Genomic DNA, 111,963 nt, shown 5'->3' with positions numbered 1-111,963 from the left:
GGCGCAGGCGTCACGGCCGCCGGAGCCCGCCCCCGCGGACCCGCCGGACGACGAGGGCGCGCTCGTCCCGCCCACGATCGACCCCTCCGCGACGGTCCTGCTCGGGGACGGGTCCCCGGACCCCTTCGCCGTGCCCCTCGGCAGGGTCACCGAGATCCTGTCCGGCGACCCGGGGACGGCGAGTCCGGCCGAGGCCGCCGCGCGCTCCCTGGCGCACCACCGCCGCTGGCTGCGGGAGCGGGACGGTCAGGACCTGACCCGGGCCATCGACCTCGTACGGCACGCCCTGACCGCCCTCGGCCCGACCGCCCCCGGCCCGACGGCGCCGGACGACGAACGGCGGGCGGACCCCGCCCCCTCGGCCCTCGCCACGTCCTCGGCCCTCGCCGACCGGTGCGCCGAGTTCCTGGCCCGACTCCTGCTCGACCGGCACGTCCTGCTCGGCGACCACGCCGATCTCGACGCCGCCGTCCACGAGTACGACCTCCTGCTCGACCGCACGCCGGACCACCTCGTCCGGCCGCCGCTGCTCACCCTGCTGGCGGAGGCGGGCGACCCGCGGGTTCCGCCGCACCTGTTCCGGGCCGGAGAGCCGGCGGAGTCCGCCCCCTTCCGGGCGGAGCTGCTGGCGGCCGCCGGGGCGGGTTGGCTGCTGCTCGCGCGCTCCCGGCGACGTCACTCGACGACGCTGGCCGGCGACGCCGTGCGTGCCTGGGAGGAGGCCGGGCGCACCTTGCCCCCGGACCATCCGAGGGTGCCGGCCGTCCGTGCCGAACTGGCGGCCCACGCCCTGCGGCAGGCCCGCGAGGCGGGCGACGCGGCCGCCGCTCGGGCCTCGGCCGACGCGCTCGTCGAGGCCGCCACCACCTGCCCGGCCGGGAGTCCGCACCGCCCCGCGCTGTGCCTGCGCGCGGCGGCGGCCCTCGCGCGGCCGGACGGCGCCGAGGGAGAACCGGCCGCCGCCGACGCGCTCGGCCAGGGCATCGACCTGATGAGGGACGCGGCGGAGCAGGGCCCGCACGAGTTCCACGGGTCGCGCGGGCGGTGCCTGTACGGGCTGGGCAGTCTGCTGCTGGCCCGGCACCTGGCCACGGGGCGGGGGGAGGATCTGACGGAGTCGGTCGCCGTGCTGCGGGAGGCGTGGGTGGTGCTCAACGCGAGCCCCGGCGACCCCTTCGCCATCGCGCTGATCCGGACCATCGCCCTCGCCCACCGCGCCTTCGGCCCGCAGGACGCCGGCCACCGGCGGCAGTCACGGGAGACGGCCCGCTCGGCGCTGACCGCCTACGGCCGCTCCGTCCTGCTGCAGTCGGGCGCGGACCACGGGCTGGAGGCCGCGCGGGCCATCGCGCCCGACATGCTGCGGCTGGTCCGCTGGAGTCTCGCCGACGGCCTGCCCGAGTCGGCCTTCGAAGCGCTCGAACTCGGCCGCGGGCTGGTCCTGAACGCCGCGACGATGAACGTCACCGTCCCCGATCTGCTCCGGGACGCCGGCCGGCACGCGCTCGCCGACGAGTGGGTTCGGGCCGCCGCCGAGGGCGGCCGGCTCAGTGACGTACCGGACGACCTGCGGGGGCGGGTGCTGGAGGCGCTGGCGGGCAGCGCCGCCGAGAAGCGGCTCCTCTCCGCGCCCGGCCCGGCCGGGCTCGGACGGACCCTGCGCCGCCTGGGGACCGATGTGCTGGCCTACCTCGTCCCCGGCGAGGACGGGGCGCCCGGCCAGGCGGTCCTCGTCACGGCGACGGGGACGGTCGGCTCCCTGCGGCTGCCGGGGCTGACCTCCGTGTCCGCCGGCCCCGTCGGCGCGTACGCCGCCTCGCTGGAGGCGTTCCAGAGGGCCGGCCGGCTGGAGCCGCCGGCCCCGCACCACCCGTTGGTCATGCACGAGCTGCACCGCAAGCGGCTGTTGCGCCTGGAGAAGGAGTGGCGGCAGGCGCTGGAGCGGCTGTGCGCGTGGGCCGGTGAGGCCGCGATGGGGCCGCTGCTGGCCGCCGCCGAGTCCAGGTGGCCGGGCCGGCCTCCCCGGATCGTCCTCGCGCCCGTGGGTCCCCTCGGCATCGTCCCCTGGCACGCGGCACGCTGCCCGGCGCCCGCCGCCCCTGCGCCCGGCGGGGCCGACACCGGGGGCGGCGGGGCGGACACGGAGAACAGCGGGCACGTGTGCGAGCGGGCCGTCATCTCCTACTGTGCCAGCGCCCGTCAGCTCATCGAGGTGGCCGCCCGCCCCACGGCCGTCCTGGGCCGGGGCGCCGTGGCCGTCGTCGTGGACCCGGAGGGTTCGGCGACGATGCACCGGGAGGCGGCGCTCGTCGCGTCCCTCCATCCGGAGGTCACCGTGATCGGCGGCACGGGAGAGGACGAGGACACCCCGGCGGGCCCCGGGGGCGGGCGGCCGGCGCCGCTGCCGCCCGAACCCCGGTCGCTGGAACCCTTCCTGCCGGGCCGGGGACCCGCGCCGACCGCGCTCCTGCACGTCAACTGTCACGCGGACACCGGCCCGACCTCCACCGACTCCGTCCTCAAACTGGACGCCACGCACACGGTGTCGGTGCAGGATCTGCTGACCGGCGCCGCCGGCCGTGATCCCCGGATGCCCGGCGGCACGGTCCTGCTCGCCAACTGCACCAGCGACCTGACCCTCAGCGACCACGACGAGGCGCTCACCCTGGCCACGGCCTTCCTGGGCGCGGGCGCCACGGCGGTGGTCGGTTCCCGCTGGGCCGTCGCCGACGACCCCCGGACCACGGTGCTGGTGCTGCTCGTCCACCACCACATGAAACGGGGCGTGCCGCCACGGGACGCCCTGCGCGCGGCCCAGTTGTGGATGCTGGACCCGGACCGGGTCCTGCCGGCCGAGCTGGCGCGGTGCGCGCCGCTGCTCGGGGACACCGCGCACGGCCCGCTGGACGAGCTGGAGGTCTGGGCGTCCTTCACCCATCACGGCCAGTGAGCCCGCCGCCGGGACCCGGCCGGGCGTCCGGCCGCCCTGGGCCTGTCATGGGCCCGAGGTCGTCGACCCCCAGGTCGCGGCGCATGGTGTGGCGCATCTCCGCGAGCAGCGTCCACGCCGACCGCAACTCCGGTTCGAACGCGTCCAGCGCCGTGCCGTCGGCCGACGGACCGGCCAGCGCCTTCTTGAGCACGCCGTAACCGCTGTTGAGCCGACGGCTGACGGTGCCGGCGGCGGCGAGCACGGCCGTCGGCACGACCATCTGGGCCTCGGCGTAGCTCTCCCGGTGAGCGGAGCGGCGGTCCTCCAGCTCCTGCAGACAGGCATCGACGCCGGCGCCCTCCTTGAGCGCGTGCCAGAGGTTGACCTGGGCGGTCTGGTACTGACGGGCGGCGGTGTTGAGCGCGATGCAGCAGGCGCGGCGCAGGTCGAGCAGCTCACGTCCGCGGGCGGCGGACAGCTCGGCCCGGCGCACGCGCTCGGCGTGCGCGCGTTCCTCGCACTGCTGCCGGGCCAGGGCCTGGAGTTCCAGGCGCTTGGTGCGGTCGGCCCGGCTCTGCGTCAGCAGCGCGGCACCCAGTGTGCCCACGACGCCGACCGAGGCGACCGCCAGAGCCACCCACGCGTCCCCCACCCCGTGCCCCTCTGCTGTCCGTGACGGTCAGGTGTCCCCGAGGACGACGACCCTGCGGGGCGTGCCCGTGCCGGCGGTGGCGGTCGGGACGGCGGACCGTCCGGCGGGTACCGCGCGTTCGCGGCCCCAGGCGCGGATCTCCTCGATCTGCTCGGGGTTGCTGCGGCTGAGGGGTGCGGTGTTGGCGAAGGTGTCCTCGACGAACGCGGGGTCCAGCCGGTCCGCGCCGCCGCCCAGCAGGACCTCGGCGCCGACGTCGTGGAGGGCCGACTCGATGTCGGAGCCGGCGAAACCCTCGGAGAGTTCCACCAGGCGGTCGAGCTGGTCCGGGTGGGGCTCGGCCTTGACGTAGCGCCGGTAGTAGAGGGTGATGATCTCCCGGCGGTCCTGGTCGTCCGGCAGGTCCACGAAGAACAGCTCGTCGAAGCGCCCCTTGCGCAGCAGTTCGGGCGGCAGGCTGCGTACGTCGTTGGCGGTGGCGACCACGAAGACGCGGGAGTCCGACTCCTGCAGCCAGAACAGGAACTGTCCGATGATGCGCTGCTGGACGCCGGAGCTGTCGTGGGCGCCGGCCAGTCCCTTCTCGATCTCGTCGATCCACAGGATGCACGGCGCGACCCGGTCGGCGGCGTCGAGCGCCTCCCGCATCCGCCCCTCGGACTCGCCCAGGTAGCGGCCGTGGATGCTGGCCATGTCCAGCCGGTAGAGCGGCAGTTGCCACTGCTGGGCGATGGCCTTGGCCGACAGGGACTTGCCGCAGCCGGGCACACCGACGAGCAGGACACCGCGGGGCGGGCGCAGTTGGGTGCCGCGCAGGTCGGTGTGGATGAGCCGGTGTTTGCGCTCCAGCCAGCCGCGCAGGTTGGTGAGTCCGCCGACGGAGTAGTCGACGTCCTTGCGGGCGACCCGTTCCAGACCGGCGAGGTTGTTGAAGATGCGGTCCTTGGAACTGGCCAGGGCCAGCACGTCGGCGGCTTCCACCGATCCCTTGGCGATGAGGGTGGCCAGGAGGTTCACCGCCTCGCCCTCGGTCACTCCCTGGAGGAACTCGGCGGCCCGGCGGGCGTCGTGCTCGGTCCAGGCGATGGCGACCATGCCCCGGTGGTCGCCGAGGAAGCCGCTGATGGTCGCGTACATCTCGTCGGCGTTCGGCAGGTCGAGCTGCAGGCTCATGCCCAGGCGTTGCAGGCCGCTCCAGATGGGGTTGTCCGTGATGAGGACGACGCATCCGGAGTGGGTGTCGGCGATCCTGGCGAGTTCGGCGACGTTACGGGTGAAGGGGGTGTCGGACTCCAGCTCCCCGGGGTCGACAAGGACGAGTGTGGCGTGCGGGCGGGCGGCGAACTGGGCGGCGGCGAAGTCCATGGCGCCGGTCAGCGAACGGTCGTCGAGGACGGCCGCTCCCGACCGCAGGTCGCGCAGCCCGGTGGCTCTGGTGTGGATCCAGAACTGCTGACCGGAGCGCCTGGGCTGGTTCGCGACCTCCTTGAGCATGCGCAGGGCGCGGGCCTGTTCGATGGTGCGCAGCCCGACGACGGGCACCCGCGCGGTGAGGTAGTTGTCCAGGTCACGCTTGCTGTCGGAGTAGTTCGACATGTGGGTTCTCCGTGGTGCCGTCAGTCGGGGGTGACGATGCGACGTCCGCCGGTCGGCTCGTACCAGCCGACGGGGGGCGGGCCGGATGGCTCGGCCAGCACCGCGGTGAGGGGGTTGTCGCGCAGAGTGCGACGCCGCGTCTCGACGGCGTGGGGGTCCGCGCCCTCCGCGAGCAGTGACCGCACTCCACGTTCGAGTTCCTCCTGCAGACGGCGGGTGTGCTCGTCCATGAGGCCCGCCATGCGTTGGCGGAAGTCGGCGGGCAGGCTGGTGTGGGTGATGACGGCGCGGACGGAGCGCAGGACGTCGCGGCCCCGGGTGAGGGCGCGCCCGACGGAGAACTCGTCGGTGGCGTCGTTCACCTCGCGGACCATCAGGTCGAGTCCGCTCTGCAGTCGACGGTCGACCGCGGCGGCGATGCGTGTCAGCAGCCGCTGCCAGGTGTCGGCCGGCAGGCTGTCGGCGGACAGCGGCGGCAGGTGCAGGGGATCGGTCCGGTCGCCGTCGGCCCACCGGTCCAGGGTGCGGGCCCAGACCTGGTAGTCGCTGTCGCCTCCCCACCGGGCGCGGTTCACAGGTCCCTCGACGGTCGGCGCACGAGTTGTTCCCCGGGCGGCAGGGGGTCCCAGGCCGGGAGGTCGGTCACGGTCCGCCGCAGTCGTCGGGTGACGGGGTCGGGCGCGGCCGTCCCCGGATGCGGCGCGGCCGTGGCCCAGGGGGCGGGTGCGGCGGGCGGTGTCGACGGTACGGACCCCGGGGTGCTGTCGGCGTCTCGCTGACCGGGCACGGCGGGGGGCTCCTGCGGTAGGGGAGGCGCCGCGAACGGCCGCAGGTGCTCCGGGATCTCGGGCCTGAGCCAGGGGGGCGTCGAGTCCGGGGCGAAGGGGAGGTCGTCGCTCATGGTCGTTTTTCCTCTCGGCCGTCTCAGTCGCCGGCGCCGACGACGCGGCCCTCGAAGGGGGAGGGCGCGTGGGCGGCGGTGTTCAGGGAGGCGATGAACTGGCGGGCCTCGGCCTCCACGAAGTCGGCCGCCCAGTACTGCTGTTGCCAGTCGGTGAGTTCGGCGTGCGCGCCCCTGAGCCGGTCGAGGGTCTCCCGCATGTGCCGCCCGAGCAGTTCGCGGGCCTGTTCCTGTGCGGTGCGCGCGGCGTCGGCGCGGTTGTACAGCACGACCCCCCAGATCCCTCCGACGGCGATGGCCGCGACGACGGCGAACCCGACGTGGACCCCTAGGAAGATCACGAGGATCGCGGTGACCGCGGCGCCGAGGAGGGCGAGGGAGGATCTGTAGTCGTAGGCGAGGGACTTGACGTACATCTCGACATAGCCGCTCCAGTGCCGGGTCAGGGACTCCTCCAGGTCCGGAAGGTCGTCGGTGAGCGGCTTGGTCCAGGTGGTGAGCTTGAAGCGCTGGGTGCCGTGGCTGACGCCGAAGCTGTTGGCGAGGGAGATCTCGATCTTGGGTGGGACGGCGGCCCGGTAGTCGCGGCTGAACCCGGCGTGCGCCTGCGCGAACCACTCCTGGCACGACGCGACGGCGAGGCGCTGGGCCGCGGGCGAGGCGCCCACGGCCGCGGGGTCGAGGGCCGCGACCGACTGCACACTCAGGTAGTTGCGGGTCTCCTCCAGCGCCTCGGACCGCATGTCCGCTTCCTTGCGCGCGGCCTCCTCGTCGCCCTCGTGGCGCACGATGGCCTCGTTGAGCATCAGTTCGCGCTGGAGGGGGAGTTCCTCCTCGTCCGAGTTGCGGACCAGGTTGTCCAGGATGTCGTCGACGGTGTCCTCCAGGTTGTGGGCCGGGAGGATCTCGCTCTCCATGAGGGTGCGGAACCGGTTCAGAAGCGCCTCGTGCGCGCGGGCGCGGGCGAGGACGTCGTCGAGCGCCGGCCACTGGGGGCACACCTCGGCCAGGCGCGGGAAGTCGTCGGTGGCCGACGGGGCGCGCAGGGAGTCGATCTCCTGCCGCCAGCGTCCCGCCTGGGCCGCGCGTACGGTGTCGTCGTCGAGCAGGCGCTGCCGCCACTCCTCCAGGGTCCGGGCGAGGAGCTGACGGCCCGGGGGTCCGAAGGCGCCCTGGGAGACGCACTCCAGGATGACCTGGAACTCGCGGCCGAGCGCGCGCGGGTCCTGCTCCTCCAGATAGTGCCGCAGCCAGCGTACGGAGGCCTCCTGGCGCCCCTGCCGGCGGAGGATCAGCGCGTAGAAGAGGGAGGTCTTCGACGTCGAACGCCGGAAGGCCTCCTCCACCGCCCGGGCGCACAGCGCCTCGTCGTCACCGGCCCAGGCCGCCAGCCCGACCAGGGCGGGTGCCAGCCAGTAGCGAGGCGTCTGGATCATCAGCTCCTCGCTGACCTGCCGGACCGTCTCCTCCTGCACGAGGCCGATGTCGAACGCCTGGAGGATGCCGGTCGCGGTACGGCGGACCACCTTGTGGTGCCCGTAACCGTGCTCCAGCTCGTCGTTGATCCGGACGATCCGCACCTCCGCGCGCTGGGCGGCGGCGATGCGCTCGGTTCTCCCGACGAACTCCAGGAACTTGTCGTAGAGGACCTCCAGGCGGTCCTTGGTCTGTGCCTGGACGGCCTTGACGTCGCGGACCTCACCGTCCACCTGCTCGATCTGGCCGCCGAGCGTGCGGACGGAGCGTTGCAGCTGGCGCTCCAGGTTGTCGATGCTCCTGACGATCGGGCCGAGGTTGATCTCGCTCACGCGTGTCTCCGTTCGTGCCGTTCCGTGCCGTGCGGTGCCCTGTGCCGTGCGTGCCCTGCGTGCCGTGCTGGTCCGGTGGGTCGTGGTCGCCGTGTCAGGGCCTGACCACACCGCCGTCGGGCAGCACGGGCAGGACCAGCCCGTCCGCGTACACCTCGACGAACGCGTACGCGCCCGAACGGGCCAGCATCCGGGCGGCGTCGAACGGCGGCGGCATCACGTCGTGTGCCGCGCAGTGGCCCAGAATGCGTCCGTCGAGGCCGAGTCGGTGGTCCACGTAGGGGGAGCCGAGCAGGCACTGCGCGACGAAGCCCAGCGGGATCGGCGCTCCGCGGGAGGCGTACTGCTCGTGCAGCCAGGAGGCGATGTCCTGGAGTGCGGCGTCGTCCACCGCGGCGTCCAACCGGCGCAGCCGTCCCAGGAGTTCGGGCGTCCGCGGGGCGAACAGCTGTCGTGTGCCGACGGGTCCGGTCGCCTGCGGCGCGGCGATCCGTAGGGCGTCGGGCGGGACGGACGTGCCCGGAGGCACGACGATGCGGCGAGGCCGCTCAACGGATCCCATGAATGCCCCCTGCTGACATGGACCGACCTACGTCTCGTCGGTGACGCGCTGTATCCGAAGGGTATTGACGCCCCAGCAACAGCGCCTAAGTTGAGCGACATCTATCGACAATGACCGTTTACTACCCGGATAAGTACCGGATAACTACCGGTTGCCGCCCCGGCCTTCGTCTCGCGCCGCGCGGCAGGTGCCTGGGGTGTCAGTCCAGGACGAGCTGGTCGGCCAGGCGATGGGCCTGGGCCAGCAGCGTTCCGTAGGTCACGAGCGCGTCGGGGTCGTCGGCGACGGCACCCGGCAGCCGTCGGCGGAACTCGTCGAGCGTGCGGTGGAGTTGCCCGACCGCCTCGCGCAGCTCCGCCGCGGCGGAGTCGTCGTGCTCGCCCGGGGCGAAGCGGGTCCGGTCGTAGAGCCGGACGGCATGTGCGGTGCGGCGCAGGAAGTCCGCGTAGGGGTGGGCGATCGCCCTGGCCGGCCGGGCCGCCTGCCCGCCGTCCGCGGTCTCCCACACGATCCGGGTCACGCCCGCGGTGTGCACGGCGACGTGGTCGAGCACGACCAGCGCGTCGGCGTACGCCTCGTCGGGGGGAACGACGCCGTGCCTGCGGCGGCCCCGGGGGTTGACGCGCATGCTCTCCCGGTTCCAGTCGATCGCCGACCTCGCCTGGTCGACCAGTCGGCCCAGGCGCAGCGCGCGTTCGTGCCACTCCCCCGCCTGACGCCCGTCCCACTCCCCGGCGGCCAGCCCCTCCGCCACGGCGTCCAGGATCTCCCCGGCCTCGCGGGCGGCGTCCCGCAGCGCGGCGCGGGTGTCGCGCAGATACACGGGCGGCCGGATCAGCGCGTTGACCGCGACGCCGACCACCGCGCCGAAGACCGCCTCCGCGATCCGGGCCGCCGAGGCGGCGACCGTGACCTGACCGCCGGTCAGCACGAAGAGCGCGCCGGTGGCGGCGTAGACGCCCTGGCTGCCCAGCCGTTGCCACTGCCCCAGCAGCAGCACGGTCGGCAGGACCAGGGCCATCGTGACCAGCGTGGTGTCCAGCACCAGGGCCACCCCCGTGGCCACCACCGTGCCCGCCGCGATCGCCGCGAGCTGCTGCAGCCCGTGCGCGAGCGACCGGTAGACCGTCGACTCCACCAGGACGACCGCCACCCAGGGCGCCACGAACGCCATCGGGGCCGCGAGCCACCAGCCCGCCACCGCCCACGCCACCCAGGCGGCCAGCGCCGCCTTTCCGGCCTGCATGACCAGATCCCGTTCACGGCCCGGCTCCGCCCACGCCCGCCACAACGTCTGTACGGCGGCCGCAGCGCGCCGCCGTACCTCCCGTACCGCCCCGTCAGTGCACTTCATGGCACACCAAGTGCCACGGCAGCGGCGGGACGCACCTCCCGACCGGGACTTCTCGCCGACCGGACACCGCACGGCCGCCCGCGGGGCCGGACGGCCCGGCCCTCGACGTGGCATGTCCGCCGCCCCGACGGGCACGCGAGACGTGACGGCACCGGCGAAAGGCACCAGGACACCGCTCGACGAGGCCGACCGGCACATGCCGCCCGACGGCCTGGCCCACATCGGCAGCGAGGCACCCCTGGGCCGCACGGCCCGGACCGGAGGAGATCGCGCCGACCTACGTCTGTCCGGCCTCCGACGCCGACTTCAGCTGTACGGTCGGTGAGGTCATCGCCGTGACCGGCGGCATCGTCGACACCCGATGACCGGTGCCTCGCGGCCTGGGCCCCGCGCCGCGACAGCGCCGGCGGGCGTCATCCGCCCCGCTCCCGTCGGAGCGCGCTGCCGCGGCGGCCCTCCGCGCGGCTCGCGTGCGAGGCTGGACCTGAAGGTGGTCCCGACAGGGTGACGATCGAACGGAGGACGGTGTGGACTGGGATCGGTTCGCACGGCAGATGGCGTCGATGGCCCGGGATCTCCTGGCGCAGCATTCGGTGGATGCCACGCTGGAGCGGATCACCGCCTCAGCCACCGAACTGGTGGAGGGCTGTGACGCGGCCGGCGTACTCGTACTGCACGGCACGACGGTGGAGTCGCTCGCCCCCACCGAGCAGCTGGTCGTCGACAGCGACCGTCTGCAGGAACGGCTGAGGGAAGGGCCGTGTTTCGACGCCGCCCGCACCTCCGAGGGCGAGCGGGTCTTCCGTATCTTCGACCTCTCCGCCGAGCACCCGCGCTGGCCCGGCTACGCCCCGCAGGCCCGTCGGCTCGGTGTGGGCAGCATGATGGGCTTCCTGCTGTTCACCGAGGACGAGGACCTCGGCGCGCTGAACCTCTACTCCCGCGAGCCCGGTGCCTTCACCGAGACCAGCGAGGTGGCGGGCTGGCTGCTGGCCTCGCACGCGGCGGTCGCCTTCTCCAGTGCCCGCACCAACGCGCAGATGGAGCAGGCCGTCGCCACCCGCCATCTGATCGGCGAGGCCATGGGCATCCTCATGGGCAGCCTCCATGTCAGCGAGGAGGAGGCGTTCGACGTCCTGCGCCGCTTCTCCCAGGAGAACAACATCAAGCTCCGGGAGGTGGCCCGGCGCATCTGTGCGCGGGGCACGCTCTGAGGCCCGCACAGGGGACGGCTCCTCCGGCACGCTGTCTGAACCAGAGAAGCCTGACCGAACCGGCCCCCAGGGGAACGTCGCCGTATCCGGTCTTCCTCTCAAGTCCCCCCGCCCCGCCTCCCCACACTTCTCCTGCCCCCGAAGGAGTCGTGACGTGGCCGGCAGGAGCGGAGTCGGACGGGGAGGATGTGCACCAGGCCACCGGGAGGAGGTGCACCAGGTCACCGGGATTGGGCATCGACCCGGCCGCCGTCGTCGAGGCGAGGACGCCGCACTGAGGGGTCCGCCGCACGGGCGGACCCGCGGCCTCGGACCTCGACCTCAGCCCTCTTCCTCCACGGGGAGGCGGCCGCCGAACGGTCCGGCGCGGTGCGAGTCGACCCGGGCGAGCAGCGCCAGCAGGGAGGCCACCGTCAGCCCGGCCTCCGCGGGGTGCCGCAGCTCCCTGCCCGTCTGGATCTGGTAGGTGTTGCCGCGCCCCTCGCGGGTGTGGGAGAGGAAGCCGCTCCGTTCGAGATCGGCGATGATCTTCTGGACGGCGCGCTCCGTGAGCCTGCACCGCGCGGCGATGTCACGGACGCGCATGGTCTGGTCCTCGGCGATGGCGGCCAGCACCCGTGCGTGGTTCGTGACGAACGTCCATCCCGCGTGCGCTTCCGGTGCTCCTGCCATGGTCCTCATCTTACGCCTTTCAATTCACGCTTCTGAATACCTGAATCCAAATTCCTGTATCTCTTGACGTGTGTTCGCGGGTGGAGTGACTCTGGTACCGGGAGAACCCTCAGGAGCGTCCCGAAGGAGAGAGGGCCATGTCGGAGCCCGCGCACTCGGTGCGGTCCGCAAGCGCCGGCGCCGTCGGCTGCGCGACAATGGCCGGACCCCCCGACGGGCGGCCGACTCCGACACTCAGCCTGCACAGCCATCAGGACGGCGACCGGGTGGTCGTCACGGTGCGTGGTGACCTGGAACTCGCCACGGACGAGCAGTTGCGGCGCGGTCTGCGTGACTCGCTCGCCCGTTCCACCCATGGCATCGACCTCGACCTCGGCGAGGTCGGGTTCTGCGACTGCTCCGGGCTCAACGCCCTGCTCGGCATCCGCCAGGAGGCCCTGGACCACGCGAAGACCGCCACCATCCGCACCATCAGCCGGGCGGCCCAGCGGGTGTTCTCGCTCACCGACACCCTGTCCCTGTTCCTCCCTCCGGCCGCCCCGGACCACGTGGATCACGTCGATCACCTCAGCGACGGCTCGCGCACGGAGGCCACGGCACTCCCGGCCGAGCCGAGAGGGCCGGACCCCAGGGTGGAGATCGTGCAGTTGCGGCGGGCGCTGGAAACCCGCGACACCATCGACCTGGCTCGCGGCATCCTCATGGCCGCCTTCGCCCTGAGCCCCGATGAGGCCTGGCACGCCCTGGTCCGGACCTCCCAGAACACCAACACCAAGCTGCACCTGACCGCCCGGCAACTCGTGGACTCCTGCACGGGCACCCCCGTGCCCCCGTGCACACGGGAACGGCTGTCCGCCGCCGTCGCGCAGGTCACCGCCGAACGCGCCGAGCGGGCCCTCCCCCCGGAGTGACCCGGGCGCCTCTCCCTCTCTTACACCCGGCGACGTCGGGTACCCGGACGGCGCAGACAGCGCGCACCCGACGTCCGGAGACACCTTGAAGGCACTGGTCATCAGCGAGATCGCCGGTGCGTCGACGTGCATCGGCGTGCGCCGGCCCGCGTCGGTCGCACGACCCGGGCCCCGCCGGGCTCATGACACCTCCGCGGCCGACGCCCCGCCCACGACCACGAGCCACACACACGCGCCACGCACCCACGCACCCACGCACCCACGACGCGAAGAAAGGCCGTCCCGATGAGCGACGACGAGCGGCAGAACCCGGTCGAGCGGCACCCCCGGCCCGACTTTCCGCAGCAGGACCAGGGGCATCCCGGATGGACCGGCGCCATGGACCCGCCCCCGGACCACGGGGAGGACTCCTACCGAGGCAGCGGGCTGCTCAAGGACCGCAAGGCGGTCCTGACCGGCGGTGACTCCGGGATCGGCCGCGCGGTGGCCCTGGCGTACGCCCGGGAGGGCGCGGACGTCCTGTTCACCCATCTGCCGGAGGAGGCCGAGGACGCCCGGGAGACGTCCCGGCTGGTCGAGGACGCCGGACGGAAGGCGATCGCCGTCCCCTGCGACATTCGCGACGAGGAGCAGTGCCGCGCCCTGATCGAGCGGGCGGTCGCCGAGTTCGGCCGGATCGACGTGCTGATCAACAACGCCGCCTACCAGATGTCCCAGCCGGACGGCATCGGGGCCATCTCGACGGAGCAGTTCGACCGGGTCGTACGGACGAACCTCTACGGCATGTTCTGGCTGTGCCGGGCGGCCCTGCCGCACATCCCGCCGGGCGGGTCGATCATCAACACCACGTCCGTGCAGGCGTACAAGCCGAGCCCGCACCTCCTCGACTACGCCATGACCAAGGGCGCGATCGTCACGTTCACCCAGGGGCTCGCGCAGATGGTCGCCGCGGACGGGGTCCGGGTGAACGCGGTGGCGCCGGGGCCCGTGTGGACGCCGCTGATCCCGGCGACGCTCCCCGACACCCAGGAGTTCGGCAAGCAGGCCCCGCTGGGACGGCCCGCCCAGCCGGCCGAGATGGCGCCCGCCTATGTCTTCCTCGCCTCCGAGCGGGCGAGCTTCATCACGGCGGAGATCCTCAACGCCACCGGCGGCACTCCCCTGCCCTGACGCATCGAGGGGCGGCGCGCCCGGCCCCGCCGTTTGGGCACCCGGGTGCCGGGAACCCGGGGACGCGAACAACACAAGGAAGCGAGAAGCAGCGACACGGGTTCGGAAAGAAGATGAGACGTCGTGAGCACGCACACCGTCGAGAAGCTCGTCGTCCGGGAGAGCGGCTGGGCCAAGGCCCGGCGTCGGCGCGGGAAGGGTGTGCGGATGTGCCTTCCCGCCCTCCCCGACAGTGACGGCACCCGCGTGCCGGAGGCCGGGGCGGACGCGCACATCGTCCGGGGTGACGACTGACCGGCGGGCAGGAGCGAGGGGCCGGTGGGAAACGGCTGGAACTGTTCCCACCGGCCCCTCGCGGTTCCGGTACCGCGGCCGCCGGGGCGGTACAGGCCTCAGTAGTCCTCAGTCGTCCTCAGTCGTCCTTGCCGCGGCCGGTGAGCGCGTCGCGCAGGCGGTCCACGAGGCCCATGCCGGGGGCGAGCAGCTTGTTGGCCGGCGGGGTGTCGGGGGCCGACGGGTGGGGGCGGGTCGGCGCCGTCTTCTTGGCCCTGCGGACCTTCTCGCCGAGGCTGTTCAGCGCCTCCTCGGAGCAGGACGCGCGCAGCCGGGGGAAGAGGTTGCTCTCCTCGTCCTGGATGTGCGACCTGATCTCGGTCATGAGCTGGGTGATCAGCAGGTCGAAGTCCGCGTCGTCGGCCTCGCACCCCTCCAGGGCCTTCATGGTGCGTTCGGCCTCGGCGTGTTCCTCCAGTTCCCGGTCGGCGATCGTGTCGCCGTCCGGGACGTGTTCCCGGACGGCCGGGTAGAGGTAGGCCTCCTCGGCGACCGAGTGACGCACCAGTTCGATGGTGACCTTGTCCGCGTACTCCTTGCGCCGGGGGTCCCCGGACGGCAGTGCCTCGATCTCGCCGAACATCTCCTCCACTTCCCCGTGGTCCGTGGTCAGTTCGGCGATGACGTCTCCACCGTGTCCCATGTCCTGTCGCTCCTGTCCTGAGTACGACGCATCAGCATCCGCATGCGCATGCGTACCCGTCGGCCCGGTCGGTCTTTCGGTGCGGCGCCGAGTACCCGCGAACGGCCCAGCCACGCGGTTTCCGAGCCGAGGATGATCGCGGGGTACGAAAGGCGGACGTGGGCCGCGGGGCCGTCGGGCCGTGTTCGACACCCCCCTGGGCGCCCGCGACAGGTCCGGCACAGGCATGCGCGAGCACTTCCGTGAACGGCCGCTCGATCATCCCCGGACCGGCCCTGCTAGCCTCCGGGCGCACCCCGGGCCTCGGCCGGACGACCACCGGCACGGCTTCGCCCGCACTCTGGAAGGGCTCCTCACCGCGATGCTGCACGGCACCCGTCCGACGACGGCGCCCCTCGGCCGGAACGACCGTCTGCGCCGGTTCGGGTACGCCGGACGTCCCCGGAGCGACACCCGTGACCGCCTGGTCCCGCCCTTCCCCGAGCCGGCCGGCGGACCCTGGGAGCGGATGGGGCTGGGCCCGGCGCAGGCGCACCGCGTCGCGAAGGCGATGGAGTGGCTGGGGCCGCTGTTCGTCGCCCTGCTGGCCGGAGCGACGCGCTTCTGGCGTCTCGACCGGCCGCACGAACTCGCCTTCGACGAGACCTACTACGCCAAGGACGCCTGGTCCCTGCTGCGGCTCGGCTACGAGGGCACCTGGCCGGACCGCAAGGTCGCCGACCCGCAGATCCTGGCCGACCCCCAGGTGATCACGCTCTCGGACACGGGGAGCTTCGTCGCGCATCCGCCGACGGGCAAGTGGGTCATCGCGGTCGGCGAGTGGATGTTCGGTCTCGACCCGTTCGGCTGGCGTTTCATGACGGCCGTCCTCGGCACGCTGTCGGTCCTGATGCTGTGCCGGATCGGACGCCGCCTGTTCCGTTCGACGTTCCTGGGCTGTCTGGCCGGCGCGCTGATGGCGGTGGACGGTCTGCACTACGTGATGAGCCGTACCGCCCTGCTGGACCTGGTCGTCATGTTCTTCGTCCTGGCGGCCTTCGGGTGCCTGCTGATCGACCGGGACCACGCCCGCGCCCGGCTCGCCGCGGCGCTGCCCCTCGACGAGGAGGGGCACGCCGGCCCGGACGCGGACACCGGCGACCGCGCCGGGACGGGATGGCGTCCGTGGCGGCTCGCGGCCGGCCTCTGCCTGGGTCTGGCCGCCTCCACCAAGTGGAACGGCCTGTACTTCCTGGCCTTCTTCATGGTCCTGACCCTGCTGTGGGACGTCGGCGCCCGCCGGGTCGCGGGGGCCCGCCGTCCCTACCGGGCGGTGCTGCGCAGGGATCTCGGCCGGTCGGTCCTCTCCCTCGCCCCGGTCGCCGTGGTGACCTATGTGGCGACGTGGACGGGCTGGTTCGCGTCCGACGGTGGGTACGGGCGGCACTGGGCGGACGGCCGCGGCGGCGTCTGGTCGTGGATACCGGCGCCGCTGCGCAGCCTGTGGCACTACGAGTCGGCTGTGTACCGGTTCAACGTGGATCTGGACGCGTTCCACAAGTACGAGTCCAATCCGTGGAGTTGGCTGGTCCTCGGCCGTCCCGTGCTGTTCTCCTACCAGTCCCCCGAACCCGGGGAGGCGGGCTGTCACGCGCTCACCGGCTGCTCCCAGGCCGTCGTCGCCCTGGGGACGCCGATGCTGTGGTGGTCGGCGGTCTGCGCCCTGGTGTACCTGCTCTTTCGGTGGGCCCTGCGCCGCGACTGGCGCGCGGGCGCCGTCCTGTGCGCCGTGGGCGCGGGCTATCTGCCGTGGTTCCTGTACCAGGACCGCACGACCTTCTCGTTCTACGCCGTGGTGTTCGTGCCCTATCTCTGTCTGGCGGTGGCGATGACGCTGGGTGCCCTGCTGGGCCCGCCGGGCGCCGGCGCCGACCGCCGCCACCGGGGCGCGGTGGCGGCGGGCACGCTGGTCCTGCTGATCGTCTGGAACTTCATCTACTTCTTCCCGATCTACACGGGAAGCACGATCCCGTATCCCGACTGGCAGACCCGCATGTGGCTCCCCACCTGGATCTGACCGGGCGTGCGCGGGGCCCGCTACCGCCTCGGGCCCGCGAACGCGTACGCCGCCGTGCCGGTGAGCGCTAGGGTCAGGGCCGTCCAGGTGGCCGCCTGGGTGCCGGGCGGGAGGAGCATCCAGCTCGCCACCCGCGTCGGCAGGCCGGTCGGGGGCGGGGCCAGGACCGCGTAGGAGAGCCAGGCGAGGGGCGGGGTCCACGCGTACTGCGCCCCCCACAGCACCGCGCCGAGGGCGGCCAGGCCCGTCAGACCGGCGCTGTCGCGGACGACGAACGCGGTGGTGACCCAGGAGTCCTCGCCCGTCGTCCGCGCCGTGAGGAGCGCGGCGCCCGCGACCACGGCGATGAGCAGGACGTGCGCCGCCCGGCGGAACCGCCAGGAGATCGCGGCCGTGCGGTCCAGCGCGAGGTCCTGGCCGCCGAGCCCGATCGAGGCGGCCACCACCCAGGCGACGAGGACGAACACGGGCCCCTTCGCATCGCCCGGCGCCCCGCCGCCGTCCCGGGCGAAGGTCCACACGAGCACGGTGGCGATCACCACCGCGGCGAGGGAGACCGGCACCTGCCGGGAGCGGGCGTACAGCGTCAGCCATCTCACCGGGACGTACCGCCGTCCAGGATGTCGAGCGGGTCGCCCGCGCAGGAGACGGCGGCGGTGTGCGCCGCTTTGACGCGTGCGACCTGTTCGGACCACGGCAGCGCCTTGAGTTCCCGCAACACCGGGCGGGCCTCCTTGAGTTGGTCGCTCGCCGCGTGCATGGCTCCGTCGAACGGCTTCAGGTCCCCGAGGACCCAGCCCGCCGCGACGCCCTGTGCGACGATCTCGCCCAGCGTGCCGCTCTCGTTGGCGCTGCGGGCGAAGCAGATCGGGATCATGCCCTGGCCGAGCAGGGCCCGGGTCAGGTCCTCGCCCTCGGCGTCGGCGAACACGCTGTCGTCGAAGTCGACGAGCACGGCCGTGCGGGACCGCTCCGGCGGGTCGAAGAGCGACCGCTGGGCGGTGCTCTCCCGGACCGACGTCGGTGCCTCGCCGCCGAGGGCGCGTCGCAGCAGGGTGAGCGACTTCTTCCCGGGCCCCGCGAGACCGGCGAGGTGATCCTCGTGCGCCTTCGCCACACACACCGGGCCGTCGCACACGGAGGCCACGGCGGCCTCGTCGACGACGTACGCCCGGCGCGGGTCCGCGGGAAACAGCAGCAGGGCGATCACCGCGCCCGCGAGGACGGGTGCCAGAGCGAACAGGCGGGTGCGCCGGGTCGCGGCGAGCAACAGCGCGAGGCCGCTCGCGGCCATGCCGAGCAGCCAGATCGTCTGGCCCAGGTGCACGGGGGCGGAGAGCGTGAGGAAGACGTCGCGCACGTCCTCCACCGCCGGTGACAGCAGCGTGGCCCGGTTCGGCGCCGCGGCGCCCGGTTCCATCGTGTCGGTCGAGATCCGCAGGAGGTTGAGGAACACGAACGCGGCCACGGCCAGGGCGGGCGGGGTCAGCGGGGAGGGAAGGCTGCGCCCGATCCCCATGCCGAGGAAGGCCCCCGCGAGGAGAGCGAGTCCGGCGACGAGCGAGATCGGCAGCCAGCCGAGGTGCGTGTACGAGGTGTCGCCGACCAGTTGGACCGCGCCCTGGAGGACGACGAGCGTGAAGGCCGAGGTCAGCGTGATCGCCGTCGCGCCCGCGGTCGTCGCCGCCCGGTGCCGGGCGGGACGTGGTGTGCTGGTCAGCAGCTCGGCCATCGTCGAACGGTGGTCGCGCAGCCCCTGGAGCGCGCCGAGCGCCAGGGCGAGCGGCCACAGGAGGATCAGCAGGGAGCGGGTCCACAGGGCCATGGAGGTCCACTGGGCCGTCCACATCGCCGAGCCCTTCCACCACGGGCCGCTCAGCAGGTACAGGAACGCCAGGGCGACGATCAGGGTCACCGCGCCGGCCCAGGGGGCGACGGAACGTCTCAACTCGATGCGCAGGACACGGGTGTTCACCAGGTGCCCCTTTCCTGCCGGGGGTCGAGCAGCAGCGCCGAGTAGCCACGCTCCAGGGGGCTGTCCCCCACGTGCTCGGGTCCGCCGGCCGCGGCCAGTTCGTCCGGGGTGCCCTGGAAGACCAGCCGGCCCTCGGCGAAGAGCACCACGTCGGTGCAGGCGGCGGCGACGTCCTCCACCAGGTGGGTCGAGACGACCACACAGGTGTCCGTGCCCAGTTCCTGCAACAGCCGGCGGAAGCGCAGCCTTTGGGCCGGGTCCAGGCCGGCCGTCGGCTCGTCGAGGAGCAGGACCGCCGGCTCGTTGACGATGGCCTGGGCGATTCCGACGCGCCGCACCATGCCGCCCGACAGGGCCTTCATCCGCTCGTCGGCGCGGTCCGCGAGGCCGACCCGTTCGATCGCCCGCTGCACCGCCGCGGGGATGTCCGCCTTGGGGACCTCCTTCAGCCAGGCCATGTACTCGACGAACTCGCGTACCGTGAAGCGTTTGTAGTAGCCGAACTCCTGCGGCAGATAGCCGATCCGGCGGCGCAGGGCCCGGTGTTCGCCGAGGCCGCCGACGGACTCGCCGAACAGTTCCAGGGTGCCCCCGGCGGGGCGCAGTACGGTGGCCAGCGCCCGGATGAGGGTGGTCTTGCCGGCCCCGTTGGGTCCGAGCAGGCCGTGCACGCCGGTGCCGAGCGACAGGTCGAGCCCGTCGACGGCCATCCGCTTCCGGCCGGCCCGCACCTTCAGCCCTGTGGCCCGGATCTCCCAGGCGTAGGCGGTCGGTGCGAGATCGGCCGCGCTCACCGCGGACATCATGTGCTGTTCCTTCCGGTCGGTCATCGATGGGCTCCCAGTACGGAGTACGCGCCCCTGCGGGCGATCACGACACCGATACCGAGGGTGAGGACCAGTCCCCACACGGGCAGACCGGCGCTCTGCAGAGCCACGGGTGTACGGCTGGTGGCCAGGGCCGGTGCCACGACCACGGCCGCCCACACCGCGACCAGCGCCACGGCGGCCCGGGTCACGCCGAAGACTCCGCCGAGCGCCAGGGTGGTCGAGGTGAACGCCAGTGAGGGCAGCAGCCACTGGGCCGCCGACACCCCCGTCAGGCCGCCGCCCGCCAGCAGTGCGGGGATGACGACGGCGAGCACGGACGTGGTGCGCCGCAGCACCAGCGGGAGCCCGGCCCTGGGCACGGAGGCCGTCAGCTCGTACGCCGGGTCCAGACCGCGCGACCACGACGCCGCGACGCCCAGCACGGGCAGGACGGGGGCGAGCAGCAGTACCGGCGACACCTGACCGGGGCCGGAGCCGGTGTCGGCGATGTCGAGCAGCAGCGCGAGCAGGGTCACGGTCATGACCATGGCCAGCCACGGCACCATCGTGGGCGTCAGCCACCTCGACAGCCGCGCCGACCAGCGACGGCGGGCGGGCATGGGGGCCGTGGCGGCCAGCCGGGGTTCGAGGTCGGCCCAGACGGTGCCGACCATCGCCGTCACGGCGGGCGCGGTCGCCGAGACGGCGGCCGACAGCCGGTCACGGCAGTTCCGGCACTTCTCCAGATGGGCCTCCAGGGCCCACACCTCGTCGGCGGCGATGTCCATGTCGCCGCGCGCGTAGCCGTCGATGATCCGCGTCGACGCGTGTTCCACGCTCATGCCAGGGCCCTCCGCATCTCGGTCCGGGCCCGGCGGGCGCGGGTCTTGACCGTGCCCTCGGGCACGCCGAGCAGGACCGAGGTCTCCCGGACGGACAGCCCGTCCAGCACCATGGCCTGCAGTACTTGTCTGAGTTCGGGCGCGAGGCGCCGCAGCGCGTCCCCGACGTCACCGCCGACGGTCGCCGCGAGCGCCTCCTCCTCGGCGGCGGGCGCCACGGGCTGCCCGGCGGCCGCGGGCGGCGGTTCGGCGTGATGGGCCCGGCGGCGGAACGCGTCGACGAGACGGCGTGCGGCGATGGTCCACAGCCAGCCGACGGCGGTCCCGCCGACCGCGGCCCCGGTGAAAGCGCCGGCCGCGCGCCACACCGCCAGGTACGTCTCCTGCATGACCTCGGCGACGATCTGCTCGTCCGCGCAGCGGCGCCGCAGACGCACCGCGAGCCATGGCGCGGTGCGCCGGTACAACTCCTCGAACGCCGCGCGGTCGCCTCTGGCCACCAGCCGGACGAGGCGCTCCTCGTCCGGCTCACCCGGTGTCTTCCTGACTGATCTCACACCCGCTAGACGCGGGGCCCGCGCGACGGGTTTTCCGTCGGACGTGATCCCCGTCACAGCCCGGCGCCCGCTCATCCGCCCACCGGTGGCAGGGTGTTCACCTCGTGCAGCGGTATTTCAGGTACGTGGCGAGGGGCGTGGCGACCACCCCGACCGGTTCGAGGTCGCTCCGCACCGCGCCGGCCCCGCCCGCGATGTCGACGTTGCGGTCTCCGGCCGCGGCCCTGGCGCGGCCGAGGGCGCTGTGGACGCCGTCGGTGACGAAGGTGGAGGTGGTGAAGGTGGTGCCGTCCTCCTTCACCAGGATGGGGCGGGGCCGGTGGGTGAGCGCGAAGACCGGGGCTCGGAACGGCGGGTTGTCGCCCCAGCACTTCTCACCGTTGTCGTACATCGTGCGGCCCATGACCACCGCCTTGGTGGCGTCGAACCATGCACGCATCGGCTCGGAGTCGCGGTTCTCCACGCCGCCGGTCATGCCCTGACGTTCCCGCCGGCTCGCCGGCTCGTGGATCCACCTTCCGGTCACCCGGTCAGGGCAGCCGGTCGTCCGGGACGACGTGCATCGCCGCCTCCTCCGCGCCGGCCGCGCCACCGTCGATGCCCTCGTCCTCGGCGACGACTTCCTTGGTGGTGTCCGTCCGCACGCCCTCGTCCGGAGCGACCAGGCGGCCGGCCCGGTCCGCGCCGGCCTCCGGGTCCACGGGTTCGCCCTGGCCGCCCGGCAGGTCGCCGATCCCGTCGCCGGGCGGCACCTCCACGTCGGGGACCTCCTGGCGCAGCCGGTCGTCCAGGGACTCCCCCTCGTGCTGCTCGGCCGCCGTGGTGCCGCGACTGTCGACGCCCAGGGGCTTCTCCGGGGGCGAGTAGCCCTCGTCCAGGATGTCGTCGTAGGTGCGCTCGTCGAGCGCGTCCTGGAGATCCAGCGGGGAGGCGTCCTCCTGCTCCTCGTTGCCGCCCGTGGGCTGGTAGGCGTCGTCCGCCATGTTCTCGTCAGTCATGATCGCCTCCGGGGTCGTCGGCTGGTCCGTACTCCGTGCGGAGTACCGAGTTCCCCCGGTGTGACACCTCCGCGCCGCGATCACCGGGGCCGGCCCGCTCTCCACACCGGTCCCTCTCACGGGCGTGGGCCCCGCGTTACCGGGGGAGCCGGACGGGCACTCGGGTGGGCATGAATCAGAGTCGTCGCACCCCGCTCGTCGACAGTTCGCTCTCGGTCCTCGTCCGGGGCTACACCTGGCTGCCCGACCGCTGGCGCCGTACGACCGGCCCCGTGGTCCGTGCCCGGCTGATGGGGCAGCACGCGGTCGCCCTCCAGGGCCCGGAGGCGGTGCGGTTCTTCTACGACGAACGCCATGTGGAACGCGCTACGGCGCTGCCCGGCCCGGTGCTGAGCACGCTGTTCGGCCAGGGAGCCGTGCACACGCTGGACGGCCCGCCCCACCGCGTGCGCAAGCAGATGTTCCTCTCCCTGCTCACCGGTCCCAAGGCGGTCACGGGCCTGGTGGACCATGTCGCCGCGGCCTGGGACACGGCCGAGGCGTCGTGGCCCGGCCGGCCGTCGGTCGTCCTCTTCGACGAGGCGGGCCGGGTGCTCACCCTGGGGGTCTGCCGATGGGCCGGGATCCCCCTGGACGACGACGCCGATGGCGAGGCCACGGCCCGGGACCTGGTCGCCATGGTCGACGGCTTCGCCTCCCCGGGGCCCCGGCACTGGCGGGCCCGCCGCGCCCGGAAGAGCGCCGAGGAGTGGCTGGCGGGTCTGGTGTCGGACGTCCGCGAGGGTGCCGCGACCGCGCCGGCCGGGTCGCCGCTGGACGTGGTGGTCCGGCACGAGGACGCCGACGGCCTGCCCCTGGACCCGCACACCGCTGCGGTCGAACTGCTCAACGTCATCCGCCCCACCGTCGCGGTGTGCTGGTTCGTCGCCTACGCCGGGCACGCGCTGCGCCTCCGGCCCGACGTGCGGGAACGGCTGGCCGAGGACGATCCCGAGTACGCGGTGGCGTTCGCCCACGAGCTGCGGCGCTTCTACCCGTTCGCCCCCTTCGTCGGCGGGCGGGCCGTCACCGACCTGGAGTGGCGGGGCGAATCGATCCCGGCGGGCGCCATGGTCCTGCTCGACCTGTACGGGCAGAACCACGACCCCGACCTCTGGGACCTCCCCTGCACCTTCGAACCCCAGCGCTTCCTGGAGCGACCGCCCCGCCGCGACGACCTCGTACCGCAGGGCGGCGGCGACCGCGCGACCGGTCACCGCTGCCCCGGCGAGGACGTCACCGTCGCGCTGCTGCGGGCCCTGGGGCCGCGGCTGGCCCGGCTGGAGTACGACGTCCCCGCGCAGGACCTGCGGATCCCGCTGACGCGGATGCCCGCCCGGGTGCGCAGCGGGTTCGTCATGGAGTCCGTCCGGGTTCCGGCGCGGGCCCGTGCCGCGGGACGGGCGGCGGGGTGACGGCCCCGGGGACAGCCGACGGCTGACCTCGACTCGGCGACTCGGCGACTCGGCGACTCGGCGACTCGGCGGGGTGTGCGGGCCTGGTTCGGGCCGCACACCCCGCCGTCCTCGTGCGCCGCTCCGCGCGTCGTCCTCGCACACGCGCTCTTTCGGTGCGCCGCGCGCCGGCGGCCCGGTCGGCCGGCGGACGTCAGGCGGCGGACAACTCGCGCCCGATCCGGCGCCCGGCGGCCGCCACACCCGCTCCCACCAGCCCGTAGACGGCCACCCTGCGCAGCGCCGTGCGCCGCCGGCCGCCCCAGCCGCCGTGCACCGCCCCCTCACCGGGGGCCGGTACGTGCAGCGCTCCGTGCGTGGCCGGGGCGGATTCCTCGTGGGACAGGTGGGTCTTCTCGGTCTGCCGGGCCATCGCCCGCTCCGCGAGGGCCGGGTTCTTCCGCGACCGGCGCACCAGGGCCTTGCCCGCGGGCCCGACCACCACTTCGCGGTGGGGGTGGCGGACGAGGTCGACGACGGTCCGGGCGACCCGCTCGGGGCTGTGGACCGGCGGCATGGCGACCACCTTGCGTCCGGTGTGGTTGGCCGCCTGCTCGAAGTGCGGGGTGTCGATGGTCGCGGGCATCACGGTGCACACCCGGACGTCCTTGACGCCCTCCACCCGCAACTGCTGCCGGAGGCTCGATCCGAGCCCCTGGACGGCGTGCTTGGACATGCTGTACGGGTGGCTGTACGGCTGGGCGACGGCGCCCACGACGGACGAGATGTTGATCAGCGTGCCGCGGCCCTCCTCCCGCATCACCCGCAGTGCCGCGCGCGCCCCGTGCACGTAGCCCATCACGTTGACGTCCAGGACCTTGCGGAAGTCCTCCAGGGGCACGTCCTCGAAGCGGCCGAAGGCGTTGACGGCCGCGTTGTTGACCCACACGTCGATCCGGCCGAACTCCTCCACGGCCCGCGTCGCCAGGTCGTCGACCGCCTTGGCGTCCGTCGTGTCGGTCGGCACGACCAGCGTCCGCGCACCACGATGCCGCCGGCACTCCCGCGCGGTCGCCTCCAGCGCCTCCTCGCGGCGGGCCGCCAGCACCACGGCGCACCCCTTCCGGGCGAAGGCCTCGGCCGTGGCCCTGCCGATCCCGCTGGACGCTCCCGTCACCACCACCACGTGTTCCCGCAGTCGCATTCCGTACCTCCTCAGGACTGACGCGCCGGACACCGCATGTCCGGTGCCGCGCCGCCGAGTACCCCGAACCCGGTCGGGCTCGCATCACCCGTGGCCGCCGCCTCCGCGTCGGAGAGTGAGCGAGCGCCCGCGCCGGGGGCGGCACTTGCCCGCGCCGTGCGACCGGCGCACCCTGGTCCTATGGCTGTGCACGACGGCCCCGGCCCCACCCTCATCGCGTCCGTTCAGCGCGCCTTCCGGCTGTTGGAGGCGGTGAGCGCGCACGAGAACGGCGCTCCGGCGAAGCAGCTGGCCCGCGAGACGGGACTGCCCCTGGCCACCGCCTACCACCTGCTGCGGACCCTGGTCCACGACGGATACCTGCGCAAACTGGCCGACGGCGGCTTCGTCCTGGGCGACAAGGTGGGAGCGCTGCACACCACCGGACGGGGCCAGGCGCTGCTCAGCCGGGTCCGTCCGACGCTCGCCGCGCTGCGGGACGAGCTGGCCGGTGCCGCCTACCTCACCTTCTACGAGGACGGGGAGATCCGGGTCGCCGAGATCGTGGACAGCCCCCGGGCACCCCGGGTCGATCTGTGGGTGGGCTTCGAGGACGCCGGGCACGCCACGGCACTGGGCAAGTCGGTGCTGCGCGAGCTGGACGAGGAGTCCCGCAGGGACTACCTCTCCCGGCACCACCTGGCCGATCTCACCCCGAGGACCATCACCGACGCCCCGGAGCTGCTCCGGCGGCTGGACTCCTCGCCCGTGGCGCCGGCCGTCACGGACCTGGAGGAGTACTCCCTCGGCACGGTCTGCATCGCGGTGCCCGTGTACAGCGGGGACACGCTCGGCTCGCTCGGCGTCTCGCTGCGCTCGGACCGGCTCTCCCGGCTGCCGGAGGTCCGGGAACGGCTTCTCCCGATCGCGAGCCGCGTGACCAGGGGCCTGTCGCTCACTATCTGAAATCCATGTCCTTGTGACACGCGGGCCGATCCCCTTTCCTGGATGAAACGGACAATCCGGAGCGCTGGCTCCCCAGACAGGTGAGGATCGCGGGCGATACATGAGCCATACCCGAGAGCTTTGTGGCGACCACAGGCCGACGCCGAACCGGCCGTCCCGGACGCGGACGTCCGCCCCGGGACGACAGGCCCCCAACCGGGTCGCCGCGCAACTGGCCTCCGGTACCCCCACACTGCCCGTGCTGATCGTCTCCGTGATCGTGTTCGTCGGCCTCCTCGGCGGCACCGGACTGACCTGGCTGCCGCTGCTCGCCACGGGGCCCGCGCTCGCCGCCACCACCAGCGGGCCGCGCGGCGTCCTCTGTGTCGGTCTCCTCGCCGGGGTGCTGGGCACGATGCTCGGCGTCCGGGACGGCGCGCCGGGCCGTGAGCTGGCCGCCGTCCTGTCCGCGCTGGTGGCCGTCACCCTGGCGAGCGGTCTGGCCAGCGCCCTGCGCGGGCGCCGCGAGCGGGTGCTCGCGGCCGTGCGCTCGGTCGCCGAGGCCGCACAGCACGCCCTGCTCCAGCCGGTACCGGCGACCGTCGGTCCGTTCCAGGTGGCCGTCCGCTACAGCGCCGCCGCGGCCGAGGCCCGGATCGGCGGAGATCTCTACGCCCTCATACCCACCCCGTACGGGGTCCGGCTGATCGTCGGCGATGTGCGCGGCAAGGGGCTGCCGGCGGTCGGCATAGCCGCCCTGGTGCTCGGCGTCTTCCGCGAGGCGGCGTACGAGGAGCCCGACCTCCTGGCCGTCGTCGACCGGATCGAGCGGAGTCTGGCGCGCAATCTGCGCACCGACGACTTCGTCACCGCCGTCGTCGCCGGACACCCCGGGCCGGGCCGCCTGGAGCTGGTCAACTGCGGACACGCGCCACCTCTGCTGGTGCGCGGCTCCGGGGTCGTGCCGGTGGAGCCCGCCTGCCCGGCCCCGCCGCTGGGGCTGCGCGCCCTGACGGGCGAGACGCCCGGTCTGCAGATCCTGCCTTTCGGCGACGAGGACCAGCTGCTGCTCTACACCGACGGTGTCACGGAGGCCCGGGACCGTGACCGCGCGTTCTACCCCCTCGCCGAGCGCCTGGCCCACCATGTGTCCGACGCGCCGGCCCACACCCTCTCGGCACTCCACGACGAACTGCTCACGCACGTGGGAGGCCGGCTCCACGACGACGCGGCACTGCTGCTGCTCCGCAAGCCGACCGCGCGCGCCGCCGGCGTGGCCGGGTAGCCACGGGCACAGCGCGGCGACCACCCGGTCGCCGGCGATGACGTCACGTGTCCTCACCTACGAGAGCCGATCCCCTGCGGGATGTCGTACCGCCTTGGCCCACCCGGATCTGGCCGGCGGTCATCGCGGTCATGCCCGCCATGGAAACGGGAGTGGCGTCCGGGGTCTCCCAGAGAGCGACGTGCCGGCCGGCGAATCGGGCGGCGGCCCGGGAGCCCGCCTCGGCGGAGGCGGTCCGCCCGAGGGCGGTGACGAACTCGTGGTGCCGGCGGACAAGTCGTTCACGGTCCTGCTCGCCCGCGACACGGCCCCGCCGGGCGGGAGCCGTCGCGGTGGGGTGAGCGTGCCGAGGCGGTACAGGCGTTGCCGTTCGCGCAGGGCCCGGGCCACGCCGGTGTGGCGCTGCCAGGCCCGGGCGAAGGCGGCGGCGGTGACGTCGTCCGCGCTCACGCCGGGAAGGGGATGGCCAGCCCGGGCCGGCCGGGCGGCCCGGGCGCCGGCCTCCTCGGACGTGAACGGGGCGAGGTTCAGCCGGTGGGGCGGCGCACGGTGTGCGCGGCGGGGCGTGAGTGCAGGAGGTCTCCGGCTCGGGCGAGGAAGGCGTCCACGTCGTGGGTGACGTGCCAGTCGTGCACGTCGTGATCGATGATCGGCTCGTAATCCAAGGCGTGCGTCGCCCCGGAAGGTGAGGGGTGGCACGCCCGAGCCCCCGTCGACGACCGGTGCTCAGAAACGCACCGGCAGGTCGAGCAGCCCACGGGCGCGCATGGACGGCCGCCGACGTACCGCGTCCGGCGCGATGTCGAGGGTCAGGCCGGGGAACCGGTCGAGGAGCGCGGCGAGGGCGATCTCGGTCTCCATCCGGGCCAGCGGCGCGCCGAGACAGTAGTGGATGCCGTGCCCCAGGGCGAGATGACCGGTGGCGTCACGGTCCAGGTCGAGCCGGTCCGGTTCGACGAAGCGGCGTGGGTCCCGGTGCGCGGCGGCCAGGGAGAGCAGGACGGTCTCCCCGGCCGGGACGCGGACGCCGCCGATGGTGACGTCCGCGACGGGAAAGCGCCGGATGGCCAGCGGCACCGGCCCGTCGAAGCGGGCCAACTCCTCTACCGCTCCTGCCAGTCGGCCGGGGTCGGCGCGGAGCGCGCTCAGCTGGTCGGGGTTGCCTAGCAGAGCGAGGACGGAGTTGCCGATCAGGTGCACGGTGTTCTCGTATCCGGCGATCAGGATCAGGAAGGCGAGCGACATCAACTCGTCCTCGCTCAACCGGTCCTCGTCGTCGCGTACGGCGATCAACGCGGAGAGCAGGTCGTCCGCGGGGTCGGCGCGCTTGTCGTCGATGAGCTGGGTGAAGAACGCCAGGATGCCGCGCACGGCTTCCTTCGCCCGGCCCGGCCGGGCGGGGTCCGGCGCGATCAGGGTGTCGGTCCAGGCGCGGAAGTCGTGCCGGTCGTGCGGGGCCACGCCGAGCAGGTCACAGATCACGGTGATCGGCAGGGGCGCCGCGTACGACGCGATCAGGTCGGCCCGGCCGTACGGTGCGACGGCGTCGAGCAGCGCGTCGGCGGTCCTTCTGATGGGGTCGCGCAGTCGGGCCGTCTGACGTGGGGTGAACGCCCGGGACACCAGGCGCCGGATGCGGGTGTGGTCCGGCGGGTCCATGTTCAGGAGGTTCGCGTCCAGCGCCGGCGGCAGCGCGAGCCCGTGGTAGCCACCGGGCGCCGCGTTGCGCTTGTCGAGAGAGAGCCGGGGGTCGGCAAGGGCCTCGCGCACGTCGTCGTAGCGCGTGACCAGCCAGGCGGGCAGCCCGTCCGTCCCGGCGATGCGATGCACGGGCCCCGCCTCGCGAAGCCGCCCGTAGACCGCGTACGGGTCCGCGACCAGCTCGGCGGAATCAACGAGGGTCGGCTGAGCGGGAGTTGTGGGGGACATGGCCCCACCCTAGTCGGACGGGGCCTCTCGCCCCCGGGCACCCACCCTCGCTTGCTGATCAGCCCCGGTGCACACGGGTCCGCCCCGGTGCACACGAATCCGTCTCCCGCGCGGAGCCCACCTCGGCTCAGGCCAGGCCGAACCTCTCGGCGTGCACCTGCCGTCGGGGGACCTTCAGCGCGTGCAGGCCGCTGAGCACGGCCGAGGTCATGGCGGGCGGACCGCACACGTACACGTCACGCTCGGCGATGTCGGGGACCAGGGCACTCAGGCTCTCCGGCTCGAACGGCGGTCTCCCCTCTCCGCGGCGGCCGGTGAGCAGGTACAACCGACCGCCGCGCGCCGCGACCAGTGCGCGTATCTCGCCGAGCAGCACCGCGTCCCTCTCGCTGCGCACCCGGTAGAGCACGACGACATCGCCGGCCGGTTCCTCCTCCAGCAGGGCCCGGACGGGTGTGATCCCCACCCCGCCGGCGATCAGCAGGGCACCGGGCCGGCTGCGATGCAGCGAGGTGAACGCCCCGTACGGCCCCTCGACGAAGACCCGGCTCCCGACCGGGAGATGCCGAAGTCCGGCACTGGCGCCGCCCGCCGCCTTGGCGGTCAGACGCAGCCCATGGCCGTCCGGTGCCGTCGACAGTGAGAACGGATTCGCCGGCCACCAGTGGTTGTGCCCGGGGAAGCGCCAGAAGCAGAACTGGCCGGCCCTGGCCGGCAGCCTGTCGAGGTGACGGCCGGAGATGTGGACCGACACGACGTCGTCCGACTCCGGGACCACCGCCACGACCCGGAACCGGTGATAGAGGTTCCGCCACACGGGCACGACGAGGCGCGCGGTCACCAGGGATCCGAACGCGAACAGCCACAGCGCCCACCAGTAGACCTCGGCCGCCGCCGACGAGGCGAACGTCGTGGTCTCCTGCAGCTGGTGGACGAACGCCAGCCCCAACGCCACGTACAGCAGCAGGTGCAGACCGTGCCAGGTCTCGTACGGCAGCCGCCGCCGCACCCGACGGACGGAGACGGCCGCGACCACGACCACGAACGCCGCGGCCCACATGCCGAGCAGGGAAGCGGGCACCCCGGCCAGCGCGAAGAACGTCTTCGTCATCGACGTGTTTTCGAGGTGCGCGTATCCGAGCACCACCAGCACGGCGTGGGTGAGGATCGTCCACAGCAGGGTGAAGCCGACCCACCGGTGCCACACCGTCAGCCGGTCCATGCCGATACGGCGGTCCAGCCACGGCAGCCGGGCCACCAGCAGCAACTGGAACAGCATCAGCACGGCCGCGTGCAGGCCGAAGAACTTGGCGACCGTGAGCACCCCGTTCTTCCCCGTGCCGGCGGTGACGAACAGGATTTCGACGATCACCAGGTTGGCGAGGACGAACGTCCACAGCGCCCACCGCGCCGCCACCACCGGAGGCACACCGCCCCGCCGCCCGCCCGGTGAGACCGCAGCCCCCATGACTCCCCCTCACCCGTCGAGGCCGGAACGTACGGCTGAGTGCGCACGCGCCGACCGTCGAAAAGCGCGCCGGCCGACGCCCGACGGCACCGGAACCCCGCGCGCTGGGAGGGCTACCCGGGGAATCGTCGCTTCACGCTCGGACGGAGGGGGGCGGGCGAGGCACCGACATCCCGGGGTACGCGCGGCCACGCCGCATCCGGTTCAGGAGCCGTGGGGAGCGTCGGTGGCGACGGTCGTGCCGGCTCGCCCTTACCAGCAGCGGGTTCCGCCCGTCCAGGAGGTCTGCTCCCGCTTTCCGCTCGGGCCGGCGTCATCCAGGAAGCACATGCCTGCCGGAGTGATCACAGAAGAGCCCGTGCCTACCGTCTGATGACATGCCAACCTTCTTACCGACCTCGACGACCGGCAGGCGCGCCGGCCTCGCGGCGCTGATGACGGCCGTCGTCCTGGCCGCCACCGGCCCGACGGCGACCGCACGGACGCCGGGCCCGCGCTCCGCCGTGGACTGCGGCACGCACGACCGGACCCGCCAGGTGCTGCGCGACCTCACCGCCCGGCACGGCGTCGCCGGTGCCGCGGTCCTGGTGACCGACCCCACCGTGGGCAGGTCCTGCGGGCGTTGGGCCGCGTCGGCCGGAACGGCGGACCTGCGCACCGGACGCCCGATGAACACCGCCGACCGGCTGCGCGTCGGCAGCGTGACCAAGACGTTCACCGCGGCGCTCGTCCTGCAACTCGTCGCCGAGCACCGCCTGTCGCTGGACGCTCCCGTCGACCGCTATCTGCCCGGCCTGATCCAGCGGGACGGCCAACGCCTACCTGTCCACCGGCCACCTCCCCGGCACGGACGTCATCTGCGCCCGGTCGGCCGGCTGAGCCGGGCCTCGCGATCAGCGCGCCTGAGCAGGCCGACCGCTGTCAGTGTCGAGTGGCAGCATCGGGCCCATGACGGACACCACGGCATTCGACTGGCGGACGTTCCTGCTCAGGTGGAGCGGGGAGTGGGCGGATTCCCTGCCCGCGGGCGAGCCCCGGGGCGAGGACGACGAAACCGCGCACCGGGCGCGATGGCTGGGGTTTCCCCCCGCGTCGCAGGAGCGGATCGCGGCCATGGAGGACCGCCTCGGCCGACGGATGCCCCCGTCGTACCGGGAGTTCCTCGCGGTCAGCGACGGGTGGCGGCACGCGGGCGGGTTCGTGTGGCTGCTGGCGGGGACCGCGGACGCGCGCTGGCACGACGACGCGTCCGGGCTCGCGGCCATGTACGAGGAGCATCTGGACGAGGACGCCGGGCCGGAGGAGCGGCTGGAGGTGGACATCTGGCGGCGCGGGCTGCAGCTCGACGTCGAGTCCGACGTCACCCACGTCCTCATGGATCCCGAGGACGTGGACGAGAACGGTGAGTGGGCCGTGTACACCTGGGCGAGCTGGCGGGCCGAGCCACCCGAACGGCACGCGAACTTCCTGGAGTTCATGCGGGAGATGTACCGCGAGTTCCACAGTCTGCGGGCACACGCGGGCGACGGGGAGCCGGTGTTCGCCAACGACACGACGCTCAGGCTGGACGCCCTGATGGACGAGGCCCGGCAGGAGGCGCTGCGCGGCGGCTGGGAACGGGCCGGGGAGGCGCTCGACGAGGCCAAGGAGTACGGCAGACCGCGGGCCGCCGGACTGGGCGACCAGATACGCCGCCTGCTCGGACAGACCTCCATGGTGTACTTCGACGGCTTGGTGACGGACCCGCGGTACGCCCCCGAGCTGCTGCCCTCGCTGGTCGCCGAGCACGCGGCGCACTCGTACCGGGACGACTCCACGCTGACCTACCATCTGCGGGGCGCGAGCGACGACCTGCTGTCACTGGCCTACGCGACCCTGGAGGCGGTGCGGAACGGCACGTACCGGTACACCGCGAGCGGGCCGTTCGGGGAAGCGGTCGGGCGGGCACGGGAGTTGGCGCGGTGGGGTGACACGGACGGCGCCTGGCGGACACTGATGAACGCGCTGCCCCTGTGGGAGCCGCTGGGACCGGACCACCTGGCTCCGCTGGGGTGGGTGGCCGATCCCGTGCTCGGGCCGCTGCTGACCCCGGAGCGGGGTCGCGAGTTGCTGTCGACTCCCCGGGGAGGGCACGCGGGTGAGGCTCCGGGGCCGGCACCCACCGCGCTCGACCCGGGCGACCTGACCTGGCTGGCGGAGCCGGACCCGGGCAACAATCGCACGTCCTACCGGTTCGTTCTGGTGGAGGGGGTGGAGCCGGAAGAGTTGCCCGGACGTCTCGCGGACGGGGGCGGGGACGGGGACGGGGACAACGCCGTGCTGAACGCCCCCATGACCTTGTGGGAGGCGCGCCAGAGATCGCTGCGGAACCGGAATGAGTTCTCGTCCTACGCCGACCGGGCTCTCGTCGCGGTCGGCCGGGCCGGAACCGGCTGGAGCTTCGCCTTCGACCCGGACGCCGCCCAATTCAACCCACAGCGGTTCGTCTCCCCGGCCGTGGCCGCCGGCGTGGGCACTCGCGCGGTGGTGGTGTGGAGCGGCCTGAGGAGTTGGCACGGTGAGCCCTTCTTCCACCTCTCGGTGGCGCGGGACGGTGCCGAGCAGTACGCGTTCACGTACGCGGGCGGAGAGGTCCGGTCGAGCGGGGAGATACCCCGGGCGCTGGATCCGAGCCTGTTCTTCGGTGACCTGGAGGACCACACCGAGGCGGAACGGGCCCTGCTGGACGCCGTGACCCACGAATTCGGTGTCCGCCTGCCCCGTCACGCCATCGTGCACGGGCGGCTGCACACGTTCGTCACCCGCTCCTGGACACGGCCGCCCAGGGACGGCGAGACGTTCTCGGTGATCCGCGTGGGCTGATGGCCGTGCGTCCGGCGGAGGGAGGGCGGACAGCGGGTCGGACGGCGAACGACCGCACCCGAGCCGGTTTCGGTGCCGGTGCCGGTGCCGGTGCCGGTGCCGCCGAGATGATGCCGCATCAAGCCAAAGTGCCCCCAGCCCCGTCGGTCGCCTTCCGGGATCGGTGGGTCGCCCATATCCTCGTGCGCCAATAGTTACCGAGGGTAAGGGGAAGCGATGGGCGGCACCACGCGCAGAGGGTTCCTGGGCACGGCCACCGCCGCGGCCGCCGTCGGCGGGGCCACCCTCGCCACCCCCCAGCGGGCCGCCGCCCGGGACGCCGCGGACCCGCGGACCGTTGCCGTGCTGGGCGGGGGCGTCGCCGGGCTCACGGCCGCGCACGAGCTCGCCGAACGCGGCTTCCGGGTGACGGTCTACGAACGCAAGGCGCTGGGCGGCAAGGCCCGCAGCATGGACGTGCCCGACAGCGGCAAGGGTGGCCGCGCCCCCCTGCCCGGGGAGCACGGCTTCCGCTTCATCCCCGGGATCTACCACAACCTCCCCGACACCATGCGGCGCATCCCCTTCCCCGGCAACCCCCACGGCGTCCACGACAACCTCGTGGCCCCCAAGGAGATGCTGTTCGCCCGGTCCGGCGGCCGTGAGGACATCCGGATCCCGCTCCCCTGGCCCGGCAACACCCCGGCCGACCTCACCCCCGACGAGATCCGCCGCGCCCTCACCTCGTTCCTGGACACCGCCCTCAACCTCCCCCTCCACGAGGCCCTCTACTTCGCCGATCGCCTGCTGGTGTTCCTCACCAGCTGCGACGAACGCCGCGACGACACCTGGGAGCGGACGCCCTGGTGGGAGTTCGTGCGGGCCGGGCGGATGTCGTACGACTACCAGCGGATCCTCGCCGTCGGCATCACCCGCAACATCGTGGCCACCAAGGCGGAGGAGGCCAGCACCCGCACGGTCGGCACACTGCTGGAGGCGTTCGCGTTCAACGTCCTAGGGCGGGGCGCGGACGGCCCCCTGGACCGGATCCTCAACGCGCCCACGAACGAGGCCTGGATCGACCCCTGGGTGACGTACCTGAGGTCGCTCGGTGTCGAGTTCCGCATCGACTGGACCGTGCAGGACCTGTCCATGGACGCGGGCCGCGTCGCCGGCGCCGTCGTACAGGACCCCGATGGTGCCCGCCGGACCGTCACCGCCGACCACTACATCTCGGCCATGCCCGTCGAACACGCCCGCCGCACCTGGAACTCCGCCGTGCGCGCGGCCGACCCGCAACTGGCCGCGTGCGATGGGCTGGAAACAGACTGGATGACCGGCATCCAGTTCTATCTGACGGAACGTACGCCGATCCTGCACGGCCACCTCGACCTCATCGACTCCCCCTGGTCGCTGACCGCGATCGCCCAGGCCCAGCACTGGCCGGGCCACGACTTCCCCGCCGACTTCGGCGACGGCACGGTCGCGGACTGCCTGTCCGTGGACGTCTCCGAGTGGGACCGGCCGGGCATCCTGTACGGCAAGACCGCCAAGCAGTGCACGCGCGCCGAAGTCGCCCGCGAGGTGTGGGCCCAGCTGAAGGCGGCCCTCAACGACAGCGGTCGTACGGTCCTGAAGGACTCCGTACTGCACTCCTGGTTCCTCGACCCGGCCGTGGACGGACTCGGCACCCCGACCCCGGTCAACGAGGAACAACTGCTCATCCACCCCGTCGGGACCTTCCACCTGCGCCCGCGGTCGGCCACGAGGATCCCCAACCTCTTCCTGTCCGGCGACTACGTGTCCGTGCCCATCGACCTGGCCACCATGGAAGGCGCCAACACCTCGGCCCGACAGGCCGTCAACGCCCTGCTGGACAGCGTCGGTTCGACCGCCGAGAGATGCACGGTCACCCCCCTGTACCGGGCGCCGGAGTTCGAGGCACTCAAACGCCACGACCGCACGCGCTACCGCCTACGCCTGCCGAACCTCTTCGACATCGGCTGACAGCCACCCATGGGGTTCCGGGCACCCCATATCGCCAGGACGCGCGCTCAGGCCGATGAGGAGAAGGCACACCGCGTCCATGACGTCCCGGCGGACGCAGGGACTCCGGCGAGGTGCCACCGGGCACGGTGTCGTCGTACCGGCGATCACGCCTGCGGGTCGAACGCCGTGCCCATCGCCAGCACCACGATCGCCGTCCCCGCCGGGGAGCACCGGCCTCTCCCGACTTCGCGCGAAACTTCCCGGCCGGAATCGGTCCGCGCGGCGATGAGTCTGCCGGTTCGCACCGGTCTACCTTTTGACCGCGACGACCATCTCATCGGGAGTAAAGCCATGGGCCTCATCCACATGGAACTGTTCGCCACCCTCGACCTCGTCGGGCAGGCGCCCGGCGGCCCCGACGAGGACCCGGCCGGGTTCCCGTTCGGCGGCTGGCAGGCACCCCTGCTGGACGAGGTGTCGGGGGGCCAGGTCGGTGCCGCGTACGAGGACACGGACGCCCTCCTGCTCGGTCGGCGGACGTACGACATCTTCGCCGCCTACTGGCCGCACCAGAAGGGCGGCGAGGACGGCGCGATCGCCGACCTCTTCAACCGTGTCCCGAAGTACGTGGCCTCCCGCGGCAAACCCGACCTCTCGTGGGCCGGGTCCACGCAGCTCGGCCCGGACCTGGCCGCCGCGGTGCGCGAGATCCGCGACCGGCACGAGCACGTGAAGGTCGTCGGGAGCCTGGATCTGGTGCAGAGCCTTCTGCGGGAGAAGCTCTTCGACCGTCTCGACCTCTGGGTCCACCCGATCGTGCTCGGCGTCGGGAAGAAGGTGTTCGACGGTGGCGAGGTGCCCACGAACCTCACGCTCCTCGCACCACCGGCAGCCGGCCCCAAGGGCACCGTGTTCCTGCGCTACGGTCTCGCCGACGGCACCCCCGGCACAGGGGACATGAGCGCACCCGATCGCGGCGTCGGACACGCCGACTGAGACCGGCTCCCCGACGCGGCCGGGCCGCGCCGCCGCTCCGGGTACTCAGCCCAGGAAGCTCAGACGGACCTGCCGGTTCGGATTGTCCCGGTTGGTGTCCACCAAACTCCGCTAAGACAACCCATGCTACTGAGCCATCACGCGGGGATCGGTCATGGCCCGTCGGGGCCGAAGGGGGCCCGGAAGGCGATCAGTCGCGACGTTATCCGTGGGGCCTACCAGCCAGAGCGGATCGTGTCAGGCGTACCAGATGGTGCCGATCCCTTCTCCGACCAGATCGGCTGAAGGCGGCGGCCCCCCGATCCCTCAGAGGCCGCCGCCTTCACCATGCCCGCTCTCCCGTGTCTTCGTGCACCCGCCCCGGCGTCCGTCCGGCAGGATGAGCGTCGCGGACCGCGGGAGTTCCGCCGCGATCGGCACCCCACCGCCCGATCACCACTGCCCGACGCCTCGGTGACTCGCACCTTCAGGAGTCCGCGAGAACCTCCTGAATCCGCCCGTCCATGTCTTCGACGATCCGTTGGAAGTCCCCTTCCCGGATCTTCGGCGCATCCCCGTCCAGATGAGACATGGATACCAGACTCAGAACCGACCCGTATCGCGCCCAGAAGTACCACTCAGTACATCCGGCCTCTCGATGGCCGCCCAAACAGATGAGGCTGGAATCATCGGCATGCAAGCCCTCGGGGGAATCGACATACACCGGTTTCCATGGCCAGGTCTTGCCGTGTTTATCCTCGGGCGAGTTGTCCTCGAACGCGTCCTCCGCACGTTCCGCACCCCCGTACCACCCGACGAAGTGGTACAACGTGCACCCCGAAGCCGTCTTCCCCAGACGCGAGTTCCACCACTCCGTCCCGGACAACACCCGCGAGCCCTCACCGGAGCCTGCCGTGTCGGCCTCCACCACGTACGCGCCACCGCAGCCACCATCGGACATCGCCCCGACGGCCAGAACCATCGGCTCTAGCCGTAGATCGGGAGCGGGGATGGGCCCCACGTCGGCACACCCGACTAGAATGGAGAGCGACGCGAGCGCCAGCAGGGCGGACAGTCCGCGAGGGGGCAACTTCTTCAGGGAATTACTTTGCAGTCCCATTCCCCATCACCCTGTACTCCTTGCCACTTGGGCACTGTATCCACGATCGCTCTATGGAGGTCCATCTCGGTCATGTCGCTCCCGAATTACCCATAGAGGTCGATTCCCACATCAATCGAAATGTCGTCCCCTCCGCCTGAATCCGTCCGACCGACGAAGCTTCCCCACCTGTGATGCGGTGATCAACTCGGCGCGGGAGAACCCGGCAGCGCGTCCCACGTAACCGTAGTGGATGTTCGACCAGGTGTCGTAGAGGATTCTCCCACCGTGGCCGTTACTCATTATGTCTGTCCTGAAACCTGTGGATGCCAGATTGAACTTCTCGAGCAACACCCCCTTGTGGTCCCATGACCCTTCGATCGAACCAACCAGCCGAACTGTGCGAGCGCCGCCACGTGACCAGCCTCGTCCTCGGACTGCCCGAGGACCGCGTCGGCAACAACTGTGGCCATCCCTTCGATTCTATCGACGGGATTGTTGCTCACTATGTCGAGGGCCGCGCACAACTTGGGGTTTTCGTTGGAGAGCATGGTCGACATATCCTTCCCGCTGGAATTTGTGGCCATTTCCTGGAACATGAAGCGAAGAATGTCCTGATAGACCTCACCCAGGATCTCAAAAGAATTACGACTCTGCTGCAGGTGAATATTCTGCACACACGCATTGCCGCAGTAATTTCCATTACCGTCGTCATGGGAGGTTTCAGGTGACCCCAAGGTAAGGCCGTTTCCATCGTGATTAGCCGGCTCCGGCATGGGGTCACCGTCGTCCGGGCAAGCCTCATCGTTAGGACCGCCACAGCGGAGTGCCAGACCTGTCGGGTCGGAACCGGTCACCGGATTCTGCGCCGCGTAGCTGTATCCGTTCAGGGTCTGGGACACATCTGTCTGGAGCACAGGGTCGACACTGATGAACTGCCCCATGCTGGGGTCGTATTCACGAGCGCCGATGTGAGTAAGTCGGGTTCCGGCATCGGCCGACTTGCCGAGGAAGCCTTTGGCGTCGGGCCAAGGTCCGCTGCCTGTCCCACGAGCAGCGCCAAAGGACGTACTGAAACGCTTGCTCAAGGTTTGCGCGGTGTCACCGGTGATGGCGATGCTGCTGGTCCCGTGGCGATCGGCAGCGAGGAAGGAGGGCTTCTCGGTACCCCCCCTCATTGCCGCGTACGGCGACGGTCGCTCTTGCGGCGGTGCAGGACCGGGTGGCCCACTTCTCGCCCCCCTTGAGGTGTACCTCGGTGGCGCCGAGATGGAGAACGCTCTCGATGCCGCGGCGGATGAGGAGTTCGCCGTCGGCATCGTAGACGTAGCCGGTGGTCTCCGTGCCCTCGGTGAGTTCGGTGAGTCCGCCCTCGGCGTTCCAGTCGGGCCCTGTGTGATGGTGGCGCCGGCCTTCTCCACGCGCTGCTCGGTGTCGCCTGTGTCGTCGTACTCGTACTGAGGGCTGAGCCCGGTGCAGTCGCCCCCGTTTTGGGCCGATCGACGCGCTGCCGAGTGAGCGGTCGACCTTGATGTCCGACATGGGCAACCAACCACTGGGACGAACGCCCGAACCGCCGTCCAGGAGCACACACTTACCTGCGCGACCTCTTTATTTGAAGGCTGCGACGTTGCGGGCAGCCCATTCTGCGAAGGTGCGGGGCGGGCGGCCGAGGACCTGCTCGACGTCGGGGCTCACTCGCTGCTCAGCGGCTTTCGGCGTGCCCAGGATGTCGAGGGTGGCTTCCACGATCGGCTCGGGCATGAACCGCAGCATCTGCTCCCGAGCCTCCGTGCGGCTTTGCTCGACGAACCGCACCGGCTCCCCCAGCGCGTCGCCGATCGCCACCGCCTGTTCCCGAGGCGAGATCGGCGCCGGCCCGGTCAGCTCATACGCTCTGCCGACGTGGCCGGCGTCCCGCAACGCCACGGCGGCGACCTCGGCGATGTCGGCGGGGTCGATGGCCGGCAGCGCAACATCACCGAATGGCGCTGTGACCATCCGTTGCGCGCGAACCATATCGGCCCACTGCAACGTGTTGGAGTCAAAACCTCCCGGCCGCAGCAGCGTCCATTCCAGATCCGACTTCGTGACGGGGTCCTCCAGTGTCGATGGGTGGCTTCCCGTGGCAACGCCTTGGGAGGACAGCAGGACAACCCGGCCGATCCCACCCGCCCGCGCGACATCGAGGATGTCGCTGACGCTGCCACCCGCCGATACAAAGTCGCCCGAAGTCAGCAGGAACAGCGCGTCGGCGCCGTCGAGCGCGGGCGCGAGGCTGGCCGGATCGGCCAGGTCAGCCTGATGGTGCCGTGCCCCCGCCGGCGTATCCCGTGCGGAGATCCCTCGTGACACCGCCGTCACCTGTTCACCGGCCGCGACGAGCGCTCGCACCAGCGGCTGTCCGACGTTGCCTGAAGCTCCAGTGACCACAATCATGTTCGCTCCCGTTGACGAGTCCTCTGTGGGCCCAACGGAAGCTACTGGCACCGGGATAGTAGGTACCTACAGGAAAGTAACGGAAAGAAGGCCCACTGTGACCCACAACACAACTTCGGCGGCTCGCACCGGCATCGCCCCTGAGCAAGCATGTCCGATCACCCCGGTGGTCGACATCGTCTTCAGCCGCTGGACCACTCCAATTCTGTGGGCGCTCCATGAACACGGGCGACATCGGTTCGTGGAACTGGAACGCCGCATCACCACCATCACGCCCAAGGTGCTGACCGAACGGCTACGGCGACTTGAACGCGACGGGCTCGTCGTGCGCACCTACCACCCCGAGGTTCCACCACGGGTGGAGTATGAGATCAGCGAGCTGGGACGCAGCCTGGGGCCGCTCTTCGCAGCACTCGCCGACTGGTCGGTCAACCTGGACAGGGTGGAGCAGGCCCGGAAGGAGTACGAGTCCAAGGAACAGCTGCCCCGTAGCCGTCGAAGCTGAAAAGAACTTCCGTCAGCCATGACGCAAGCGCAGGCACAGACCCCCAGTGCTCACGTTCGGTGCGTGCTGCGCAGGCCGGCTGTTGTGGGTCAGGACGTTGCCGACGGTGCCGCGGGCAGCGACTTGGGTGGGTAGCTGCGCAGGACGAGGGAGGTGGTGACCGGTCCGTAGCGGGCGAGGGAGTCCACGACCTGCTCAAGGCGTTCGGCGTGAGAACAGTGCACGTCGAACAGCAGGCAGTCCTCGCCGGTCACGCGGAGGGTCGAGACGACCTCGGCAGTTCGGGCGGCAAGGGTGAGTGCTTTCGGCAGCTGCGCGTGGGTGGTGCGGAGCCGGACGACGGCATGGATGTTCAGCCCCACCGAGGCTGGAGCGACGACGGCACGGTAGCCGGTGATGATCCCGCTCTTCTCCAGGCGTTGGATGCGGGCGGCGGCTGCCGGCTGGGACAGCCCGACTCGGCGTCCGACCTCGGCTCCGGTGAGCCGGCCGTCCGTCTGGAGAAGCTCCAGGATGGCGCGGTCGATCTCGTCGAGTGATTCCATCGTTGTCGCGTCCACTTTCTTTGAGATCACTTGCCGGCGCTGGTCATTGCGGCTCATCCACCGAGAATCGCCCCAGGAGGTGTCCACGGAGCGTGGGGGCCACGAGTGGAAGGGCGGTGCGCGATGGCCGCATACGTCATCATCCCCGGGATCGACGGTTCGGATGAGAGGCACTGGCAGAGCTTGTGGGAGAACCAGTGGGGAGCCTCAGCGATCCGGATCGCACCGGCCTCGTGGAGCATGCCGGACCTGTCGGACTGGGTTGCCGCAGTCCAGACCGCCTACGAGATCGCTTCCCGGCGTGACAGCCAGGTGGCGTTGGTGGCTCACAGCCTCGGCTGCTGGGCAGCCGCTCAGTGGCTGGACCAGGCGCGACCCGACGGGGCTACGGCGTTCCTGGTCGCGCCCCCCGATCCCCAGGGACCGGCGTTCCCACGTGAGGCCGCGTCAACGTTCCTCGACCTGTCCGCTCACCCTTTGCCGGGCCGGAGCCTGATGGTCGCCAGCGACGACGACCCCTACTGCGACCCGACGACATCCGCGTCGTTCGCGCGGAGGTGGCAGGCACAACAGCATCTCGTCGAATGCCACGGACACATCAATTCCGACAGCGGCCTCGGCGACTGGCAGGTCGGCCGGGAACTCCTTCGCACGCTCATCGACTGTCCTGTGGACAGCCGGAGTGAGCTTGAGACATCGATGCCCTCATGAGCACTCCACCGGACGGATTGCCTGCCTATCGAGTCCTGACCGGCCCGGACGACGACACGTTCTGTCGACGCGTGAGTGAAGCGATCGGCCTCGGCTACGCACTGCACGAGGGCCCGGCCGTCACCTTCAACGGTGAAAGCGTCATCGTCGCTCAGGCGCTGGTGTGGCCGACACGGCAGTAACGGCCTGGACGGTGTCTGTCGCCGGCCCAGCTCCACCGCTTACGCACTCGAACGCTACGAGCGTGTGTGGCTGGGCGAGCTCGGCGATGCTCCTATGTCAAGCGGCCAGGCTCACGGCGTTGGGGGTAGCGGGTTGAGGGGTTGGTCGAGATCGGTTTCGTCGGCGAGCAGGGCTCGGTAGACGCGGTCGGAGATGCGACGCCGCAGCAGGCGCAGGGCTTCCGTCTTGGTCTTGCCGACGGTGAGTTGCTTGGCGAAGGAGGCGGCGCCTTCGCCATCGCCTCGTACCTGGGTCACGGCGATCATGTGCAGAGCGTGGTTGACGGTGCGGTTGCCGCCCCGACCCACTGCAGGATTCTGCAGGCGCGCCAAACCCAGGGGGAACAGTTCCCCAGCCCCGCTCCTTGCCCCATTCGATGCGGCCGGACTTTGCCCGTACAGTCCCGGGGCACTCAACCGAGGAAGCTCAGACGGACCTGCCGGTTCGGATTGTCCCGGTTGGTGTCCACCAGGCACACCGACTGCCACGTCCCCAGTTCCAGCCGCCCGTCGACGACCGGCAGGGTGGCGTGGGGCGGGACGAGGGCGGGGAGGACGTGGTCGCGGCCGTGGCCGGGGGTGCCGTGGCGGTGTTGCCAGCGGTCGTCGGCGGGGAGAAGTGTGCGGAGGGCGGCGAGGAGGTCGTCGTCGCTGCCGGCGCCCGTCTCGATGACGGCGATGCCGGCCGTGGCGTGCGGGACGAAGATGTTGAGCAGACCGTCCCGCCCGGCCGCCGCCTCGCGCAGGAACGCCTCGCAGTCGTGGGTGAGGTCGACCACCCGCTCACGGGATCCGGAGGCGACGTTCAGGACTCGGGTGGTGAAGGCATCGGACATGTGCCCATCCTCGCGTACCTCATGGACGCGGCGCGGGAGTGCCCCCTCGCGCGGCCCGGCCCACCCCGTGCCGACCGCACCCGGTGCCCGATCGCACCCTGACGCGGGGAAGATCCACACCCCCTCCCCTGTTGGTAGAAACGTGAACAACACACGCGAGGTCGAGGTAGTCGTCATAGGCGCCGGCCAGGCAGGTCTGGCGGGCGCCTATCACCTGCGCCGGACCGGCTTCGAGCCGGAGCGCGACTTCGTGGTGCTGGACCACTCGCCCGGCCCGGGGGGCGCCTGGCAGTTCCGGTGGCCGTCGTTGACGTACGGCAGGGTGCACGGGATGCACGCGCTGCCCGGCATGGAGCTGACGGGAGCCGATCCGGCGCGGCCGTCCGCCGAGGTCGTCAGCGAGTACTTCGACTCGTACGAACACGCTTTCGACCTGCGGGTCCGGCGCCCGGTGGATGTCCACGCGGTGCGGGAGGGCGAGGGCGGGCGGCTGCTGGTGGAAACATCGGACGGTACGTGGTCGACGCGGGCGCTGATCAACGCGACGGGCACCTGGGACCGGCCGTTCTGGCCGCGTTATCCCGGTCAGGAGACCTTCCGGGGGCGGCAGTTGCACACCGCCCAGTACCCGGGGCCCGAGGAGTTCGCGGGACTGCGGGTGGTCGTGGTGGGCGGGGGCGCGTCCGGCACGCAGCACCTGCTGGAGATCGCCCGCTACGCCGCCGCGACGACCTGGGTGACGAGGCGCCCGCCCGTCTTCCGCGAGGGGCCGTTCGACGAGGGCGCGGGACGGGCGGCCGTGGCCATGGTGGAGGAGCGGGTGCGGCAGGGGCTGCCGCCGAAGAGCGTGGTGTCGGTGACGGGCCTGCCGCTCGACGACGCCGTCCGGCAGGGCCTCGCGGACGGCGTCCTGGACCGGCTGCCGATGTTCGACCGGATCACGCCCGACGGCGTGGAGTGGGACGACGGCCGCCGCGTGGACGCCGATGTCATCCTCTGGGCGACCGGATTCCGCGCCGCCGTGGACCATCTGGCACCGCTGCGGCTGCGCGAGCCCGGCGGCGGCATCCGCGTCGACGGCACCCGCGCGATCGCCGACCCCCGCGTCCACCTGGTCGGCTACGGCCCCTCGGCGAGCACCATCGGCGCCAACCGCGCCGGCCGGGCGGCGGTACGGGACATCAGGCGGCTGCTGGCGAGCGAACCGGCCGCCGCCGTCTGACGCCCCGCGCCGACTCGGCGGGATCTCAGCCGGGCGCCTGCGAGGGAGAGGACGGGACACCCGCCTCGACGGACGGTGACGGCTTCTTCCGGTTCTGGTTGAACTCGGCGACATTGCGCAGGTGCTCCTGATAGTCCGCCGTGAACCGGGTGTCGCCCGGCTTGACCGTGACGAAGTACAGCCAGGCGCCCGTCGTCGGATTGACCGCCGCGCGCATCGCCGCCTCACCCGGGTTGGCGATCGGCGTGGGCGGCAGCCCCATGCGCCGGTACGAGTTGTACGGGCTGTCGATCTTCGTGTCGTCGACGCTGGTGTCCAGCGTCGAGCGGTTGAGCGCGTAGTTGATGGTGGAGTCCATCTGCAGCGGCATCCCGCGCTCCAGCCGGTTGAAGACGACCCGGGACACCCGGCCCATGTCCTCCTCGGTGGCCGCCTCGGCCTGGATGATGCTCGCGATCGTGACCGCCTGGTAGACGTTCATCGCGTTGCGCTGGGCCCCGGCCGTGACCTGACCGCCGTTGAACTTCTTGTTCGCGGTCTCGACCATGGACGTCAGCAGGGACTCGGGGGTCGACTTCTCCTTCAAGGGATACGTAGCTGGGAAGAGGTAGCCCTCCGGGTTGCCCTCGGCGTCGGTCGGCAGCATCAGCTTGGCCTTGGCCAGGGACTTCCTGGTCGATCCGGCGGGCAGGGCGAGGGCCTTGTCGACGGCAGCGTAGACCTGGCCGGAGCGCCAGCCCTCGGGGATCACCAGTGACGCCGGGCGCTCGGCCGCGCCGCCACCGCCCTCCACGCTCAGCAGCGGCACCGCCACGGCGGTGGCCGCCACGACGGCGCCGGTCGCGATGAGGGCGGTCCGGCCCCGACGCGTCAGTCGAATCGTGCTCCGTGGCGGAGTGTTCATCTGCATGCGGGCACGTTAACCCGCATATCTCCCTAAACCCGGCATATCTTCATCTTGTCGGCTCCAGTTTCGGCACCTTCGCCGACTCATGGCCCGGCGTCAGCCGCGCGTCGCGCCGTACGAGCGCCGCGTACCGCCCTCCCCTCTCCATCAACTCCTCGTGCGTACCGCGCTCCACCGCTCGGCCGGAGTCGAGTACGACGATCTGGTCGGCGTCCCGGACGGTGGAGAGACGGTGGGCGATGGTGACGGTGGTGCGGTTGGCGGACAGCGCGTCGATGGCCTGCTGCACCGCCTGTTCGGTGCGGGTGTCGAGGGCGCTGGTCGCCTCGTCGAGGATGAGGACCGGCGGGTCGCGCAGGATGGTGCGGGCGATGGCGAGCCGCTGCTTCTCACCGCCGGAGAAGCGGTGCCCGCGTTCGCCGACGACCGTGTCGTAGCCGTCGGGCAGCGCCGCGATGTGGTCGTGGATCTGGGCCGCCCGTGCCGCCGCGTGCAGTTCCTCGTCGGTGGCGTCCGGCTTGGCGAAGCGCAGGTTGTCGGCGACCGAGGCGTGGAAGAGGTACGTCTCCTGGGAGACGACCCCGATGCCACGGGCCAGCGTGTCGAAGTCGAGGTCCCGTACGTCGACCCCGTCGAGGGTGACCCGGCCGCCCGTGACGTCGTACAGCCTCGGCACCAGGCAGCCGAGCGTGGACTTGCCGGCGCCGGTCGGCCCCACCACGGCGAGACTGCCGCCGGCCGGGACGGTGAGGTCGATGCCGTCGAGGATCGGGCGCCGACGGTCCTGGTCGCCCCGCCTGCCGTCGTCGCCGTTCTTGACGTTCTTGGGGTTCTTGACGTCCTCGCCGTTCTTGCCGTCCTCGCCGCTCTTGACGTCGTAGCCGTTCTTGCCGTCGTCGTCCTGCTTGACGTCGTAGCGGAACTCGACGTTCTCGAAGCGGACCTCGCCCTTGACCTGGTCGAGGTGGACGGGGTTCTCGGGCTCGGTGATGTCGATGGGCAGGTCGAGGTACTCGAAGATGCGCTGGAAGAGGGCGAGCGAGGCCTGGATCTGGACGCCGGTGGACAGCAGACTCACGGTCGGCCGGAACAGGTTCTGCTGGAGCGAGACGAAGGCCACGAGCGTGCCGACCGAGACGGACGGGCCGCCCAGTTGCAGCGCGATTCCGGCGCTCCAGTAGATGACGGCGGGCATCGCGGACATGACGACGGTGATGACGGCCATCCGCCACCGCCCGGCCATGTTGGACCTGACCTCCAGGTCGACGAGCCCCTCGGACTCCTCGGCGAAGGACTTGGTGAGCGAGTCGGCACGTCCCATCGTGCGGCCGAGCAGGATGCCGCTGACGGACAGGGACTCGGTGACCGTCGCGGCCATGGCGGCCATCTGGTTCTGGCGCTGGGTGGTGATCTTCTTGCGCTCGTTGCCGACCCGGCGGCTTATCCACACGAACAGCGGCAGCAGGAGCAGGGTGACCACGGTGAGCCGCCAGTCCAGGGCGACCATCGCGACGACGGTGGCGACCACGCTGGTGGTGTTGGAGACCAGGGAGGTGGCCGTGGAGGTGACGGTCGCCTGCATGCCGCCGATGTCGTTGGCGATGCGGGACTGGACCTCGCCGGTGCGGGTGCGGGTGAAGAAGGCGAGCGACATGCGCTGCAGCCGGCCGTAGACGGCGGTGCGCAGATCATGCATGACGCGCTGGCCGACGGTCGTGGAGATCAGCGTCTGCAGGACACCGAAGATGCTGGTGAGGACCGCGCTCAGGATCATGCCCAGCGCGAGCAGGCTCAGCAGGCCGGTACGGCCCTCGGGGATCGCGGTGTCGAGTATCTCCTTGAGGAGAAAAGGCGTGGCGACCGACGCGAGCGAGGCGGCGCCGACGAGCAGACCGACGATCGCGAGCCGGCCGCGATAGGGGCGGAAGAGTGTCAGGATCCGGCGTACCTGGCGTGGCTGTTCCGACGAGCGGCCGGACGGTCCCCAGGCGGGTTCATGGTCGGGATGCATGGGCTCCTACGGGAGGTGAGACGGAGGATGGGTGCGCGTGGGGCGGAGGGCAGCCTGCGTGTGGAGCGGAGGGCAGCGTGCGCGGCGGGACGGATTTTACGGAGCTTAGCTCATTGTTACCTATACTCACAATGAACATGGTCCTGATATTGTTCCCGTATGACCACCCCCGACGCCGATGGGCCGCTCGCCGAGCAGTTGCTGCGGCTCACCCGCCGTGTGCACCGCATCCAGAAGCGCCACCTCCAGCAGAGCGGGTTGGAGATCACGCCGGCGCAGTCCCGGCTGCTGCGCACCCTCGCGCACTACGACGCGCCCCCGCGCATGGCCGATCTGGCGGAGCGGCTGGAGGTCGTGCCCCGCGCCGTGACGACCCTGGTCGACGCACTGGAGGAGAGCGGCCGGGTGCGCCGGGTGCCCGATCCGACCAACCGGCGGGTGATCCGGATAGAGGTCACGGACGAGGGCCGCAAGGTCCTGCGGGAGCTGCACCACGCACGACGATCGGCGGCGGAGGAGATCCTGGCGCCACTGTCGGACGACCAGCGGGGGCTGCTCGGCGGGCTGCTCGACACACTGATCGACGGGGCGCCGGTGGCGGAGCGGCGCTGCTGAGCCGTGGTCGCAGGAAGGGCCCGGCGCGGGATTTCCTTGGGTTCTAGTGGTTGTCGCAACACCCCAGTTCAGGGGATGCGATGGACTTCAAGATCCGGGACCGGTCCGTTGTCCAGGGGCGCCGTCCCTTGTCCGAGGAACGGCGCCTCTACCTTCAGCTCATGCAGCAGGGGTACAGCAACACCGAGGCATGCCGGATCGTCGGCATCAATGAGAAGACCGGGCGGCGCTGGCGTAACGGCCGGGCGCCGTCCGGCAGGAACGTCGGGGCGTCACCGGTCAACGTGGTGGCGCCTCCTCCCGGTCCCTCGCGGTATCTGCGCGAGAGCGACCGCATTCACATCGCCGACCGGCTGCGGGAGAAGGCCACGGTCCGTGCGATAGCCGTCGAGCTGGGCCGCAGCCCGTCCACGGTCAGCCGGGAGATCCGCCGCAACCGCCACCCGGTCAGCGGCCACTACCGGCCGCACGCGGCCCAGGCCCGTGCCGATGCCCGTCGTCCCCGTCCCAAACCCGGGAAGATCGGCCAGAACCCCCAGCTGCGGGACTTCATCCAGGACCACCTGGCCATACGGTGGAGCCCGGAGCAGATCTGCCAGGCTCTGAGGGCCCAGTTCCCGCAGCGGCCGGAGATGCACGTGGTCCACGAAACGGTCTACCAGGCCCTCTACGTCCAGGGCCGGGGTGAGCTGCGCCGCGAACTGGCCCGCGCCCTGCGCACCGGCCGTGCCCACCGCAAACCCCGCCGCCAGGCCCAGCAGCGCCAACCCCGATACGCCACCCCCATGGTCATGATCAGCGAACGCCCCGCCGAAGCGGAGGACCGGGCCGTGCCCGGTCACTGGGAGGGCGACCTGATCATCGGCAAGGACGGGAAGCCGGCCATCGGCACCCTGGTCGAGCGCGCCACCCGCTATGTCATGCTGCTGCACCTGCCGACAGACCACGGCGCCGAAAGCGTCCGGGACGCACTGGTCACCACCGTTCAGACCCTGCCCGCTCACCTCCGACGGTCCCTGACCTGGGACCAGGGATCAGAGATGGCCGGCCACGGCTCCTTCACCGTCACCACGAACGTCCCGGTCTACTTCTGCGACCCGGCCAGCCCCTGGCAACGAGGCTCCAACGAGAACACCAACGGTCTGCTCCGGCAGTACTTCCCCAAAAGCACCGACCTGGCGGTCCACACCCGCGAACACCTCGACGCGGTCGCCGCCGAGCTGAACGGCCGCCCACGCAAAACGCTCGGCTGGGAAACCCAGCCGAGCGCCTGCATAAACTACTCACGGCCTGATCAACACGACCATGTGTTGCAACGACCCCTAGAAACCGCCGATCCTCCCGGGCCCTTCCTGTAGGGAGTTCGCAAGGCGAGCGGTCAACTCACCTCGGGGGCCGGTTCCTTCGTCTCGGCCTTGGAGAGCGCGGGAGCCGCCGCAGTCGCGAGTGCTTCGGCAGGCTTTGCGGGGGTTGCGACTGACTTCGCACTCCCTTCACCGGCGGGCTTCGCGCTCCCTTCGTCGGCGGGCTCGTCGTCCTCCTCCACGAACTGGATCTCCCCGTCGAGCATCTTCTTCGCCCGTTCGGTGTCCAGCGCGCCCTCCCACTTCGACACCGCGAAGACGGCGACGCAGTTGCCGAGGAGGTTGGTGACGACACGCATCGAGTCCATGATGCGGTCGACACCGAGCAGCAGGGCGACGGCCCCGGCGGGGATGGCGCCGAGCGAGGACGCCGTCGCCGACAGGGCGAGGAAGGCCGAACCGGGGATGCCGGCCATCCCCTTGCTGGTGAGCATCAGGACCAGGATGACGGTGATCTGCTGACTGAGGCTGAGGTCCACACCGACGGCCTGCGCGATGAACAGCGTGCCGATGGAGAGGTATATGGACGCGCCGTCGAGGTTGAAGGAGTACCCGGTGGGCAGCACCAGACCCACGGCGTCGTCGCGGGCGCCGGCCTGGCGCAGCTTCTGCATCATGCGCGGCAAGACGCTCTCGCTGGAGGCGGTGCCCAGCGCCAGCAGCATCTCCGACCGGGTGTAGCGGACGAACTTCCACAGACTCAGCCCGGTCACGAGCTTCAGCGCGACGCCGAGCAGCACGAGGAAGACGAGCGCGACGGCGTAGCAGAGGATGATCAGCTTGGCGTAGGTCTTCATGACGCCGAGGCCGTACTCGCCGACCAGATGGACCATCGCGCCGAACACGGCGAGCGGGGCCAGCTTCATGACGAAGCCGACGATCGCGAAGATGACCTCCTGGGCCTGCTCGATGGCGGGCAGGATCTTGGGCACCTTGGTGTGGCCGAGGTGCAGCAGCGCCGCGCCGACGAGGCAGGCGAGCACGAGCACCTGGAGCAGCGAGTTCTCGGCGAACGCGCCGATCGCGCTCTGCGGCAGCGCGTTCAGGATGAACTCGCCGGTCGTCGGCAGTTCACCGCCGGCGGTCTTCGCGTCGACCGCCGAGGTGTCGAGCTTCGAGGGGTCGACGTTCATGCCCGAACCGGGGCCGACGAGGTTGGCGGCGATCAGACCGATGAGCAGCGCGGCCGTCGAGGCCACCTCGAACCAGATCAGGGCCTTGAGCCCGATCCGCCCGAAGGCCTTGAGGTTGCCGGCCTTGGCGATGCCGACGACGACCACGCAGAACACCAGGGGCGAGATGACCGTCTTGATGAGGCGGATGAAGCCGTCGCCGAGCGGCTGGAAGGTCGTGGCCGTGTCCGGCCACAACCTTCCGACGACGATTCCGAGCACAAGCGCTACTCCGACTTGTGCGAACAGTGAGGTACGCAGCATGCGTGCGACGCGTCGCGGCAGGGACGGTACGGACTGCGGCACGGGCACTCCTCCGAAGGAACTTTCTGTCATGCGGAAAAGAGCTTCCGCGCAGATCACTATCGGGGAGCTGTCGCTCGTGGAGAAGACCACTGTGTTTCGCCGCTGTAAATCATCGAACAGACGGCACATCGCACGCATTCGGCGTCAACAGCCCATCCGGTCCTCCGTCAGCACTCCCTGTACGGAGACCAGCGAACGGTCGTAACACCCGTCCGAGCCGAACGTCCGGTAGCGCTCGCGCGTCGTCCCGACCGCGTGCCGCTGGTCACGCGGCCCGTTCGCCGTGTACGTGGCGTCCCCCGTGTAGGTGTCGTCGAGCCGGGACCACGCCGTGCGCCGCCCGCCCCGCGTCTCGGTGACCGTCGCCCGGTCGCCGAGCGTGAGCACGGTCCGCAGGCGGTCGCCCGCGCCGAGCGTCGTCGTTCCGTTCATCGTGTACGACCGCTGGACGCGCGTCGTCCGGGCCGGTCCGCGCCCGTCGACGGTGACCGTCTCGTCGTCACTCCACCTCGCGTCGAGCGCGTCGGGGTTCTCCCCCTCGGACCAGGTGTGCGTGGAGGTGTTGGCGAGACTCCGACGGACCGTCGTCGTCACCCGGCCGTGCGAGGTGTCCACATACCCGGTGACGGTCAGCCGGTGGCGGCCCTCGGTGTCGAGGCGGTGCTCCACGCCGGGCGTGTACGTGGACTCGTCGGCGAGATCGCCCGCCTGGGCCTTCGTCAGGGCCCCGGTGACGCGCCGGCTCCTCGCGTCCTGCCAGACGAGGACGTTGACCGGGGTGCTCCAGCCGCTCTGCCCCTCGGGCACGCCGACGACGGAGACCTCGATCCGGTGCGGCCGGCCGTCGTTGAGGAGGCCCGCGAAGGGGGTGAGGTCGTAGCGGAGGGGCTGGACGTCGAAGGCACGGGGTCCGGGGACGACGTACCAGAGGAAGGGGTTGGACCAGCCGCCCGTCCATACGTTCGGGAAGGGTGCGGCGATTCCGGCCAGTTGCCCGTCCACCGTGATCTGCACCTCGCGGTACGGCCCCTCGTCCGCCTTGCAGGAGTACGGCGCCTGCGCGGGGACCGTCAGATACCAGTACTCCTCACAGCCGCCGCCGGACCCGGTCGCGTACACCTCGGCGACGACGCGCTCGCTGTTGCGCGGGGTGGTGAGAGTGCTGTCGTCCTGGAGGGTGAGGACGCGGTCGGGGACCGTCGCGGCCGTCCTCGCGTCGGGCCGGCCGGCGTAGAACGTCAGCGTGGCCTTGACGTCGAGGACGCCGGTATAGGTGTCGTCGACGACATTGCCGATGAGCATCTCCACGGGCTGCGCGGTGCGCAGGGTGGGGGCATAGCGCGTGACGTCCTTCTCCACGGACCACTCGATGCCGTCGGGCGAGGGCTGCGGGGTGGACGTCCGGAGCACCTCGACTCCGCCGATGTGCAGATACCCGAGGCGGTCGAACTGACGACCCTTCACCTTGCCGTCCAGCCGCAGGACGACCTTGCTCCACCTCTTCCCGCAGTCACCGGGTGGTGTGTAGGTCCCCCGGTACGGCGTGAAGTCCTTGAACCGGGCCTCGGCGACCGTCACCTCGCACGACATGCCGTGCGCGGGCCCGGTGACGGGCGGGGCGGCGGTGACCGGGTCGTGCCAGTCGGTACCGAACTCGGCGGGGACGTCGGCGGATCGGGCCGGCCCGGCCCCTAGGAGGGTGCCCACCACAAGGGTCACCCCGGTGAGCATGGACATGATGATCCGGCTTCTCATGGCCGGAGTTCTACGGGCAGTCGGCGCCCCGCCGCAACGCGATCTCCGGCCACAAGCGGGGCGCGCGGGTGAGCGGGGCGAACGGGAAAACGGGCCGAACGGGCGGGCGGGCGCGGAGCGAACGGGCGGGGCGTGTGGGTACTGGATGTGCGGCGAACGTGAGGGCGCGTCACAAGCCCACGGGCGTCGGGCGAGCGCGCCCCCGCGCCGGGCGGCAACGCGGCGACGCCCGGTACCTCAGGCCTCGGGCACGCGGCGACGCCCCGTGCCTCAGGCCTTGAGCGCCGCCTTGTCCCCCATGACGATCACCGGGTGCTGGGCGGGGTCGAGGGTGCGCAGCAGGTACTCCATCCCCGACTTGGACAGACTGACGCAGGCCGAGGTACCACTGCCGTGGTCCATGTGCAGCCAGATGCTGCCGCCTTTCGACTGGCCCTCGGGACGCGTCGGGTCGATCGGCGAGGTGCCCTTGACGCGGTTGTAGTCGATGGCGATCACATAGTCGAAGTCGTGCCAGTGCGACTTGGCCCAGTAGTGCGGTGCCTGGAACGACGCCGACCGGCTGTACGGGAGCTTGGCTCCCGGATCGGCGAGGACGCCTCCCGCGTCGCTGAGCGTGAACACACCCACGGGACTGCGTTTGTCGCCTTCCCGGTGGTCGGTGGTCCATCCCTTCTTGCCATTGTGGCCATCCCAGCTTCGGGTCTTCTTCCAGACGGAACCGCTCTTCGTGTAGAGCACGACCGAAGCGTCGGCGTCGTCCTCGCCCTCCCCGTACACCGCCACGACCTGGCGGGACTCGGCGGGGATCTGCTTCTGCAGACGGTCACCGACGTCCGGGACACGGGTCGGGTCCACGGTCTGCGCCTCGGCGCGGTCGGCCCTGTCACCGGACTTCGTGACGTCCGTGTCCGGCTTGCCCCCGTCGTTCGTACCGCCCGAACCGCCGCATGCCGCCAGGGACATCACCAGCGCACCACAGACCACCGCCGCGAGCGGGAGCCGACTCGCGCCCCTCGTCGCACCCTCGTTGTTCGCCCGGCCCGCATCCGCATCGCTCGTCACGCCGGTTCGTCCCCGCCTCGTACCGCCTATTCGCATGCCGTCCATCGTCGCACCGCTCACCGGACGGATGCGTCCGCCGTCCCGCGCGCCGCGCCTCGGCCGGGTGGTCCAGGCCGAAACTTTGCCCGGCCCCGGAAAACCGTTTGCTTCCGACCGCGCCGCGACGCGAACCTTTCACGGCCGGTCGTCGGATTCACGGCCCTTTTCTCCCCACTTCGCCCTACCTCTCCCCCACCCTGACACGAGCCTCTGGGACGTCATGCAGATTCAAGACCTTCCGTACGCGGACCCCGGCGTGCCGGACGCACGCTCGGGTCCACGATTCCTGTGGTGGCTCGGCCGGAATCAGCTCGGCGGACAGTTCAAGGCGCTGGCCTGGGGGTTGCTGCACTTCACCTCCGTGGCCGGGCTGCCGTTCTGTGTCGGCTTCGCCATCCAGGCCGTGGTCGACCGCTCCGGCGCCCGGCTCGCTCTCGCGGGCGTGGTGCTGGTGCTGTGCGGGTTCACCATCGCGCTGGGCGACACCTTCCTGCACCGCTCCGCGGTCACCAACTGGATCACCGCCGCCGCGCGCGTCCAGCAGCTGCTGGCCCGCAAGACGGCCCAGCTCGGCTCGGCGCTGACGCGGCGGGTGGCGGCCGGTGAGATCGTCGCGGTCTCCACGGGCGACGTCGAGAGGATCGGCTGGTTCGTCGAGGGCGTCTCCCGATTCACGGCCGCGGCCCTCACCGTGGTGCTCGTCTGCGTCGGCCTGGTCGTCTACCAGCCCGCGCTCGGCATCGTCGTCGCCGTGGGCGTCCCCGTCCTCGCTCTCTCCGTGCTGCCGTTGCTGCCCCGCGCGACCCGGAGGGCCGACTTCCAGCGCGAGAAGGCGGGCCGCGCCACGGAGCTGGCCTCCGACACCGTCGCGGGCCTGCGCGTCCTGCGCGGCATCGGCGGGGAGGACCTCTTCCTCGACCGCTACCGCCGGGCCTCCCAGGAAGTCCGCCACGCCGCCGTCCGCAGCGCCCGTATGTGGGCCCTCATCTCCGGTCTGCAGGTGCTGTTGCCGGGGCTGCTGATGATCGCGGTCGTGTGGCACGGCGTGGGTCTCGCCCGTGAGGGCCGGATCACGGTCGGCGAGCTGGTCACCGTGTACAGCGCGGTCATGCTGCTCACGTATCCGCTCCGGCACTTCGAGGAGATCGCGATGGCGTACTCCTTCTCCCGTCCGTCCGCCAAACGGGCCGCCGGGGTGCTGTCGCTGGAACGGGCCACGGACACCGAAGGGGCCCGCGAGGCCGCCGTGCCCACCGGCGACCTGTACGACCCGGCGACCGGACTGCTCGCGCCCGCCGGGTGTCTCACCGCGGTGGTGTGCGGAGATCCCGACGTGGCCGGACGCCTGGCCGAACGGCTCGGCGGCCATGCCACCGAGGAGGGCACCTCGGCGCTGCTCGGCGGCGTACCGCTCGACGAGCTGCCCCTCGACTCCGCCCGCACCGCCGTCCTCGTCCAGGACAAGGACCCGGTGCTGCTCTCCGGCACGCTGCGCGAACTCCTCGACGTCCCCGCCTCCGGCGAGGTCACCGCCGAGGAGGCGCTGGCCGCCGCCCAGTGCGGTGACGTGCTGGACGCCCTGATCCAGGGGTCGCTCGACACCGAGGACCCGCTGGACGCCCGGATCACCGAGCGCGGCCGGTCCCTGTCCGGGGGCCAGCGCCAGCGCCTCGCGCTGGCCCGGTCCCTCGTCACGGACCCGGGTGTCCTGGTCCTGGACGAACCGACCTCCGCCGTCGACTCGCACACCGAGGCCCGGGTCGCCGACGGCATCCGGTCGCTGCGGGCGGGCGGCACGACGGTCGTCTTCACCTCCTCGCCCCTGCTCCTGGACCTCGCCGAACGCGTCGTCCTCGTGCACGACGGCAAGGTCACGGCGGTGGGCCCGCACCGCGACCTCCTGCACGACGAACCCCTGTACCGGGCGGTCGTCACCCGCGAAACCGACGAGGAGACCGCCTCGGCCGACGGTTCCGGGGAGAAAACCCTCCAGCCCGCCGGGCCCGGCTTCGCGGATCGGCCGGCCGACCGCGGGACCGCCCTCAGCGACGTGTTGGACGAACTGGAAGAAATCGAGGAGACCGCATGATCGGCGTGGCGCCCCCGGCCTACGACCCGGCCGCCCCGACGACGGCGAACACCCTGCCCGTCGGCGCCCCCGCGACCGTACGCGCCTACGTGGCCGAACTGTTCCGTCGGCACCGCCGGGCCTTCGGCCTGCTCATCACCGTCAACACGATCGCCGTGGTCGCTTCGATGGCCGGCCCCTACCTGCTCGGCGCCCTCGTCGAACGCGTCTCCGACGGGGCCCGCGAACTCCATATGGAGCTCACGGCGACGGTCTTCGTCGTCGCCCTCCTCGTCCAGGCCGTTTTCGTACGGGAGGTGCGGCTGCGCGGCGCCATGCTCGGCGAGCGGATGCTTGCCGACCTCCGCGAGGACTTCCTCGTCCGGTCGGTCGGACTGCCGCCGGGTGTCCTGGAACGCGCCGGCACCGGTGACCTGCTCTCCCGCATCACCACGGACATCGACCGGCTCGGCAACGCCATGCGCGAGGCCGTGCCGCAGCTGGCGATCGGCGTGGTGTGGGTGGCCCTTCTCATCGGCGGGCTCGCCGTCACCGCGCCCCCACTGGCTCTGACCGTACTGCTCGCCCTGCCGCTGCTGGTGCTCGGCTGCCGCTGGTACTTCAGGCGGGCTCCCTCCGCCTACCGCTCGGAGTCCGCCGGGTACGCAGCCGTCGCCGCCGTGCTCGCGGAGACCGTCGACGCCGGCCGCACGGTGGAGGCCCACCGCCTCGGCACGCGCCGGATCGACCTGTCGAACCAACGCATCCAGGAGTGGACCGCCTGGGAGCGGTACACGCTGTGGCTGCGGTCGGTGCTCTTCCCCGTCATCAATTTCACGCACACCACGGTCCTCGGCTCGGTCCTGATCGTCGGCGGGGTGTTCGTCCTGCAGGGCTGGATCGGGCTCGGCCAGCTGACCACGGGCGCGCTCATCGCCCAGATGCTCGTCGACCCGGTCAACCTGATCCTTCGCTGGTACGACGAGCTGCAGGTCGCCGAGGTGTCGCTGGCCCGCCTGGTGGGTGTGCGGGACATCGAGCCCGACGCGGGCGACCCGGCCGTGGCCCCCGACGGACGCCATGTCCACGCCGACCAGGTGCGCTTCGGGTACCGCGAAGGCGTCGACGTCCTGCGCAAGGTGTCCCTGGAGGTCGCGCCGGGCACCCGGCTCGCCCTCGTCGGTCCGTCCGGCGCGGGCAAGTCGACCCTGGGCAGGCTCCTCGCCGGGATCTACGCCCCTCGCGACGGCCGTATCACGCTGGGTGGGGCCGAGCTGTCCCGTATGCCCGCCGAGGACGTCCGCTCCCATGTGGCGCTGGTCAACCAGGAGCACCATGTGTTCGTCGGCTCGCTGCGCGACAACCTGCTCCTCGCCCGCACGGGTGCGCGGGACGCCGAGCTGTGGGAGGCGCTGGGCGCGGTCGACGCCGACACCTGGGCGCAGACTCTGGAGGAGGGGCTGGACACCGAGGTCGGTTCCGGCGGGTTCGCCCTCACTCCCGCGCAGGCCCAGCAGATCGCGCTGGCCCGGCTGGTCCTCGCCGACCCCCACACGCTGGTCCTGGACGAGGCGACCTCGCTCCTCGACCCGCGTGCGGCCCGACACCTGGAACGCTCCCTGGCCCGTGTCCTCGACGGCCGCACGGTCGTCGCCATCGCCCATCGCCTGCACACCGCCCACGACGCCGACGTCATCGCCGTCGTCGAGAACGGCCGCATCAGCGAGCTGGGCAGCCACGATCAACTGGTCGAGGCGGACGGCGCGTACGCCGCCCTGTGGAGGTCGTGGCACGGCTGACCGTCGGGAGGGCGCGAGCGTCAGAGGTGCGGTGGGCCGGGGCGGGGAAGAGTCCCCGGCCCGGCCCGTGTCCCCGGGCGGTCGCAGGACTGCGTGAGTCCCCGAATCCTGTCGCTCGGCCTGGAAGGCAAGGGGCCGGGAGGGGCGGCGGCCCGGTGGTCCGGCGACCTCCGGGCCCCTGCCGTTGCGCGGTGCCGAACGCGAGTGGAAGGCTGGTGGTGGGCACTGATTCGGGGGACGCCCGTGAACCGCCCGGTTCACGGGGTCCGGGCCGTCGCCCAGCGGTCCGCGCGCCCACCGCCGCCGAGCGGTGGCACCGGGCCCGTCCCACCACTGGAGGTATCCGTGGACAGAGTCGGCGGCTGGGGAGACGACGTCTACCAGCCAGACGGATCCGAGATCCAGGACGACGCGGGGCTGCTGGACGCCGAGGACACCCTGCTCACCGACGGTGTGCCCGACCCGCTCGACCGGGGCTGGTCCCCGCCCGAGCGGCCGTGGGCGGTGGAGCACACCGGTGTGACGGCGGCGGAACGGCTGCGCGGCGAGACTCTGGAGCAGCGCCTCGCCGAGGAGCTTCCGGACATCGCCTACCCCGACGGGGACGGTATCGGCGACTCTCAGGACACCGACGGTGAGCCCCTGGACAACGAGGTGGGTGATGTGCGCTCCGGCCGTCTCGTCGCTCCCGACGAGGGTGCGCACGAGGACGAGGAGAGCGGGCTGATCGCCAGCGACGTGGGCATCGACGGGGCGGCCGCCTCCGCCGAGGAGGCGGCGATGCACATCGTGGACGAGGACTCCCTGTCCGGCTGACCCGCTTCCCGGGAGCCCGGCCGGGGCCGGGCCGCACCTCAGATGACGTTCAGCGCCGCCGCCGCGCCCACTCCCCCGAGGACCATGAACACCGGCATCAGCACCCGCAGCTCCACCCAGCTGCCGGCCCGGAACCGCATGGCCTTCGGCGGGCCCAGGGGATACCAGCGCTTGCGCCCGATCGGTATGGGCCACAGGACCGGGCAGCCCGACACGGTCAACGAGTCCCCGATGTCGTGCACCAGCGCGCCGAGCACGATCGGCAGCCCGAGCCACAGATACTCCTGGCCCGGCTGTGTGAACAGCCAGTCCGCCCCGTTGCCCGGCTTGTCCAGGACGCCCGCGATGATCCAGGCACTGGTCGCGGCCAGCAGCCACACCAGCACATCGCTGCTCGAACCCCGCGCCGCCCGCCACAGCAGACCCTCGATGGCCAGCACCATGTGCACGAACAGGATGGCCAGCACAGCCCAGCGGCCGCCCGTGATGGCGATGGCGGAGGCGCCGGCGCCGAGCAGTACCGCCCACAGCCAGGTGTGCGTGAGCGTGCGGTGCCCGCCCGAGCGGCGCGGGTCGCCCTGCTTCTTCGTCGCCTTGTAGACGGCGTACGAGAGCTTGTCGACGATCTCGCACACCCAGCGCGACAGCGGACCGAAGGATCGCGAGATCGTGGCAGCCTTGTGGTCCAGGTCCGGGGCGAGCGCGGCGCCCGCGCAGATCAGCGCACCGGTCAGGAGGACCGGCCAGGGCATGGTGTGCCCGGTGGCCGCCGCTGCCGCCCCTACGCCGAGCCAGGCTGCGGCTCCCGACAGTGAGTGTGCTGGTCCCATCATGGCCGTGCCCCGTCCCATTCCGTTCGTGCCGCTGTCCAGGCGCGTTGTGCCGCTGTCCAGTTGTCCAGGTGCGCTGACGTTCCGTCGGCGCCACAGCGTAGCGTTCGCGATCTTCGGTCCGGCATCCGATTCCCCCATCGGCCGCGCGGGCAGGCAAGATGGGGGCGTGACCCTCATCGATCAGCTGCCGCGGACCGCCGACCCCGACGCCCTCTACGAAGCCTTCGAGTCGTGGGCCCAGGAACGCGGTCTCACCCTCTACCCGCATCAGGAGGAGGCGCTCATCGAGGTGGTCTCCGGTGCGAACGTGATCGTGTCGACGCCCACCGGCTCCGGCAAGAGCATGATCGCGGCGGGCGCGCACTTCGCGGCCCTCGCCCGCGACGAGGTCACCTTCTACACGGCTCCGATCAAGGCTCTCGTCTCGGAGAAGTTCTTCGAGCTGTGCAAGATCTTCGGTACCGAGAACGTCGGCATGCTCACCGGCGACGCCTCCGTGAACGCCGACGCCCCCGTCATCTGTTGTACCGCCGAGGTGCTGGCCTCCATCGCCCTGCGCGACGGCAAGCACGCCGACGTGGGCCAGGTAGTGATGGACGAGTTCCACTTCTACGCGGAGGCCGATCGCGGCTGGGCCTGGCAGATCCCGATCCTGGAGCTGCCGCAGGCGCAGTTCATCCTGATGTCGGCGACGCTCGGTGACGTCTCGATGTTCGAGAAGGACCTGACCCGGCGCACCGGCCGTCCCACCTCGGTGGTCCGCTCGGCGACCCGCCCGGTGCCCCTCTCCTACGAGTACGTGCTGACCCCGCTGACGGAGACGATCACGGAGCTGCTCGCCACCAAGCAGGCTCCCGTCTACATCGTGCACTTCACCCAGGCCCAGGCCGTGGAACGCGCACAGGCGCTGATGAGCATCAACATGTGCACCCGGGAGGAGAAGGACCGGATCGCCGAGCTGATCGGCAACTTCCGCTTCACCACCAAGTTCGGCCGCAACCTCTCCCGTTACGTGCGGCACGGCATCGGTGTGCACCATGCCGGCATGCTGCCCAAGTACCGGCGGCTGGTGGAGAAGCTGGCCCAGGCCGGTCTGCTGAAGGTCATCTGCGGCACCGACACCCTCGGCGTCGGGGTCAACGTCCCCATTCGCACCGTGCTGTTCACCGCGCTGACGAAGTACGACGGCAACCGGGTGCGGACGCTGCGGGCCCGTGAGTTCCACCAGATCGCGGGCCGCGCCGGGCGGGCCGGCTTCGACACGGCGGGTTACGTGGTGGGGCAGGCGCCCGAGCACGTCATCGAGAACGAGAAGGCGCTCGCCAAGGCCGGCGACGACCCGAAGAAGCGCCGCAAGGTCGTCCGCAAGAAGGCGCCTGAGGGCTTCGTCGGCTGGAGCGACGGCACCTTCGAAAAGCTCATCGCCTCCGACCCGGAACCGCTCACCTCCCGCTTCCGCGTCACCCACACGATGCTCCTGTCGGTGATCGCCCGGCCGGGCAACGCCTTCGACGCGATGCGCCATCTGCTGGAGGACAACCACGAACCACGCAAGCAGCAGCTGCGGCACATCCGCCGCGCGATCGCGATCTACCGCTCGCTCCTGGACGGCGGCATCGTCGAGAAGCTCGACGAGCCGGACGCCGAGGGCCGCATCGTCCGGCTGACGGTCGATCTCCAGCAGGACTTCGCGCTCAACCAGCCGCTGTCCACCTTCGCGCTGGCCGCGTTCGAACTCCTGGACCCGGAGTCCCCGTCGTACGCCCTCGACATGGTCTCCGTCGTGGAGTCGACGCTGGACGATCCGCGGCAGATCCTCGCCGCCCAGCAGAACAAGGCCCGCGGTGAGGCCGTGGCCGCGATGAAGGCCGACGGGGTCGAGTACGAGGAGCGCATGGAGCGGCTCCAGGACGTCAGCTACCCCAAGCCGCTGGAGGAGCTGCTCTTCCACGCGTACAACGTCTACCGCAAGAGCCACCCCTGGGTGGGCGACCATCCGCTGTCGCCGAAGTCGGTGATCCGGGACATGTACGAACGCGCCATGTCCTTCACGGAGTTGACGTCCCACTACGAGCTGGCCCGCACCGAGGGCATCGTCCTGCGCTACCTCGCCGGCGCCTTCAAGGCCCTCGACCACACCGTCCCCGACGATCTGAAGTCGGACGACCTGGAGGACCTGATCGCCTGGCTCGGTGAGATGGTGCGCCAGGTCGACTCCAGTCTCCTCGACGAGTGGGAGAAGCTCGCCAACCCCGAGGAGATGACGGCCGAGGAGGCCCAGGAGAAGGCCGACCAGGTCAAGCCGGTCACCGCCAACGCGCGCGCCTTCCGTGTCCTCGTCCGCAACGCCCTGTTCCGCCGTGTCGAGCTCGCCGCTCTCGATCAGGTGGGCGAACTGGGCGAGATGGACGCCGAGTCCGGCTGGGACGCCGAGCGGTGGGGCGAGGCGATGGACAAGTACTGGGACGAGTACGAGGAGCTGGGCACGGGCCCCGACGCCCGTGGCCCCCGGCTGTTGATGATCGAGGAGGAGCCGCAGAACGGGCTGTGGCGCGTCCGGCAGACCTTCGCCGACCCGAACGGCGATCACGACTGGGGCATCAGCGCGGAGATCGACCTCGCGGCCTCCGACGCCGAGGGACGCGCTGTCGTCAAGGTCACCGACGTCGGTCAGCTGTGAGCACAGGAGAGGCCAGTACATGACGACCAACCCCGCCGAGCGGCTCGTCGATCTGCTCGACCTGGAGCAGATCGAGGTCAACATCTTCCGTGGGCGCAGTCCGCAGGAGTCCCTGCAACGGGTCTTCGGCGGCCAGGTCGCCGGCCAGGCGCTGGTCGCCGCCGGCCGCACCACGGAGGGCGACCGGCCGGTGCACTCGCTGCACGCGTACTTCCTTCGCCCCGGTCGGCCGGGGGTGCCGATCGTGTACCAGGTCGAGCGGGTCCGCGACGGGCGGTCGTTCACCACACGCCGGGTCACCGCCGTGCAGCAGGGCCGCACGATCTTCAATCTGACCGCCTCCTTTCACAAGCCTGAAGAGGGGAGTTTCGAGCACCAGCTGCCGCCTGCCCGGAAGGTGCCGGACCCCGAGTCGCTGCCGACGGTGTCGCAGGAGATCACCGAGCATCTGGGCGCGCTCCCCGAGCAGTTGGAACGCATGGCCCGGCGTCAGCCCTTCGACATCCGCTATGTCGACCGGCTGCGCTGGACCCCCGAGGAGGTCGAGAACGCCGAGCCGCGCAGCGCGGTGTGGATGCGGGCCGTGGGGCCTTTGGGGGACGACCCGCTCGTGCACACCTGCGCACTGACGTACGCCAGTGACATGACCCTGTTGGACGCGGTCCGTATCCCGGTCGAGCCTCTGTGGGGGCCTCGTGGCTTCGACATGGCGTCACTGGACCACGCCATGTGGTTCCACCGGCCGTTCCGCGCCGACGAGTGGTTCCTGTACGACCAGGAGTCACCGATCGCGGTGGGCGGCCGCGGACTGGCCCGCGGCCGCATCTACGATCTGAAAGGACGTCTGCTCGTGTCGGTCGTGCAGGAGGGGCTGTTCCGCAAGCTCGGCGCCTGACCGGCGGATCCGTGGGGGTTTGCGTCGGAGCCGGCCCAGCAGGCCACGTCGCCCCTGGGGAGCCGTGCCGGCCGTCGACTGCGAGTCGGGACGCCGCCCTCCCCTGGGCGGACTCGGTGCCGGCCCCGCCACCGTCGGTGTTCCGCGCTGCGAGGCGACGGTGGGCGCGGGCACGTTGCGGCGGGGCCGTGGCGCGAGGCGATGGGCGCGGGCCTCGGCGAGGGCGTGCTGGAGGTCGGTACGCAGCCACGCGATCTCGTCGGGATCGTCCGCGGTCATGATCCGCGCCATGAGCTGCGCGGCGGGCGACTCGGGCGGGGGCCGGTCGGCCCGTGCGGGCCGGTGGCGGTCCAGATGGGCGCGTTCACAGGGGTCCTGGACGATCTCCGCGACCTGGACCGGATCGAGCAGGGCGGCCGGGGCGGCGGCGCGCCGCCAGGGGTCGTCGGACTCGCGCAGCAGGAATCCGAGATGGCGCCCTCGCCAGTTCCGGGGGCGCAGATCCAGCCCCGCTTCCAGCCGACGCCTCATGTCCTGCGGCATCCGGCCCGTCAGCCATCGGGCGTTGTTCTCGTCGGCCGCGAACTGCCGTAGTTCGGTTGCCAGATAGAGCCAGACCACGGCTCGGTAGCGGTTCAAGTAGAACTTGACCGGCGTGACCAGCCCCAGCCGCGCGAGTCGCGTGAAGCGCGAGGCGGGCACGCCGAGGATCTGGGCGGCCGGACCGGCACTGACGGCGTCGATCCGTTCCCGCAGCGTCTGCGGGAAGCCGTTCTCGGCACGGAGCCGGTCGATCTCCGCCCGTGCGATCCGGCGGCCTCCGCCCGCGTCGTCGACGATCGTGCGTAGGCATCCCAGATGGACGGCGAGGTCGAGTTCGCGTCGTTTCAGGCCCAGTTCACGGGCGGCACGACTCGGTGTGAGGGTGGTGTGGCCGGTCGCCCGGGCCGGCGCCGTGCCGGCGCCCGGTGCGGTGGATGTACCGGACCCGGTGGCCGTGGCGGGCGCGGCGGGCATGGCGGATCGCGTGATCGTGTCGCCGGACATGGTGGTTCTCCCCGTGTGGTGCGGTGCTCGCGCCGGTCTCGCGCTCGCCTCGGGAAAAACCGTAGCCGGTTCGCCGAAAGTCGTGGCGGGCCTGTGGATAACTCTGCCCGGATCACCGAAAAGGGCAGGTCAGCGGTCCATCGCGGCCGAGCGTTCGGGGCGGCGGGCGTCCACGCGAAGGTGTTCGCCGACACGGTTCACCAGCAGCGTCATCTCGTAGCCGATCTGACCGATGTCGGCCTCCGCGGCACTGAGTACGCACAGGCAGCTGCCCGGGCCGGCCGCGGTGACGAAGAGCACCGCGTCGTCGAACTCGATCATGGTCTGCCGGACCTCACCGGCGCCGAAGTGGCGGCCCGAGCCCTTGGCAAGGCTCTGCAGTCCCGAGGAGACCGCGGCGAGGTGTTCGGAGTCCTCGCGGCGCAGGCCGGTGCTGGCCGCGGTGACGAGTCCGTCGTTGGACAGCACCAAGGCGTGCCGTATGGGTTCGACGCGCTCGGTCAGGTCGTCCAGCAGCCAACCGAGTCCCGCGTTCCGCACCATCGTCCCTACTCCCCGTTTCGTCGCTCCCCCCTGGCAAGGAGGATCCGACGATTCAGCCTTCCCCACCGCCGCCGTCGGAGCAAGGAGGACGGGGACATGGCAAGGAAGATGACCGACAAGGCATGGCGGGGCTTACGCACGACCAGCGACAACGGGCGCTTCCCTGCCCGAAACAGCGGTGTCAAGGGACAAGAACCGGCCAGGACGGGGCGCGTTGCCGCCGGTTCAGCTCACGGAGTCGAGCAGTCGGGCGGTGTGCATCCGTCCGGCGTACTCGACGAGCCGTATCAGCACTTCCTTCCCGGAGTCGCGGTCCCGGGCGTCACAGAGGACCACGGGGGTGCCCTGGTCGAGATCGAGGGCGCGCGAGACATCGGGGGCGGCGTACGAACGGGCTCCGGAGAAACAGTTGACGGCGACGACGAACGGGATGTGGCGGTGCTCGAAATAGTCGACGGCCGGAAAGCAGTCCTGGAGACGCCGGGTGTCCGCGAGGACCACGGCGCCCAGCGCTCCCTGTGCCAGTTCGTCCCACAGGAACCAGAACCGGTCCTGTCCCGGTGTGCCGAACAGGTAGAGCGAGAGTCCCGATCTGATGGTGATGCGCCCGAAGTCCATGGCGACGGTGGTGGTGGTCTTCTGGTCCACCCCCTCGGTGTCGTCCACCGACTGGCCCGCCTCGCTCAGGAGTTCCTCGGTGCGCAGAGGTCTGATCTCGCTGACCGCGCCGACCAGGGTGGTCTTGCCCACGCCGAATCCACCGGCGACGAGGATCTTCAGTGCCAGGGCGCCCGTGTCGCCCTCTGTCTCGTCCACGTGCTCGGAGACCATCGATCACTTCTCTCGGGAGTGTCGGCCGTGGTCGACATCGGTACGGCTGTGAGAAGTAAGCATCATGACAACTGCCGCTCTTTCGTGGGACGTTGCTTCGGTTTTTCACGTCGCCGACCACTTTCTTGCGTGTTCGGTGACTGGTCGGTGCACAAGTCGGTCCGGGCTGGACGTATGTGCCTGTGCGTCTACAGCGCCTTGAGCCCCTCGATCACCTCGCGCAGGATCCGCTCGTCCGGGAGCTGCGCGGGGGGAACGGGACGGCTGACGGTGACGCGGCGCAGCTCCAGGAGGTCGCCGAGGAGGACCCGTACCACGCCGACGGGCAGGTCGGTGCCCGCGGCGAGTTCGGCGACCGACTGGGTCTCGGTACGGCACAGTTCGACGAGTACGCGATGCTCGGGGCCGAGCAGGTCGTCGTCGGCACCGGGTGCGTCCGCGTCGAGCGTGACCAGCGCGATCAGGTCGAAACGGGTCCCGCTCGGGCCGGACTTGGTGCGGCCGCCCGTCATGGCGTAGGGGCGGACGAGCGGCCCGGCCTCGTTGTCGAACCACCGGCTGCCCGACGGCTCCTGCGAAGCCTCTGTGCTGCCCTCGGTCATGAGCACGGCCCGTTCCTGGTTCATCCGGCCGCGGGCGGGCGGGCGCCGGCGCGGGTCGGTGTGCGGAGGTGCTCTCCGACGCGTTTCACCAGCCGCGCCATCTCGTATCCCACCAGTCCGATGTCGGCCGTGACCGAGGTGAGTACGGCGAGACAGGAGCCGTCACCGGCGGCCGCCACGAAGAGGAAGCCGTCGTCCATCTCCACCATGGTCTGGCGTACGCCACCGGCGCCGAAGTGGCGGCCCGTGCCCTTGGCCAGGCTGTGGAAGCCGGAGGCGACGGCAGCGAGGTGCTCGGCGTCCTCGCGGGTGAGGTCGCCGGAGGCGCCGACGGCGAGCCCGTCGTTGGACAGGACCACGGCGTGCCGTACCTCGTGCACGCGCAGTACCAGGTCGTCCAGCAGCCAGTCGAGTTCACCGGACCGCTCGGTGGCCCTGGTGTTCTGGTCGTGGATCATGCGGGGTCTCCTTCGCTGCTGTCGCTGCCCGTCACGGGGCTGTGGGTGACGCCCCTGCCGGGTGCTCTGCCGCCGCCTCGTGCCCAGCCGTCGCGGTAGGCGGCCATGCGGTCCCGTACGAGCTCCGGCGTGCGTGTGTCGTTCGGCGGGGAGGTCGCTGTCGGCGTGGGTTGCCCGGCGCGCTGTTGACGGAGCTGGGGTGCGAGGTGCGCCTGACGCACACGGCGCGGCAGTTCGCCGGCACTGTCCGGTTCCGGTGCGGGGCGGTGGGGCCGCAGGGCGGTGACGCCGGGCGGTGGCTCGGGCGGGCCGTCCGCACCGCGGTGAGCCGCGGCCGGCCAGGCTGAGGCGACGGGGGCCATGAGGGCGCGCCGGTCCGCGGCCTGTTCGACGGGTTCCTGGTGCGGGGCGGCGGCCACGCGCGCGTACTCGCGTTCCGCGGGCTGCTGCCGCGCCTCGGCGGCGGCGCGAGGGGAACGTTCCGGCACGCCGTCGTGGAGCAGGGTGGTGGGGAGGAGGACCACCGCGGTGGTGCCGCCGTAGGGCGAGGTGCGCAGGTGGACCTTGATGTCGTGGCGGGCGGCGAGTCGGCTCACCACGAAGAGGCCGAGGCGGTCGCTGTCGAACAGGTCCAGGGCCTCGGACTGTTCGATGCGGCGGTTGGCCTCGGTCAGGGTCTCCTTGCCCATGCCGAGGCCCCGGTCCTCCACCTCGACGGCGTATCCGTTGCCGACCGGTTCGCCGGTGATCCGCACGCGCGTGTGGGGCGGTGAGAACTGGGCGGCGTTCTCCACGAGTTCCGCCAGGAGGTGGGTGAGGTCGGCCACCGCGGCGCCGGCGATCTTCGCTTCGGGGAGTTGCCGTACCTCCACGCGCGCGTAGTCCTCGATCTCGGAGACGGCGGCGCGGACCACGTTGGTCAGGGAGACGGGCAGACGCCAGGCGCGCCCCGGAGCGGCTCCGGAGAGGATGATCAGGCTTTCCGCGTGGCGTCGCATGCGGGTGGTGAGGTGGTCGAGGCGGAAGAGGTCGCTGAGTTCGTCGGGGTCGTCGGAACGGCGTTCCATGCTGTCGAGCAGGCTCAGTTGGCGGTGGACGAGGATCTGGCTGCGGCGGGCGAGGTTGACGAAGACGCCGGAGATGCCGCCGGCGAGTTCGGCGCGCTCGACGGCGGCGTGGAGGGCCGCTCGGTGGACGGTGCCGAGGGCTTCGGCGACCTGACCGGTCTCGTCCTCCGCGGGCGGTCCGGGCGGGGCCTCGGTGTCGACGTCGATCTCCTCCCCGGCGCGCAGTCTCCCCATGGCGTGGGGCAGTTTGCGGCGGGCGATCTCCAGGGCGTCGTTGCGCAGCCTGACCAGCTCGACGACCAGGCCACGTCCGATGCGTACGGAGATGACGAGCGACGCGGCGACGGCGGCGAGGCCGAGAAGTACGGCGGCTCCCGCCGGGGTGAGCAGGGCGCGGGTGAACGGGCCGGCGGAGTCGGCGGTTTCGCGTCCGGCGTCGGACTCGATGCCGCGCATGCCGTCGCGCACGCGCGCGTGGGCGGACTTCCAGGCCGCTTCGGGAGCGGCGCCGAGCGCCTGAACTCCGGAATGGCTCGCGGCCACCTCGTCCTCTACGGCGCGCAGGTCGGCGTAGGCGCGTTCACCGGAGAGTTCCTGCCAGGCGGCCCGTTCGGTGCCGCGCAGGTCGGCACCGGCGGCCTCGGTCAGGGTGCGGCGGGTGTCGACGGCGCCGGTGAACAGACGCAGCCGCTCACGGTCGAGGGTTCCGGCCAGGCGGGCGCCGGCCAGGACCGTGTCCTCCTGGGCCAGCGCCTCTGCGGCGCGGGAGAACTCCAGCAGCACGCGCGCGTCGGAGCCGACTTCGGCGTCCTGGATGCCGGTGAGCGCGCCGCCCACGCCGAAGGCGGTGGTGATGGTCGTGGTGTAGCGCTCGTACGTCTCGGTCCAGCCGGTCCGGCGGTCGAGCACCGACGTGCGCAGCGCGCTCAGCCGGTCGGCGCCGGCCACGAACCCGGCGAGCCGTTCGGCGACTCCCGGCGGCAGGTCCGCGCCGTCGGCGACGGTGTGCCGGTCCCCCAGGCGCAGTGCGTCGAGCGCCCGGCCGGTGCGTTTGGCCGTGGTCCGCAGCTCGTTCTCGCCCTGCGCGGTGGGTCTGGTGGCGTAGCGCACGGCGGCCACGCGCTCGGCCTGGAGCGCCGCGACGGCGTCGGCGACGGGGCCGCGTACGGAGGCGTCGACGCGCTGTGACTGCCTGATGCGGGCGATGTCCTGGGCGGTGGTGACGGTGGCGTACGCCCACAGGGCCAGCAGGGAGACGACGGGCACCATCAACAGGCAGACGATCTTGGCCCGGACGGTGCGGGGGCGTATGTGCCGGCGTCCCGCGCGCAGCGGCGGCCCGGTCGTGGGGGCGCCGGTCTCGTCGGGGTCGAAGCGCTCGTCGGCGGGAGGTCCGGCGTGGGCGCGGCGGCCGCGTACGGCGGGCCGGGGCGGCGTCTCGGCGGCGCCTGTCTGGGTGGTGCGGGGTGTACGCATGGCCTCCTCGATCGGAGTGGTTCGGGGGCGGGAAGGAAGGCCGGCCCGCGGCTAGTGGGCGACGGCGTTCTCGACCGGCCGTTGGGCCGACGCGGACGCCTCTCGCTCCCCTGCCGTGGGCGACAGCGCGACGAACGCCGAGGTGAGGAAGAGGTAGGACCCGAGGCCGACGGCGAGGGGGAAGATGAACTGCATCGCCGTGGCCCCGGGCAGGACCGCCCCGGACGGCGTGACCTCCACCCGCACCGCCCACATCGCGGTGTAGTGCATGCTGCTCACCGCCGCCCCCATGACCAGGGACGCGACGGTGACCGCGAGGGGCGACTGGATGTTGAGCGCCGCCCAGAGGGCGGCGGTCGCGGCGACCACGGCGATCCCGACAGAGAGCGCGACGAGTGCCGGGTCGTAGGTCACGTCGCCGTGCAGCCGGACGGCGGCCATGCCCAGGTAGTGCATGCTCGCGACGCCGAGGCCGGTGGCGAGCCCGCCCAGGAGAAGGGCCCGGCCCCGGTCGCGGCTGTGGCCGACGGCGAAGACTCCGCCGCAGACCACGGTCATGGCGACGAGGAGGCTCAGGATGGTCAGCGGCACGTCGTAGCGGATCTCGGTGCCGCTGACGCCGAAGCCGAGCATCGCCACGAAGTGCATGGTCCAGATACCGGTGCCGATCGCCGAGGCCGCGGTGACGAGCCAGTTGCGGCGGGACCTGCCGGTGGTGCCGAGTGCGCGGACCGTGCAGCGCAGGCCGAGCGCGGCGCCGATGGAGGCCATGACGTACGACAGCGCGGGGGTAAGCCAGCCGAAGGTGGCGTGGTCCAGGTGTCCCATGGCTCCGGGACGCTAGTGGGGGCACAGGAGCACGGAGGGGGCGCATTTCGAAAGGTGCTGGAATGTGGCGCATATATGCACTCGAACGATCGCCTGCCGCCTGAACGTGCGCGTCGTCTTCTGGGCTGTTCCGGTGCGACATCATGCGAGGCATGAGTGACGACCACACACATGTCCAGGAGTTCTTCACGGCACGGGCGGCGCACTGGGACACCCGGTTCCCCGACGACGGACCCGCCTACGCCGCCGCGGTCGCCGACCTCGGCCTGCGCGCGGGCGACCGGGTGCTGGACGCGGGGTGCGGCACGGGACGGGCCCTGACGCCGTTGCGCGATGCCGTGGGACCTTCCGGAGCGGTGCTCGGGGCGGATCTGACACCCGCCATGCTGGAGGCCGCCGCGCGGGCCGGACGGGACCGCGACGGGCAGTTGCTGCTCGCCGACGTGGCCGCGCTGCCGCTGCGCACGGAGTCATTGGACGCGGTGTTCGCCGCGGGCCTCGTCGCACACCTCCCGCAGCCGGCCGAGAACCTGCGGGAGCTGGCGAGGGTGGTCCGGCCGGGCGGCACGCTCGCGCTCTTCCACCCCATCGGCCGGGCGGCGCTCGCGGCGCGCCAGGGGCGGCGGATCACCCCGGAGGACCTGCGAGCCGAGGAGAACCTCGAACCGCTGCTGGCCACCGCGGGCTGGCGCTTGACGTCGTACGCCGACGAGGACACCCGATTCCTCGCACTCGCCGCGCGCGTGGACTGAGCCCCGGGGCGGCCCGGGCGGGCCCGGTCCGCCCGGCGTCCCGCACGAGCCGGTCGCACGTACACGGCCCGCCCTCCCCCTTATGCGACCGCGACCGCATCTCTACGTTGATGAGGACGGCTGTGACACCGACACAGGGGGTATGTAGCCCATATGTTCGAGAGTGTTCGCAAGTCCTTCGGCAGATTCTTCGCCTCGTTGCGCACCGAGAACACCGCGCAGGAGGCGAAACGCACGCACAACCTGTTCGAGGCGGCCGCCGTCTACATCTCCGCGTCCGCCGAGGACGACCAGGAGCAGGTCGACGAGGCCGTGACCTGGGTGTCGCCCGAGGCCCTGTCGTTCGGGGTCAGCGAGCTGGCGTGCCGGGCGGTCATCGCACTCGCGCGGGAGCGGGACGAGTCCCCGCAGACGGTGGCGCGGTCACTTCTGGGGCTGCCCGCCGCCTGAACGAGTGGGGTCTCGGTCGATTCGCCCCGTCCACCCGGACACCTGCGGCTCCGTACCGGGTGCACGCTCGTGACAAGGGCACGTCGGGCGCATTAGGGTGCGCCGACGGACGAGCGAGAGCAATGGGAGGCCGGCATGGCCGGGACGGACGACGACGCCGTCACCGCCGGGGACGACGACGCACTGTATGTGCTGACGGCGGTACTGCTCACGCCCGCGAACTTTCCCAGCGTGCTGGGCGACGACTATCCGGAGGCCTGCGCGGCCCTCGGTCTCGCCCCGCTCGCCGACGGGTACGGAATCGTCCTGGGACAGGACGGCGAAGGTGCCCGGTGGACCGTGGCGGTGGACGACGTGTCGCTGGTCGCCGTGGCCATCGCTTCATGGGACTGCGGCATGGAGTACGACCTTTCACCCGATGAGCACTCGGTCGTGGCGGCGCTGCCCGGCTGGCCCCTCGCCGTGGCCGTGGCGGCTCCGGGGGTGCCCGCCCCGCACGATCCCGACCCGGAGGTCTCGGACCTGCCCCCGCTGAGCCCGCCGGACACCGGCACCTGGGGCCCCGCCCAGCGGCGCCTGGGAGCCGACGAGATCGCACTGCAGTGGTCCAGGTGGCGGGAGCAGATCGACGACGCCGCGTTCGCCGGGCAGGACGGCGCGGACCGGGACCGGGCGGCAACGGGTGACGCGACGGCGTCAGGTGACGCGACGGCGACCGGGGCTGCGACAGACTCCGGCAAGGACCAGGACGTCCCTCGCACGGGCATCCGTCGCGTCCTCGCCGAGGCTCGCGCGTATGTGGAGTCCCCACCACCCCTCGGGCGCGTCCGCTCCTCCTTCGCGCCGGGCGACGCCCGAACGCTCCGGGCCGACGGTCCCGGCTGGTCGATGGTGGCCAGGACCGACGACATCGCGTTCGTCCTTCTCGACGAGGAACCCGGCGAGGTCCTGCCGGTGGGACGGGGACCGGAACTGCCCGGCCTCCTGGAATCCCTGGACAAGATCGCCGTACGCCCCAACTGAGCCGGAGGTGCCGCCGGCCCGCGTGCGGGCCGGCGGGAACTCAGCGGCCGAGCTCCTTGCGGCCCACCCGACGCAGCCTGCGCCGCTGCGACGGGTCCAGCGCGAGGTACGCGGCCGTGGGGATCCCCAGGACTATCAGGAGATTGGCCCAGAAGGGGAAGGGCAACAGGATCAGCAGAATGATCCCGATGGCCGCACCCCCCGCGACGATCTTCGTACTCTTCGACATCTCGGTCGCCTCCTTCGCGGCCATTGCCGCTCTCTGTCCTGAAAACGGGAGCGGAGTCCCCGCGGTTCCGGACCACGACCCTGACACGCCCCTGAGTCGAACCCCGTACAACCCTGAGATGCCCTCACCACCGACGGGCAAAAGTGACCCACATCACTCCACCGCGGGTCCGTCAAAGGTTTGAAGCGAGGTAACCTCGGCGATTCTGGCTAGGTAGTCAAATTTGAGGAGTTCAGTATCCCTGTGCCGACGAACCTCGTGGCATCTCACTCCGACATCGACGAGCTGACCCGCTGCAACGCCGTCTTCATCGCGGCGGACCCCGCCCGTACCGGCCGAGTGTCCTTCTGGCGGGCGGACGGCTCGGCGCCGCCCCCGGTGGCGCACAGCACCACCGGGGAGGTGACCGTCGTCCTGCCCGGCGGTGGCGGCGTCCGGCAGGTGACGGTACCCGCCGTGTCGCTCCCGGTACGTGCCGCGCTGCCGGTGCTCACGCGCGCGCGTGCCGCCACGGAGTCCGACCGGGCGACCGCGTTCTGGGGGGCGGCCTCTGTGCTGGCACTCCAGTTCGCCGCGCGCGGGCTGTTGTTGCCCGGTGTGACCGCGAGCGGCCATGACGCCTGGCGGGCCGGTCCGCTGCGCGCGCAGGACGTGGCCCGGGTGAGGGAGCTGGCCGCCGCGATGCCGCCCGAGGCACACGCGGTGCCCGTCGACCACGGCGAGCCGTTGCGGCTGCCCGATCCGGAGCGGCTGCTGCGCGAGTTCCTCGACGCCGTGATGGACACACTGCCCCGCTCTCCGGCCGCCGGCATCGCGGCGGCCGGCCCCGCCTTCGCCGCACGTGAGCCCCAGCACATCCCCGAGCAACGTGCCTGGGCCGCGGACGTGGCCTCCGGGCACGACTCGGGGGTCCGCGTCTCGCTGCGCGTCGAGGTCTCGGGGCTCACCTCGGTCCGCGCCGACGGGGCGGGCGGGGCCGAGCCGACGTTCCGCGCCGTCCCGCAGGTGCACAGCGTGAGCGACCCGGCGCTCGTCGCGGACGCCTCCGCCGTGTGGGCCGCCGACGGGCCCTTCGGCTCCCGCGCGCGGATGGACGCCCTGTCGGCGCTGCGCCGCGCGGTCCGCGCCTGGACGCCGCTCACCCCGTTGTTGTCGGCAGCCGTGCCGGACGCGGTGGAACTCGCCGACGAGGAGGTCGCCGAGCTGCTCGGTGAGGGCGCCGGGCTGCTGGCGGCGGCCGGCGTCGACGTGCACTGGCCGAAGGAACTGGTGCGCGGGCTGACAGCCCGCGCGGTCATCGGCCCACCGGACGGCGACGAGCAGGGCGGCCCCGCGACTGCGGCGTCGGACACCCCGTCGTACCTGTCCTCCGACGCGCTGCTCACCTTCGACTGGCGGTTCGCCCTGGGCGACCAGCGGCTCACCCGGCAGGAGTTGGACCAGCTCGCGGAGGCGAACCGGCCCATGGTGCGGCTGCGCGACCAGTGGGTCCTGGTGGATCCGGAGGAGATCCGCCACGCGCGTGCGCGGCGGGACCACAAGGTGTCGCCTCTCGACGCGCTCGGCGCCGCTCTGACGGGTTCCACGGAGGTCGACGGCCGGATGGTCGACGTGCGGCCCACGGGGTGGCTGGCGACCCTCCGGGAACGGCTGTCGGACCCCGAGGGGCAGGTACCGGTCGGGCAGCCGTCCGGGCTGGCCGCGACACTGCGGGACTACCAGCTGCGTGGCCTCGACTGGCTGGCCCGGATGACCTCCCTCGGCCTCGGCGGCTGTCTCGCCGACGACATGGGCCTGGGCAAGACGATCACCCTGATCGCGCTGCATCTGCACCGGCAGGCGGACGCCACGTCGGCCGGGCCCACTCTCGTGGTCTGTCCGGCCTCGCTCATGGGCAACTGGCAGCGGGAGATCGAGAAATTCGCGCCGGGCGTCCCGGTGCGCCGCTTCCACGGATCCGTGCGCGGCCTGGACGGGCTCGGCGACGGTGAGTTCGTCCTCACCACGTACGGCACGATGCGACTCGACGCGCCGCGCCTGGCCGACGTGTCCTGGGGCATGGTCGTGGCGGACGAGGCCCAGCACGTGAAGAACCCCTACTCGGCCACGGCGAAGGAACTGCGCACGATCGGGGCACGCGCGCGCGTGGCGCTCACCGGCACGCCGGTGGAGAACAACCTGTCGGAACTGTGGGCGATCCTCGACTGGACCACTCCTGGCCTCCTCGGCTCGCTCGGCACCTTCCGCACCCGGTACGCGCAGGCCGTGGAAGGAACCCGGGATCCTGTCGCGGCGGAGCGACTCACTCGCCTCGTACGGCCGTTCCTGCTGCGCCGACGCAAGTCGGACCCGGGCATCGCGCCGGAGCTCCCACCGAAGACCGAGACCGATCGGACCGTGTCGCTCACCAGGGAACAGGTCGGGCTGTACGAGGCGTTGGTCCGCGAGACGATGGCGGAGATCGCCGACGCCGACGGCATGGAGCGCCGCGGACTGATCGTGAAGCTGCTGACCGGGCTGAAGCAGATCTGCAACCATCCGGCCCAGTACCTCAAGGAGGAACGGCCCCGCATCGCGGGCAGATCCGGGAAGACGGAGCTGCTGGACGAACTGCTGGACACGATCCTCGCCGAAGGGGCGGGCGTCCTGGTGTTCACGCAGTACGTTCGGATGGCGCGGCTCCTGGAACGTCATCTGGCGGCACGCGGTGTGCCCACGCTGTTCCTGCACGGCGGGACACCGGTCACCGAGCGCGAGGCGATGGTCGAGCGCTTCCAGGAGGGCGAAGTGCCCGTCTTCCTTCTGTCGTTGAAGGCCGCAGGCACGGGGCTGAACCTGACCCGTGCCGAACATGTCGTGCACTACGACCGCTGGTGGAACCCTGCCGTCGAGGCGCAGGCCACGGACCGGGCGTACCGCATCGGCCAGACCCGTCCGGTGCAGGTGCACCGGCTGGTCACGGAAGGGACGATCGAGGACCGCATCGCGGAGATGTTGCTGCGCAAGCGGGAGTTGGCCGACGCGGTGCTGGGCGGCGGCGACACGGCGCTCACCGAGTTGTCCGACGTCGAACTGGCCGAGCTGGTCGAGCTGCGAGGGGACGCGCGATGACGGAACGCACGGGACAGGACGACGAGCGCACGTTCACGGTGCCCGCTCCCGCGCCCGGGCGGGGTCCGGCGCGAACGTGGTGGGGCCAGGCCTGGTCGAACGCGCTGGAGGAGTCGGCTCTGGACGGGCAACAGGTCAAGGCGGGGCGCAGGCTCGCGCGCGCGGGAGCCGTGGGCGCGGTCTCGGTGCGCCCCGGGCGCGTCACCGCGGTCGTCCAGGACCGCGACGGCACCGCCCACCGCGCCGACGTGCTGCTGCAGGAGCTCTCCGAGGACCACTGGGACCGTTTCGTGGGCATGGCGGTCGAGCGGGCCGGGCACATCGCCGCTCTGCTCGACCGTGAGATGCCACCGCATCTGGTCGAGGACGCCGCGGCCGCGGGAGTCGAACTGCTGCCCGGCCCCGGTGATCTGGAGGCGCAGTGCGACTGCGGCGCCTGGGACCACTGCGGTCATACCGCCGCTCTCTGCCACCAGGTGGCCCGGCTGCTCGACCAGGACCCGTTCGTCCTGCTGCTGATGCGGGGGCGCGCCGAGCGTGCGCTCCTGGACGAGCTGCAGGTGCGCAGCGTCGCCCCGGTCGCGGACGAACAGCCGGCTCCGGCAGGTCTCCGCGCCAGCCGCCAGGACGGGCTGGACGCCGCCGAGGCGTTCGCGGCGGGCGGGATCCTTCCGCCGCTGCCCGAGCCGCCCCCGCTGCCGCCAGAGCCCGGTCTGCCGGCCTCGCTGCACACCGAAACCCCGCCCGCGCCCGGGGTGGACCCGGCCGCGCTGGAGTTCCTGGCGGCGCGGACGGCCCGGGAGGCCCATCGGCTGCTGGCCGAGGCCCTCCGTCCCGGCCACGAGCGACAACCCCCTGACGTGGAGCCGACCGTCCCTCAGGACGCGGTGCGGCTGGCCTCCGGCAATCCGGGGCCGAGCATCATGGCACGGCTTCGCCGGGGCACCGGGCGCGGCCGGGAAGGGCTGGAGCTGGCCGTGCGTGCCTGGCGCTACGGCGGGGCGGCCGCGCTCGCCGTGCTGGACGAGGAATGGCACCTGCCGGCGGACTCGCTCGCACACGCGCATGCCGCTCTGGCGACGGGCTGGGACGAGGACGAGCGGCCCGAGCTGCGCGCCGCGCACAACCGTTGGACTGTGGTCGGCGGCACGGCCCAGCTGCGACTGGGCCGGGACGGCCGCTGGTGGCCCTATCGCAAGGAGCGGGGGCGGTGGGTGCCTGCGGCGCCGGCGGCGCAGGATCCGGCGACGGCACTGGCATCCGGCGGCGCCGAGGCCGACACCTGAGGCGGTCCGGGTAGAGGGCACCGGGCGGGCGGGACGTCGTCCGCGCGCGCGAGTTGTTGTCGGTCCCCGCGCGTGAGCGGCTGTCAGTCCGCGCGCGCGTGGGTGTATGTCGCTCCGCGCGCGTGAACCGCTGTCGGTCCGCGCGCGGCTACGGCGGCCCTCGACTCCAGCCCTGCTACCCGGCACGTTCTCGCTCACCCGGCATCCCCGACCGGGTCGGGAACGAGCGAGCCGAGGTCGCTGGGGAACTCGCTGGGCAGGTCGCTCGGGAAGCCCGAGGGAAGGGCCGGAAGGTCACTGGGCAGTCCGGAGGGAAGGCTCAGCGACGGGGTGGGGGTGGGCGAAGGGTCCGTACTGCCGAGGGTTCCGCCCGACGGACGGTCGTCCGGCGATGTCTCGCCCCCGAGGAGGACCAGCACCAGGGAGACGACGGCGCCCACGACGATGATCACGGCCGACACGAGGAGTGGGACGTTGCGCCGACGACCGGGAAGAGGTTCGCCCCGCGGATCTGGTGGCTGCCGGCCCCCGCCCTGACCCGGGGGCCGGCAGCCACCGCCCTGCCCCGATGGAGGCAGGGCACCACCCTGTGCATACGGCCCGAAGGCCCCGGGTGGTGGTGTGTGTCCCCGGGTCGGATCTCGAAGAATTCCGTGCAGGAATCGACCGAGGGATGCGCGGGAGGACACCGCCGCAGATCCCGACCGGGGTGGCGGGAGGCCCCTGCCGCGTCGGCGGAAGAGGCCACCCACGCGCGCGTGATCAGCCGCGCGCGCCCAGCAGGTGGTCCATGGCCAGCTGGTCGAGCTGCTCGAAAGCCATACCGCGCGCGGCGACGGCCTCTGCGTCGAACTCCTCGAAGGCCGTACGGTCCCCGAGCAGGGCCTGCAGACCGTCGGCGGCCGTGGGCTGGGCGAGCTGGTCCAGGCGCGCGGCGCGCAGGGCCTCCTGGACCGCCGGGTCCGCGCGGAAGGCCGCCGCACGCTCCTTGAGGATCAGATAGTTGCGCATGCAGCCGGCCGCCGACGCCCAGACGCCGTCGAAGTCCTCGGTACGCGGCGGCTTGAAGTCGAAGTGCTTGGGGCCCGCGTATCCGGCGCTCTCCAGCAGGTCGACCAGCCAGAAGGCGGAGCGCAGGTCGCCCGCGCCGAAGCGGAGGTCCTGGTCGTACTTGATGCCGGACTGGCCGTTGAGGTCGATGTGGAAGAGCTTGCCCGCCCAGAGGGCCTGGGCGATGCCGTGCGGGAAGTTCAGCCCGGCCATCTGCTCGTGCCCCACCTCGGGGTTCACGCCGTAGAGCTCCGGGCGCTCCAGGCGCTCGATGAACGCGAGGGCGTGGCCGACCGTGGGGAGCAGGATGTCGCCGCGCGGCTCGTTCGGCTTGGGCTCGATCGCGAACTTCAGGTCGTAGCCCTGGGAGACCACGTACTCGCCGAGGAGGTCGAAGGCCTCCTTCATGCGGTCGAGCGCGTCCCGGACGTCCTTGGCGGCGCCGGACTCGGCGCCCTCACGGCCGCCCCAGGCGACGTAGATCTTGGCGCCCAGCTCGACCGCCAGGTCGATGTTGCGGATGGTCTTGCGCAGGGCGTACCGGCGGACGTCTCGGTCGTTGGCGGTGAACGCGCCGTCCTTGAAGACCGGGTGCGTGAAGAGGTTGGTGGTCGCCATCGGCACGGTCATGCCGGTGGTGTCCAGGGCCGCGCGGAAGCGCTTGATGTGCTCCTCGCGCTCGGTGTCCGAGGACCCGAAGGGGATCAGGTCGTCGTCGTGGAAGGTCACACCGTAGGCGCCGAGGTCGGCCAGGCGCTGCACCGTCTCGACCGGGTCGAGGGCGCGCCGGGTGGCGTCGCCGAACGGGTCCCGTCCCTGCCAGCCGACGGTCCACAGGCCGAAGGTGAACCTGTCGTCGGGGGTGGGCTGGTAGTTCATGCCGCGACTCCTTGCGCTCCGACTATTTCGTCATGGCGATTTACAAATTAGTATGCGGACACGTCTCCGGGAAGGCAAGATGTCGCCGGACAGAGGCGCCGGCCGCGGCAGCGGCACGTCACGAGCCGTGTGAGAGGGAGAAGCCCGATGTCAGCAGCCGAGGGTCCGCTCGTCGTCGGTGTGGACTCGTCCACACAGTCCACCAAAGCCCTGGTCGTCGACGCGTCGACCGGACGGGTGGTGGCGAGCGGGCAGGCGCCGCACACCGTCTCTTCGGGTGCGGGCCGGGAGAGCGATCCACGCCAGTGGTGGGACGCGCTGCGCGAAGCACTGCACCAGTGCGGTGAGCCGGCGCGGGAGGCCTCCGCGGTGTCGATCGGCGGCCAGCAGCACGGTCTCGTCACCCTCGACGCCCGGGGCGAACCGGTCCGTCCGGCACTGCTGTGGAACGACGTGCGCTCGGCGCCGCAGGCCGCCCGTCTGGTGGAGGAACTGGGCGGTGCGAAGGCCTGGGCGGAGCGCGCCGGCAGCGTGCCGGGACCGTCGTTCACCGTCACGAAGTGGGCCTGGCTGGCCGAGAACGAGCCCGAGGCGATCCGCGCGACCACCGCCGTACGCCTGCCGCACGACTACCTCACCGAGCGCCTCACCGGTCAGGGCACGACCGACCGCGGCGACGCCTCCGGCACGGGATGGTGGGCGTCGGCGACGGAGGCGTACGACCCGGAGGTCCTCGACCGTGTGGGGCTGGACCCGGCCCTGCTGCCCCGCGTGGTCCGGCCGGGCGAGGTCGCCGGGACCGTACGGGACGCGCACGATCTGCCGTTCGCCAGGGGCACCCTGGTCGCCGCCGGTACGGGCGACAACGCGGCCGCCGCGCTGGGACTCGGGCTGCGCCCGGGCACCCCGGTGCTGAGCCTCGGCACCTCCGGCACGGTGTACGCCGTCTCCCGGCTCCGGCCCGCGGACCCGACCGGCACGGTGGCGGGCTTCGCCGACGCGCACGGGGACTGGCTGCCCCTGGCCTGCACCCTGAACTGCACCCAGGCCGTCGACCGGATCGCCGCCCTGCTGCATCTGGACCGCGAGGCCGTGGAGCCGAACACCAGCGCCACTCTCCTGCCCTATCTGGACGGCGAGCGCACCCCGGCCCTGCCGCACGCCTCGGGCCTGCTGCACGGGCTGCGTCACGACACGACGGGCGGCCAGCTGCTGCAGGCCGCGTACGACGGTGCCGTCCACTCCCTGCTCGGTGCCCTGGACCTGGTGCTCGACGCCGACGCGGACACCTCCGCGCCGCTGCTGCTCATCGGCGGGGGCGCGCGGGGCACGGCCTGGCAGCAGACCGTGCGCCGTCTGTCGGGGCGCGCCGTGCAGGTCCCCGAGGCGAAGGAACTGGTCGCACTGGGCGCCGCCGCACAGGCCGCCGGACTGCTCACCGGCGAGGACCCGGCCGCGGTCGCCCGCCGCTGGGACACGACGCGGGGGCCGGTGTTGGAGGCCGTGGAGCGGGACGAGGAGACGCTGGCCAGGATCTCCGGGGTCCTGTCCGACGCGGCGCCGCTGCTGGAGCGCGAGACGGGCGGCAGCTGACCGGACCCGGGTGTCCGACGTGGGAAAATACGATTCCCGCATGATCTACAGGACACCCACCAGGACACACCGACCGGAGCCGAGGGAGGCATGACCGCACCACTGCACGAATCCCGCGCGGGCGACTCCGGGCGTCGCCTGCCCGACAACCAGCAGGGCATGCGCCGCCGCAACCTCTCCCGGGTCATGCATTCCGTCAACGCCGAGGGGCCGCTGTCCCGGGCCGCCGTCGCCTCCCGCATCGGTCTGACCCGGGCCGCCGTGTCGACCCTGGTGGACGAGCTGATCCGCTCGGGACTGTTGGAAGAGCTGGGCCCCGAGCGTCCCGGCCGGGTCGGGCGGCCCGGCTCGGCGCTCGCCCTCAGCGGACGCGGGCCCGCCGGGATCGGGGCGGAGATCGGGGTCGACCACCTCGCGGTCTGCGCCGTGGACCTGCGCGGGCAGGTGCGCGCGCGGGCGGTGCGGCACGGCACCAACCGCGGCCGGTCGCCCGAGCCGGTCATCGACGACCTGACCCGACTGGTCCGGCAGGTGGTCGCCGAGGCGGAGGGCGAGGGCCTCTGGCCGGCGGGGCTCGCGGTCGCCGTGCCCGGGCTGGTGGCGAGCGACGCCCGGACCGTGGTCCGCGCGCCCAACCTCGACTGGCACGACACGGACCTGGGCGCCCTCCTCCCCCACGGCCTGCCGGTGACCGTGGACAACGAGGCGAACTTCGGCGGCCTCGCGGAACTCTGGCTCGGCGAGGGCACCCCGCGGGACTTCCTGCACGTCTCCGCCGAGATCGGCATCGGCGGCGCGGTCGTCGTGGACGGCCGGCTGCTGCGTGGAACGCGCGGTTTCGCGGGCGAGCTGGGGCATGTCCCGGTCCGCCCGGAAGGCCCCGACTGCGCCTGCGGTGGACGCGGCTGTCTGGAGCAGTACGCCGGTGAGGAGGCCGTGCTGCGGGCCGCGGGCCTGGAACCGGGAGAGCGTCGCGTCGAGTTCCTCGCGGAGAGGGCCGCGGCCGGTGACAGGGATGTGCGCCGAGCCCTGCGCGGCGCCGGTACTGCACTCGGTATCGCGCTGACCGGCGCGGTCAATCTGCTGGACCCCGAGACCGTGATGCTCGGCGGCGCCCTGGCCGCACTCGCGCCCTGGTTGCTGCCGTCGCTGGAGCGGGAGTTGGCCCGTCGGACAGCCGGTCCGGCATGCGCCGTCACCGTGTCCCGCCTGGGCTCCGAGGGGCCTCTGCTGGGCGCGGCCCACTCGGTGGTCCGCGCTGTGCTGGACGATCCGGCGACGGCCGGCGTGCGACCGTGACGCGGCCCGGGGACGCCGCGTTTCAAGGACTCGGGCTGCGGCTTCCCCCTTCCGGGTGACGCGGTTATCCACAATCGGCGCTTCGTCCACCGTTTTTCGCCCGCCCGGACAGGCCGACCGGCGATCGCCGTACCGTGATTCACGTGAGGCGCAGCCATTCGACCCGCGGATGCGTCTTCGACTGCGAAGTCCGAGCGCGATCTCCCTGAAAGGCGGACCCAGATGGAGCGAGCCAGGCCGTCGCCGAGCAGGCGCCGACTCCTGCGGGGCACCGCCTTCGGCGCGATCCCCTACGTCCTGCTCCCGAGCCCGCGGGCCGACGCCCAACCCCCGCGAGTCGACCGCACGCCGGCCCTGTGGGAACCGGCGAGCCCCGCCAACTACACCTCGGCCGACCGACCGGCCGACCGGCCCATCGACCTCGTGATCATCCACGTGACGCAGACGACGTACAAGAACACCATGCCCGTCTTCTGGAACCCGGCGAAACAGGTCTCCGCGCACTATGTGCTGCGCTCGGGCGACGGGCGGGTCACCCAGTGCGTCCGTGAGCGCGACATCGCCTGGCACGCGGGCGACTGGGACTACAACGCCCGCAGCATAGGCATCGAGCACGAGGGCTGGGTGGACCGGCCCGAATACTTCACCGCTGCCCTGTACGAGCGGTCGGCGACGCTCACCTCGGCGATCTGCGACACGTACGGCATACCGAAGGACCGCGCCCACATCATCGGTCACCACGAGGTGCCGGGCACCGACCACACCGATCCGGGGCCGCACTGGGACTGGGACCGCTATATACGCCTGGTCACTTCCGTCTGACCACGTCTGGCCAACGCCGTCTGACCACGTCTGGCCAACGCCGTCCGACCTCGTCGGGTCGACTCGGTCCGATGTCCTCGGGTCGACTCCGTTCGACATCGCCGGGACCGGCGCGGTCGGACGCCCGGGAAACCGCGGTCCGGGCGCGGCGCCGACCGGGTTCCACATCCGCGGTGACCGGGTTCGACGTCCGAGGCGAGCGGCGGGGTCGCGTGGCTTGTCGGGCGGGTGTTCGGCGGTGACGATGGTTCCGGCGGTGCATGCTCTCCGGGGAGGCCGAGTTGAGCGATCCATGGGTGGCCCTGGAGCCGGGAGCCGACCCCGTCGAGCGGGTGCGGGTGCTGCGCCGCGCGCACGAGGCGTTCACGCTGCAGGGCACGGTGACACGGCCGGTGCGTTCGGTGGTGGCGGACTCGTGGCGGCGTTCGGCCAGAGCGGGAGTCGGGCCTGAGGGCACCGCACGGGTGGAACTGACGGACGGCGATCTCGGTTCCTACCGCGCGGAGCATCCGCTGGCCCGGGTCATGCCGTTGATCCGGGAGTTGTTGGGCACGTTCGCGTCGGACGGCGAGCATCTGCTGGCCGTGTGCGACGCGCAGGGCCGGCTGCTGTGGGTGGAGGGGGACGCCGCGACCAGACGGCGGGCGGACCGGATGAACTTCGTGCCGGGCGCGCGCTGGGCGGAGTCCGTGGTCGGGACGAACGCGCCGGGCACCGCGGTCGCCCTGGACCGGCCGGTGCAGGTGTTCGCGGCGGAGCACTTCATACGGCGGGTGCAGCCATGGACGTGTGCGGCGGCGCCGGTGCACGATCCGCGCACCGGCCGGGTGCTCGGCGCGGTCGACATCACCGGCGGGGACGGCCTGGCGCACCCGCACAGCCTCGGCTTCGTCCAGGCGGTGGCCAGGGCAGCCGAGTCCCAGCTCGCGCTGCTCGCCCCTCCCGGGGCGCCGGCCGACGCGCTCGAACTGGCGGCACTGGGGCGAGACGAGGCACAACTCGTCGTCGGTGGACGGAAGATCCGGCTCAGCCGTCGGCACAGCGAGATCCTGGTGCTGCTGGCGCGGCACCCGGAGGGCCTGTCCGGAGACGAGCTGCTCTGCGCGCTGTACGAGGACGAGTCGGTGACGCCGGTGACCCTGCGGGCCGAACTGGCCCGGCTGCGGCGGCTGCTAGGGCCAGGGTTGCTGGGGTCGCGGCCGTACCGGCTCATGGTGCCGGTGGAGACCGATGTGGCGATCGTGGAACGGAGGTTGGAGACGGGCGCGGTGACGGCTGCGGCGTCGGCGTACGCCGGGCCGGTGCTGCCGGGTTCACAGGCGCCGGCCGTCGTACGGCTGCGGCATCGACTCGCCGATGGACTGCGCACCGCCCTGATAGCCCGCCTCGATCCCGACCTGCTGGCGGACTGGGCGCACGCCCCCTGGGGAGAGGACGACCTGGAGGTGTGGAGGGCGCTGGCAGCCGTACGACCGAGCCCGGCGGTCCGGTCCAGGCTGCGCGAGCTGGAGTCGGAGCTGTCGGCACCACCGGGGTGGGGGCACCGGCATCCCTGAGAGGTGCGCGGAGGGCGGCGGGGTCGGACTGAGGTGACGGCTGGAGTACCCCGTGCGGGGGCCCACAGCTGTCGACTGGCGCGGGGCGGGGCGGGGCGGGGCGGGGCGGGGCGGGGCGGGGCGGGGCGGGGCGGGGGCGCAACGTCGTTGCAACATTCCGGTTTCTAGCCTCCTCGCGAGAGCCGCCCAACGGCGGGTGGCGCTTCTCGGGAGGCAGGTATTCATGACCCGTTTCGCAGCGCCCGGTACGGACGGCGCGGTCGTCTCCTTCGAGGCGCGTTACGACCATTTCATCGGGGGTGAGTACGTGCCGCCGGCGCGCGGGCAGTACTTCGAGAACCCGAGTCCGGTGAACGGGCTGCCGTTCACCGAGATCGCGCGCGGTACGAGCGAGGACGTGGAGCGCGCGTTGGACGCGGCGCACGCGGCGGCGCCCGGCTGGGGGCATGCGTCCGTGACGGAGCGTTCGGACGTCCTGCGCAGGATCGCCGACCGGATGGAGGCGAACCTGGAGCTGCTGGCGGTCGCGGAGAGCTGGGAGAACGGCAAGCCGGTGCGGGAGACGCTGGCCGCCGACATCCCGCTCGCGATCGACCACTTCCGGTACTTCGCGGGGGCGGTCCGCGCGCAGGAGGGTTCGCTGGCGGAGCTGGACGACGACACGGTGGCGTATCACTTCCATGAGCCGCTGGGCGTGGTCGCGCAGATCATTCCGTGGAACTTCCCGATCCTGATGGCGACCTGGAAGCTGGCTCCCGCGCTCGCGGCGGGCAACGCGGTCGTGCTGAAACCGGCCGAGCAGACTCCGGCGTCCATCCATGTCTGGCTGAGCCTGGTGGCGGATCTGCTGCCCCCGGGTGTGCTGAACATCGTCAACGGGTTCGGGGTCGAGGCGGGCAAGCCGTTGGCGTCGAGTCCCCGGGTGGCGAAGGTGGCCTTCACGGGCGAGACGACGACCGGGCGCCTGATCATGCAGTACGCCTCGGAGAACATCACGCCCGTGACGCTCGAACTCGGTGGCAAGTCGCCGAACATCTTCTTCGACGACGTGTGGTCGGCGAACGACGACTTCCGTGACAAGGCGCTCGAAGGCTTCACGATGTTCGCGCTCAACCAGGGCGAGGTGTGCACCTGTCCGTCGCGTGCGCTGGTGCAGCGCGGCAACTACGCCGAGTTCATGGAGGCGGCCGTCGCCCGCACGGAGCAGATCAGGACGGGGCATCCGCTGGACACCGACACCATGATCGGTGCCCAGGCCTCCAACGACCAGCTGGAGAAGATCCTGTCCTATCTGGATATCGGCCGGCAAGAAGGTGCGAAGGTCCTCACCGGTGGTGAACGCATCGAGCACGAGGGCGAGTTGAAGGGCGGCTACTACGTCCAGCCGACGATCTTCGAGGGCCACAACCGTATGCGGATCTTCCAGGAGGAGATCTTCGGCCCGGTCGTCTCCGTGACGTCGTTCGACGACTTCGACGACGCCATCAAGATCGCGAACGACACGTTGTACGGCCTGGGGGCGGGGGTCTGGACGCGGGACACCAACACGGCGTACCGCGCGGGCCGTGCCATCCAGGCGGGCCGCGTCTGGACCAACTGCTACCACGCCTACCCGGCCCACGCCGCTTTCGGCGGGTACAAAGGTTCGGGCATCGGCCGTGAGACGCACAAGATGATGCTGGACCACTACCAGCAGACGAAGAATCTGCTGGTGAGCTACTCGCCGAAGAAGCTGGGCTTCTTCTAGAGGCACGAAAAAAGGCGCCTGACCTGGGCTTTTGCCCGCCAGGCACCTTCCCCTCGGTCGACCCAGAGCAAGGACCGACTTACGTAATAACTACCAGTTCCTCCCACCGCTGTCCCGCTCCTGACCAAACGTCCGGACCAGTCACGGACCAAACCCCAACTCACCCTTCGGACTCCGCGCCCCGGCTGACGCGGTCCCACTCCTGCACGGACTGCTCGATGAGCCGGTTGGCCCGCTCTCGGACGCCGTCCAGGAACTCGGCGTGTGGCGGAAGAGGACCCCAGTGCTCTGACCCGCGCGACGAGCGCACTCGGCGGGGTCCACACCGGAGTACAGCCAGAACGAGATCCCGGCGTGCCGGAGATCGTAGGGCCGCTTGGTCCGCTTGGAGGCGAGTTCTGTACGGGTCAGGACGTACTTCCGTGCCCGCGCCCACGAGGAACGGCAGTCGGGCCTATCTCCTCGTTGACCGCTGGAGCCGCTCCCTCGTCGACGTCCTCGGCAGCCCGCGACTGACCCGCGTGGACGCCTCGCTGATGGGCGAGATGCGCCTGTGCATGGCCCAAGTCCAGACGTACAAGCTGCTCCGCATCATCGAGATCGCCGACGAGCACCCAGCGATCCTGACGGCTATCGCCGACGGCGATCCCGAGGTGCGCTGACCAGGCTCTTGCCGCTCATCTCACCCGAGCAAGCGAACAACTCCGCAGGCACATGCCCTCACCCTCGGCAGAAAGGTTCATCACGCCGTCAGCCTCCACACCTCCCAGTCATGCACTCGCCAAGGGGACGCGGTGATGCCAACTCCGAAGACATGTAGTCCCTTGCGCGACGCCGGATACGGCAGGGGGCGATTTTGGTTGTCCCGTGCTTCGTTCGATGTCTCCGCACGGCGACGTTCGCGCACGGACGCTGGGCATCCTCGTCCGCCGAGCCACGGGGCACCATGGGCGGCGGCGGTGTCCGTCACGAGTCGTCCTGCTCTTCCATGACGGTGATGGCGGGTAGGACCAGGCGGGCCCCCTCGGTACCTCCGACTTCGAGGCTCTGTGTGCTCGGGACCATTTTCGTGGTGAGCCACGGGTTGCCGCCGGTGCCCGGGTGGACGGCGTAGTGGGGGAAGTCGCTCGACTGGATCTGCAGTTGGAGGCAGTGGCCCGCGCGGAGCCGGTAGGCGTTGTCGTCCAGGGCAAGGGTGAGCACGTCGCCGGCCTGCTCGGTCAGGACCGCCCGGCCCCAGGAGATCGGTCGTGTGGTGCCGTCGGGGTGCACGTCCTGGAGTTTCGCGAAGACGTGAGTGGAGGGCGCCGAAGACGAGATCCGTGCGGTGAGGATCGGCTGTCCGGCGAAATCGATGTGCGCGGGCAGCGGTTGGGTCCGAAAGGTGAGTACGTCAGCGCGGTTCGCGAGGTCTCGCTCATCGGGGTAGGCGGCGAGGAGGTACCAGATCGCCTCGATGTCGGTGCTGGAGGGGACGGGGCTGTCGGGGTCGTGCGTCCAGGTGAGCGAGGTTGCCTTCTCGTCGGGGTCGCGGCCCAGTGCGTACGGCTGTGTGCTGTGTGCGGAGAGGTGGAAGGCGAGTGGCTCGCTCGGAGGCGGGTACTCCTGGGAGGTCTGCCAGCCGACGTGGCCCACGTGCCACCGGGCGCGCGGGCGGGGGTTTACCGGGCGTACGCCGTTGAGGTGCTCGTCGAAGAAGTCTGCCACGTCGCCGCACTCGGTCCGGATCTTCTCGGCGAGGGCCGTCTCGCTGAGGTACGGGTTGCGCTCGTCGCCGGCCCCGACGTCCGCCAGCTGGTATCCCGCGTGGTCGGCCGAGTCGGCGCGGAGGAAGTGCAGGTCCCGTGGGCCGGACAGCGAACGGAAGTGGCGCCAGTCGCGCAGTCCCAGCGGGGCCAGGCCGGGGTCGTACCAGTTCTGCCAGTGCAGGATGGGGATGGTCGTCGTGTGGTGGGGGTGCCGGTCGCCGTAGGGGTTGTACCAGCCCTGGTTCACGACACGTTCCAGCATCTCTGTCGCCGCCCTGCACTCGCCGATCCGCACGCGGGCGGCGGCGATGATGTTCTCGACGGAGTCGGCGCGCCAGTCGATCTCGGCGAGGTAGCCCTTGTCGTCGGTCCAGATCTGCAGGAGGTCGTTGAGCGCTGCCAGGGACGGCACCTCCTGGCTCCAGCGGGATCCCACGTGGATGGCGCCCATGTCGATGCCCGTCACCTGGGGGACGGCCGCCTTGATGGCCGGGTGGCCGCTGGCAACCGCGGCCCAGGTGGTGAAGCCGTAATAGGACTGGCCGGTCACGCCCACGCGACCGCTGGACCAGGGCTGCCGGATGATCCACTCGACGGTGTCGTAGCCGTCGGCGACGTCGTGGGCGTAGGGGAGTGTCTCTCCGCCGGAGCGGAACTTGCCGCGGACGTCCTGCGTCACGAGGGCGAAGCCGCGCGAGCGGTAGTACTCGGCCTCGAAGGAGAGCGCGGTGTAGCGGCTCGACTTGTCGTAGCAGGTCCGCACGAGGATGGCGGAGTGCGAGGTCCCGCCCGCCGGCAGGTAGACGTCCGTCGCGAGTTCGACTCCGTCGCGCATGGCGACCATGTGCGCATGGGCATGCTCGGACGGTGTCTCCGCCGTCATGGACTCGATGATGGTGAAGCTCATGGCTTGCCTCCGCAAGGTGTGTCGATTGTTATATAACAGCGTGTGTAAGGTGTGCCCGACAACAGTCGAGAGAGTGTGGCGGGGAGGTCTCGGTGCCGCGGTATGTGGATCCGGAGGAGCGCGTCCGCCAGATCGCGACAGCGTCCCTGCAGGCTTTGAGTGAGGGCGGACTCTCCGAACTGACGTTGCGGAAGATCGCGCGGCGCATGGGCGGATCCATCACTCTGATCACGCACTACTTCCCCAACCGTGAGGCCCTGCTCGAAGCCGTACTGGAGTACGTGCTGGCTGATACGGACGCCTTCCTGGAGGAACTGGAGCAGATCCCGGACCCCCGTGAACGGCTGCGCACCGCTCTGGAGTGGTTCCTGCCGGACACCGAGGAAGCCCTGAGGATGGAGCGCGCGCGGGTGGCGTTGCTGACGCACCAGGGCGCCGAGCCCGTCATCGGGCGGTACCTGCAGCGCATGGAACCGGCGATGCGAGCGGTCCTGGTGCGGGCCGTCGAGGAGTTGGTCCCGGCGGACGAACTGGACGGCACGGTCGACATCATGCGGGTCTGGATGTCCGGCATAGCTCTGTCCGTGGTCGAGCACCCGGAGATCTGGACTCCCGAGCGTCAACTCGCCGCGTTGGAGCGCTTCCTCAAGTTGCTGTCGGTCGCGGAACTCCCGACCGGCTGACCGCACGGAGGGGGAAGTGGATCGGTCGACGCCCGCCGGCCGATCCACTTCCCCGTTTCAGGGGGCACGCAGGTCCACGACCCTGTCACCGTGCGGTTCGGCGCGCAGCTCCACCTTCGCGATCTTGCCGCTGGCGGTGTGCGGCAGGCTGTCGCGGAACTCGACATAGCGAGGCACCTTGAAGCGGGCGAGCCCCTTGAGGCACCATGCCTCGACGTCCTGGGCGGTCAGGCTCGCGCCGGACTTGAGCACGATGACGGCCTTGACCTCTTCGTCGCGCAGCGGGTCGGGGACCGGTACGACGCCGACCTCGTCCACCTCCGGCAGGGCCATGATCTGCAGTTCGACCTCGGCTGCGGCGATGTTCTCCCCGCTGCGGCGGATGACATCGCGGACGCGGCCCTCGTAGTAGTGCTGTCCGTCGGTGTCCTTGCGGACGATGTCGCCGGTGCGGAACCAGCCGCCGGGCAGGAAGAGTTCGGCGTTGGTGTCAGGGCGGTTGTGGTAACCGAGCATCATGCCGCTGCCCCGCAGACACAGTTCGCCCGAGCGGCCCGGCTCGACCTCCTCGCCCTCGGCATCGATGACCTTCGACTCACGCTGGGGGAAGCACCAGCCCATGGAGCCGGTGCCGACCGTGTCGGTGCGCTCGTACGGGACGTAGGTGCCGTTTCCGACCTCCGTGCTGGCGTACACCTCGCGTGCCCGCAGACCGAAGCGCCGTTCCAAAGGCTTGTGCAGAGAGGGTGGCAGGGCCGATACCGGTGCCTTCTTCAGGGCCAGCCGCTGGTCCGTTTCGCTCTCCGGGAAATCGAGCATGCCCTCGTCGATCCAGGCCATGTCGATCCGATGGTCGACGAGCCAGGTCATGAACTTGCGTCGGCTCAGCCCGGCGGTGACGTACAGGCCCCCTCCGCCGGCCAGCGCCATCATCAGATATGCCTGGTTCTGCATGTAGTAGAAGGGGTGGTCCGCCAGGATCCGCTGCGCGTCGCCGAGTGCGGCGCCATAGACCCCGATCTGCATCCAGTAGGTGTGGGTGAGCAGACATCCCTTCGGCAGTCCGGTGGTGCCGGACGTGAACTGGATATTGACCACCTCGCCGATGTCCGCCCGGTGGGTGCGCGGCGTCGGCTCCTGTGCGGCCAGGGCGGCGAAGTCGTGCAGGCCCGCGACGGGTTCGCCGACGACGATGATCCGTTCACTCGGTACGGGGCCGATGCTGTCATCGGCGAGTGCGGCGGTGACGACGTCGGCGGCGGCGGCGACCAGCCATCGGGCGCCGGAGTCACCGAGGACGAAGTCGATCTCCCGCGGGGTGTACTTCGGGTTCATCGGCACGGCGACCGCGCCCGCCTCGATGACGGCGAGCCAGGTCAGCGGGAACTCCACCTGATTGCGCAGCATGATGCCGACCTTGTCGCCCGGAGCGACACCGAGCCGTTCGAGGCCGGTGCGCACCCTGCCGATTCTTGCGCGCAGTTCGGCCCACGTCAGGGTGGGGCCCCCGCCTTCGATGTGGGTGAGCGCGGGGTTGTCCGGCCACTGTTCGGCCGCGTAGTCCAGTGCCTCGGGGATGCTCTTGTCGGTCAGGTACTTCTGGTGCGCGGTCAGTTCCACGTGTACGGCCTCTCGATGGGGTTTCAGGCGGTGGCCCACAGGGCGCGCTGCGTCGCGACGAATCCGGGCCGCTCCCGGTGCCTGACCTCGGCGCGCAGATCGGTGACGACGAGGTGGCCCTGCTCCCCGCGGTCGATCACCTCGCGGACGTGACCGTGGAGGCGGAAGGGGTCGGTGGTGCGGATCACCGAGACGAAACGGACGTTGTCGAGGCCGTAGTTCCAGACGGTCGCCGGGGCCTGTGACCACAGGGCGTGGTTGCACAGGACGTCGATCAGACTGAGCAGGTGGAAACCCTCCACCAGGCCCTCGCCGTACCCGTCCTCGCCCTCCTCCTCGTAGGGGTGCGGGTACTCGTCGTGGTAGGACGCCTTCTCGAAGTCCTTCGTGCGGTCGTCGTCCACCACGAACCAGGGCGTGACGAATGATTTGCCCCGCAGCGTCGGCGCCTCGGAGGGATGGGACACGCTCAGCGTGACGGTGCCCTCGGTGGAGAGGATGCCCATGGTCGGCTCCTTTGTATAGCAGTTGCTTTACTACGGCGCCGTGCGTCTGCCCGACATCGGACGGCCCGGGTTCAGTCGGCCCGGTTTCAGATACGTCGGCGGCGGGGCTGCCAGCCCGGCTTGGGCACCGCGTCCAGTAGCTCTTGCGTGTAGGGGTCTCTCGGGTGGTCCAGTACGTCGGCGGTGGGGCCCTGCTCGACGACGCGGCCGTGCTGCATGACCAGGCAGTGGTCGGTGACCTGGCGGACCACCGCGAGGTCGTGCGAGACGAAGAGGAACGCGACCGCGCTGCGTGCGCGGATGTCGGAGAGCAGGTTGAGCACCTGCGCCTGCACGCTGACGTCGAGGGCGGCGACGGCCTCGTCGAGGATCAGGACCTCGGGTTCGAGGGCCAACGCACGGGCGATGGCCACACGTTGCCGCTGCCCGCCGGACAGGTCGCGCGGGAGTCGCGCCCCGTGCTGCTCGTCGAGCCCGACCTCGGCCAGCAGTTCCGCCGCCCGTTCGCGGGCCGCCGCCCGCCCGAGCCGGAAACGCGCCCGCAGCATCTCCGTCAGACCGGCCCCGATGCGCTGGCGTGGATCCAGGGAGGCGAAGGGGTCCTGGAAGACCATCTGTACGGGCCGTGCGGCCTTCTTGCCGTTGTCCGCGACGCTGACCGTGCCGCTCGTGGCCTGCTCAAGACCGGCGACGATACGCGCGGCGGTCGTCTTGCCCGAGCCGGACTCTCCCACCACGGCCAGCGAGCCGCCGCGTTCCAGGGTGAAGCTGACGTCGTCGACCGCGACCGCCGCCTTGGCGCCCCGGGCGCGGGCGGGGAACTCCTTGCGCAGCCGTTCCACGACAAGCGCGGGGCCGGTGTCCGCGACGGGATCGGGTGCCGGGTTCATGAGCGCACCGCCTCGGGGAGTTCGGCGCCGATCTCTTCCACTCGATGGCAGGCGACCAACCGTTCCTCCACGGTGCGCAGTTGTGGCCGATCCGTCCGGCATTCCTCGGTGGCGAAGCGGCATCGCGCGGCGAAAGCGCAGCCGGAACCGACCTCGTACGCCGAGATCGGCCGGCCCGGTATCGGCTTGAGCCGGGTCACCGCCGTCGCGCTGGGACGGCAGGCCAGCAGTCCGGCCGTGTAGGGGTGCAGGGGGCGGGCGCGGACGTCTGCCGTGGCTCCCTCTTCGACCACCGTTCCGGCGTACATGACGGCCAGGCTGTCGGTGACCGCGGCAGCCAGGTCCAGGTCGTGGGTGATGAACAGAAGGCCCAGGTTCCGCTCGCGGATCTGTTCCTGCAGGATCGCCATCACCTCCGACTGGACGGTCACGTCCAGAGCCGTGGTGGGCTCGTCCGCGAAGACCAGCTTCGGGGAGGGCAGCAGCGCCGCCACGATCATCATGCGCTGCAGCAGGCCGCCGGACAGCTGGTGCGGGTACTGGGTCAGGCGGTGCTCGGGGTCGGTGATGCCGATGCTCGCCATGGTCTCGCAGGCACGGGTGCGGGCCTCACGCGAGCTCATCAGCTCGGCGGCGACCACGCCCTCGACAAGGAAGTCACCGATGGTGCGCAGCGGGTTGGTGTGAGCGCGCGGGTCCTGATGGATGAGCGCGACGTCGCGTGCACGGTAGGCGGCGAGATCGCGGCGCGAGAAGCCGAGCACCGAACGGCCCTCGAAGTCGATGCTCCCGGACGTCGTGGCATGCCGGGGAAGCAGCCGCATCGCGGACTTGGCCAGCATCGACTTGCCCGAGCCGGACTCGCCGACCAGCCCCACGGTCTCGCCGGCCGCGACGGTCAGGTCGACGTCGCGGACCAGCGTCCGTCGGTTCCCGCGGTCCCCGGCCGTGATGCCGACGCCTCGCATCCGAAGGAGCGGTGTGGTGTTCATCGGGTCCCTCCGAACCGCTGGGCGAGGCGCTCGCCCAGCACGTTGAACGCCACCACGGAGATCACGATGCACAGACCCGCCGACAGGCTCTGCTGCACGGCACCGTCCAGTACCTCGGACCGGCCGTCGGCAACCATGAGTCCCCACTCCGCTTCCGGTGGCTGGATGCCGAGCCCCAGGAACGACACCGCGCCGAAGTCCACCAGCGCGGAACCGAAGCCGATCGTCGCCTGGGCGAGCACGATCGGCGCCACGTTGGGCAGCAGATGCCGCCCGCAGATCCGCCAGGTCGACAGACCCGCCAGCTCCAGCGCCTCGACGTACGGCAACTGCCGCTGCCGTACCGCGACACTGCGCACCACCCGGGCGACGTACGGGGTGTACACGAGGGTGAGGGCCAGGACGGGCGCCCAGAAGCCTGCGCCGAAGACGGCCGCGGCGATGACGGCCACGAGCACGCCGGGGATGGCGAACAGCAGGGTCAGCGTCCGGTTGAGCATCCGGTCGACCCACCCGCCGTGCCAGGCCGCCGCGAGCGCGAGCAGGGTGCCCAGGCCGGCACTGCCCAGCACGATGACGGCGGGTCCGGCGAAGCTCAGCCGGGCTCCGACGAGTGCCCGGGAGAGGATGTCACGGCCCAGCGAGTCGGTGCCGAACAGGTGCGAGCCGCTCGGTCCCTGACTCGCGGCGAGGACGTCGGTGGCCGCCGGGTCGTACGGGGCGATCGAGGGACCGACCACCGCGAGGACCACGAGGCCGGCGGCCAGCGCCGCCGACACCAGCAGCAGCGGATCGCCGAACCGCCGGTGCCCGGTACTGCGCAGGTGGAGAGCGGATGCGAGCGTGGCCATCGGCTAGCGTCCTTTCCTCAGTCGCGGGTCGAGCAGGCTCTGACCCGCGTCGAGCACCGTGGTGACGAAGACGAAGACCGTGACGATCAGCACGCTGATCGCGGTCACCACGGGATAGTCCTTGGCCGAGACGCTCTTGATCAGCAGCGAGCCGATCCCGTCGATGCCGAAGGCGGGCTCCACCACCACCGCGCCGGCCATCAGCCCGGCCACGGTCAGGCCGGACGCGGTCAGGACCGGCAGCGACGCGTTGCGCAGGATGTGCCGCCGGAAGAGCCAGGATCGGGGAAGTCCCCGTCCTCGGCCGGTGAGCACATGCTCGGCGGTGGCCTCCTCGGCGATCGCGGCGGAGGTCATCTGGGTCAGGTAGGCGGCGTATCCGATCGACAGGGCGATGGCGGGAAGCGTGAGATGCCACAGCCGGTCGGTGAAGCCCTCGCCCGCGCCACCGGTGGGAAACCAGCCGAGGTTCACTGCGAAGAAACCGATCAGAATGGACGTGGCGACGAAGGACGGGACGGCGATGCCCAGCCCTGACAGGGCGTTGACCAGCGGACGCCACCGAGGGCTCGTCCCGCCGATACCGCCGAGGGCCAGCCCCACGACAAGGATGAGCACCGCGGCCATGCCGACCAGCAGCAGCGTGGTGAGCAAGCGGGGGGCGAGCAGCTCGGAGACCGGTTGGCGGTAGGTCAGTGAGGTGCCGAGATCTCCGCGCAGGGCACCGGTCAGCCAGTGCCAGTAGCGTTCTGGCAGAGGGTCGTCCAGGTCGAGCCGGGCGCGCATGGCGGAGCGCGCGGCGTCCGAGGCGTGCGGGCCGAGCAGACGGGCGACCGGGTCCCCGGGCGCCAGTGCCAGTGCGGTGAACAGGAGGAAGGAAGCGGCCAGGACGGTCGCGACCGGGCCGACGACATACGTCGACACGAGGGACAGAGCTGGATGGCTCCACGCTGTGCGCGCACGGGCGGGCGTGCCCGCTGGGGAGGCTGAGACGGACATGGTCCTCGTTCCTACTTCTTCGCGGCGCCGACGTAGGCCATCTGCGGCATCGACCAATAGGCGAACGAGGTGACGGCCCCGGTCAGGCGGTTGTTGAGGAAGGTCGCGGTGTTCGTGGAGACGAGCGGGATGGTGGTGTTCGCCTTCTCGAAGAGGCTCTGCATCTCGACGACCGTCGCCGCTCGGCGTGCGCCGTCGAACGTGGCGCGCGCCTCCCCGAAGAGCTTCGTGACCTGCGAGTCCTCGTAGTCGGTGTAGTTGTAGACCTGCTTGGGCAGGTAGACGAAGCCGATCGTCTCCAGCGGGTCGGGGGCGGCGCTGAAGTTCGTCGCCAGCATCAGGTCGATGCCCTGGCGCTTGCTGGCGTCGTAACCCGCCTGGGTGAACACCAGCGGCTGCATGCTCTGGATCCTGATCTTGAGGCCGACCTGCCGGCCCTGCTGTTGCACCAGTTGCGCGGTGCGTGACTGTGCGTCGTCGCCGGCCTGGGTGGCCAGGACGATCTCCTGACCCTTGTAGGAGGACTTCTCGACGAGTTTCTTCGCCGCGGCCATGTCGTAGGACCGGGAGGTCTCGTAGGACTTGTACGCCTTCTCGTACACCGCGCGCTGGTCGACCGGCCAGGACGCCGGGGCCGTCATGGTGTACATCGGGGTGGCGGCCCCGTGGTACACGGCCTTCGCGAGAGCCGCGCGGTCGATCATCCGCTGGAGCGCGGCACGCAGGTCGCCGTCGGCCATCACGCCGTCCGGGCGGGCCACGTAGATGTTCACGGACTGGGGAGAGGGTCCGAAGACCAGCCGCCCCTTCTGGGACTTCCGCAGGGCCGGCACCGAGGCCGCGGACAGCTCATAGGCGCCGTCGATCTCGCCGGCGTTCAGCGACTGGGTGAGCGAGGTGGCGTCGGTGACGAAGGTGAACTTGACCGATTTCGCGAACGGGCGCCTGGCCGTGTTCCAGTAGGCGTCGTTGCGGCTCATCGTGATGCTGTCGCCGCTGGTCCACTCGTCGAGCTTGAACGGTCCGCTGCACATCAGGCCCCCGGCCGGAGTGCCGAGCTTGTCACCCGCCTTCTCGGCGAACGCCTTCTTGATGACCACGATGTTGGCCATCTCGCTGGTGAACATCTCGTCGGGCCGCTTGAAGTCGACAGTGATCTTGTCGGCGCCCGTCGCCTTCATCGAGGAGACGTTGGCGAACAGATAGCTGGTGATCTTCGAAGGATCGGCCGCCCGACGCAGGCTGAAGGCGACATCCTCGGCGGTGACGGTGGTGCCGTCCCAGAACCTGGTGCCCTGGCGGATCGTGAGGACCAGCTTCGTGGGCGTCACCTGCTCGTAGCTCGCCAGGTTGGGCTTGAGACGGAACTCCGCGTCCGTGGTCAGCAGGGAGTCGCAGAGGTTGCGGACCACCTGACCGCTCGCGGTGGTCGCGGCGTTGGCCGGATCCAGCGTGTCCGGCTCGCCCTCGGTGAGGTTCCAGACGATCCGGTCGACGGGGCCCTTCGCGGCCGGCAGCGACGAGATGAGGTCGTCGGCGGAGACTGGCTTCTGCTTGCCCGTCGTGCCGCCGGAACACGCGGTGAGCGTGGACGCGGCCAGTACGAGGCTGAGCACCGCGGCCCTTCGGATCTGTGGTGAAGCCATCGGAACGCTCCTTCGTGACAGCCTGCGGCCGCTTCCCGAGCCGGGTTGACGGCGAATGTATAGCGACTGATGTACAACAGGCAATGGCCTCCCCTCGGCTTTTCCGGGTCGTGACATTCGTCCGAGTTGCCTCTTGACGGCGCCGCCCCCCGCAGCTCATATAGCGACTGTCACAAAACAGCTTCCAGGAGGCGCACGATGGCGGACGACCGAATTCTGTGGCTCGGCGCGCATGAGCTCGGACAGCTCTACCGCAGCGGGGAAGTGTCGCCGGTCGAGGTGGTGGAAGCAGCTCTGACGCGCATCGAAGAGGTGAACGGTCACCTGAACGTCATGGTCACAATCACTGCGGAGTCGGCCCGTGAGCAGGCGCGCGAAGCCGAGAAGCGGTTCGTGGCGGGTGATGACCTGCCCCCGCTGTACGGGGTTCCGATCACCGTGAAGGATCTGACCGAAACCGCCGGCGTGCGCACCACCTACGGGTGCGTCGCCTACGCGGAGCACGTCCCCACCGAGGACGCGCTGTCGTGGGCCCGGCTCAAGAGGGCGGGCACGATCCTGCTGGGCAAGACGACCACGCCCGAGTTCGGTCTCCTGGGGGTCACCGAGAGCAAGTTGACCGGCACCACCAGCACCCCCTGGGATCCCAGTCGTGCGGCGGGCGGTTCCAGCGGTGGCGCGGCGGCCGCGACGGTGGCCGGCATCGGCCCACTGGCCTGGGGCTCCGACGGCGGCGGCTCCATCCGGGTGCCCGCGTCACTGTGCGGAGCGGTCGGCATCAAACCGAGCACGGGACGGATCCCGCTCGCCGGCAACATCGACCCCGATTCGACGGACGGGCCGCTCACCCGCCGTGTCGTGGACGCGGCTCTCCTGCTCGACGCCACCGTGGGCCCGCATCCTCGCGACCGGTTCGCGCTTCCCGACACCGGTGACCGTTACGCCGAGGCGGCCACCGCCGAGGGCGACCTCACCGGCATCCGCGTCGCGGCCAGCTTCGACCTCGGGCAGGGGCCGATCGACCCGCAGACCCGCCGCGTCTTCGCCGCGGCCCTGGACGACCTGCGGGCCGCCGGGGCCCTGGTGGAGGAGGTTCCGATCGAACTGCCCGACCCTCTGCAGTACTTCATCGACTACTGGGGGCCGTTCTACACCACCTTCATCGACGAGTTGCGCTCGTACGGCGCGGAGGTCTGGCCGCTGATCGAATATGTCGCGGAACGTGCCCGGTCCGTCACCGCCTCCCAGGCCAGCGCGGCCATGCGCGAGACCAAGACCCTCATCTACGACGCGTTCGCAGGCGTGCTCGAACACTTCGACCTGTTCGTCTGTCCCACCACGCCCGTCCCGGCCTTCCCCCACGTGGGCGACCGCGGCGGTGTGGACCGCGTCGACGGCCACGAGATCGCCCACCCGGGTATGCACCTGCACAGCATGACCGAGGCGCCCAGCCACGCCGGCCTGCCGGCCATGTCCGTGCCCTGCGGCTTCACCACCGAAGGGCTCCCCGTGGGGCTCCAGATCATCGCGCCGCTCTACGCCGACGCGGCGATGGTGTCGGCCGCCGCGCGCTACGAACGCGCCACCGACTGGTGGACCCGTCACCCGCACTTGTGACGGAAGGACGCGAGAGCGTCATCGTCCGGGTGGCCCCGATGGGCTGACGGTCTCCTGGAGGCCGAGGGCCGGTTCGGCCCGGGCGCGGCCGCCGCCCGGCGAAGCCGGCCTCCGGAGGCATCACCCTCGTCCGGTCGGCACGCTGCCCCTTGGTGTAAGCGTCGACTACCACAAGGGGGTATCAACGTTGCGAGATGCCAGTCAGGGAACATCCGCGGCCACCACGACCCGTGACCGTACGGGCCGGATCGGCGCCACTCTTCAGCTCACTGCCGCCTTCGACGCATTCATCGTGCGCCATGAATCGTCCCCGCAGCCCTCTCCCTCCTGAGCGAGGGCGCACGCCCGTCGACGATCTCATTGCACCGACCTGCAGCCGCCACAGAGCTGCGGGTCCGTGATCTGCCAGACAAACCGTCCCACAGCGACACCGGCCCGACGGCGGACAGGCTTCCCACCCACCGGCCAGGCGCCTTCGCAGGGGTCTGTGCAGCGAACGGCCCCGTCTCACTTTCGGTGGTGACGGAGCGTCGTGACGCGTCGTCCAGAGGGTGTTTTCGGGCCTGTGCCCGCTGGTCATAGACGACGTGGTCGACGAGGGTGAGCGGTTCGTGGTGGGGGCGCGACGCCGCAGAACATGGCGCCGTGTCCGGTCGGAATTGAGCAGTCCCTAGCAGCCGTACAACCGCTCGATCACTTTCTTCGTCACCGAGCTGTTGTCGCCCAGCCAGATGGGCCCGGCCAGCACCAGGATGTCGGCGGCCATCACCGTCTCGTACAACGCCGGCCAGACGTCGGCGGCGGAGCCGTGCTCGGTCGTGTCCGGGTAGACGCCGGTGGCGATGTCGTGGTCGACGGCGCGGATCACCTCTGTGGTCACCCCTCGTCCGTCCATGATGGCCCGGCTCTTGTCGATCAGGCCCTGGGTGTGGCTGAGGTGCGGGGACGGTTTGAAGGTGCAGTTGATGAAGAGGGCGGTGAGGTCGTCGAAGCGGTATGGGTCATCGGGGGAAGAGAGGGAAGGCGACGCTGCCATGACGGGTTCTCCCTTGCTGAAGGTGCGGGGGCAGCGTCTCGTGGGGAGCCGGGTTTGTCCCGTTGGCGCGCCTGTGTCCGGGCATCCCCCAGACGACGAGAACGGTCAGGCGTCGGCGAGTTCGGCGGCGCCGAAGGAGACGTCGAAGCGGTCGCACCAGATGGTGACGCTGCTGTACCGGTAGGGGTCGACGTCCTCGGGCAGGGGGTAGTTCTGGCTTCCCTTGTTGCCCTTGAGCCTGCCGAGGCTGAGGTACTCGCCGTCGTCGAAGACGTGCCAGCCGGCCTGGCCCTGCTTCACCGGGGCGTCGGTCAGCCATACGCGCAGGTCCGGGCCATTGCTGGTCTCGAGCCGCTCCAGTCGGATCACGTGGGAGCCGTCGGCGAGCCGTAGGAGTTTCACCGTGCCCGATGTCGTGTGCTCGTGGCTGATCAGCTCACCGGTGGCCAGTGTCACGGGTCCGGTCGGCGCCGACGGTGAGGGCGATGTTCCTGGGCCCGTTTCCGGGGTCCGGGAGGCTTCCACGACGGTGGCGGGCAGGGACTCCGTCACCGTCTCGTCCTGCCAGAGCTTCCACGGCTGGAACCAGTACAGCCCGGCTGCCGGTCCCACGACAACCGCCACCAGCAAACCGGTGAACAGCGACCCCCTTCGCCCGCGCCGCATGCCGTCCCCTCTTTCAGTTCCGTGAGTCCGTCTCGCCACCCCATCCAACGCGGTGCGTGGCCGCCTCGGCCCGGAGCGGCCGATGACGAAATCCTTACGTCTCGGCACCGGCACCGGGGCGAAGGTGCGGCACAGCGGCGCGGCTTCCAGGCCGACGTCTTACGGAAGCGTGACGTGCCGGGCGTGGCCCCGGGGTGCGGCCGGTGCGCGGTCTTAGCGTGAGCCGTATGCGAGTACTGGTCACCGGCGGTGCCGGGTTCATCGGGTCCCATGTCGTCGACGTGTTGGCGGAGCACGGGCATGAGCCTGTCGTGTTCGACGTGGCCTCGGACGCGGGCGCGGACGTACGGAACCGCGAGGCCGTCGTCCGTGCGCTGGACGGTGTGGACGCGGTGTGTCATCAGGCGGCGATGGTCGGTCTCGGCACGGGTTTCGCCGACGCGCCGGAGTACGTCTCCCGCAATGACCTGGGTACGGCCGTTCTGCTCGCCGCGATGGCGGAGGCGGGTGTGCGGCGGCTGGTGCTGGCGGGGTCGATGGTGGTGTACGGCGAGGGGCGTTACGAGTGCGGGAGGCACGGGGTGGTGCGGCCGGGGCCGAGGGACGCGGCCGGTCTCGCGGCCGGGCGCTTCGAGCCGCTGTGCCCGACGTGCGGCGCGGAGCTGGCACCGGGGCTGGTGGGCGAGGACGCTCCGGCCGACCCGCGCAATGTGTACGCGACGACGAAGCTCGCCCAGGAGCATCTGGCGGCGGCGTGGGCGCGGGCGACGGGCGGGACGGCGGTGTCGCTGCGATACCACAACGTGTACGGGCCCCGGATGCCGCAGGACACCCCCTACGCCGGGGTGGCGTCCTTCTTCCGTTCGGCGCTCGCGCGCGGCGAGGCGCCTCGGGTGTTCGAAGACGGGAGGCAGCGGAGGGACTTCGTGCATGTCCGGGATGTGGCGGCGGCCAATGTGGCGGTGCTGGAGGCGGGTTCGGCGCACGGCGCGCTGAGCGCGTACAACACCGGCAGCGGTGAGCCGCACACCGTCGGGGAGATGGCCCGCGCGCTGGCCGCCGCGTACGGCGGGCCCGAGCCGGTGGTCACCGGGGAATACCGGCTGGGGGACGTCCGGCACATCACCGCAGACTCGTCCCGGCTGCGGGCGGAGCTGGGCTGGAAGACGGAGGTCGGCTTCGCGGAGGGGATGCGGGAGTTCGCGCGGGCCGGGATGCGGGGCTCGTAGGGCTCCTTGGACCGGTGGTGCTGCCCGTGTTCAGGAAGCGGCGGCGGGCAGCACCACCTCGAAGCGGCAGCCGTCGGGGATGTTGCGCACGGTTGCGTGACCCTGGTGCGCCTCCACGATCCTCCGGACGATGGCGAGACAGGCCCGCGCCGGCCGGTGGTGTGCGGGCGTGGGTGCCGTGCCAGCTCGGTGTCGAAGACGCGTGGCAGGGTCTCCGGCACGATCCACGGCGTATCCGACCCGGTCGAGGTATCCGGCGACGACCTCGGCGACCGTGGGGTCGTCGTCAACGACCAGGACGCGCGCCGTTGTCGGTCCGCTCGGTTCCTCTTGCATGCCGTCAGCCTCGCACCACACCCGGCGGCTCGGCCGTCCGGACTGCGGGAGGAACCCCCGACGTCCTCGTTTCGTAAGGACATGAAGTCCGGTATGCGAAGTTCGCCCTCGTAGGGTGAGAGCCGTGACGACCTTTCCCACATCGCCGGACGTCGACGTCGTTCTCCCATGCCTCAACGAGGCGGAGGCGCTCCCCTGGGTCCTGGCTCGTATCCCACCCGGCTGGCGGGCCCTCGTCGTGGACAACGGCTCCACCGACGGCTCGGCGGACCTCGCCCGCGAACTGGGGGCGACCGTGATCCACGAGCCGCGCCGCGGCTTCGGCGCCGCCTGCCATGCCGGGCTGACCGCCGCCACGGCCGACATCGTGTGCTTCTGCGACTGTGACGCCTCCCTCGACCCGTCGCTCCTCGCCCCCTTCGTACGCGAAGTGGCGGACGGCCGGGCCGACCTGGTGCTCGGCAGGCGGCGCCCGCAGGGCCGGGGTGCCTGGCCCGCGCACGCCCGCGCCGGCAATCTGGCGCTCGCCCGGATGCTGTGCCGCCGCACCGGACTGCGCCTGCACGACCTGGGCCCGCTGCGCGCCGCCCGCCGTGAATCGCTCCTCGCCCTCGGGCTGACCGATCGACGCAGCGGCTATCCCCTGCAGATGGTGGTGCGCGCCGCCGACGCGGGCTGGCGCGTCACCGAGCACGACGTGCCGTATCTGCCGCGCGCCGGTGCATCGAAGGTGACGGGTACCTGGCGGGGCACCTGGCAGGCGGTACGGGACATGAGCCGCGTCCTGAACGAACCGCCGGCACCGGCCACGACGGAAGGAACGGCCGGCACCACGGCCGAAGGACCCCGCCGATGACCAAGACCCTCCTCGTCATCGCCAAGGAGCCGAAGCCGGGCCGGGTGAAGACCCGGCTCACGCCACCCTTCACCCCCGTAGAGGCGGCGGCGCTCGCCGAGGCCGCTCTGGAGGACACCCTGCGCGCGGTGGCCGCGACTCCGGCACGCCGCCGGGTGCTGGTCCTCGCCGGGGAGCCCGGCCCCTGGCTGCCGCCCGGCTTCGACGTCGTACCGCAGTGCGCGGGCGGACTGGACGAACGGCTCGCCGCGGCATTCGCCGACTGTGACGGCCCGGCCCTGCTCATCGGCATGGACACCCCACAGGTCACCCCGGATCTGCTGAACGTGGACTTCGCCGGCTGCGACGCGTACTTCGGTCCGGCCGAGGACGGCGGCTTCTGGGCCCTGGGGCTGGCCGAGCCGGACCCCGCTCTCCTGCTCGGGGTGCCCATGTCGACGCCCGCCACCGGCGCCGTGCAACGCGACCGGCTGGTCGCCGCCGGACTGCGCGTCCACGACCTGCCACGACTGCGAGACGTCGACACGGCCGCCGACGCCGAGGCGGTCGCCGCGATCGCGCCGCTCAGCCGGTTCGCCGCGGAGCTGGCCCGGCTGCGGGCGGTCAGCGGCCGATGACCCGGCCGGGGCAGGACACCATGCGGCGGCCCTGGTCCTCGGATCCCCACTCCGACGCCCTGCGCACCGGCCGAGAGCCGCTCGTCCTGCGCCGCGGCGACGGCCGGCTGCTGCCCCTCGAGGGTGGAGCGAGGCGGCGCGCGCCGACGCGGTGGATCTTCAGGTCCTGGGAAGGTGCGAGGGAGCCGTCCTGGAGGTGGGGTGCGGGCCGGGGCGGCTGGTCGTGGAACTCGTAGCCGGCGGGCGGCCCTCGCTCGGCATCGACGTCAGCCGGGCTGCCGTCGCCCCCGCCCTGCGGCTCGGCGGCCAGGCCCTCACCCGCTCGGTGTTCGACCTACTGCCCCGAGGGCCGCTGGGACACCGCCCCGCTCCTCGACGGGAACATCGGCCCCGGCGGCGCCCCGTCCGCTCTTGCGCCGGCTGGCCGAACTGCTGTCCCCCGGCGGCCTGTTGATCGCCTCGACGGTCCCGTTGGATGTGGACGAGCGCGTTCGAGGTCCGCCTCGTGAGGGGTGCCGAGGCCGACAGCGGAGCCGGGGCCGCGTTCCCCTGGGCCCGGCTCGGCATCCGGGAATTGCTGCGGCACGCCCGCCCGGCCGGCGCGCCGCCGATCAGTGGACGGCGGGCGGGCTCTCCTTCGTCGCCCTGCGCAGCCGCACCACCAGCAGCAGCGCCGAACCGCCGAACAGCAGGGCCGTGATCAGCAGCCAGCGGCCGAGGAAGTCACTCGCCGACAGCGCGGTGGCGGACTCGTAGCGGTCCGCCACCCGCCCGCTGATCAGCGGGAACCACACCAACAGCAGCAGCCCGGACAAGACGGCGGGCACGCGCACATACGCGGCACTTCCGCACTGCCTTGAGGGCGTGCGCGGGGCCCCCACCCGCCGCCCGGACGATGCCGCCGCCCGGACGAGTGCACGGTCCGCCGTCGTGTACAGCGGCAGCAGCACGAGATCGTGTACCACCGCCGCACCCACGAACCACAGCGCGACCTGGAACCAGTCGTCCGCGAGCAGCCGTACCCCCGCGTAACCGGCGAGCGCGAACGAGCATGCCAGGAGCAGCAGTTGGAACGGGCTGCCCAGCGGCGGCCGGAACTTCCCCATCACAGGTCTCCGAACGTCATCCGGGCCACCCATTTGGTGTTGAGCACACCGGGCGCTGCGGGCACGATGATCCGCGCCGGGTAGCCGTGGTCGGGGGACAGTTGCTCGCCGTTGACGTCCAGGGCGAGCAGGGAGCGCACGTCGCGGACCTGGTTGGCGCGCAGGGCTGCCCGGCGGAAGGCACCGCGCCGCTGGAGGGACTCCACCAGCACGTCGGGGGCCGCCTCGGGCTCGTATCCGACGAGGCCGGCCAGGTCCCTCAGCCGTACGCCCCGCCACCACTGGTCGGAGGTGGACCACCCCTCGACGCAGGCGATGGGCAGCGCCGCGCTGTACGGGGGCAGTTCCAGCAGCTCGGCGCGGCTCAGCCGGACGGTCCCCGAACGCCCGGTGACGACCAGCCGCCATGCCTCCTCGCTCGTCTCCGCCGCGCTGATCCCCCTCGACGCGGCCGTCTTGTTGATCTGGAAGCCGCCCGGCCCGCTGCCCGGCTCGGCACCGCCGTGCGGGGCCAGGAGCGCCGTCCGCCGCAGCGGGCCGTCGAAGTTCTGGCCCACGGTCGTCCCGAACAGCAGCAGCGAGCCGCCCCCGACCAGCCACACGGCACCGCGCCGCGACACGGTGGGCTCGGCCGGGTCCGGAGACACCAGCGAGGGCTCCTCCGGCGAAACCGGCGGCGGAGCGCCTTCCCCTTCGCTCCCCCGCAGCTCACGCAGGTTGCGTACGGCCGTCGGTGCCCTCAGCACCACATGGACCACGAACGCCGCGAAGAACACCCACGCCCCGTAGAAGTGCAGCGGGTAGAAGGAGCCGGGGAAGACGTAGTCGAGCTGGATGTTGAGCACGCCGGTCACGAACTCGAACAGCACGCCGCCGACCAGCAGGAGCAGCGAGATCCGCTCCAGGGCGTGGACGAGCGACCGTGCCGGGGGCAGCTGGAACAGCCTCGGCACCACCGACCACAGCTTGGCCAGCAGGACGGGGACCAGCGCGATCCCGAGCGTGACGTGAAGGCCCTGCGTGAACCGGTACAGCCAGTGCGGATGAGTCGGCCAGGGGAACAGATAGAAGCCGAGGATCCCCTTGTCCGGGGTCTTGTCGTTCACGGGCGACAGACCCGGGTTGTAGGCGGCGTACGACAGCAGCCCTGTCACGAACAGCACCGTGATCCCGGCGAGCAGCACCACGCCGAGGACGGAGGTGAACCAGGGGCCGCGCAGCGGGCTGCGCCAGAAGGCGGGTGAGGAAGGAGTCCGTGCCATGCCCCGACGCTAGGCCCGGAACGCCCGGTGGGAGGGTGCGCGACTCATGACGAAAGGCTGACGTCCGCGCCTGTCGAGAGTCCACCGGCCCTCCTTCGGCCTAACGTCTCCGAGCGTGAACCGCGATCTCCGCCGCGACCTGTACGCCGTCGCCGCCGCCACGCTGCTCGTCGTGACGGCCGCGCTGGTCGGCATCGCCATCAAGCGCGCCAAGGACGTCCTGCACGTCGGCTGGCCACCGCTGTACGCCAACTGGCTGCCGCACACAGGCCCCGGCACCCCCGCCGCGATCGCCGTCGCCGTCGCCGTCGTGGCGTACGGCCCCACGCTGGCCGCCCGGCTGCCCTGGCGGCCCCTGCTGTGGACCGCATGGGCCACCGCCACGGCCTGGACCTTCTCCCTCGCCCTCGTCGACGGCTGGCACCGCGGAATCGCCCGTCGGCTGACGACCAGGTACGAGTACCTCCAGGTCATCGACCGCTTCGACGACATCCCCCACACCCTGCGGGACTTCACCCGCCACATCCTGCTCGGCTCCCCCGACCACTGGCCCCCGCACGTCGCCGGCCACCCGCCGGGGGCCACCCTCACCTTCGTCCTCCTCGACCGGATCGGCCTGGGCGGCGGAGCATGGGCGGGCACCTTCGTCATCGTCATCGGAGCGACCACCGCGGCCGCAATCCTCGTCACCGTACGAGCGCTCACGAGCGAGGCACTCGCACGCCGCGCCGCCCCGTTCCTCGTCCTGGCCCCGGCGGCGGTATGGGCGGGCACTTCGGCGGACGGGTACTTCGCGGCGGTCGCCGCCTGGGCCGTGGCGCTCCTCGCCCTCGCGGTGACGCACCACCGGCCACGGGCGACCGCCGTCGCCGCCGGACTCCTCCTCGGCCTCACCGTCTACCTGTCCTACGGCCTCACCCTCTTCGCCGTGATGGCCTCCACCGTCCTGCTGCTCGGCTCCCGACGGCTGTCGGTCCTCCCCTACGTGATCGTCGGACTCGCCGTCGTCCCGCCGGCGTTCACCATGGCGGGCTTCAACTGGTGGGAGGCCTACCGCCTGCTGGTCGAGCGGTACCACCAGGGCGCCGGCGGCTTCCGTCCGTACGGCTACTGGGTGTGGGCCAACCTCGCCTGCGCGGTCCTCGTCGTGGGCCCGGCCACGGTGGCGGGCCTGCGCCGCGCGGGCGCCCGCCTCGCCCGGTGGCGCGCGTCCCCCGCCGCCGAGCGCCGCATGGGGGTGTTGCTGTGCGCGGCCCTGCTCATGCTGCTCACCGCAGACCTGTCCGGGATGAGCAAGGCGGAGACGGAACGGATCTGGCTGCCGTTCGCGATGTGGCTGCTCGTGGCAGGCGCCTTCCTCGACCGCCCCCGGGTCTGGCTGACGGCTCAGGCGGCCCTGGGCCTCCTCCTCAACCATCTGCTGCTGACGGGCTGGTGAGTCGCCGTGCCAACCGATCGGTGTCGGTCGGGCAGGACGCATCCTTCGATCGGTCTCAGGTGGTCGGTGCGGGCGAGGTCCAGCCGACCGATGACCGTACGGCGCCACTTCCGGCGACGCGGACCGACTGGACTCCTCAGTCGGCGACCCCCTGGCGGCACGATCGACAGCTTGCATCAGGCATTCATTGAAGAGCGCGAGGGATGCCGGAGTTAGGCAGATCGCTCAGGGGAATCCATCTCGATCAGGCCCGCGTAGCGGAAGCCATGCCGAGTCACCTCCGCCCCAAACCTTTCGGCCACCGCTGAATCTCCGTCATGGGCTCCTGCAACGGTGCCGGCCGGGCCAAGGGGACCACCCCAGTCTCAGTGGGCGCCCGATCGCCACGAAGGCGAAGAGCAAAAGCCCGTCCTCTCGTGCCTCCCCCGCTTGCGGGGCTGGTCGCGGACGACGTGCCAGCCATCCGGCCCCGTCCAAGACGGCGGCGATACGGATGGCAGGCCAAGATCCGGGGCATTTCCGGGCCTAGGCCCGGCTCACGCGTCCTGTGCACTGCCGTCCTGCCCTGCGGTTACGGCACGACGCCTCTGTACTGCAATACGAGACGATGTCACGCCTATTGACTCACGTTCTGCCCTCGCCTAGGGTTGAGGCACTTCTCGAAAGGACGGGACCAGCATGGAGACAGTCGCCCTGATCGGCGTTCTGCTCGTGTCGTGCGCTGGCCGCCGTACCTATGACGAGCCGCTCAGCTACTTCCCGCCCCGGGAAGGGCTGCGCCCCGGTACGGCCGCCGGCGAGCCTCAGACCCCGTTCTGAGTGTTCCGAGTGCCGTTCGTCGCCGAGCGACGAACACCCGCCGCACCGAGACCTTCGTCGTCCGTCGGGCTTTCGCCCACGGGATCTCACCGCATTTTCGAGGAGCGCATCATCATGACCACCACTGTCGGCCTTCAGCCGATCTCCGGACCGTCCGCCTGGCGCGGCGACGAGCTGTCGAGGTCCACCGAATGGATCTACGTGCTCAGCGACGCCGAGCGCGCTGAGCTGGAGGCACTGGGACGGCGCTTCGTCGCCGAGAACCCCGACCTGCGCACCGTCACCGCCGACGACTACCCGTTCGACGCCTGCTGCGCGCTCAACGAGGAGTGCGCAGCCCAGATGGACGCCGGACGCGGCTTCGTCCTGGTGCGCGGCCTGCGCACCGAGGAGTACGGCGATGCCATGGCCGCCGCCATCTTCTTCGTCATGGGACTGCACCTGGGCCAGCCGATCGGGCAGAACCAGCGGGGAGACCTGCTCGACCACGTGATCGCCACCTCCAACAAGACGTTGTCCGACGAGGGGGCTCTGCCCTCCCGCGTCCGGGACCGGCTGCCGTTCCACTCGGACAGCTCCGACGTCGTCGCCCTCATGTGCCTGCGCGGCGCAAAGGAGGGTGGAGCCTCCAGCCTGGTCAGCGGCACCACGATCTACAACGAGATGCTGCGCCGCCGGCCGGACCTCGCTCCTCGACTCTTCGACACGTACCACTGGGACTGGCGGCGTCAGGACCCCGACTCCCCGGAACTGACGTACACCTCTCCGATCATCGGTTACGTCGACGGAGTCTTCAGCACCTACGCGGGCAACTCGATGATCTTCAGTGCCCAGGAGTACCCGGGTGTCCCGGAACTGACGCCCGACCAGGTCGCGGCCATCAACCTCTTCGACGAGATCTCGCAGGAGCCGGGCCTGCCGATCGACATGGATTTCCAGCCGGGGGACGTGCAGTGGCTGCTCAACTACGCCGCTCTGCACTCACGCACCAGCTACGTCGACCACCCGGAGCCGGAGCGCCGCCGCCACCTGCTGCGTCTGTGGCTCAAGCGGGACGTCGGCCGCCCGCTGGCTCCCAAGTTCGGCAAGCACGTCGTCGAGTTGGGTGAGCCCACGACGCCGCTGGTGCATGGCGGCCGGTTCCGTATCGCCGACGCGGTGACCGTCAACGACGACTGGGGAGTGTGACACCGCCACCCGCGCCGGCCCTCACGCTGACGGCCGGTGCGGGTGGTTTCACAGTGGGGCGCCCCTGAACGCGCCGCACTGACGGCCGTCGCGCACCACGAACAGTTTTCCCACCGCCGCAGCCATGCCGACGCATGGCTGCGGCGGTTCTCTGCCCGGACGAAGAAGTCCGTCAGAACCAGTGCAGGCGAAACCGGCAGGCAAGAGCGCGACGACCAGACGTCGCGGACACCGGCGACCCACGGAGCAGCTCCGCCAGGCCCGAGCACCCCGCTGGGGACCAGCGAACCCCCTCCAAGCCGACCGCCTGGTACGGCGCGCTGCCCGTAGGCGCGCCGCCGTACCAGGCGGTCGGGGTGCCGACGGCGTCGGCGACGTACACGTTCGGCAGGGTCAACAGGCTGTCTCGTGGGGGATGATCACCTTCGCCGCCGTCTTCGCGGTGACCTCCTCATGCGTGACGCCGGGGGCGGTCTCGACGAGAACCAGACCGCCGTCGGTCACGTCGAGGACGGCCAGGTCGGTGATGATCCGGTCCACGCAGCCCTTCCCGGTGAGCGGCAGGTCGCACTCCTGGACGATCTTCGGGCTGCCGTCCTTCGCGGTGTGCGTCATGGTGACGATCACCCGTCGGGCACCGTGGACGAGGTCCATGGCTCCGCCGATGCCGGTCACCATCCGGCCCGGGATCGCCCAGTTGGCGAGGTCGCCCAGCTCGGACACCTGCATGGCGCCGAGTACGGCGGTGTCGATGTGGCCGCCGCGGATCATGCCGAAGGACAGCGCCGAGTCGAAGAACGCCGCGCCGGGCAGCACCGTGACGGTCTCCTTGCCCGCGTTGATCAGGTCGGGATCGACCTCGTCCTCGTAGGGGAAGGGGCCCGTGCCGAGAACTCCGTTCTCCGACTCCAGCACTACATGGACACCCTCGGGCAAGTGGTTCGGGATCAGGGTCGGCAGGCCGATGCCCAGGTTGACGTACTCGCCGTCGCGCAGCTCACGGGCCGCGCGGGCGGCCATTTCGTCGCGTGTCCAAGCCATCAGGCCCGCACCTCCCGGTCCCTGGGGACCGCTGTCAGCTTCTCGATCTTCTTGTCGGCGGCCTGCTCGGGGCTGAGGGCCACCACCCGCTGCACGAAGATGCCCGGCAGATGGACCTGGTCCGGTTCGATGCCGCCCGGCTCGACCAGCTCCTCGACCTCTGCGATCGTGATGCGGCCGGCCATGGCCGCCAGCGGGTTGAAGTTGCGGGCGGACTTGCTGAACACCAGGTTGCCGTGGCGGTCCCCCTTCGCCGCCCGCACCAGGGCGAAGTCGGTGGTGATCCCGCGCTCCAGGACGTAGTCCCCGCCTGCGAACTCGCGGACCTCCTTGGGCGGTGACGCGACGGCGATGCCTCCGTCACCGTCGTACCGCCACGGCAGGCCGCCGTCGGCGACCAGCGTGCCGACGCCGGCCGGGGTGTAGAAGGCCGGTATGCCGCAGCCCCCGGCCCGTAGTCGCTCGGCGAGCGTGCCCTGGGGGATCAGCTCCAGCTCGATCTCGCCGCCCAGGTACTGACGGGCGAACTCCTGGTTGCCGCCGATGTAGCTGCCGGTCACCCGCGCGATCCGGCCTGCGGCGAGGAGCACGGCGAGGCCGGAATCCAGAGCGCCGCAGTTGTTCGAGAACACGTTCAGTCCTGTCACACCGGCGTCGTACAGGGCCTGGATCAAGATGTCCGGGACCCCGCTCAAACCGAAGCCGCCGACTGTCAGGGAGGCCCCGTCAAGGACGTCCGCCACGGCTTCGGAGGCTGAGGCGATGACTTTGTCCATCGGCCCGTCCACTTCCTTTCAGGGCATTCGTGCCCTACGTGAGGTCGCGCACTGGCGAACTCGAGTTCACCAGTGGCTCTGATGTCTTGAGGCCGCTCGGCCGTCTCGACGTCGCTCGCCTCCCTGACGGGGCCGGCCGCGCGGGGAGGGAGGGGCGCCACGACCGGGCCGCATCGATGTCCGGTCGGCGGTCGAGCAGGCACTCGTCTCGGCGGCGCCCGCATCGACGGTCGGCCTTCGACAGAGAACGCCGACACTTCTGGCTCGCGCGGGTGGCCTGCGCCGCCGTCGTGCTGCCCGCCCCGGTCCTCCGTCGGCAACCGCCCGGGCTAGCCCGGTTCGGTCAAGAGCTTTCGGTACATGCGCGCGAAGGCGGTCAGCTCCGTCAAGGAGAGGGCGTCGCGTCGCGGTTCGTCGGTGGCCGGCCTCGCCCTCGGGCCGAGGCGTACGGTGTCGACGCCGCGAGCGCGCAGGACGACGCCGTCGGTCGAGCCCGTCCATCCGGTGATCGGCGGCGGCTGCGTACCGAACTCGTCGAGCCAGGCCGCTCGGGCGGCCGTCACCACCGGGGCGTCGGCCGGCGTGGCCGCGGCGGACGCGACCGGCTCGGCCTCCACATCGATGTCGCAATCACGCAAGTCCGACGCCGCGCACCGCGCCCGCAGCCGGTCGGTCACCTCGGCCGCCAGCGCCTTCGGCTCCACCTGGTCACCGACGACGACGTACAGCTCGACCCGCAGTTGAGCCGGCAGCAGGTCCGGCTTGTCCGGCCATCCCCCGCTGATCGCTCCGATACCGCACGCCCGGCCGGTCTGCCCCACCCTGGGGTCGGCGGCCAGGAAGGCCGTGCGCCAGCGGGCCAGTTCGTCCAGGACGATGCCGGCCTGAGCGACGACTCCCCCGGGTGGCGTGGCGGATTCCGCCAGCATGGCGGCCCCGGAGCGTCCGGTCACCCGGACGGTCAGGTAGAACGCGCCCGGCTCGTGCCACAGCAGCGTCGGCGGGCCGCACTTGGCCACGATCGCCGAGGGCGGCAGCGGGTAGGCGTCGGCGTATGCCTCCAGACCGGTGATCCCGCTCGTGCGGCGGTGTGTCCCGGAGCCTGCGAGCAGGAGCCGCCCGGCACCCGCCTCGGCGAAGGCGACCAGCGCGGCGGCCGCGGGCCCGCGGGCGACCCCGAGGCCGAAGCCGGTCACCGTGTCGCCGTCGACAGTGAGCGGACCGACGGGCGCGTCGTCTCCGGTGACGAGGCGGTTGGCCGCGCCTCCCTCGTCCAGCGAGGTGTCGAGGTGGGAGTAGAGCAGCGGCCCGGCTCCGTGGGCGGCGACCAGGCTGCCGCCCGCGGAGCCGTGCTCCAGCACCTGCCACCCGACGTGCGGCCACCGCTCGGCGCACCAGGCGCGCAACCGGTGGGCCGCCGTGCGCTCCCCGCCGCGTGGGGCGGGGAGCACGTCGAGCAGGTGCAGGACGTCGAGCAACTGCTGTCTCAAAAACGTCCCCAGTCGTCGGCGGCGGGACGCCACACGTCGATGTTGCGCGGGTCGGCCGGCATCCTGCGGGGCCGGTGCGTCTCGTGCTCCTCCAGCGTGAACACCCGGTGCCGGTCGCACAGCTCGTAACGCGGGCCGAAGCGGGTGTCGTGCATGTAGAACGCGATCGACGTCGACGCCGAGTGGTTGACGATGTCCGAGGCGATCGGCGCGCCCTTGTACAGCGCGCGGGCGCGCATCCGCATGACGTGGTCGAGGCTCTTCATCGCGAAGCACAGGTGTGCGACGTAGTGCTCGGTGTTCTTCTGGATGGCGAGGCTGTGGTGGTAGCGGTCCTCGCAGCGGAAGAACGTGGTCGAGCCGACGACGTGGTCCGAGGGCCGGAACCGCAGGACGTTCTGGTAGAAGTCCACCATCTCCTCGAACTTCGTGGTGGCGATGAAGGGGTGCACCAGGTCGAGCGGCCGGATCTCGAGGTGCGGCGGCTCGGCGTACTCCTGGAACTCGGTGAACAGCTCCACGACGAGGCCGTCGGGATCCTTCACCGCGAAGCCGTTGTCGCACAGCGCCTTCTGTCGCTCCTGCAGCTCGAGCACCTCGAGTCCGGCGTCGAGCACGCTCTTGTGCAGCTGTTCGAGGACCTCCTCGCTCTCCACGCTGTAGCCGACCGCCGTCGTCCACCCGTCGGTGCGCTCGGGGACGTGGATCAGTTCGATCGCGTGGTGCTCGATGTCGGCGCGCAGGTAGGCGTACTCGTCCGTACGCTGCTCCAGCTGCAGTCCGACGTGGTACTCGAGGAAGTCGATCGTGGCCTGCATGTCCGGAACTTCGATCCGGGCGTACTCCATGCCGTACGGGCCGTGCGGGCGCGTGCTCACCGGCGGTGTCCTTCCTGCAGCGAGCGAGGGACGCTCGGCGAACTCGAACGAGGTGATGGCCTGTTGGGCGATGACCGGCCGCCAGCGCGTGCGCACGAAGCTCTCGTGGGACTCGCTGCCGAGATAGGCGAGCAGGTCGTCCTGGCTGTCGAAGTCGACGGCCATGGTGTGGGTGAAGGTC

Annotated in this window: 100 protein-coding genes and 5 pseudogenes (2 of these 105 only partly in view); 44 read left to right on the top strand and 61 right to left on the bottom strand. The window is 71.3% G+C overall.

What is annotated here, in order from left to right; translation table 11 throughout:
- Positions 1 to 2,950, top strand: partial view of a CHAT domain-containing protein gene (locus tag ACWCRJ_RS05035; RefSeq protein ID WP_450937961.1) — the 3' portion only. It extends 2,198 nt beyond the left edge of the window; the window shows 2,950 of its 5,148 coding nt (coding positions 2,199-5,148); the start codon falls outside the window, past its left edge; it ends in the stop codon at positions 2,948 to 2,950.
- Here ACWCRJ_RS05035 and ACWCRJ_RS05030 read toward each other — a convergent pair.
- From ACWCRJ_RS05030 to ACWCRJ_RS05000, 7 genes are all read right to left on the bottom strand, one after another.
- Positions 2,931 to 3,584 (bottom strand): hypothetical protein, encoded by a 654-nt coding sequence (locus ACWCRJ_RS05030; protein WP_450937960.1) that lies wholly within the window; start codon positions 3,582 to 3,584, stop codon positions 2,931 to 2,933. The genes ACWCRJ_RS05035 and ACWCRJ_RS05030 overlap by 20 nt on opposite strands.
- A gap of 27 nt (positions 3,585 to 3,611) precedes the next feature.
- Complete coding sequence (locus ACWCRJ_RS05025; protein WP_450937959.1) at positions 3,612 to 5,180, bottom strand: AAA family ATPase; 1,569 nt, start codon at positions 5,178 to 5,180, stop codon at positions 3,612 to 3,614.
- A 20-nt stretch (positions 5,181 to 5,200) separates the two neighbouring features.
- Entirely contained in the window at positions 5,201 to 5,755 is a 555-nt protein-coding gene (locus ACWCRJ_RS05020) for a hypothetical protein (protein ID WP_450937958.1), read from the bottom strand.
- Positions 5,752 to 6,081, bottom strand: coding sequence for a hypothetical protein (locus ACWCRJ_RS05015; RefSeq protein WP_450937957.1), 330 nt, complete (start codon positions 6,079 to 6,081; stop codon positions 5,752 to 5,754). The genes ACWCRJ_RS05020 and ACWCRJ_RS05015 overlap by 4 nt, the downstream gene beginning before the upstream one ends.
- A 23-nt stretch (positions 6,082 to 6,104) precedes the next feature.
- Positions 6,105 to 7,889 (bottom strand): hypothetical protein, encoded by a 1,785-nt coding sequence (locus ACWCRJ_RS05010; protein WP_450937956.1) that lies wholly within the window; start codon positions 7,887 to 7,889, stop codon positions 6,105 to 6,107.
- A 94-nt stretch (positions 7,890 to 7,983) separates the two neighbouring features.
- Positions 7,984 to 8,451, bottom strand: a complete 468-nt coding sequence (locus ACWCRJ_RS05005) for a hypothetical protein (protein WP_450937955.1) — start codon at positions 8,449 to 8,451, stop codon at positions 7,984 to 7,986.
- 199 nt (positions 8,452 to 8,650) lie between these two features.
- Positions 8,651 to 9,805 (bottom strand): aromatic acid exporter family protein, encoded by a 1,155-nt coding sequence (locus ACWCRJ_RS05000; protein WP_450937954.1) that lies wholly within the window; start codon positions 9,803 to 9,805, stop codon positions 8,651 to 8,653.
- 527 nt (positions 9,806 to 10,332) lie between these two features.
- Here ACWCRJ_RS05000 and ACWCRJ_RS04995 point away from each other — a divergent pair.
- Complete coding sequence (locus ACWCRJ_RS04995; RefSeq protein WP_450937953.1) at positions 10,333 to 11,019, top strand: GAF and ANTAR domain-containing protein; 687 nt, start codon at positions 10,333 to 10,335, stop codon at positions 11,017 to 11,019.
- Positions 11,020 to 11,340: 321 nt separating this feature from the next.
- On the opposite strand, the gene ACWCRJ_RS04990 is transcribed toward ACWCRJ_RS04995, so the two are convergent.
- Positions 11,341 to 11,691, bottom strand: a complete 351-nt coding sequence (locus tag ACWCRJ_RS04990; RefSeq protein ID WP_450937952.1) for a helix-turn-helix transcriptional regulator — start codon at positions 11,689 to 11,691, stop codon at positions 11,341 to 11,343.
- Between the two features lie 137 nt (positions 11,692 to 11,828).
- Between ACWCRJ_RS04990 and ACWCRJ_RS04985 the strand changes: the two genes are divergently transcribed.
- From ACWCRJ_RS04985 to ACWCRJ_RS04975, 3 genes are all read left to right on the top strand, one after another.
- Positions 11,829 to 12,602, top strand: coding sequence for an ANTAR domain-containing protein (locus ACWCRJ_RS04985; RefSeq protein WP_450937951.1), 774 nt, complete (start codon positions 11,829 to 11,831; stop codon positions 12,600 to 12,602).
- A 285-nt stretch (positions 12,603 to 12,887) separates the two neighbouring features.
- Positions 12,888 to 13,772 carry an SDR family oxidoreductase gene (locus tag ACWCRJ_RS04980; RefSeq protein WP_450937950.1) on the top strand — a complete coding sequence of 295 codons (885 nt, stop codon included), beginning with the start codon at positions 12,888 to 12,890 and terminating at the stop codon, positions 13,770 to 13,772.
- A 123-nt stretch (positions 13,773 to 13,895) separates the two neighbouring features.
- Positions 13,896 to 14,066, top strand: a complete 171-nt coding sequence (locus ACWCRJ_RS04975; RefSeq protein WP_450937949.1) for a hypothetical protein — start codon at positions 13,896 to 13,898, stop codon at positions 14,064 to 14,066.
- 118 nt (positions 14,067 to 14,184) lie between these two features.
- Here ACWCRJ_RS04975 and ACWCRJ_RS04970 read toward each other — a convergent pair whose 3' ends face one another.
- The gene (locus tag ACWCRJ_RS04970; RefSeq protein ID WP_450937948.1) at positions 14,185 to 14,748 is read right to left on the bottom strand and encodes a hemerythrin domain-containing protein; all 564 of its coding nucleotides are present in this window, start codon (positions 14,746 to 14,748) and stop codon (positions 14,185 to 14,187) included.
- A 361-nt stretch (positions 14,749 to 15,109) separates the two neighbouring features.
- Between ACWCRJ_RS04970 and ACWCRJ_RS04965 the strand changes: the two genes are divergently transcribed.
- Positions 15,110 to 16,804, top strand: coding sequence for a dolichyl-phosphate-mannose--protein mannosyltransferase (locus ACWCRJ_RS04965; RefSeq protein ID WP_450938157.1), 1,695 nt, complete (start codon positions 15,110 to 15,112; stop codon positions 16,802 to 16,804).
- A 20-nt stretch (positions 16,805 to 16,824) separates the two neighbouring features.
- Here ACWCRJ_RS04965 and ACWCRJ_RS04960 read toward each other — a convergent pair whose 3' ends face one another.
- The 7 genes from ACWCRJ_RS04960 to ACWCRJ_RS04930 form a co-directional block, all read right to left on the bottom strand.
- Positions 16,825 to 17,403 (bottom strand): hypothetical protein, encoded by a 579-nt coding sequence (locus tag ACWCRJ_RS04960; RefSeq protein WP_450937947.1) that lies wholly within the window; start codon positions 17,401 to 17,403, stop codon positions 16,825 to 16,827.
- Positions 17,400 to 18,779 (bottom strand): hypothetical protein, encoded by a 1,380-nt coding sequence (locus ACWCRJ_RS04955; protein ID WP_450937946.1) that lies wholly within the window; start codon positions 18,777 to 18,779, stop codon positions 17,400 to 17,402. Before ACWCRJ_RS04955 ends, ACWCRJ_RS04960 begins: the two co-directional genes overlap by 4 nt.
- On the bottom strand, positions 18,776 to 19,609 hold the full coding sequence (locus ACWCRJ_RS04950) for an ABC transporter ATP-binding protein (RefSeq protein ID WP_450937945.1): 834 nt from the start codon (positions 19,607 to 19,609) through the stop codon (positions 18,776 to 18,778). The genes ACWCRJ_RS04955 and ACWCRJ_RS04950 overlap by 4 nt, the downstream gene beginning before the upstream one ends.
- Entirely contained in the window at positions 19,606 to 20,430 is an 825-nt protein-coding gene (locus tag ACWCRJ_RS04945) for a zf-HC2 domain-containing protein (protein ID WP_450937944.1), read from the bottom strand. Before ACWCRJ_RS04945 ends, ACWCRJ_RS04950 begins: the two co-directional genes overlap by 4 nt.
- Positions 20,427 to 20,930, bottom strand: coding sequence for an RNA polymerase sigma factor (locus ACWCRJ_RS04940; RefSeq protein WP_450938156.1), 504 nt, complete (start codon positions 20,928 to 20,930; stop codon positions 20,427 to 20,429). The genes ACWCRJ_RS04945 and ACWCRJ_RS04940 overlap by 4 nt, the downstream gene beginning before the upstream one ends.
- Before the next feature lie 154 nt (positions 20,931 to 21,084).
- Positions 21,085 to 21,462 carry a hypothetical protein gene (locus ACWCRJ_RS04935; protein ID WP_450937943.1) on the bottom strand — a complete coding sequence of 126 codons (378 nt, stop codon included), beginning with the start codon at positions 21,460 to 21,462 and terminating at the stop codon, positions 21,085 to 21,087.
- A 55-nt stretch (positions 21,463 to 21,517) separates the two neighbouring features.
- Complete coding sequence (locus ACWCRJ_RS04930) at positions 21,518 to 21,985, bottom strand: DUF5709 domain-containing protein (RefSeq protein ID WP_450937942.1); 468 nt, start codon at positions 21,983 to 21,985, stop codon at positions 21,518 to 21,520.
- A gap of 170 nt (positions 21,986 to 22,155) precedes the next feature.
- Between ACWCRJ_RS04930 and ACWCRJ_RS04925 the strand changes: the two genes are divergently transcribed.
- Positions 22,156 to 23,439 carry a cytochrome P450 gene (locus tag ACWCRJ_RS04925; RefSeq protein ID WP_450937941.1) on the top strand — a complete coding sequence of 428 codons (1,284 nt, stop codon included), beginning with the start codon at positions 22,156 to 22,158 and terminating at the stop codon, positions 23,437 to 23,439.
- A 193-nt stretch (positions 23,440 to 23,632) separates the two neighbouring features.
- On the opposite strand, the gene ACWCRJ_RS04920 is transcribed toward ACWCRJ_RS04925, so the two are convergent.
- Positions 23,633 to 24,622 carry an SDR family oxidoreductase gene (locus ACWCRJ_RS04920; protein WP_450937940.1) on the bottom strand — a complete coding sequence of 330 codons (990 nt, stop codon included), beginning with the start codon at positions 24,620 to 24,622 and terminating at the stop codon, positions 23,633 to 23,635.
- Positions 24,623 to 24,802: 180 nt separating this feature from the next.
- On the opposite strand from ACWCRJ_RS04920, the gene ACWCRJ_RS04915 reads away from it, so the two are divergent.
- Together ACWCRJ_RS04915 and ACWCRJ_RS04910 are read left to right on the top strand one after the other, a co-directional pair.
- Positions 24,803 to 25,567, top strand: a complete 765-nt coding sequence (locus ACWCRJ_RS04915) for an IclR family transcriptional regulator (RefSeq protein ID WP_450937939.1) — start codon at positions 24,803 to 24,805, stop codon at positions 25,565 to 25,567.
- 100 nt (positions 25,568 to 25,667) lie between these two features.
- Positions 25,668 to 26,831 carry a PP2C family protein-serine/threonine phosphatase gene (locus tag ACWCRJ_RS04910; RefSeq protein WP_450937938.1) on the top strand — a complete coding sequence of 388 codons (1,164 nt, stop codon included), beginning with the start codon at positions 25,668 to 25,670 and terminating at the stop codon, positions 26,829 to 26,831.
- A gap of 527 nt (positions 26,832 to 27,358) precedes the next feature.
- Here the strand turns inward: ACWCRJ_RS04910 and ACWCRJ_RS04905 are convergent.
- From ACWCRJ_RS04905 to ACWCRJ_RS04895, 3 genes are all read right to left on the bottom strand, one after another.
- Positions 27,359 to 27,496 carry a hypothetical protein gene (locus ACWCRJ_RS04905; protein ID WP_450937937.1) on the bottom strand — a complete coding sequence of 46 codons (138 nt, stop codon included), beginning with the start codon at positions 27,494 to 27,496 and terminating at the stop codon, positions 27,359 to 27,361.
- A gap of 61 nt (positions 27,497 to 27,557) precedes the next feature.
- Positions 27,558 to 28,760, bottom strand: coding sequence for a cytochrome P450 family protein (locus ACWCRJ_RS04900; RefSeq protein ID WP_450937936.1), 1,203 nt, complete (start codon positions 28,758 to 28,760; stop codon positions 27,558 to 27,560).
- Positions 28,761 to 28,887: 127 nt separating this feature from the next.
- Positions 28,888 to 30,228, bottom strand: coding sequence for a ferredoxin reductase family protein (locus ACWCRJ_RS04895; RefSeq protein WP_450937935.1), 1,341 nt, complete (start codon positions 30,226 to 30,228; stop codon positions 28,888 to 28,890).
- 377 nt (positions 30,229 to 30,605) lie between these two features.
- Between ACWCRJ_RS04895 and ACWCRJ_RS04890 the strand changes: the two are divergent.
- The 4 genes and pseudogenes from ACWCRJ_RS04890 to ACWCRJ_RS04875 form a co-directional block, all read left to right on the top strand.
- Positions 30,606 to 31,031: pseudogene (locus ACWCRJ_RS04890) on the top strand (serine hydrolase domain-containing protein); the annotation flags it as partial.
- A 145-nt stretch (positions 31,032 to 31,176) separates the two neighbouring features.
- Entirely contained in the window at positions 31,177 to 33,090 is a 1,914-nt protein-coding gene (locus ACWCRJ_RS04885) for an SMI1/KNR4 family protein (RefSeq protein ID WP_450937934.1), read from the top strand.
- A 216-nt stretch (positions 33,091 to 33,306) separates the two neighbouring features.
- On the top strand, positions 33,307 to 35,076 hold the full coding sequence (locus ACWCRJ_RS04880; protein ID WP_450937933.1) for a hydroxysqualene dehydroxylase: 1,770 nt from the start codon (positions 33,307 to 33,309) through the stop codon (positions 35,074 to 35,076).
- Between the two features lie 333 nt (positions 35,077 to 35,409).
- On the top strand, positions 35,410 to 36,054 hold the full coding sequence (locus ACWCRJ_RS04875; RefSeq protein ID WP_450937932.1) for a dihydrofolate reductase family protein: 645 nt from the start codon (positions 35,410 to 35,412) through the stop codon (positions 36,052 to 36,054).
- Between the two features lie 466 nt (positions 36,055 to 36,520).
- Here ACWCRJ_RS04875 and ACWCRJ_RS04870 read toward each other — a convergent pair whose 3' ends face one another.
- The 3 genes from ACWCRJ_RS04870 to ACWCRJ_RS04860 form a co-directional block, all read right to left on the bottom strand.
- On the bottom strand, positions 36,521 to 37,153 hold the full coding sequence (locus tag ACWCRJ_RS04870; RefSeq protein WP_450937931.1) for a hypothetical protein: 633 nt from the start codon (positions 37,151 to 37,153) through the stop codon (positions 36,521 to 36,523).
- A gap of 111 nt (positions 37,154 to 37,264) precedes the next feature.
- Positions 37,265 to 37,486, bottom strand: a complete 222-nt coding sequence (locus ACWCRJ_RS04865; protein WP_450937930.1) for a polymorphic toxin type 44 domain-containing protein — start codon at positions 37,484 to 37,486, stop codon at positions 37,265 to 37,267.
- The gene (locus ACWCRJ_RS04860) at positions 37,435 to 38,220 is read right to left on the bottom strand and encodes an RHS repeat domain-containing protein (protein WP_450937929.1); all 786 of its coding nucleotides are present in this window, start codon (positions 38,218 to 38,220) and stop codon (positions 37,435 to 37,437) included. The genes ACWCRJ_RS04865 and ACWCRJ_RS04860 overlap by 52 nt, the downstream gene beginning before the upstream one ends.
- A gap of 22 nt (positions 38,221 to 38,242) precedes the next feature.
- Here ACWCRJ_RS04860 and ACWCRJ_RS04855 point away from each other — a divergent pair, with 22 nt between their 5' ends.
- Positions 38,243 to 38,593, top strand: a complete 351-nt coding sequence (locus tag ACWCRJ_RS04855; protein ID WP_450937928.1) for a hypothetical protein — start codon at positions 38,243 to 38,245, stop codon at positions 38,591 to 38,593.
- Between the two features lie 150 nt (positions 38,594 to 38,743).
- Here the strand turns inward: ACWCRJ_RS04855 and ACWCRJ_RS04850 are convergent, their stop codons facing one another.
- Positions 38,744 to 39,571: an NAD(P)H-binding protein gene (locus ACWCRJ_RS04850; protein WP_450937927.1), complete on the bottom strand. Its 828-nt coding sequence runs from the start codon at positions 39,569 to 39,571 to the stop codon at positions 38,744 to 38,746.
- 97 nt (positions 39,572 to 39,668) lie between these two features.
- Here ACWCRJ_RS04850 and ACWCRJ_RS04845 point away from each other — a divergent pair, with 97 nt between their 5' ends.
- A complete protein-coding gene (locus ACWCRJ_RS04845) occupies positions 39,669 to 40,076 on the top strand; it encodes a winged helix-turn-helix transcriptional regulator (protein WP_319166975.1) in 408 nt (135 codons plus the stop codon).
- 89 nt (positions 40,077 to 40,165) lie between these two features.
- Here ACWCRJ_RS04845 and ACWCRJ_RS04840 read toward each other — a convergent pair whose 3' ends face one another.
- Positions 40,166 to 40,621, bottom strand: a complete 456-nt coding sequence (locus tag ACWCRJ_RS04840; protein ID WP_450937926.1) for an Lrp/AsnC family transcriptional regulator — start codon at positions 40,619 to 40,621, stop codon at positions 40,166 to 40,168.
- Positions 40,622 to 40,744: 123 nt separating this feature from the next.
- On the opposite strand from ACWCRJ_RS04840, the gene ACWCRJ_RS04835 reads away from it, so the two are divergent.
- Both ACWCRJ_RS04835 and ACWCRJ_RS04830 read left to right on the top strand, forming a co-directional pair.
- A complete protein-coding gene (locus ACWCRJ_RS04835; protein ID WP_450937925.1) occupies positions 40,745 to 41,332 on the top strand; it encodes an RBBP9/YdeN family alpha/beta hydrolase in 588 nt (195 codons plus the stop codon).
- Positions 41,329 to 41,514 carry a DUF1737 domain-containing protein gene (locus ACWCRJ_RS04830; RefSeq protein WP_450937924.1) on the top strand — a complete coding sequence of 62 codons (186 nt, stop codon included), beginning with the start codon at positions 41,329 to 41,331 and terminating at the stop codon, positions 41,512 to 41,514. The genes ACWCRJ_RS04835 and ACWCRJ_RS04830 overlap by 4 nt, the downstream gene beginning before the upstream one ends.
- Positions 41,515 to 41,625: 111 nt before the next feature.
- Here ACWCRJ_RS04830 and ACWCRJ_RS04825 read toward each other — a convergent pair whose 3' ends face one another.
- Entirely contained in the window at positions 41,626 to 41,820 is a 195-nt protein-coding gene (locus tag ACWCRJ_RS04825) for a hypothetical protein (protein WP_450937923.1), read from the bottom strand.
- A 146-nt stretch (positions 41,821 to 41,966) separates the two neighbouring features.
- Positions 41,967 to 42,389, bottom strand: coding sequence for a secondary thiamine-phosphate synthase enzyme YjbQ (locus ACWCRJ_RS04820; RefSeq protein WP_450937922.1), 423 nt, complete (start codon positions 42,387 to 42,389; stop codon positions 41,967 to 41,969).
- A gap of 142 nt (positions 42,390 to 42,531) precedes the next feature.
- Here ACWCRJ_RS04820 and ACWCRJ_RS04815 point away from each other — a divergent pair, with 142 nt between their 5' ends.
- Positions 42,532 to 43,611, top strand: coding sequence for an NAD(P)-binding domain-containing protein (locus ACWCRJ_RS04815; RefSeq protein ID WP_450937921.1), 1,080 nt, complete (start codon positions 42,532 to 42,534; stop codon positions 43,609 to 43,611).
- A gap of 25 nt (positions 43,612 to 43,636) precedes the next feature.
- On the opposite strand, the gene mltG is transcribed toward ACWCRJ_RS04815, so the two are convergent.
- Both mltG and ACWCRJ_RS04805 read right to left on the bottom strand, forming a co-directional pair.
- Positions 43,637 to 44,521 carry an endolytic transglycosylase MltG gene (gene mltG / locus ACWCRJ_RS04810; protein WP_450937920.1) on the bottom strand — a complete coding sequence of 295 codons (885 nt, stop codon included), beginning with the start codon at positions 44,519 to 44,521 and terminating at the stop codon, positions 43,637 to 43,639.
- 43 nt (positions 44,522 to 44,564) lie between these two features.
- Complete coding sequence (locus ACWCRJ_RS04805; RefSeq protein WP_450937919.1) at positions 44,565 to 46,529, bottom strand: ABC transporter ATP-binding protein; 1,965 nt, start codon at positions 46,527 to 46,529, stop codon at positions 44,565 to 44,567.
- 159 nt (positions 46,530 to 46,688) lie between these two features.
- Here ACWCRJ_RS04805 and ACWCRJ_RS04800 point away from each other — a divergent pair, with 159 nt between their 5' ends.
- Positions 46,689 to 47,144, top strand: a complete 456-nt coding sequence (locus ACWCRJ_RS04800) for a MarR family winged helix-turn-helix transcriptional regulator (RefSeq protein ID WP_450937918.1) — start codon at positions 46,689 to 46,691, stop codon at positions 47,142 to 47,144.
- An 80-nt stretch (positions 47,145 to 47,224) separates the two neighbouring features.
- Positions 47,225 to 48,438: pseudogene (locus tag ACWCRJ_RS04795) on the top strand (IS30 family transposase).
- Between the two features lie 84 nt (positions 48,439 to 48,522).
- Here the strand turns inward: ACWCRJ_RS04795 and ACWCRJ_RS04790 are convergent.
- The 3 genes from ACWCRJ_RS04790 to ACWCRJ_RS04780 all read right to left on the bottom strand — a co-directional run bounded on the left by ACWCRJ_RS04790 (position 48,523) and on the right by ACWCRJ_RS04780 (position 52,728).
- Positions 48,523 to 49,986, bottom strand: coding sequence for a cation:dicarboxylate symporter family transporter (locus tag ACWCRJ_RS04790; RefSeq protein ID WP_450937917.1), 1,464 nt, complete (start codon positions 49,984 to 49,986; stop codon positions 48,523 to 48,525).
- 144 nt (positions 49,987 to 50,130) lie between these two features.
- Complete coding sequence (locus tag ACWCRJ_RS04785) at positions 50,131 to 51,741, bottom strand: peptide-N4-asparagine amidase (protein ID WP_450937916.1); 1,611 nt, start codon at positions 51,739 to 51,741, stop codon at positions 50,131 to 50,133.
- A gap of 270 nt (positions 51,742 to 52,011) precedes the next feature.
- Complete coding sequence (locus ACWCRJ_RS04780) at positions 52,012 to 52,728, bottom strand: hypothetical protein (protein WP_450938155.1); 717 nt, start codon at positions 52,726 to 52,728, stop codon at positions 52,012 to 52,014.
- Between the two features lie 337 nt (positions 52,729 to 53,065).
- Between ACWCRJ_RS04780 and ACWCRJ_RS04775 the strand changes: the two genes are divergently transcribed.
- The 3 genes from ACWCRJ_RS04775 (at position 53,066) to ACWCRJ_RS04765 (ending at position 57,528) form a co-directional block, all read left to right on the top strand.
- Positions 53,066 to 54,934 carry an ABC transporter transmembrane domain-containing protein gene (locus ACWCRJ_RS04775; protein ID WP_450937915.1) on the top strand — a complete coding sequence of 623 codons (1,869 nt, stop codon included), beginning with the start codon at positions 53,066 to 53,068 and terminating at the stop codon, positions 54,932 to 54,934.
- On the top strand, positions 54,931 to 56,712 hold the full coding sequence (locus tag ACWCRJ_RS04770) for an ABC transporter ATP-binding protein (protein ID WP_450937914.1): 1,782 nt from the start codon (positions 54,931 to 54,933) through the stop codon (positions 56,710 to 56,712). The genes ACWCRJ_RS04775 and ACWCRJ_RS04770 overlap by 4 nt, the downstream gene beginning before the upstream one ends.
- A 345-nt stretch (positions 56,713 to 57,057) precedes the next feature.
- On the top strand, positions 57,058 to 57,528 hold the full coding sequence (locus ACWCRJ_RS04765) for a DUF5709 domain-containing protein (RefSeq protein WP_450937913.1): 471 nt from the start codon (positions 57,058 to 57,060) through the stop codon (positions 57,526 to 57,528).
- Positions 57,529 to 57,566: 38 nt separating this feature from the next.
- On the opposite strand, the gene ACWCRJ_RS04760 is transcribed toward ACWCRJ_RS04765, so the two are convergent.
- Complete coding sequence (locus ACWCRJ_RS04760) at positions 57,567 to 58,361, bottom strand: metal-dependent hydrolase (protein ID WP_450937912.1); 795 nt, start codon at positions 58,359 to 58,361, stop codon at positions 57,567 to 57,569.
- Between the two features lie 166 nt (positions 58,362 to 58,527).
- Here ACWCRJ_RS04760 and ACWCRJ_RS04755 point away from each other — a divergent pair, with 166 nt between their 5' ends.
- Positions 58,528 to 61,041 (top strand): DEAD/DEAH box helicase, encoded by a 2,514-nt coding sequence (locus ACWCRJ_RS04755; protein WP_450937911.1) that lies wholly within the window; start codon positions 58,528 to 58,530, stop codon positions 61,039 to 61,041.
- Between the two features lie 19 nt (positions 61,042 to 61,060).
- Positions 61,061 to 61,936 (top strand): acyl-CoA thioesterase, encoded by an 876-nt coding sequence (locus tag ACWCRJ_RS04750; protein WP_450937910.1) that lies wholly within the window; start codon positions 61,061 to 61,063, stop codon positions 61,934 to 61,936.
- On the opposite strand, the gene ACWCRJ_RS04745 is transcribed toward ACWCRJ_RS04750, so the two are convergent.
- The 7 genes from ACWCRJ_RS04745 to ACWCRJ_RS04715 all read right to left on the bottom strand — a co-directional run bounded on the left by ACWCRJ_RS04745 (position 61,823) and on the right by ACWCRJ_RS04715 (position 68,788).
- Positions 61,823 to 62,983 carry a DUF6397 family protein gene (locus ACWCRJ_RS04745; protein ID WP_450937909.1) on the bottom strand — a complete coding sequence of 387 codons (1,161 nt, stop codon included), beginning with the start codon at positions 62,981 to 62,983 and terminating at the stop codon, positions 61,823 to 61,825. The two genes, ACWCRJ_RS04750 and ACWCRJ_RS04745, sit on opposite strands and share 114 nt — an antisense overlap.
- 129 nt (positions 62,984 to 63,112) lie before the next feature.
- Positions 63,113 to 63,526 carry a roadblock/LC7 domain-containing protein gene (locus ACWCRJ_RS04740; protein WP_450937908.1) on the bottom strand — a complete coding sequence of 138 codons (414 nt, stop codon included), beginning with the start codon at positions 63,524 to 63,526 and terminating at the stop codon, positions 63,113 to 63,115.
- Between the two features lie 225 nt (positions 63,527 to 63,751).
- Positions 63,752 to 64,357, bottom strand: a complete 606-nt coding sequence (locus tag ACWCRJ_RS04735; protein WP_450937907.1) for a GTP-binding protein — start codon at positions 64,355 to 64,357, stop codon at positions 63,752 to 63,754.
- A 188-nt stretch (positions 64,358 to 64,545) separates the two neighbouring features.
- Positions 64,546 to 64,959: a DUF742 domain-containing protein gene (locus ACWCRJ_RS04730; protein ID WP_450938154.1), complete on the bottom strand. Its 414-nt coding sequence runs from the start codon at positions 64,957 to 64,959 to the stop codon at positions 64,546 to 64,548.
- A gap of 20 nt (positions 64,960 to 64,979) precedes the next feature.
- The gene (locus ACWCRJ_RS04725; RefSeq protein WP_450937906.1) at positions 64,980 to 65,417 is read right to left on the bottom strand and encodes a roadblock/LC7 domain-containing protein; all 438 of its coding nucleotides are present in this window, start codon (positions 65,415 to 65,417) and stop codon (positions 64,980 to 64,982) included.
- The gene (locus ACWCRJ_RS04720) at positions 65,414 to 67,960 is read right to left on the bottom strand and encodes a sensor histidine kinase (protein ID WP_450937905.1); all 2,547 of its coding nucleotides are present in this window, start codon (positions 67,958 to 67,960) and stop codon (positions 65,414 to 65,416) included. The genes ACWCRJ_RS04725 and ACWCRJ_RS04720 overlap by 4 nt, the downstream gene beginning before the upstream one ends.
- A gap of 51 nt (positions 67,961 to 68,011) precedes the next feature.
- Positions 68,012 to 68,788 (bottom strand): MHYT domain-containing protein, encoded by a 777-nt coding sequence (locus ACWCRJ_RS04715; protein WP_450937904.1) that lies wholly within the window; start codon positions 68,786 to 68,788, stop codon positions 68,012 to 68,014.
- Positions 68,789 to 68,940: 152 nt separating this feature from the next.
- On the opposite strand from ACWCRJ_RS04715, the gene ACWCRJ_RS04710 reads away from it, so the two are divergent.
- The 3 genes from ACWCRJ_RS04710 (at position 68,941) to ACWCRJ_RS04700 (ending at position 71,013) form a co-directional block, all read left to right on the top strand.
- Entirely contained in the window at positions 68,941 to 69,540 is a 600-nt protein-coding gene (locus tag ACWCRJ_RS04710) for a class I SAM-dependent methyltransferase (RefSeq protein ID WP_450937903.1), read from the top strand.
- Positions 69,541 to 69,693: 153 nt separating this feature from the next.
- On the top strand, positions 69,694 to 69,990 hold the full coding sequence (locus tag ACWCRJ_RS04705) for a hypothetical protein (RefSeq protein ID WP_450937902.1): 297 nt from the start codon (positions 69,694 to 69,696) through the stop codon (positions 69,988 to 69,990).
- Positions 69,991 to 70,125: 135 nt separating this feature from the next.
- Complete coding sequence (locus tag ACWCRJ_RS04700) at positions 70,126 to 71,013, top strand: hypothetical protein (RefSeq protein ID WP_450937901.1); 888 nt, start codon at positions 70,126 to 70,128, stop codon at positions 71,011 to 71,013.
- A 40-nt stretch (positions 71,014 to 71,053) separates the two neighbouring features.
- Here ACWCRJ_RS04700 and ACWCRJ_RS04695 read toward each other — a convergent pair whose 3' ends face one another.
- Positions 71,054 to 71,242 carry a hypothetical protein gene (locus ACWCRJ_RS04695; protein ID WP_450937900.1) on the bottom strand — a complete coding sequence of 63 codons (189 nt, stop codon included), beginning with the start codon at positions 71,240 to 71,242 and terminating at the stop codon, positions 71,054 to 71,056.
- Positions 71,243 to 71,485: 243 nt separating this feature from the next.
- Between ACWCRJ_RS04695 and ACWCRJ_RS04690 the strand changes: the two genes are divergently transcribed.
- Positions 71,486 to 74,353 (top strand): DEAD/DEAH box helicase, encoded by a 2,868-nt coding sequence (locus tag ACWCRJ_RS04690; protein WP_450937899.1) that lies wholly within the window; start codon positions 71,486 to 71,488, stop codon positions 74,351 to 74,353.
- Positions 74,350 to 75,639 carry an SWIM zinc finger family protein gene (locus ACWCRJ_RS04685; protein WP_450937898.1) on the top strand — a complete coding sequence of 430 codons (1,290 nt, stop codon included), beginning with the start codon at positions 74,350 to 74,352 and terminating at the stop codon, positions 75,637 to 75,639. The genes ACWCRJ_RS04690 and ACWCRJ_RS04685 overlap by 4 nt, the downstream gene beginning before the upstream one ends.
- 194 nt (positions 75,640 to 75,833) lie before the next feature.
- Here ACWCRJ_RS04685 and ACWCRJ_RS04680 read toward each other — a convergent pair whose 3' ends face one another.
- Both ACWCRJ_RS04680 and xylA read right to left on the bottom strand, forming a co-directional pair.
- Entirely contained in the window at positions 75,834 to 76,091 is a 258-nt protein-coding gene (locus ACWCRJ_RS04680) for a hypothetical protein (RefSeq protein ID WP_450937897.1), read from the bottom strand.
- 310 nt (positions 76,092 to 76,401) lie between these two features.
- On the bottom strand, positions 76,402 to 77,568 hold the full coding sequence (xylA, locus tag ACWCRJ_RS04675; RefSeq protein ID WP_450937896.1) for a xylose isomerase: 1,167 nt from the start codon (positions 77,566 to 77,568) through the stop codon (positions 76,402 to 76,404).
- A 147-nt stretch (positions 77,569 to 77,715) separates the two neighbouring features.
- On the opposite strand from xylA, the gene xylB reads away from it, so the two are divergent.
- From xylB to ACWCRJ_RS04645, 6 genes are all read left to right on the top strand, one after another.
- Entirely contained in the window at positions 77,716 to 79,161 is a 1,446-nt protein-coding gene (xylB, locus tag ACWCRJ_RS04670) for a xylulokinase (protein ID WP_450937895.1), read from the top strand.
- 90 nt (positions 79,162 to 79,251) lie between these two features.
- Complete coding sequence (locus ACWCRJ_RS04665) at positions 79,252 to 80,460, top strand: ROK family protein (protein ID WP_450937894.1); 1,209 nt, start codon at positions 79,252 to 79,254, stop codon at positions 80,458 to 80,460.
- 222 nt (positions 80,461 to 80,682) lie between these two features.
- On the top strand, positions 80,683 to 81,282 hold the full coding sequence (locus ACWCRJ_RS04660) for an N-acetylmuramoyl-L-alanine amidase (RefSeq protein WP_450937893.1): 600 nt from the start codon (positions 80,683 to 80,685) through the stop codon (positions 81,280 to 81,282).
- Positions 81,283 to 81,542: 260 nt separating this feature from the next.
- On the top strand, positions 81,543 to 82,838 hold the full coding sequence (locus ACWCRJ_RS04655) for a GAF domain-containing protein (protein ID WP_450937892.1): 1,296 nt from the start codon (positions 81,543 to 81,545) through the stop codon (positions 82,836 to 82,838).
- Positions 82,839 to 83,061: 223 nt separating this feature from the next.
- Positions 83,062 to 84,585, top strand: coding sequence for an aldehyde dehydrogenase (gene adh, locus ACWCRJ_RS04650; protein ID WP_450937891.1), 1,524 nt, complete (start codon positions 83,062 to 83,064; stop codon positions 84,583 to 84,585).
- A 422-nt stretch (positions 84,586 to 85,007) separates the two neighbouring features.
- Entirely contained in the window at positions 85,008 to 85,247 is a 240-nt protein-coding gene (locus tag ACWCRJ_RS04645) for a hypothetical protein (RefSeq protein WP_450937890.1), read from the top strand.
- A gap of 304 nt (positions 85,248 to 85,551) precedes the next feature.
- On the opposite strand, the gene ACWCRJ_RS04640 is transcribed toward ACWCRJ_RS04645, so the two are convergent.
- On the bottom strand, positions 85,552 to 87,240 hold the full coding sequence (locus ACWCRJ_RS04640) for a CocE/NonD family hydrolase (RefSeq protein ID WP_450937889.1): 1,689 nt from the start codon (positions 87,238 to 87,240) through the stop codon (positions 85,552 to 85,554).
- Between the two features lie 92 nt (positions 87,241 to 87,332).
- Between ACWCRJ_RS04640 and ACWCRJ_RS04635 the strand changes: the two genes are divergently transcribed.
- Positions 87,333 to 87,923, top strand: coding sequence for a TetR/AcrR family transcriptional regulator (locus ACWCRJ_RS04635; RefSeq protein ID WP_450937888.1), 591 nt, complete (start codon positions 87,333 to 87,335; stop codon positions 87,921 to 87,923).
- Positions 87,924 to 87,980: 57 nt separating this feature from the next.
- On the opposite strand, the gene ACWCRJ_RS04630 is transcribed toward ACWCRJ_RS04635, so the two are convergent.
- The 7 genes from ACWCRJ_RS04630 to ACWCRJ_RS04600 form a co-directional block, all read right to left on the bottom strand.
- A complete protein-coding gene (locus ACWCRJ_RS04630; protein ID WP_450937887.1) occupies positions 87,981 to 89,543 on the bottom strand; it encodes a class I adenylate-forming enzyme family protein in 1,563 nt (520 codons plus the stop codon).
- Positions 89,544 to 89,566: 23 nt separating this feature from the next.
- Positions 89,567 to 90,049 carry a hypothetical protein gene (locus ACWCRJ_RS04625; RefSeq protein WP_450937886.1) on the bottom strand — a complete coding sequence of 161 codons (483 nt, stop codon included), beginning with the start codon at positions 90,047 to 90,049 and terminating at the stop codon, positions 89,567 to 89,569.
- Positions 90,050 to 90,135: 86 nt separating this feature from the next.
- Entirely contained in the window at positions 90,136 to 90,939 is an 804-nt protein-coding gene (locus ACWCRJ_RS04620; RefSeq protein ID WP_450937885.1) for an ABC transporter ATP-binding protein, read from the bottom strand.
- Positions 90,936 to 91,931 carry an ABC transporter ATP-binding protein gene (locus tag ACWCRJ_RS04615; protein WP_450937884.1) on the bottom strand — a complete coding sequence of 332 codons (996 nt, stop codon included), beginning with the start codon at positions 91,929 to 91,931 and terminating at the stop codon, positions 90,936 to 90,938. The genes ACWCRJ_RS04620 and ACWCRJ_RS04615 overlap by 4 nt, the downstream gene beginning before the upstream one ends.
- Positions 91,928 to 92,782, bottom strand: coding sequence for an ABC transporter permease (locus tag ACWCRJ_RS04610; RefSeq protein WP_450937883.1), 855 nt, complete (start codon positions 92,780 to 92,782; stop codon positions 91,928 to 91,930). Before ACWCRJ_RS04610 ends, ACWCRJ_RS04615 begins: the two co-directional genes overlap by 4 nt.
- Positions 92,783 to 92,785: 3 nt before the next feature.
- Positions 92,786 to 93,706 carry an ABC transporter permease gene (locus ACWCRJ_RS04605; protein WP_450937882.1) on the bottom strand — a complete coding sequence of 307 codons (921 nt, stop codon included), beginning with the start codon at positions 93,704 to 93,706 and terminating at the stop codon, positions 92,786 to 92,788.
- Positions 93,707 to 93,792: 86 nt separating this feature from the next.
- Positions 93,793 to 95,427, bottom strand: a complete 1,635-nt coding sequence (locus tag ACWCRJ_RS04600; RefSeq protein WP_450937881.1) for an ABC transporter substrate-binding protein — start codon at positions 95,425 to 95,427, stop codon at positions 93,793 to 93,795.
- A 198-nt stretch (positions 95,428 to 95,625) separates the two neighbouring features.
- Here ACWCRJ_RS04600 and ACWCRJ_RS04595 point away from each other — a divergent pair, with 198 nt between their 5' ends.
- Positions 95,626 to 97,044, top strand: a complete 1,419-nt coding sequence (locus ACWCRJ_RS04595; RefSeq protein ID WP_450937880.1) for an amidase — start codon at positions 95,626 to 95,628, stop codon at positions 97,042 to 97,044.
- A 673-nt stretch (positions 97,045 to 97,717) separates the two neighbouring features.
- On the opposite strand, the pseudogene ACWCRJ_RS04590 reads toward ACWCRJ_RS04595, so the two are convergent.
- Together ACWCRJ_RS04590 and ACWCRJ_RS04585 are read right to left on the bottom strand one after the other, a co-directional pair.
- Positions 97,718 to 98,080, bottom strand: a pseudogene (locus ACWCRJ_RS04590) (flavodoxin family protein); the annotation flags it as partial.
- Between the two features lie 105 nt (positions 98,081 to 98,185).
- Entirely contained in the window at positions 98,186 to 98,746 is a 561-nt protein-coding gene (locus ACWCRJ_RS04585; RefSeq protein WP_450937879.1) for a DM13 domain-containing protein, read from the bottom strand.
- A gap of 227 nt (positions 98,747 to 98,973) precedes the next feature.
- Here ACWCRJ_RS04585 and ACWCRJ_RS04580 point away from each other — a divergent pair, with 227 nt between their 5' ends.
- Complete coding sequence (locus tag ACWCRJ_RS04580) at positions 98,974 to 99,975, top strand: NAD-dependent epimerase/dehydratase family protein (protein ID WP_450937878.1); 1,002 nt, start codon at positions 98,974 to 98,976, stop codon at positions 99,973 to 99,975.
- Positions 99,976 to 100,005: 30 nt separating this feature from the next.
- Here the strand turns inward: ACWCRJ_RS04580 and ACWCRJ_RS04575 are convergent.
- A pseudogene (locus tag ACWCRJ_RS04575) lies at positions 100,006 to 100,199 on the bottom strand (ATP-binding protein); the annotation flags it as partial.
- Positions 100,176 to 100,311: pseudogene (locus ACWCRJ_RS04570) on the bottom strand (DNA-binding response regulator); the annotation flags it as partial. The pseudogenes ACWCRJ_RS04570 and ACWCRJ_RS04575, both read right to left, overlap by 24 nt.
- A gap of 115 nt (positions 100,312 to 100,426) precedes the next feature.
- On the opposite strand from ACWCRJ_RS04570, the gene ACWCRJ_RS04565 reads away from it, so the two are divergent.
- Both ACWCRJ_RS04565 and ACWCRJ_RS04560 read left to right on the top strand, forming a co-directional pair.
- Positions 100,427 to 101,167, top strand: coding sequence for a glycosyltransferase family 2 protein (locus ACWCRJ_RS04565; protein WP_450937877.1), 741 nt, complete (start codon positions 100,427 to 100,429; stop codon positions 101,165 to 101,167).
- A complete protein-coding gene (locus tag ACWCRJ_RS04560; protein ID WP_450937876.1) occupies positions 101,164 to 101,784 on the top strand; it encodes a TIGR04282 family arsenosugar biosynthesis glycosyltransferase in 621 nt (206 codons plus the stop codon). The genes ACWCRJ_RS04565 and ACWCRJ_RS04560 overlap by 4 nt, the downstream gene beginning before the upstream one ends.
- Before the next feature lie 611 nt (positions 101,785 to 102,395).
- On the opposite strand, the gene ACWCRJ_RS04555 is transcribed toward ACWCRJ_RS04560, so the two are convergent.
- Together ACWCRJ_RS04555 and ACWCRJ_RS04550 are read right to left on the bottom strand one after the other, a co-directional pair.
- A complete protein-coding gene (locus ACWCRJ_RS04555) occupies positions 102,396 to 102,923 on the bottom strand; it encodes a hypothetical protein (RefSeq protein ID WP_450937875.1) in 528 nt (175 codons plus the stop codon).
- A complete protein-coding gene (locus ACWCRJ_RS04550) occupies positions 102,890 to 104,152 on the bottom strand; it encodes a molybdopterin-dependent oxidoreductase (RefSeq protein ID WP_450937874.1) in 1,263 nt (420 codons plus the stop codon). The genes ACWCRJ_RS04555 and ACWCRJ_RS04550 overlap by 34 nt, the downstream gene beginning before the upstream one ends.
- 115 nt (positions 104,153 to 104,267) lie before the next feature.
- Between ACWCRJ_RS04550 and ACWCRJ_RS04545 the strand changes: the two genes are divergently transcribed.
- The 3 genes from ACWCRJ_RS04545 to ACWCRJ_RS04535 all read left to right on the top strand — a co-directional run bounded on the left by ACWCRJ_RS04545 (position 104,268) and on the right by ACWCRJ_RS04535 (position 107,597).
- Entirely contained in the window at positions 104,268 to 105,590 is a 1,323-nt protein-coding gene (locus tag ACWCRJ_RS04545; RefSeq protein WP_450937873.1) for a hypothetical protein, read from the top strand.
- Positions 105,591 to 106,268: 678 nt separating this feature from the next.
- Positions 106,269 to 106,409 (top strand): hypothetical protein, encoded by a 141-nt coding sequence (locus ACWCRJ_RS04540; protein WP_020277398.1) that lies wholly within the window; start codon positions 106,269 to 106,271, stop codon positions 106,407 to 106,409.
- A gap of 114 nt (positions 106,410 to 106,523) precedes the next feature.
- Positions 106,524 to 107,597: a TauD/TfdA family dioxygenase gene (locus ACWCRJ_RS04535; RefSeq protein WP_450937872.1), complete on the top strand. Its 1,074-nt coding sequence runs from the start codon at positions 106,524 to 106,526 to the stop codon at positions 107,595 to 107,597.
- A 393-nt stretch (positions 107,598 to 107,990) separates the two neighbouring features.
- Here ACWCRJ_RS04535 and ACWCRJ_RS04530 read toward each other — a convergent pair whose 3' ends face one another.
- The 4 genes from ACWCRJ_RS04530 to ACWCRJ_RS04515 all read right to left on the bottom strand — a co-directional run.
- Positions 107,991 to 108,638, bottom strand: a complete 648-nt coding sequence (locus ACWCRJ_RS04530) for a CoA transferase subunit B (protein WP_450937871.1) — start codon at positions 108,636 to 108,638, stop codon at positions 107,991 to 107,993.
- A complete protein-coding gene (locus ACWCRJ_RS04525) occupies positions 108,638 to 109,414 on the bottom strand; it encodes a CoA transferase subunit A (RefSeq protein ID WP_450937870.1) in 777 nt (258 codons plus the stop codon). Before ACWCRJ_RS04525 ends, ACWCRJ_RS04530 begins: the two co-directional genes overlap by 1 nt.
- Positions 109,415 to 109,743: 329 nt before the next feature.
- The gene (locus tag ACWCRJ_RS04520) at positions 109,744 to 110,904 is read right to left on the bottom strand and encodes a hypothetical protein (protein ID WP_450937869.1); all 1,161 of its coding nucleotides are present in this window, start codon (positions 110,902 to 110,904) and stop codon (positions 109,744 to 109,746) included.
- Positions 110,901 to 111,963 carry the 3' portion of a Dabb family protein gene (locus ACWCRJ_RS04515; RefSeq protein WP_450937868.1) on the bottom strand. Its footprint extends 149 nt past the window's final position, so the window shows 1,063 of its 1,212 coding nt (coding positions 150-1,212); its start codon lies off the right edge, out of view; it ends in the stop codon at positions 110,901 to 110,903. Before ACWCRJ_RS04515 ends, ACWCRJ_RS04520 begins: the two co-directional genes overlap by 4 nt.

The organism is Streptomyces sp. NPDC002324, from assembly GCF_053593335.1.
The sequence above is the reverse complement of the archived record's forward strand: the minus strand, read 5'-3'. Positions and strand labels throughout refer to the sequence as shown.

Excerpts from the sequence above, each read along its gene's own strand:
- ACWCRJ_RS05025 (WP_450937959.1), bottom strand. The coding sequence starts at position 5,180 with ATGTCGAACTACTCCGACAGCAAGCGTGACCTGGACAACTACCTCACC.
- ACWCRJ_RS05015 (WP_450937957.1), bottom strand. The coding sequence starts at position 6,081 with ATGAGCGACGACCTCCCCTTCGCCCCGGACTCGACGCCCCCCTGGCTC.
- ACWCRJ_RS05005 (WP_450937955.1), bottom strand. The coding sequence starts at position 8,451 with ATGGGATCCGTTGAGCGGCCTCGCCGCATCGTCGTGCCTCCGGGCACG.
- ACWCRJ_RS05000 (WP_450937954.1), bottom strand. The coding sequence starts at position 9,805 with ATGAAGTGCACTGACGGGGCGGTACGGGAGGTACGGCGGCGCGCTGCG.
- ACWCRJ_RS04990 (WP_450937952.1), bottom strand. The coding sequence starts at position 11,691 with ATGGCAGGAGCACCGGAAGCGCACGCGGGATGGACGTTCGTCACGAAC.
- ACWCRJ_RS04985 (WP_450937951.1), top strand. The coding sequence starts at position 11,829 with ATGTCGGAGCCCGCGCACTCGGTGCGGTCCGCAAGCGCCGGCGCCGTC.
- ACWCRJ_RS04980 (WP_450937950.1), top strand. The coding sequence starts at position 12,888 with ATGAGCGACGACGAGCGGCAGAACCCGGTCGAGCGGCACCCCCGGCCC.
- ACWCRJ_RS04970 (WP_450937948.1), bottom strand. The coding sequence starts at position 14,748 with ATGGGACACGGTGGAGACGTCATCGCCGAACTGACCACGGACCACGGG.
- ACWCRJ_RS04965 (WP_450938157.1), top strand. The coding sequence starts at position 15,110 with ATGCTGCACGGCACCCGTCCGACGACGGCGCCCCTCGGCCGGAACGAC.
- ACWCRJ_RS04950 (WP_450937945.1), bottom strand. The coding sequence starts at position 19,609 with ATGACCGACCGGAAGGAACAGCACATGATGTCCGCGGTGAGCGCGGCC.
- ACWCRJ_RS04945 (WP_450937944.1), bottom strand. The coding sequence starts at position 20,430 with ATGAGCGTGGAACACGCGTCGACGCGGATCATCGACGGCTACGCGCGC.
- ACWCRJ_RS04935 (WP_450937943.1), bottom strand. The coding sequence starts at position 21,462 with ATGACCGGCGGCGTGGAGAACCGCGACTCCGAGCCGATGCGTGCATGG.
- ACWCRJ_RS04930 (WP_450937942.1), bottom strand. The coding sequence starts at position 21,985 with ATGACTGACGAGAACATGGCGGACGACGCCTACCAGCCCACGGGCGGC.
- ACWCRJ_RS04925 (WP_450937941.1), top strand. The coding sequence starts at position 22,156 with ATGAATCAGAGTCGTCGCACCCCGCTCGTCGACAGTTCGCTCTCGGTC.
- ACWCRJ_RS04920 (WP_450937940.1), bottom strand. The coding sequence starts at position 24,622 with ATGCGACTGCGGGAACACGTGGTGGTGGTGACGGGAGCGTCCAGCGGG.
- ACWCRJ_RS04915 (WP_450937939.1), top strand. The coding sequence starts at position 24,803 with ATGGCTGTGCACGACGGCCCCGGCCCCACCCTCATCGCGTCCGTTCAG.
- ACWCRJ_RS04910 (WP_450937938.1), top strand. The coding sequence starts at position 25,668 with ATGAGCCATACCCGAGAGCTTTGTGGCGACCACAGGCCGACGCCGAAC.
- ACWCRJ_RS04900 (WP_450937936.1), bottom strand. The coding sequence starts at position 28,760 with ATGTCCCCCACAACTCCCGCTCAGCCGACCCTCGTTGATTCCGCCGAG.
- ACWCRJ_RS04895 (WP_450937935.1), bottom strand. The coding sequence starts at position 30,228 with ATGGGGGCTGCGGTCTCACCGGGCGGGCGGCGGGGCGGTGTGCCTCCG.
- ACWCRJ_RS04885 (WP_450937934.1), top strand. The coding sequence starts at position 31,177 with ATGACGGACACCACGGCATTCGACTGGCGGACGTTCCTGCTCAGGTGG.
- ACWCRJ_RS04880 (WP_450937933.1), top strand. The coding sequence starts at position 33,307 with ATGGGCGGCACCACGCGCAGAGGGTTCCTGGGCACGGCCACCGCCGCG.
- ACWCRJ_RS04875 (WP_450937932.1), top strand. The coding sequence starts at position 35,410 with ATGGGCCTCATCCACATGGAACTGTTCGCCACCCTCGACCTCGTCGGG.
- ACWCRJ_RS04870 (WP_450937931.1), bottom strand. The coding sequence starts at position 37,153 with ATGGGACTGCAAAGTAATTCCCTGAAGAAGTTGCCCCCTCGCGGACTG.
- ACWCRJ_RS04855 (WP_450937928.1), top strand. The coding sequence starts at position 38,243 with ATGGCGATGCTGCTGGTCCCGTGGCGATCGGCAGCGAGGAAGGAGGGC.
- ACWCRJ_RS04850 (WP_450937927.1), bottom strand. The coding sequence starts at position 39,571 with ATGATTGTGGTCACTGGAGCTTCAGGCAACGTCGGACAGCCGCTGGTG.
- ACWCRJ_RS04840 (WP_450937926.1), bottom strand. The coding sequence starts at position 40,621 with ATGGAATCACTCGACGAGATCGACCGCGCCATCCTGGAGCTTCTCCAG.
- ACWCRJ_RS04835 (WP_450937925.1), top strand. The coding sequence starts at position 40,745 with ATGGCCGCATACGTCATCATCCCCGGGATCGACGGTTCGGATGAGAGG.
- ACWCRJ_RS04830 (WP_450937924.1), top strand. The coding sequence starts at position 41,329 with ATGAGCACTCCACCGGACGGATTGCCTGCCTATCGAGTCCTGACCGGC.
- ACWCRJ_RS04825 (WP_450937923.1), bottom strand. The coding sequence starts at position 41,820 with ATGATCGCCGTGACCCAGGTACGAGGCGATGGCGAAGGCGCCGCCTCC.
- ACWCRJ_RS04820 (WP_450937922.1), bottom strand. The coding sequence starts at position 42,389 with ATGTCCGATGCCTTCACCACCCGAGTCCTGAACGTCGCCTCCGGATCC.
- mltG (WP_450937920.1), bottom strand. The coding sequence starts at position 44,521 with ATGCAGATGAACACTCCGCCACGGAGCACGATTCGACTGACGCGTCGG.
- ACWCRJ_RS04805 (WP_450937919.1), bottom strand. The coding sequence starts at position 46,529 with ATGCATCCCGACCATGAACCCGCCTGGGGACCGTCCGGCCGCTCGTCG.
- ACWCRJ_RS04800 (WP_450937918.1), top strand. The coding sequence starts at position 46,689 with ATGACCACCCCCGACGCCGATGGGCCGCTCGCCGAGCAGTTGCTGCGG.
- ACWCRJ_RS04785 (WP_450937916.1), bottom strand. The coding sequence starts at position 51,741 with ATGAGAAGCCGGATCATCATGTCCATGCTCACCGGGGTGACCCTTGTG.
- ACWCRJ_RS04775 (WP_450937915.1), top strand. The coding sequence starts at position 53,066 with ATGCAGATTCAAGACCTTCCGTACGCGGACCCCGGCGTGCCGGACGCA.
- ACWCRJ_RS04770 (WP_450937914.1), top strand. The coding sequence starts at position 54,931 with ATGATCGGCGTGGCGCCCCCGGCCTACGACCCGGCCGCCCCGACGACG.
- ACWCRJ_RS04760 (WP_450937912.1), bottom strand. The coding sequence starts at position 58,361 with ATGATGGGACCAGCACACTCACTGTCGGGAGCCGCAGCCTGGCTCGGC.
- ACWCRJ_RS04750 (WP_450937910.1), top strand. The coding sequence starts at position 61,061 with ATGACGACCAACCCCGCCGAGCGGCTCGTCGATCTGCTCGACCTGGAG.
- ACWCRJ_RS04745 (WP_450937909.1), bottom strand. The coding sequence starts at position 62,983 with ATGTCCGGCGACACGATCACGCGATCCGCCATGCCCGCCGCGCCCGCC.
- ACWCRJ_RS04740 (WP_450937908.1), bottom strand. The coding sequence starts at position 63,526 with ATGGTGCGGAACGCGGGACTCGGTTGGCTGCTGGACGACCTGACCGAG.
- ACWCRJ_RS04735 (WP_450937907.1), bottom strand. The coding sequence starts at position 64,357 with ATGGTCTCCGAGCACGTGGACGAGACAGAGGGCGACACGGGCGCCCTG.
- ACWCRJ_RS04730 (WP_450938154.1), bottom strand. The coding sequence starts at position 64,959 with ATGACCGAGGGCAGCACAGAGGCTTCGCAGGAGCCGTCGGGCAGCCGG.
- ACWCRJ_RS04725 (WP_450937906.1), bottom strand. The coding sequence starts at position 65,417 with ATGATCCACGACCAGAACACCAGGGCCACCGAGCGGTCCGGTGAACTC.
- ACWCRJ_RS04720 (WP_450937905.1), bottom strand. The coding sequence starts at position 67,960 with ATGCGTACACCCCGCACCACCCAGACAGGCGCCGCCGAGACGCCGCCC.
- ACWCRJ_RS04715 (WP_450937904.1), bottom strand. The coding sequence starts at position 68,788 with ATGGGACACCTGGACCACGCCACCTTCGGCTGGCTTACCCCCGCGCTG.
- ACWCRJ_RS04710 (WP_450937903.1), top strand. The coding sequence starts at position 68,941 with ATGAGTGACGACCACACACATGTCCAGGAGTTCTTCACGGCACGGGCG.
- ACWCRJ_RS04705 (WP_450937902.1), top strand. The coding sequence starts at position 69,694 with ATGTTCGAGAGTGTTCGCAAGTCCTTCGGCAGATTCTTCGCCTCGTTG.
- ACWCRJ_RS04700 (WP_450937901.1), top strand. The coding sequence starts at position 70,126 with ATGGCCGGGACGGACGACGACGCCGTCACCGCCGGGGACGACGACGCA.
- ACWCRJ_RS04695 (WP_450937900.1), bottom strand. The coding sequence starts at position 71,242 with ATGTCGAAGAGTACGAAGATCGTCGCGGGGGGTGCGGCCATCGGGATC.
- ACWCRJ_RS04685 (WP_450937898.1), top strand. The coding sequence starts at position 74,350 with ATGACGGAACGCACGGGACAGGACGACGAGCGCACGTTCACGGTGCCC.
- xylA (WP_450937896.1), bottom strand. The coding sequence starts at position 77,568 with ATGAACTACCAGCCCACCCCCGACGACAGGTTCACCTTCGGCCTGTGG.
- xylB (WP_450937895.1), top strand. The coding sequence starts at position 77,716 with ATGTCAGCAGCCGAGGGTCCGCTCGTCGTCGGTGTGGACTCGTCCACA.
- ACWCRJ_RS04665 (WP_450937894.1), top strand. The coding sequence starts at position 79,252 with ATGACCGCACCACTGCACGAATCCCGCGCGGGCGACTCCGGGCGTCGC.
- ACWCRJ_RS04660 (WP_450937893.1), top strand. The coding sequence starts at position 80,683 with ATGGAGCGAGCCAGGCCGTCGCCGAGCAGGCGCCGACTCCTGCGGGGC.
- ACWCRJ_RS04655 (WP_450937892.1), top strand. The coding sequence starts at position 81,543 with ATGCTCTCCGGGGAGGCCGAGTTGAGCGATCCATGGGTGGCCCTGGAG.
- adh (WP_450937891.1), top strand. The coding sequence starts at position 83,062 with ATGACCCGTTTCGCAGCGCCCGGTACGGACGGCGCGGTCGTCTCCTTC.
- ACWCRJ_RS04640 (WP_450937889.1), bottom strand. The coding sequence starts at position 87,240 with ATGAGCTTCACCATCATCGAGTCCATGACGGCGGAGACACCGTCCGAG.
- ACWCRJ_RS04625 (WP_450937886.1), bottom strand. The coding sequence starts at position 90,049 with ATGGGCATCCTCTCCACCGAGGGCACCGTCACGCTGAGCGTGTCCCAT.
- ACWCRJ_RS04620 (WP_450937885.1), bottom strand. The coding sequence starts at position 90,939 with ATGAACCCGGCACCCGATCCCGTCGCGGACACCGGCCCCGCGCTTGTC.
- ACWCRJ_RS04615 (WP_450937884.1), bottom strand. The coding sequence starts at position 91,931 with ATGAACACCACACCGCTCCTTCGGATGCGAGGCGTCGGCATCACGGCC.
- ACWCRJ_RS04610 (WP_450937883.1), bottom strand. The coding sequence starts at position 92,782 with ATGGCCACGCTCGCATCCGCTCTCCACCTGCGCAGTACCGGGCACCGG.
- ACWCRJ_RS04600 (WP_450937881.1), bottom strand. The coding sequence starts at position 95,427 with ATGGCTTCACCACAGATCCGAAGGGCCGCGGTGCTCAGCCTCGTACTG.
- ACWCRJ_RS04595 (WP_450937880.1), top strand. The coding sequence starts at position 95,626 with ATGGCGGACGACCGAATTCTGTGGCTCGGCGCGCATGAGCTCGGACAG.
- ACWCRJ_RS04585 (WP_450937879.1), bottom strand. The coding sequence starts at position 98,746 with ATGCGGCGCGGGCGAAGGGGGTCGCTGTTCACCGGTTTGCTGGTGGCG.
- ACWCRJ_RS04580 (WP_450937878.1), top strand. The coding sequence starts at position 98,974 with ATGCGAGTACTGGTCACCGGCGGTGCCGGGTTCATCGGGTCCCATGTC.
- ACWCRJ_RS04560 (WP_450937876.1), top strand. The coding sequence starts at position 101,164 with ATGACCAAGACCCTCCTCGTCATCGCCAAGGAGCCGAAGCCGGGCCGG.
- ACWCRJ_RS04555 (WP_450937875.1), bottom strand. The coding sequence starts at position 102,923 with ATGGGTGGCCCGGATGACGTTCGGAGACCTGTGATGGGGAAGTTCCGG.
- ACWCRJ_RS04550 (WP_450937874.1), bottom strand. The coding sequence starts at position 104,152 with ATGGCACGGACTCCTTCCTCACCCGCCTTCTGGCGCAGCCCGCTGCGC.
- ACWCRJ_RS04540 (WP_020277398.1), top strand. The coding sequence starts at position 106,269 with ATGGAGACAGTCGCCCTGATCGGCGTTCTGCTCGTGTCGTGCGCTGGC.
- ACWCRJ_RS04535 (WP_450937872.1), top strand. The coding sequence starts at position 106,524 with ATGACCACCACTGTCGGCCTTCAGCCGATCTCCGGACCGTCCGCCTGG.
- ACWCRJ_RS04530 (WP_450937871.1), bottom strand. The coding sequence starts at position 108,638 with ATGGCTTGGACACGCGACGAAATGGCCGCCCGCGCGGCCCGTGAGCTG.
- ACWCRJ_RS04525 (WP_450937870.1), bottom strand. The coding sequence starts at position 109,414 with ATGGACAAAGTCATCGCCTCAGCCTCCGAAGCCGTGGCGGACGTCCTT.